This window comes from Aliagarivorans marinus DSM 23064, from assembly GCF_000429485.1.
In the GTDB taxonomy this organism is placed as follows: Bacteria; Pseudomonadota; Gammaproteobacteria; order Enterobacterales; family Celerinatantimonadaceae; genus Aliagarivorans; species Aliagarivorans marinus.
The window spans coordinates 1-115,343 of the sequence record NZ_AUBY01000013.1 but is presented as its reverse complement, the minus strand read 5'-3'; the positions used below and the strand labels follow the sequence as shown (position 1 = coordinate 115,343).

Sequence of the window (115,343 nt, the reverse complement as noted above, 5' to 3'; positions counted from 1 at the left end):
GAATGCTGCCGCAGTGCCTCTGACTACCGCAATCTCGCCGTCCTGGGCCAGGCTGATATAGCGCGGAGCTACGGTTGACCCTAGTATCGCGAGAATGGCGATAACGCTAACCAACTCAATTAGAGTAAACCCCTGAATCCTGCCCTGCATGCTACGTCCTGTAAGTAATTAATTAATATATTAATTTAATTAAAAGGGTCGAGTTAATAAACACTTACTCTGTATTTATGTGCGCGTAGCACGGTTCAAAAGCCGCCCTTGGGGCACTATACTGCGGGTTAATGGTGTTGATTTGAGGGAAAGGTATGCGTTCGCTATGGCTTAAGGCGGTCAGCTTGATTTGTGTGCTTACATTGGCGGGCTGTAGTGCCTCGCCAACCGGCAGAAACCGGGTGTTACTTTACGATAACTCGCAAATGAGCGCTCTGGGTGCCCAGTCGTTCGAGGAGATCAAAAAGAGCGAAGAGGTGGTGACCGATAAAGCCATTGTCTCCTATGTGCAGTGTGTGACCGATGCGGTTACCGCCGAGATCCCCGGCCACTATGGCGAGGAGCATTGGGAGGTGGCGGTATTCAAGTCCGAACAAGTAAATGCCTTCGCACTGCCCGGTGGCCATATCGGTGTTTACACCGGCCTTATCGAAGTCGCTGAAACCCCTGACCAATTGGCCACGGTAATCGGCCATGAAATCGCCCACGTGCTGGCTGAGCACAGCAACGAGCGCCTGTCGCGTAATCAGATTGTCGGAGTCGGCACTTTAGCCGCTGCGGTTGCCATTGGTGCCAGCGATATTGAACACAAGGGCGCGACCATGGCCGCACTGGGCCTGGGCGTGCAATACGGCATCGTGTTGCCCTACGGCCGCGCGCAGGAGAGTGAAGCCGACGTGATGGGGCTCGATTTGATGGCCAGTGCCGGTTTTGAGCCACAAGAGAGTGTCAGCCTGTGGCAGAACATGGCCAAGGCCAGCGGTGGCTCGCCACCGCAGTTTTTGTCGACTCACCCCTCGCACAACACCCGGATTAATCAGCTGGAGTCACAAATGCCAAAAGCCTCCGGCCTGCGTCAGCAAGCGCTGGCCAATAACAAACAGCCAGACTGCGAACGCCCCAACTTATGATCATTCGAGCCTTACGCGATGACCTGTAAAGCGACCATTCGACCGGCCAGAGAAGCGGATGCGGTCGCGATTGTAGATGTGCAGCGTAGAAGTTGGGCGGCGACTTACCCCCCTGCCTTGGTGGATAAAATGCTGGTTCAGCTTAACCAGTCACAGCATCGCTTGCTTTGGCATAAGCGCCTTACCGACCGCGCCATGTCGGCGTGGGTGGTAGGAGAGCGTCCCTTGAAAGGCTTTGCTTGTGTGGAGTTTACCCCGGACGGGCCGGAGCTGTTGGCCTGTTATCTGGACCCGGCAGTGACCGGGCAAGGTCTGGGAACCGGTCTGCTAACTAAAGTTGAACAGCACTTGAGCGTGAATGGTGAATCGCGTTTGGGGCTGTGGGTGATGATGGAAAACGAGCGGGCCATCAACTTCTATTTGCGCCAAGGTTATCAGCTAACCGGTCAGGCGCGGCAAAACAGTTTCGACGGTGAGCGCTTCGGCCAATTACGCGCAGAAAAAGCGCTGATTGCTAGCAAAGCCGCGGGTGTATTGTGTTAGACTGCGCCTTCGATTAATAAACCAAATTGAGTTAACAATGAGCGAAAAGTATCAAGGCGCAGCAGCGCAGGCCAGCTATGGCTACGGTATGCAGATCGGTGAGCAAATCGAACGTGCTGCTTTTGAAGGACTAGTGATTGATGCCATGCTGGATGGTATCCGTGATGTTATGACCAAGCAACCTGCTCAGGTTGACGAAGCGACCATCGGCGCGGCTTTCCAGGAAATCACCGCTCAAATCGAAGCGAAAAAAGCTGAGCAGCACGCCGAAGTACGTGAAGCTGGCGAGAAGTTCCTGAGCGACAACCGTCAACGCCCTGAAATCAACGTAACCGAAACTGGCCTGCAGTACGAAGTACTGAGCGAAGGTGAAGGCGAAAGCCCAGAAGCGACCAGCAAGGTACAAGTTCACTATGAAGGCACCCTGATCTCTGGCGAAGTATTCGACAGCTCAGTGAAGCGCGGCCAACCTGCAGAGTTCCCAGTAAACGGCGTAATCAAAGGCTGGACTGAAGCCCTGCAACGCATGAAAGTGGGCGACAAGTGGAAGCTGTACATCCCACAAGAGCTGGCGTACGGCTCACAAGGTGCGGGCGCAGCGATCCCTCCATTCGCTACCTTGGTATTCGAAGTAGAGCTGCTGGCTATTCTGTAAGCCTGATTGCTGATTCGATATCGAGAAGCCGATGCATTGCATCGGCTTTTTTGTGCTTAGCTATTATCACTCTGATTGCTCGTCACTTATTGGAGTGTTTTAAATAAGTAAACAGAATTAAAGTCATGATTTAGCTTGGAGGGGGGGGTCAACACATGGTGCCCTCTTGGCGATAATGCTGGTTGGGTACTTCTTACGCCCAAGTTTAGAGAGTAGTTAGATGTCTCCAATACCTGAAGTTGAACGAAGTCAAGCTTAAGATTCGTCAAGTCTGGGTTTATTTTAGGGAAGGTGATGACACCATTGCTGGTATCGACTCTTACGTATTGGTCGTAATGGCCTATTTCACCCTTGCTGTTAGTTGCACTGAAGCTTAGTCCCGCCCATACGGATTTTGGCTCAAATCCACTAAACTGATAGTTAATCACTTCGGGGCTTACATTCAGCAACTGTAATTCAGATGAGCTCAGATCTGGAATCTCTATGTTGTCCTTTGAGCTAACTAAAACCCTCATATAATTAACCCATTGCTCTTCATATTGCTCAGACTGTGCCGCTAGAAGGTGATTTTCTAATGGTTCTGCAAATGAGGTAAGTTGGTGCGTACCAGGCTCCAAGGTTTCAGAATACTGAACTGAGAATTGATAGTCTCTAGTGAAAGGGCTTTGATTAACTCTTGTCTGGTCAGACTCAATAGAAATATCAAACATCTCAGTTGGTTCTAGTGGAATATCTGAAAGCACTAATACTTCATTTGGGCTGAGCTGTTCTCGATAAATGAAGCCGCTTGCGGAGATAAAATTACTGTGATCACTGTCTTCAAATACAACAATGCCCGGAGTGTCAGGACCTAGTTGGATGCTACCGTTTTTAATTGGCGGATCAGTACGAAGATTGTCTGGGTTCTCAACATTAACAACCAGTTGGTGGTAATCAAAGCAACTCCCGGTATCTCCGGGGTAGCTTTCAAAATAATGGAGCAAGTAATCATTGCCGTAAGCAGCATAGTTTACCAACGCTTCTTTTTGCTCTGAAATTATGCGATTGCCAGCCTGGCTGGAAAAGAGTGGCGCTACAGTTGCTAGATGAAGGCTAGGTATGTCAGATATCTTCAAATACCCATGTTCGTCAGTATATAAAGTGGAGTGATATTCCCCCTCTGGTGTATGGACCAAAATCTCCAAACTGGGCAGCTCACAGTACCCACCTTCTTCTTCGGTATGCATAACGAATCGTAGTTGATGATTTTCGTCACTCGATTCATCGTTACTGGATGAGTCACAAGCTATGATTGAAGTACTTAGCCCCAAAGCAAGAGTTATGCGGAGGAGGTACATATATTTATTGTTCATTATTAATCCAGAGTTTAAAGCTCTCGCACAAAATGATGTATAGCGAGCTGGGGAATGTATTATTAAACAATGAGGTTGTAGCTATGCTATAAAGCTAGTCGGCAACAGCTAATTAAATTAGTAGCTGCCGACTTGAATCTAATCACTACAGTCGCTTGTTGAAATAGAGCGCGCGTAAGTTCTGCGTGTATCTATTCTCTGGATTGAATTTATTGAGTTCCATCAGGTTAGGTCGATAGGTGCTCAAGCCACCGCCTTCAGTATCTATAACTTCAACGACGACATAGTTGAGTTCAATATCGGTTAAATCAGATACAACCTTGGGTAGTACGACAGCTCCTTCACCGCTTTGCAACCACACGTACTGGTAATAAGATGCAGCCTCACCATTTCCATTAGTTGCTGTAAAGTGTATGCCAGCAAAGACTAGCTCTGGCTCTAAGCCATCGAGCTGGTAGGTAATAGCATCAGGGCTGACATCAATCAGCTGAAACTCAGGCGTGCTTAAATCTGGCACGTTTACGTCTTGGTCTGTGTTAAGCCAATTTTTAACGTGAGTGATGTTTTGCCCATCATCATCTTCGAACTGCACTGCAGCTAGGTGGCTTTGCAATGGGGCAGTGAACGTCGAAAGTTGATGGGCACCTGCTTGCAAAAAGTCAGCAAACTTTTGCGAAAACTGATAGCCGTTGGAAAATGGTCGTTGCTCGATAAACGATAGTTCAGCCTCAAGGGTAAGGTTAAACGGTTCACTTGTGACTAAAGGAATGTCACTTAGCACCAACACTTCATCCTGACTTAGCTGATCTCGGGAGATATAGCCACTAGCTGAGAACATACCGGTGTTATCATCGTATTGCTCATAGACCACAATGCCGGGCACATCTTGAGCTAACTCGATGTAGCCATCCCTAATTTGAGGGTCAGTGAGAAGGTTGTCCGGGTTTTCCACTTGAACGGTTAGCTTGGGGTAGTCATAACAGTTACCCAGTTCGCCAGGGTAGTTTTCAACATAGGTGCCAATGAAGTAGTCGCCACCATTTGCGCTGAGTTTAATCAGTGCTTCCTGTTGTTCGGAAACAAACCCTATTTCACCTTTGTTGTGATTGGTGAGGTGTGGTGCAACGGTAGCAAGATGTTGCTGAGGGATATCTGTTAGTGACAAAAAACCGCTGTTGTTTGTGTACAGAGTGCTGTGATATTCGCCTTCGGGGGTGTGAACCAAGATCTCTAAATCGGGTAGTTCGCAGTAGCCGCTTAAATCACTTTGCTCGGCAACAAAACGTAGCTGTGGATTTTCATTGACTGTCTCTGAAGAGTTACACGCAGCGAGGAAAGCACTTAACCCTACAGCTAAGGTTAGGCGGAAGTTGGTCGTTAGTGTTGATGCCATAATTTACTCCAAAAAAAAGAGCTTCCGTAGTTGGAAGCTCTTCCTGAGGCTTAAAGTGTTCGCGGTTGAACCATACTTAGGTCGTTGGCCGCGATATTTGAGCGGCATTCTAACGCAGGTGACAGAAAAGTTAAAGTTTGCGCAAATTGACGGTGTTTTAGGCAAAGGCTTCCTGTATTGGCTGTTTTGCCCTGCAGAAGTGAAGCGTGATGCTGCTCACATTTCCTGCTATACTCCGCGCGCACTTTTTGGTGTCGACAAAGCTAGGTGCTGACAAGAGCGCCTTTTAGTTACTACAGCGGGAGAAGGCTTATCATCCAGACAGCGAATATCACCATGCAATTTGGTGAGAAACCCTTATTTGAAAATATCTCGGTTAAGTTTGGCGAGGGAAATCGCTATGGTTTGATTGGCGCCAATGGCTGCGGTAAGTCGACCTTTATGAAGATCTTGAGCGGCGAGCTGGAGCAAAGCGCTGGCACCGTGAAGCTCGACCCGAACGAGCGTATGGCTAAGCTGAATCAGGATCAGTTTGCCTACGAAGAGTTCTCGGTGGTGGATACCGTGATCATGGGCCACAGCGAGCTGTGGGCGATTAAAGCTGAGCGTGACCGCATCTACGCCATGGCGGAAATGAGCGAAGAAGACGGCATGCGTGTGGCCGACTTGGAAACCCAGTTTGCCGAGATGGACGGCTACTCGGCGGAAGCGCGTGCTGGCGAACTGCTGCTGGGTGTGGGTATTCCACTGGAGCAGCACTACGGCCTTATGAGCGAAGTCGCGCCCGGTTGGAAGCTGCGTGTGCTATTGGCGCAGGTACTGTTTGCTGACCCCGATGTAATGCTGCTCGACGAACCGACCAACAACCTGGATATTGATACCATCCGTTGGTTGGAAGAGGTGCTGAACGAGCGCAACTGCACCATGGTGATCATCTCGCATGACCGTCACTTCCTAAACTCGGTGTGTACTCATATGGCTGACTTGGACTACGGCGAGCTAAGCGTGTATCCGGGTAACTACGATGAGTATATGGCTGCAGCGACCGCTGCCCGCGCCCGTATGCTGGCCGACAACGCTAAGAAGAAGGCGCAGATCGCTGAGCTACAACAGTTTGTGGCGCGATTCTCGGCCAACGCATCGAAGGCCAAACAGGCGACCTCGCGCGCCAAGCAGATCGATAAGATCCAACTGAATGAAGTAAAAGCGTCGAGCCGTCAGAACCCATTTATCCGTTTTGACCAAAGCAAGAAGCTGTTCCGCAACGCGCTGGAAGTGAACCAACTGGCACAAGGCTATGATGAGCTGCTGTTTAAAGAGCTCAACCTGCTGATTGAAGTGGGCGAGCGTGTCGCGATTATCGGCCAGAACGGTGTTGGTAAATCAACGCTATTGCACACCCTAGCGGGCAGGCTCGAGCAGAAGCAGGGTGAGTTTAAGTGGTCTGAGAACCATAACATCGGTTACTACGCCCAAGACCATGCCGACGACTTCGACGTGGATATGAACCTGTTCGATTGGATGCAGCAGTGGGCCAAAGAGGGCGATGACGAGCAAGTTATTCGTGGCACCTTGGGCCGTTTGCTGTTCTCGCAAAACGAGATCAAGAAGTCGGTGAAGGTTATCTCCGGTGGTGAACAAGGGCGTATGCTGTTCGGTAAGCTTATCTTGCAACAGCCCAACATCCTGCTGATGGATGAGCCAACCAACCACATGGATATGGAATCGATTGAATCGCTGAACATGGCCTTGGAGCAATACGAAGGTACGCTGCTGTTCGTGAGCCATGACCGTCAGTTTGTTTCATCCTTGGCGACCCGTATTCTGGAGATAACCCCAGAGGGCATCAATGATTTCCAAGGGACCTATGAAGAGTTCCTGAAGAGCAAGGGCGTGGAAGAGTAAGCGTTCGCTGCATTTAGATACACAAAACGCCGCTGATTAGCGGCGTTTTTTATTGCGGCGTTGTTGCAAGTTAGTGCCTAACTTAGAAGCGCTAACGTTTAGAAGCTGAAGCGTTGCTGCTTCTCGCCGCTGCGGCCTTGTTCGGTGATGACCAGCTCATTGCCTTCGATGGCGTAGCTGTAGTTAGCGTCAAACTCCATGTCGCGCCAGCGGCCGTCTGGGTAGTTGCCCCAGATTACCTGCTCGCCTTCGACCTTACAGCGGTGCTGGCTGAGCTTGCCGTTTGGACGCTGGTAGTCAACGCGCCAGTACTCTTCTAGCTGCTCTACGCTGATCGCCGCGGCGTCGCGGTTAAAGGCCATTGCCAGAGTGGCTTGGCAGAATTCGGCTTCGCCCATAGCGGGTGCTTGGGTGTTGGCACAACCGCTCAGTAAGGCGGCACCAGCCAACATGGCTGCGGTGATTTTCAATTTCATTTTCTTTCCCAAATATTGTTCTTTCCCCACTCGTGGCGGCGGGGTCGGGGGAATAATACGCGGAAGCCCCTAAAAATGCGATATATCTCACACTTGGTTAGATGACGTCGGCAGTAGGGAAGACTAGATAATCCTCGCCATTTTTGCCACAAACGTAGTCAGCACTGGGCCTGATGGGGTAAAGTAGCAGTTCTTCCTATTGCTCTCTTTTTGTCCAGTTTCTTTTATCCAATAAGGACTCTCTCATGTTAGGTTTTTTTGAGCGGATAACTGAGCCTTATCCCGGCGACGCCCCGACCCAGCCTCCCAAGGGCTTGTATCAGTTTTGTCGTTACTACAGCCGCGGGATGGAGAAACCGCTGCTGCTGATGTCGTTTACCACTGCCTTGATTGCGATCTTCGAGGTGGCGCTGTTTGGCTTTATGGGCCAACTGGTGGATTGGCTGGGCGATAAAGACCCGAGCACCTTTCTCGCTGAAGAGGCCAACACCCTATGGCTGATGGGGGGGATTCTGGTGGTGGGTTTGCCGCTGCTGACCTTGTTGGGCTCACTGCTGATCCATCAATCGCTGCTGGGCAACTACCCGATGGCGATCCGTTGGTCGGCGCACCGTTACCTGCTGCGCCAAAGCGTCGGCTTCTTTGCCAATGATTTTGCCGGACGCATCGCCACCAAGATGATGCAGACTGCATTATCGGTGCGTGAGGCGGTGATGAAGCTGCTGGATGTGCTGGTCTATGTGCTGGTCTACTTTGGCTCGATGCTGGTGTTGGTGGCGCAGGCCGATGCGCGTTTGGTGTGGCCGTTGCTGGTGTGGCTAGCGGTGTACCTCGCTGCCCAGTTCTACTTTGTGCCGCGCCTCAAGAAGGTGGCCGAGGAGCAGGCGGATGCCCGCTCGCTGATGACCGGCCGGGTAGTGGACAGCTACACCAATATTGCCACGGTGAAGCTGTTTGCCCACTCCTCCCGCGAGGCCGATTATGCCCAAGCCGGGATGGACGAGTTCCTCGATACGGTGTATCGGCAGATGCGCTTGGTGACCGGGCTGAACATGGCGGTGCAGATGGCAAACTATCTGCTGACCTTCGGGATTGCTGCGCTCTCTATCTACTTGTGGATGCATGGGGCGATCTCGGTGGGGGCTATCGCGATTGCCATCGCGTTGTGTCTGCGTCTCAACGGTATGGCCCAGTGGATCATGTGGGAGATTGGCGCGCTGTTTGAAAATATTGGCTCGGTGGCCGATGGCATGGAGACCTTGTCACGCCCGCAAGATATCGTCGATGTCGACAACGCCAAAGACCTGAAGGTAAGCGCCGCGGGTATCCACTACCAAGATATCGGCTTTCACTATGGTGAAGCGTCGGGGGTGATTGACCATCTCGACCTTAAGATCAAGCCGGGTGAGAAGATTGGCTTGGTGGGGCGCTCGGGGGCTGGCAAAACCACCTTGGTGAACCTGCTGCTACGTTTTCACGATGTGGAAAGCGGCAGCATCTTGATTGATGGCCAGAACATCTCCCAGGTGACCCAAGACAGTCTGCGCGCCCAAATCGGTATGGTGACCCAAGATACCTCGCTGCTACACCGCTCGGTGCGCGACAACATCCTCTACGGTCGCCCCGGTGCAACTGAAGAGCAGATGATTGCCGCCGCCAAACAGGCCGAAGCCCATGAGTTTATTATGGGGCTGCGCGATCAGCAGGGCCGCACTGGCTACGATGCCCATGTGGGCGAGCGTGGTGTGAAGCTCTCTGGTGGGCAGCGTCAGCGGATTGCGATTACCCGAGTGCTATTAAAGAATGCGCCGATTCTGGTGCTAGATGAGGCCACCTCGGCGCTGGACTCGGAAGTGGAAGCTGCCATTCAGAGTAGTCTGAATCAATTGATGGAAGGTAAAACGGTGATCGCGATTGCCCACCGACTCTCAACGATTGCCGCGATGGACCGACTCATCGTGTTGGATAAAGGTGCGATTGTCGAGCAGGGCACCCATTCGCAGTTGGTTGAGAGCGGCGGGATCTACTCCCAGTTATGGGCTCACCAAACCGGTGGCTTCTTAGCAGAAGACTGTTAAGTATCGATTCGGTCTAAACCGTTTACTGGCTTAGACCGTTTTTTCTTGTGCCTGCCGAAACTGGCGGGGCGATACCCCATGGTAGCGGCGAAAGCGGTGCGAAAAGTTGTAGGGGTCGCTATAGCCCAGCAGGCTGGCGATATAGCCGATATTCCACTGGCTGTAACGCAGCAGCTCGGCGGCCTTCTCCATACGTAGCTGGATCAGCCTTTGCCGCGGCGAGCGCTGATAGAGCTGATGACATAGCCGGGTCAGTTGCACCTCACTGAGGTAGCTGAGCGCAGCAATTCGGGCCACGCTCCAATCTTGGTGAAGCTGCGCCTCCACCTGACTAAATACCTCCATCACCCGTTCTTTCGAGCCATGATCCTCGGTGTTCGATACCAGTGCCCGTTGTAAGAAACCGTTGAGCTCATTGACCCACTTGCTGCGCTGCTTAGGGCGATGCTGCATATCGTGGAATAGCATGCTGAGCAGCGCCCAGATCTGCTCGCTCAGCGGGTAGTGCTGGACCTGCTGGTTGAACTTGGCGATGGGCAGCTTGCTTGTAAGCGGGTCGATCAACAGCCAGGCGATCTGCCACTGAGGCTGCTCCTGATATTGGTCCAGATCGAAGCGAAAACCTTGCCCAGCTGGAAGTACAGTGAGGGTTTGCGCGCTTATCACTTCCTCCACCTCCATACCCCGCAGCTGGCCCTGGCCGCTTAGGGTGAAGATAAGGGTGTGGTGCTCTGGCTTGCTACGTTCCACATAGTACTCGTCAAACAGCTCGGCGATACCGGCCATATGAATGCCTTGGCGCGAAAACTCAGGTACCCCTTCTTGGGTAATAAAACGCTCTTTACACTGGGGCGAGAGGTATACAAGTTCTTGAAGTTGTCTGTCCATTTTTAACCAATGATTGTTTTTAACATCTTTATGCGCTGTTTTGACATGTTGTATTTTGCCGCAAAACGTACATTAGCGGCATGAAATGAGGAGTGAGCCATGTCACATTCTGTAGCTATAAATCAGACAAGCTTTTTGTCAAACATCGTTAAGATTGCCCTGCCAGTGGCAATCCATAACGCATTAGTTGCTTGCCTAGGAATGGCGGACGTAATCATGGTGGCCGGTCTTGGTGAGGCGGCCACTGCTGCGGTGGGCGCTGCCAGCCGCTGGCACTTTGTGATGATTATGATTATGGCAGGATTGGCCAACGCCAGCGGTACCTTGATCGCCCAGTATTGGGGGAAAGGCAGTGCTGGTGATGCTAAGGCGGTAAGTAAACTGGCACTTAAAGTGGGGATCTGGCTGTTTGTGCCGATCACCTTATTGGTGGGCTTGGGCGCCGAGTTAATGATGAACGCGCAAACTACCGATGCGCAGGTGATTGCCTTTGGTCGCGATTACCTGATCACCAGTTTGCCGATCCTGTTGTTGACCCATGTGATCATCAACCAAGAGGCGGCATTGCGTTCAACAGGCCAAAGCTGGTTGCCCCTAGGCGTGTCCAGCTTTGTGATCTTGCTGAACATTTCGCTGAACTTCGTGCTGATTAACGGCTTGTTCGGTGTGCCCGCGATGGGTGTGAAAGGTGCCGCGTTGGCCACCGTGATTGCCCGCGTGGTGAACGTTGCGATCTACTGGGTGTATGTGCGCCGGGTGCAACACTGGTTGGTTACTGCTAAAGAAGATAGCGAGCCTAAGCTTTTGCATAGCAAATACCGCCGTTTGGCTGTGCCGCAAGTAATTAACTTGCTGGGCTGGGGTATGGGTACCCTGATGCTGCAGATCATCTTTGGTCGCATGGGCACCACTGAGCTGGCTATCTTCAGCCTGTTGGCGCCGTTTGAAGGCCTATGTTACTCGCTGTTCTTTGGCCTGGCGACCGCCTGTGCGGTGCTGATTGGCCAATCGTTGGGGCGCAGTGAGTTTGAGCGCGCTGAGCACATCTCTGGCCAGTTCCTGCTGTCGGCCTTTATTGGCAGCTTGGTGGTAGGCTTGGTGGTGTTCTTTAACTTGGACGTACTGCTCGGTTGGTTGCACTTGGATAGCCCCGAGATGCTACCGATGGCCCGCCCGGTGATGCTGATATTGGCGATGGGCCTGTGGGTGCGCATGCTCAATATGATGCTTATTCACGGCATCCTGCGTGCGGGCGGTGAGAACCTGTTCTGCCTGCGTACCGACTTTATCGGTATGTGGTTGGTGGGGATTCCGGTTACTGCGTACGGTGCGTTTATCGGTGAGTGGCCGTTCTACCTGTGTTACTTGGCGCTGTTCAGTGATGAACTGACCAAGCTTACGCTAGCTGCGCGTCACTATCTGCGCCGTGGTTGGTGTAACAATCTGACTTTGCATCCGGCCTAACGCTGATGATGTTGAGAAAGGGCGTGCTTAGCACGCCCTTTTTGTATCTGCAGCTCAGCGCTAAACAAAATGTTGGGTTCTACGCATTTGCTTTTGGACGCATGGGTATCAGTTTTCGCAATTGAAGGGGGTAATTCATCTCCAATCAAGTGCGCCAAAGAGGTGCATGTGTGTTCTAACATAGTGAATTTATTGAAAAAATATTGTTACCACTTTGGAGGTAATAAATTTCGTAAGTGTCTGATTCCGCTTTTTAAAAAAATGTGATCCCGATCTTGGCACACGCTTGGCACTACTCCATTCGAGATATCAATCATCGTCCAAGTGATCAAGATCAGGAGCACGGAATGCAAAACGACTCAATCAAAAAGCTCGGAACAAGCCTTAAACCCAGTCTTATAGGGAGCGCGCTAGCCTGCGGCGTAATGCTGGCAGTAAGCGGTGCAGCTTATGCCGAACTCGGTGAGCCGGAAAAGGAAGACCTGAAGTTTGGCTTTATCAAACTGACCGATATGGCCCCACTGGCCATTGCCTATGAAAAAGGCTACTTCGAAGACGAAGGGCTATATGTACAGCTAGAAGCACAAGCTAACTGGAAGGTTCTGCTGGACCGGGTAATCACCGGTGAGCTGGATGGCGCGCACATGCTGGCGGGCCAACCACTGGGTGCAACCATTGGTTTTGGTACCCAAGCGCACATTGTTACTGCCTTCAGCATGGACCTCAATGGTAACGGCATCACTGTTTCCAACGAGATTTGGGAACAGATGAAGCCCAATATCCCTCACGAAGATGGCAAGCCCGTCCACCCGATTAAAGCCGACTACCTCAAGCCGGTTGTAGAGTCTTACCAAGATCAGGGTAAGCCATTCAACATGGGCATGGTGTTCCCGGTATCAACCCACAACTACGAGCTGCGCTACTGGCTGGCGGCCGGTGGTATTCACCCGGGCTACTACGCGCCGCACAAAGGTGACACCTCGGGCCAAATCGATGCCGATGCGCTGCTGTCGGTAACCCCACCGCCACAGATGCCGGCCACCTTGGAAGCAGGCACCATCTACGGCTACTGTGTGGGCGAACCGTGGAACCAGCAAGCGGTGTTTAAAGGCATTGGTGTGCCAGTGATTACCGACTACGAGATCTGGAAGGACAACCCTGAGAAAGTCTTCGGCGTGAGCAAGCAGTGGGCCGATGAGTATCCCAACACCCACATTCGGGTCGTGAAAGCGATGATACGTGCAGCCAAATGGCTGGATGAAGAGAACAACAAAAACCGCCCAGAAGCCGTGCGCATCTTGTCGAAGAGCCAATACGTAGGCGCTGACTACGATGTTATCGCCAACTCCATGACTGGCACCTTCGAGTACGAGAAGGGCGATAAGCGAGAGATCCCCGATTTCAACGTGTTCTTCCGTTATAACGCGACTTACCCCTACTACAGCGATGCGATTTGGTACCTGACCCAGATGCGCCGTTGGGGCCAGATCTCTGAGCACAAGCCTGATTCTTGGTACATGGATATCGCCAAGAAGGTATACCGCCCAGACATCTACGCTGTGGCAGCGAAAGAGCTGATCGCCGAAGGGGTGATGGATGCTAAAGACTTCCCTGACTTCGATAGCGAGAGCGGCTTTAAACCACCGCAAACCGAGTTTATCGATGGTGTGACCTACGATGGCAGCAAGCCAAACGAGTATCTCGAGAAGTTCTCAATTGGTTTGAAAGGCGAACAACAAATCTAAATAACGCCCTCGTCACTGAGAGAAATGGAGAGTCGGCAGGCCGCAGCGGCGGCCTGCCAAATAAGGAGTTGTCGAGATGAAAGATAAGTTAATTCACTCACTAGAAACCTTTGGGCTGACCCCGATGGTACCGATAGTTCGCCTGGCATCAGGCGAGAACCCCAAACAGCAGTTCCAGGACTTGTTTGAAAAGCTCGGCCTGCCGCTTATCGCCATTGTGGCGTTTTTGCTGTTGTGGAGCGTGTCTGCTGCCAATGTGCAAACCAGCTTGGGTCAGTTGCCTGGGCCGTCACAGGTGCTAGAGCAGTACCATGGCTTGGTGGCGGAGCACAAAGAGGAGCGCGAGAAAGAGGTCGCCTTCTACGAGCGCCAAGAAGCGCGCAACGCCAAGAAGCTAGCCGCCAACCCCGACGCGGTGGTGAAGACTCGCCCCTATACTGGCAAACCCACCTTCTTTGACCAAATACTTACCAGCCTGTACACGGTGTTCACCGGCTTTATTCTGGGCAGCCTGATTGCGATTCCTTTAGGCGTTGCCTGTGGCCTTAACAAGCGGCTCTACTCTGCAGTCAGCCCACTTATTCAGGTGCTCAAACCCGTCTCGCCACTGGCGTGGCTGCCGATTGTTACCATGGTGGTCAGTGCGGTGTATGTCAGCACCGATCCGATGTTCTCTAAGTCTTTCGTGACCTCGGCAATCACCGTGACCCTGTGTTCCATGTGGCCCACCTTGATTAACACCGCCATTGGCGTGGCGTCTATCGACAAAGATTGGCTTAACGTTGGCCGAGTGATTCGTCTGCACTGGACCAAGCAAGTGACCAAGATTGCCATTCCCGCTTCCTTGCCGATGATCTTCACCGGCCTGCGGATCTCACTGGGTATTGGTTGGATGGTATTGATTGCCGCCGAGATGCTGGCGCAGAACCCCGGCCTTGGTAAGTTCGTATGGGACGAGTTCCAAAACGGTAGCTCCAACTCACTGGGGCGAATCATGGTGGCGGTGATTGTTATCGGCATCATCGGTTACATCCTCGATTGGCTGATGCTTAGCCTGCAAAAAGTAATTTCTCATTCAACGCCTGAAGGCGCTCGCTAATAGGAGTTTTGGCATGTCGCATTATCTAGATATTGACCATGTGGGGATTGAGTTTCCCACCAAGAACGGTCCATTCCGTGCCTTGCAAGGGGTTGATTTAAAGATTGCCAAGGGGGAGTTTATCTCGCTGATTGGCCACTCTGGCTGCGGTAAGTCCACCGTGTTGAATATTGTTGCAGGTCTTTATGGGGCAACCGAGGGCGGTGTGGTACTGGAGAGCAAAGAGGTGAGTGAGCCGGGCCCCGATCGCGCGGTGGTGTTCCAAAACCACAGCCTGCTGCCATGGTTAACCGCTTATCAAAACGTCGAGCTGGCAGTTAAAGAGGTGTTTAAGGGCAAGCTTAACCGCAGCGAGATGCATGAGTGGATCGAGCATAACCTCGAGCTGGTGCATATGAGCCATGCCATGCATAAACGCCCGGATGAGATCTCCGGCGGGATGAAGCAGCGGGTGGGGATTGCCCGGGCACTGGCCATGCAGCCCAAGGTGCTACTGATGGACGAACCCTTCGGTGCCTTGGACGCACTGACCCGTGCGCATTTACAAGATTCGCTGATGGAAATTCAACAAGAGCTGAACAACACGGTGATCATGATTACCCACGATGTAGATGAAGCGGTGCTGCTCTCCGATCGCATCGTGATGATGACTAATGGCCCGGCTGCCACGATTGGCGAGATCCTCAAGGTTGAGCTGGAGCGCCCGCGCAATCGGGTTGTGCTGGCCGATAACGCTGAGTACAACCACTACCGCTCCCAGGTACTTAAGTTCTTGTATGAACGCCAGCGTAATCCGGCGCAGACCGAAGGCAAGAAGAAGTCGGTTAAGCCTCGTCTGGTGGGCAAGGGGGAAGCGGCTTAACACCTGTTTTCCACATCGAATCAGTTCAACGAGTCAGCGCTTGCTGGCTCGTTTTCTATTTGGCGCTTTGTTATAGTCAGCGCTTATCAATGAATCAATACAAGAGGATGTAGCATGGCGCAGACTAGGGTTGCAGTCGTTGGCTGTAACGGCCGTATGGGGAAAAACTTGTTGGAAGCGGTCAGCAACCATGAGCAAGCGGTGATTGCAGGTGCTACCGAGCGCCCAGGCTCTAGCCTTATCGGCACCGATGTAGGCGAGCTGGCTGGCGTGGGCAAGTTGGATGTGCAGGTTGCCGACAGCGTGGACAGCATTCAAGGTGATATCGACGTGATCATCGATTTTACCAGCCCACAGGTCACCCTGGCCCATGTGAAGTGGGCGCGTGCCAATCAAGTGAAGATGGTCATTGGTACTACCGGCTTCACCGAAGAGCAAAAAGCCCAACTGGCTGATGCAGCCGAAGACATTGCCATCATGTTTGCACCGAACATGAGCGTAGGGGTGAACCTGGTATTCAAACTGCTGGAAACCGCCGCTAAGGTGATGGGTGATTACACCGATATCGAGATCATCGAAGGCCACCACCGCCATAAAGTGGATGCGCCATCGGGCACCGCGCTTGGCATGGGCGAGGTGATTGCCGATACCCTGGGGCGTGACCTGTCCAAAGTCGCGGTATATGGCCGTGAAGGCATCACCGGTGAGCGTGACCGCGAAACCATCGGCTTTGCCACTATCCGTGCCGGTGATTTAGTGGGAGAGCACACCGCGATGTTTGCCGATATCGGTGAGCGCGTAGAGATCACCCACAAGGCCTCCAGCCGCATGACCTTTGCCAATGGCGCGGTACGCGCAGCGGTGTGGCTGCAAGACAAACCGCATGGTTTGTTTAATATGCGTGACGTACTTGGTCTTAACGACTAGCCACTGTTTTTACTCGCTTTTTACTCAACAAGCACGCATGTAGCGTGCTTGTTTCATTTTAAGCCCTCTTTTCATAGTAACTAGCATAAAATTCTGCAAGCTGTTTTGAAAAGCCTTTCAGGGATGCTTTTGAAAATGTTTTCAAGGATATTATTCTTGAATGCCTTCACAAAGTAATCGAAAAGTAACAGCACAAATATCTTTGCCTGACAAACAACTACGTTGATCACGGTTAGCAAGGCCCAGATTCCCTAAGTTATTGAGCATCCTGCATATAAAAATCAGGCAGGAATGGAAAGTAAGAGCGGATTACACGTCTCTGATTCATTAATGAAAGGAAAGGCTAATAATGGAAATGCAAATTAGTAAGCTGTTCAAGCTTACCGCTCCGGTGCTGGCTTCTGCACTTCTGTCGGCATGTTTCGGCAGTAGTGGTGGTAGCGACGGCGGCGGTGGCGGCGGTGGCGACACCATCGAAGGACTCTATGAGGCTGCTGAAAACGAAGTTGTCATTTACTACAAGCGCGATGAAGCTCACTCTCGTGCAGTAGATACCGATGCCTATGAAGGCTACGGTCTACACCTGTGGAATGGTAATGGTTGTGAAAGTACCGATCTGGCCGCAATGGGCTTGCCGGATGGTGGCACGCCATGGGATGAACCTGCCCAAGCGACTGGCTTCAGCGAAACCTACGGTGCTTACTACGTCATCAAGTATGAGGCGGCACCGCCACACAACTGTATTAACTTCATCATGCACAAAGGCGACGACCGTCCATTCGGCGGCGGCGACATGAGCTTCTTGCTTGATGAAATGGATGAAAGTAAAGGCTTGTTTGGCTTCCATGGCAGCAGCGAGCTTTACTACTTCCCGATTGAAGAGCGCCCTGTGGCCATCGATGGCCAAAAAGCGCACTGGCTGGATAAGGGCACCATCGCCTGGATGGACGTATCAAACGCTGCCAGCTATGAGTTACGCTACGACCCAGAAAACGGCATTGAGCTGAACTCTGAAACCAAAGAGGTCTCTGGTGGTACCGTTGTTAGTTTGAGCGAAGGCGCTATCTCTGATGCAGCTAAAGCGCGCTTCCCCCACTTGAGTGATATGCCTGCGGCCAGCATCGAAGTTGAGGACGCGGTACTCAAGCAAATCCTTAAGAGCCAAATTGTGGTATTCGCCTACAATGCCGATGGCGAGGTGATTGCAGCTACCCAAGTTCAGAAACCCGGTGTGATTGACGTTGCCTACGTTGAAGCCGACGGTGAAGGTGAAGGCGGTGCGATCAACGAAGAGCTGGGCGCTGTTCTTAATGGCAGCGAAGTGACCTTCAAGCTGTGGGCTCCTACCGCGCAGAACGTGCGTGTATTCCTGTACGACGATGACCTGAGTGCATACAGCACTGCGCCATCTCTGCAAATGGAAGAAGATGCCAACGGCATCTGGTCGGTGACCCAAGACGGCGTGATTGGCAAGTTCTACAAGTACGAAGTGACGGTTTATCATCCAACCACCAAACGTGTTGAAACCGTTATGGTGACTGACCCTTACTCACTGAGTCTGTCGGAGAACTCAACTCACTCGCAAGTAGTTGATTTAGAAGACCCAGCGCTATTCCCAGCGGGCTGGGGCCAAAACCGTCCGACTCTGGAGCACGACGTTGACCATGTTCTGTATGAGTCTCACCTGCGTGATTTCAGTGTAAGCGACAGCCTGGGTACTGCCTCTCTGAACGGTACCTACCTAGCGCTGACCGAAAGTGAGCGTGAGTCGGTGACTCACCTGCAAGAGCTTAAGGATGCGGGTCTAACCACCTTGCACATTCTGCCTGCTTTCGATATCGCCACCGTAAACGAAGACCCGGATATGCAGGTCGATATTACCGATACCGTCGGTAAGCTGTGTGGTATCAAGCCTAGCGCGAGCATTTGTAGCTCAGCCAGTGATGGCGACGTTATCGAAGACATCCTGTACGGCTACGATCCTAGCACTGGCGATGCCCAAGCGCTGATGAACGACATCCGCGATCTGGATAGCTTCAACTGGGGTTACGATCCGTTCCACTACACCGTGCCAGAAGGTAGCTACGCCACCGATGCCCACGGTACTACCCGTATCCTGGAATTCCGTGAAATGGTGCAAGCCACTCACGATATGGGTCTGAAACTGGTAATGGACGTGGTCTACAACCACACAAATGCATCAGGTGTGAACGACAAGTCAGTACTGGATAAGATTGTCCCCGGATACTACCACCGCCTAAACGTAAACACCGGTGGTGTAGAAACCTCAACCTGTTGTGACAACACCGCAACCGAGAATCTGATGATGGGTAAACTCATGATCGACTCTCTGGTTACCTGGTCTGAGCACTACAATGTAGACGGCTACCGTTTTGACTTGATGGGTCACCAACCTAAAGACCTGATGGTTGACGCACTGGCTGCCGTTCGTGACATCGATGATGACACCTTGTTCTACGGCGAAGGTTGGGACTTTGGTGAAGTATCCAACAACGCACGCTTTACCCAAGCAACCCAGTGGGAGATGGCTGGCACCGAGATCGGCACCTTCTCTGACCGTTTGCGTGACGCGGTTCGCGGTGGTAGCCCGTTTGATAGCCAAGATGGCATTCGTCAGACTCAGGGCTTTGCCAATGCTTCGACCTTGAACGAGCTTAACGAAGACTTGGCTGGAGACGACTTAGACAAGTTCAACGCAGGTCTGCTGCATGGCCAAGACCTTATTCGTGTAGGTATGGCCGGTAACTTGCGTGAGTTCATCTTGCTGGATTCACTGGGCAGAACCAAACGTGGTCAAGACGTGGACTACAATGGCGCGCCTGCGGGTTACACGCTGAATCCTTCAGAGAATATCTCGTACGTGTCTAAGCACGATAATCAGACCCTTTGGGACAACAATGCGTATAAAGCCGCGGCGAACACCTCACCGGCTGATCGTGCACGTATGCAAAGCGTGGCACTGTCTACCGTGATGTATGGTCAAGGCATTCCATTTATCCACATGGGCTCTGAGATCCTGCGTTCTAAGTCAATGCAGCGTGACTCTTATGACTCAGGTGACTGGTTCAACCGTGTACGCTTCGACTACAGTGACAACAACTGGAATGTTGGTCTGCCTCGTGAAGATAAAGACGGTGAAAACTGGGATTTGATCAAGCGAATCATTGCAGATGCAACCAACGAGCCTGCGACCCGCGATATCGAGCTGACCAAAGAGCAGTTCATCGAGATGCTGGCTATTCGTAACAGCAGCAAGCTGTTCCGTTTGCAAACCGAAGCTGAGGTTAAAGCTCGTGTTGACTTCCGCAACGTAGGCCAAGATCAGGTTGCCAACCTTATCGTAATGTCTATCGACAACGGTACTGGTGCCGGTGAAGATCTGGATGAAAACGTCGATGCCATCGTGGTGGTTATCAACGCAACTGCAGAAGATCAAGACTTCGAGATCGAAGGTGCAACTGGCTTTGAACTGCATGAAGTACAGCAGATCTCTGCCGACAGCGTGGTACAAGGTGCCAGCTTCGCTAGTGAGACTTTCAGTGTTCCTGCCTTGACCAGCGCGGTATTTGTTATGCCTCGCGATGGTGCTCGCAGTGCCGGTCTGCCGGTGGATATGAGCAACAAAGACCTCTCTGAGATCCCGCCATTTGGTAACACCCAGTTCTACCTACGTGGTATGCAGGAAATGTGGGGTGATGATTACCCATTGACCTTCGACAGCAATGGCAAGTACACCGTTACCTTTAACTACAATGGCGAAGGTGCCTTTGCGCCAAACGGTATGGTTGTGGCAACTCAAGGTTGGGAAACCAAGTTTGAAGGCTGTGATGGCGATGCGGAGTTGACCTTGGAAAGCGGCGTAACCACTTGCAATTCTGAAGTGGGCGGCACCAGCAACTTTGCTGCGAACTTCACAGAAGCCGGTCTTTACCACTTCGTATTCGACGCGAGCAACACCGACAACCCAGTTGTAAGCGTGACCTTCGAAGAGAGTGCGGCATCATGTGAGAACCTACCTCCAGCAACTGGCGGTTCTCTGGACCCACACTATGTACGTGGTGACTTGAGCGATTGGGGGCCAAACGACACCTATCAAATGATCTACAAAGGTGCCGATGCTGATGGTATGGAAATCTACCAAGCAGTGTTCGATTACAGTGGTAGCATTCAGTTCAAGATTGCCGATGGCAGCGACAACTGGGGTAGCCAGTTCTTCGTAGCCAACAGTGATGGCAGCCCAATGGGCATCGAAGCAGAGCTTCCATACCAAGTGACTCGCGGCGATGGTGGCCAGTCTAACAACACGATTTCATTGGGCTCTGGTACTTGGTCATTCAAGATGACCATCGACCCAAGTCTGGAAAGCGGTTTGGTAGGCGATTTCATCGTTCAAGAGTGTTCGCAGAACTAACTCGCTAACAAAAGTAAAGCTAAGCCACTCTTCGGAGTGGCTTTTTTATGTCTGCTTTACTTGCCTGATACGGCAGCAATCTAAGCAAAGCTTTTTCCCGCTGCTCTGGCAGCATTGATAAGTTATTAAGAGGAACGTGCCGATGATTCACCCTCAATATCAGGCCTTGGGAGATAGGCTTATATCCTTTGCAAGTACCAGAGAAGACATCCGGGCTGCCTTTGTGGTGGGCTCTCAGGCTCGAGAGTCGCTACCCGCCGATAGATGGTCTGATATCGATATCTTGCTGGTAGTTGAAGACCCAGCCTGTTTAATGCAGGAGCGAAGCTGGACTGAAGCATTGGGTCAGGTGGTGTTGTGCTTTAGTGAATCTAGCCCGGTGGATGCGGTGCCTGAGCTGAGGGTGTTATATCAGCCCTGTTTGGATGTGGATTTTCCGCTGTTGCCTGCCGATTTTGTCAGGGCGCGCGATAGTGCCCAGCTTAGCCCAGAGATGATCGCGGTGTTTAAGCGCGGCTATTTGTGTCTGCTTGATAAAGAGAACTTTGCCAGCATCTTTGCTGAGGTGGCAGCCCTACCTTTACCTGCCCCTAAAGACCATGCTGAGGAAGTCACAGAGCTGATTCAGGACATCGCCTACCATGTGCTGTGGACCGCTAAGAAGTGGCAGCGTGGTGAGCGCTGGATGGCGCTGGCGTGTTGCAATAGCCATATACAGCATCGTTTGTTGCGGCTGATGGAGTGGATGGCGCATTCGCAGACCCAGAACCAAGAAGTGATAGATACTTGGCACAATGGCCGGTTTATCGAGCAGTGGCTTCCAGAGCCTTACCTGGAGCTGCTTAGCTTGAGTTGGGCAAGGGCTGACAAGGCGAGCTTGCAAGCTGCCTTACAGGCAGCACTTGCGTTGTGTATTAAGGTGTTAGAGCTAGCAGGGGAAGCGGAGAAGGCGCTTAAACCGTCGTTAGATCACTGCCGAGAGCGACTCGGTGAACTACTTAACGAAAGCCCTTAGCGCGAACTATATGCATAAAAAAACCCCGGCGTGCCGGGGTTTTTTGAATCAGCTTAAAAGAGATGCTTACTTAGCGTTTTTCTCTTTTTCTGCAGCGATTACTTCTTCAGCCACGTTTTGTGGGCAAGGCATGTAGTGGGCGAACTCCATAGAGAACTGACCACGGCCTGAAGTAATGGTACGCAGGTGACCAATGTAGCCGAACATTTCAGCCAGTGGTACTTCACCTTTAATGCGTACGCCGGTAGCGCCAGCTTCTTGGTCTTTAATCATGCCGCGACGACGGTTCAAGTCACCGATTACGTCACCCACGTTGTCTTCTGGGGTGAACACGTCAACTTTCATGATTGGCTCAAGAAGTTGTGGGCCAGCTTTTGGCAGAGACTGACGGTATGCACCTTTCGCAGCGATTTCGAACGCGATAGCTGACGAGTCAACTGCGTGGAAAGCACCGTCGAACAGTTCTACTTCAAGGTCAAGTACTGGGAAGCCAGCCAGTGGGCCTTCTTCCATCATTACTTTGAAGCCTTTCTCTACTGCAGGCCAGAATTCTTTAGGTACGTTACCGCCAACTACTGAAGAGCTGAACTTGAAGCCTGAACCTGGCTCACCAGGACGGATGCGGTAGTCGATCTTACCGAACTGACCAGAACCACCAGACTGCTTCTTGTGGGTGTAGCTGTCTTCAAGTTCTTGAGTAATGGTTTCGCGGTAAGCAACCTGAGGTTGACCAACTACTAGCTCAACGCCGTAGGTACGCTTCAGGATGTCTACTTTAATGTCCAGGTGCAGTTCGCCCATACCTTTAAGGATGGTTTCACCTGAATCTTCGTCGGTTTCAACCTGGAACGAAGGATCTTCTGCAACCATCTTACCGATAGCGATACCCATCTTCTCAGTAGAACCTTTATCTTTAGGTGCTACAGCGATAGAGATTACTGGCTCTGGGAAGATCATTGGCTCAAGAGTACAAGGGTGCTTAGGATCACACAGGGTGTGACCAGTTTGTACGTTCTTCATACCAACAACAGCGATGATGTCACCCGCTTGCGCAGAGTTAATCTCGTTACGCTCGTCAGCGTGCATCTCAACCATACGACCGATACGCTCAGTCTTGCCGGTTGCGCTGTTCAGAATAGTCATACCTTTTTCCATCTTACCTGAGTAGATACGGATAAAGGTTAGGGCACCGAAGCGGTCGTCCATAATTTTGAACGCCAGAGCACGTAGAGGCTCATCTGCAGATACGGTAGCAACTTCGCCAGTAGGCTCACCGGTTTCTTCGTCAGTCAGAGGCTGAGCGTCAACTTCGGTTGGGCTTGGCAGGTAGTCAACTACTGCGTCTAGTACCAGCTGGATACCTTTGTTCTTAAATGCAGAACCACAGAAGGTTGGGAAGAAGGCCATGGTGCGAGTACCTTCACGGATACAACGCTTGATGTCTTCCAGAGAAGGCTCTTCACCTTCCATGTAAGCCATCATCAGCTCGTCGTCCATCTCAACAGCAGACTCGATCAGTTGCTCGCGGTACTCAGCGGCTTTCTCAACCATGTCTTCTGGGATGTCGGTTACTTCGTAGTTTTCTGGCAGGCCAGAATCGTCCCAGATGTAAGCTTTTTGGCTTAGTACATCTACAACACCAGTGAAGTCGTCTTCGATACCGATAGGCAGGGTCATAACCAGTGGGTTAGCAGCCAGTACGTTCTTAACTTGGTCAACAACGCGGTAGAAGTCAGCACCCATACGGTCCAGTTTGTTCACGAAGATCAAACGTGCTACTTCAGATTCGTTAGCGTAACGCCAGTTGGTCTCTGATTGAGGTTCTACACCACCAGAGCCACAGAATACACCGATACCACCATCAAGTACTTTAAGAGAACGGTATACTTCAACGGTGAAGTCAACGTGTCCAGGAGTATCAATGATGTTCAGGCGGTGGTCTTTCCAGAAACAGGTAGTCGCTGCTGATTGAATGGTAATACCACGCTCAGCTTCCTGCTCCATGAAGTCAGTGGTTGCAGCGCCATCGTGTACTTCGCCGGTTTTGTGAATTTTACCGGTGAGCTTAAGGATACGCTCGGTAGAGGTGGTTTTACCAGCATCTACGTGTGCGAAGATACCGATGTTTCTGTAATGAGATAGATCTGCCATTAGTCGTTCTCTATATGTCAGGGCGGAAAATTGCGCGAAGTATACAGCATTTCAAGACCATTTTAGAAGCCTTCAATCAAACCTGCCGAAAGATTGTCTCTAAGGCATGGCTAAGTAGCCGTAAAATCGCGCTTTATTTGCAGTTTATTGGTGCTTACTCGGGAGAACTTGCGCTGATCTCATCCTGATATTGCTCGCGAATGATGTAAAACTGATCCAAGTTATTTAGCAGCAGTGAGGATAGATGAGGGTCAAACTGCTTCCCACTTTGCTCGGAGATATACTCGACGATCTCCTCATCGTCCCATTGCAGCTTGTAGCAACGGCTACTGCCGAGGGCATCGAATACGTCGGCCAGAGCGGTTAAACGACCACTGATGGGGATCTCCTCGCCTTTTAAGCCTCGTGGGTAGCCTTTGCCGTCCCAACGCTCGTGGTGGCTGCCAGCAATTTCAGAGGCCAGTAACAGACTGGGAATACTCGAGTCGGCCAACATCATCTCACCTTGCTCGGCATGGGAGCGCATAATCGACCACTCGCGGTCATCCAGTTTGGCAGGCTTGTGCAAGATCGCATCGGGGGTGGCGACTTTGCCCACATCATGCAGCGGCGAGGCCATCTTCAGTCGCTCAATGGTTTTCTCGTCCAGACCGGCAAGCTCTGCCAGCTTGGCAGTATAAAGCGCGACCCGTTTAACGTGCTTGCCCGACTCTTTCGAGCGGGTCTCAACGATCTCACCGATGCGATACATGGTCTCGCGCTGATGTTCGACGATCACCTCGTTGAGCCGGATATTCTCCAGCGCGATGGTGATATTGTCGCTTAGCAGCTTAATAAAGTGCTGGTCGGATTCGTTAATCGGAGTATTGCGCACTATATAGAAGAACAGATCTCTGGCTTTGTTTTGACAATAGATCACCACCGCATTGTCTTTATAGATGTTGCCCTTTTGGTTAATGGCTTGGTCAAACAGTTCGGCTTGCTGCGACGGTAGCTGAGACAAAGGCAGGATCTGATTGAGCTGATGTTGGCTGTCCTCCCCTTGATGCGCGAGCAACTGAAAGTGGGAGCTATGGTGGGCGTAGGCCTGTTTCTCTAAGGCGTAGATGCAGCCATCGTCGAGGTGCATGATGGCCGATAGTTGATCCAGCGCGCCTTCAACAAAGGTGTGCAGTGCGCTGAGCTCAAAGATTCCCTTGGAGCTCTCTACTACCTTCTCTAAGCCGCGCTTGTGGGTCTCGAGGGCGCAGATATCGCGATAGGAGCGCAGGCTGGCACGGATAAGGGTACGCAGCTTTTGCGAGGTAAGCTCGGTTTTGTCTTTGTAATCATTGATGTCGTAGTCTTCGACCACTTTATCTTCCGGTGCCTGTCCGGGCTGGCCAGTTCTTAACACGATGCGCACGCAGTGGTTGTTTAGCTGGTTGCGGATGTGTTCGACCAAGGTGAGGCCTGCATCGTCGGTTTCCATAACGACATCGAGCAAGATCAGGGCGACATCGCAATGCTGGGGAAGCAGCTCACGAGCCTGCTGGGCTGAGTAGGCGTGGATGAACTCTAGTTGTCGGTTGTCAAAGCTAAAACGCTGTAGCGTCATCTGAGTGATGTCATGAACCTCCGGCTCGTCATCGACAATCATCAGTTTCCAGGGAGGGGCGGTTTGCGTTGTATCGTCCGGTTTGTCGTCAAACAAGATAAAATCGTCGTCCATGGGAATCCCGTTAAGCACTCATCGTAGTTAGTTAAGAAGAGCCGCCCTCAAAAAGCAATGTTGATAAAAAAGCGGGCCGAAGCCCGCATAAAAAAGGAAAGGGTGTTTGTAGTGGTTAGGCTGCGGTGATTATCTCGTCCGCACCGTTTTGTTTGCTATGTGCCAGCTCTTGATGGTCAAAGTCATCTACGTTGATTGCGTTCAATCGACCGGCCTCGGCGCGTTTCATCAGCTCGGCTTCGCCATGCTCGATGATGCCGCGTGCCAGCGCTTCATCGGCCAGTTTATCGAGGTAGATAAACTGGCGCTTCTCGCCCAGAGCCTTGCAGATCTTGTCGAACACCGGCTCGCAGGCAAGGATAGCGTCGAGGGTCTGCTCCAGCTCGCCAAACACGTTGCCTTCCACGCGACTGTCAAAGCGCCCTTGGCCGATACGGTCGCGGGTTTCGCTAGGACTTTGGAGGATGCGCGCCAGTTTGTGGTCAAGGCTATCGCTTGGCGCATGCAGTGGCTTACCTAGTGGGAAGATCACCAGTCGCATCAGCTTGCCCACAACTGGCACCGGGAAGTTGCGCAGTAGCTCGTCCAGTGCGGTTTGCAGCTGGTACATTGAGTCTTGAATCGCCCAGTCAACCAGCGGCATATCCGCTTTCTGGCGACCTTCATCGTCAAAGCGTTTGAGCACCGCTGAGCTTAGGTAAAGCTGGCTGAGCAGGTCGCCCAAGCGCGCCGACACGCGCTCTTTGCGCTTCAGGTTGCCACCCAGAGTCGCCATCGAGATATCCGACAGCAGCGCCAGGTTGCTGGAGAAGCGGGTCAGCTGACGGTAGTATTTGGCGGTTTTGTCCTGATGCGGCGCCTTAATCAGGCGATGGCCACTGATACCAAACCAGAAGCTGCGCACAAAGTTGCTGATGGCAAAGCCGATGTGGCTGAACACCGCGCGGTCAAAATCTTCCAGGCCTTGCTCAAAGTCGGGGTGGTAGGCTGCTTCCATCTCTTTCAGTACATAAGGATGGCAGCGGATCGCCCCTTGGCCATAGATAATCATGCTGCGGGTGAGAATGTTGGCCCCTTCCACGGTAATCGCAATTGGCGCACCTTGGTAGGAACGGCCGAGGAAGTTCTTCGGTCCTAAGCAGATCCCTTTACCGCCGACGATATCCATAGCATCAATCGAGGCGCGCTGGCCGCGGTGGGTGAGGTGGTACTTCACAATCGCTGAAATCACCGAGGGCTTTTCGCCTTGGTCGATACCGGTAACCGTTAGGCTGCTCGCTGCATCCATCAGGTAGGCGTTACCCGCCAGACGTGCCAGAGGCTCTTCAATACCTTCCATCTTGCCGATGGGCAGTTTGAACTGGCGACGAATACGCGCATAAGCGCCGGTTGCCAGCGCCGCTGACTTGATACCGCCAGTGGCTGAAGAGGGCAGGGTAATACCACGGCCAACCGACAGACACTCTACCAGCATACGCCAGCCTTCACCGGCCATCTTCTCACCGCCGATGATGAAGTCCATGGGCACGAACAGGTCGTTACCGCGGGTCGGGCCATTCATAAACGGCACGTTAAGCGGGAAGTGGCGACGACCAACATCTACCCCTTCCAAGTTGGTGGGGATCAGGGCGCAGGTGATGCCTAAGTCTTCCTTGTCGCCTAGCAGGCCATCGGGGTCGCGCAGTTTAAAGGCCAGGCCTAATATCGTGGCGACCGGAGCGAGGGTGATGTAGCGCTTATTCCAGGTCAGACGCATGCCAAGCACTTCTTTACCTTCCCACTCGCCTTTGCAGACGATACCAAAATCGGGGATAGAACCGGCATCGGAGCCCGCTTCTGGGCTGGTTAAGGCAAAGCAGGGGATCTCTTGGCCGTTGGCTAGGCGTGGTAGGTAGTAGTCTTGCTGCTCTTTGGTGCCGTAGTGTTGCAACAGCTCACCTGGACCCAGCGAGTTAGGTACGCCCACCGTAGAGGAGAGCACTGCCGACACGCCCGCTAGCTTTTGTAGCACCAGCGATTGGGCATAGGCCGAGAACTCCAGACCACCGTATTGCTTCTTGATGATCATGGCGAAGAACTTGTTGTCTTTGAGGTATTGCCAAACCTCAGGCGGCAGGTCAGCGAGTTCGTGGGTGATCTCCCAGTCCTTGGTCATCTTTAATACTTCTTCAACCGGGCCATCGAGGAAGGCCTGCTCTTCAGCGCTTAGGCGAGGTTTGGGATAGCTGTGCAGTTGCTTCCAATCGGGGGCGCCACGGAACAGCTCGCCTTCCCACCAAGTGGTACCGGCGTCGATAGCCTCGCGCTCGGTTTGTGACATCTCTGGCATTACGCCCTTGAAGGCCTTGTACATCGGTGTTGAGAGCAGCTTTTTGCGCAGCGGCACGATATTAACCAAGGCAACGATTGTAATGTAAACCGCCCAAGTAATCTGGCTCAGCGGTTCAACCAGTGAGTATGCCAATAGCAGCCCGGTGGCGACCAAGCTAAAGGCCAGCAGCGAGGACCGAAAGTACGCTAGGGCAGCAATCGCCACCAAAAGCGTAGGGATAAACAATGCCGTTAGGGTACTCAGCATGATGATTCTCCTTATCAACTCGTTAAGAGCTCAACTAGTAAGAGGTCTGACCTCTGGGTTGTATTTGTAAGTGATATGTAACGACGGGTCAAGCGCGAGTTACAAAAATGCAACATTGATCTTGTAAGGCCTGACATACTTAAAAGCGCTGGAGCGTTCGCTGATGTGCCGCAAAGTAAATTTGGTTATAGTGTTAGCGCATAGAGGAAAGTGAGAATAACCATGAAAGAATTGATTGTGGCCGAGCTACAAGAAGCGGCAGAAGTTCTGAATAAGTTCTTGGCCGACAACGCGAATATTGAGGCCATTGATAACGCAGCCAAGCTGTTGGCGGAGCGCTTCAAGCAAGGCGGAAAGGTAATTGCTTGCGGTAACGGTGGCTCCCACTGTGATGCGATGCACTTCGCCGAAGAGTTAACCGGACGTTACCGTGAAAACCGCCCAGCGATGCCCGCGATTGCGATCTCTGACCCTAGCCATCTTAGCTGCGTGAGCAATGACTTTGGCTACGATTACGTGTTTTCCCGCTATATCGAAGGCTTGGGCCAAGCTGGTGATGTACTGTTGGGGATTAGCACCAGTGGTAACTCAGGGAACATCTTAAAAGCTATCGAAGTGGCGAAACAGAAAGGCATGAAGGTAATCGTGCTCAGCGGCAAAGACGGTGGCCAGATGGCCGGTCTGGCTGATGTTGAGATCCGAGTTCCCCATTTTGGTTTTGCTGATCGCATCCAGGAAGTGCATATCAAGTGCATCCACATCATGATCCAGCTTATCGAAAAACACATGGAAGCCTAGCGGGAGACGGAGAACAACGATGTGCGAGCTGTTAGGTATGAGTGCCAATGTGCCTACCGATATCTGTTTTTCGTTCACCGGACTGGTACAGCGTGGTGGGGTAACCGGCCCGCATGTCGATGGCTGGGGTATTACCTTTTACGAAGGGCGCGGTTGTCGCAGCTTTAAAGATCCACAACCCAGTTGTGAGTCCAAGGTGGCGGAGCTAGTTAAAGCCTTTCCCATCAAAAGTGAAGCGGTGATTGGCCATATTCGCCAAGCCAACCGCGGCCAAGTCTCTTTGGAGAACACCCACCCCTTTACCCGTGAGCTATGGGGACAGAACTGGACCTATGCCCACAACGGGCAGCTAAGCGGCTACAAGAAGCTCGATACTGGCTGGTATCGCCCAGTGGGAGATACCGACAGCGAGCTGGCGTTTTGCTGGATACTCGAACAGCTGCGGCAAAAGTATCCACGCAAGCCGGGTAACATGGCGGCGGCGTTTAAGTTTATTGCAAGCCTGGGGCGGCAACTACGTGAGTTGGGCGTGTTCAACATGCTGCTAAGTAACGGCGAGTATGTGATGGCGTTTTGCTCTACCAACTTGCACTGGATCACCCGTCGTGCGCCGTTTGGCGAAGCGAAGCTGATGGATGCCGATGTCACCATCGACTTTAAGAAAGAGACCACCCCCAACGATGTGGTAACCATGATCGCCACGCAACCGCTCACCTCTAACGAGCAGTGGCACAAGATTGAGCCCGGTGATTACGTGCTGTTTAAGCACGGTGAGCTCGTAATCTGTTGATCCATTTTATTTGCCCTAGCGATGTTAGGGCACTCCTCCCTAGTTCTTTCATTGAGCCAGCCCCTTTACCGTCCTAACTATAAGTGGTGTCAGATTACTTTACGCTGTTGGCAAACCAGTTGTTGTTGTTTGATCAACCGATTTCCTAGAGTTTGATTTTGTGAACTAAGTCACGTCATGTCGAGTTATAGGGATATATAGCAAGATGTTGGCTAGTTTTGGTGAGTCATAAATTGTCCACACATATCCCTATGACTTTGACTGTCAGTTAGTTTTACAAGCCAAAAATAATGGCTGTTTAGTGGTCACAGGTGTTGATTTTTGATTTTCTTTTGATTTCAATGGGATGAGATGAAGTGTGAAGTGGCCAGCATTTTTGGCTCGTTGCTTGCTCCTGTTCAGGTGAGGCTGTAGTTGCTTTATAACCTTGGTAAGGATGCCGAGTTTTAGATGACGGTTTTCTGGTAGCTAAGTTTTTCGTACTGCCTACATAGAGTATTTGGATGTTTTCAATCGCTTTTTCATGCGATTTAAACACACATAGTACTACAAAGTGATAAATCACTTTTGTACTGGAGGAGCTTTATGCAAGCAAAAGATAGTGGTTTTGTGCGAAGTCACGAATTCGAGTTAGCTATTGTTTATCGCCTTATGGACCTCACACTCATATTCTCAACTCTAGCGCTACTTTCATGGTGGCGAACCGATATGTTTGACGAGCACTATCAGTTGCTTGCAGTCGGTTTAAGTACCGTATATCTGCTAGTTGCTGAGTCACTCGTGTTGTACCGTTCCTGGCGAGTCGCTTCGGTTAAAGAGCAAGCAAGCACGACGATTAGCGTTTGGTTAATCACTGTAGCGATTGTTCTTTCGATAAATTACTTCCTGAAGATCTCTGATTCGTATTCTCGCGTCGTATTTGGTTTTTGGTTAGTGTTTACGCCTATCACCTTGGTCGTTTGGAGGGTGTTCTTTCGCGAAGTGCTGGCACTACTTAGGAAGAGTGGATACAACACGCGACGTGCGGTAATCATTGGCGTGTCAGATACCGGCCTACGGCTTTACCATGAGGTCATAACCAACCCTGACTTAGGTTTAGAGTTTGTTGGCTTTTTTGATGATAGGGCCTGCTCTCGTCTTAGCAAGGAGCTCAAGTACTTTGGTGAAGTTGGCTCGGTTAAAGACGCGCTGGGAATGGCTAAGCGAGGCGAGATTAACCATGTTTACATCGCGTTGCCCATGCATGCGAAAGAGCGAATCAGTAGTTACCTCAAACAACTTTCCGATACCACCTGTACCACGTTCATTATCCCTGATTTTTTTACCTACAACTTAATCCATTCTCGCTGGAGTAGCTTGGGGAGCATTCAGACCGTTAGTATTTTCGATACGCCGTTTCGTGGTAGCGCGAGTGTATGGATCAAGCGAGTCCAAGACGTGGTGTTGGCTTCGCTCATTGTCGCTTTAATCAGTCCCGTTTTGTTAGCGGTTGCGTTGGGCGTGAAGCTCAGCTCGCAAGGCCCAGTGCTTTTTAAGCAAGATCGCTATGGTTTGGATGGTAAGCGTATTCGTGTGTGGAAGTTCCGCTCCATGCGAGTCATGGAAAATGGCGGTAGGGTGGTACAAGCCACCCGCAACGACCCACGTATCACCGCTTTTGGCGCTTTCATTCGTCGCACCTCTCTCGATGAACTACCTCAGTTTTTTAACGTACTCATGGGCTCTATGTCGATAGTTGGTCCGCGGCCCCACGCGGTATCGCACAATGAGGAATATCGCCAGTTAGTTGATCGCTACATGTTAAGGCATATGGTTAAGCCCGGTATTACCGGCTGGGCGCAGATCAATGGCTGTAGAGGAGAGACCGATACTTTAGACAAGATGGAGCGGAGGGTCGCGTATGACCTTGAGTATATTCAGAAATGGAGCCTAGGGATGGACATTAAGATAGTGTTTCTAACTGTTTTCAAAGGCTTTACCAGCGAGCAGGCGTACTAGACAGTGGCACAGGTCAGAGAGCAGTCGGTAATGGGTCTAATTAGAAAGTTAATGATAGTCAGTCTTATAGCTACGTCTTCCAGCGCGTTAGCCAAGCTACAACCCCAGCCCTACATAACTCAATCCGGGCTGGAAGTAACCCCCTTTCTTAGCTTGGGTTATCGCTACAACGATAACATCACCCAAAGTGGTGAGCAGCTAGAAGGCTCGGATATTGTATCGTTCAAGCCAGAGCTTAATATCCACGCTGAACGGGGGGCCAACCGTTATCAGGCATATTACCGAATTGATGTTGCTGAATACCTGCAAAGTAGTATTGATGATTATGTGGACCACCGCGCGGGTGTTAGCGCGCAATTGATTCCAGCGGAACGTCATAGCGTCAATGTGGACTACCGCTTCCGTTATCTACATGAAGATAGAGGAAGTGGGCTGTCCGAGGGGATCGGCGAGCAACTCACACAGTTGCTGTATGTGCGCAGCAATGATCTGGGCTTACTTTACGCCTATGGTGGTGAGCAGTCTCGGGGGGGATTGGAATTTAAATTGGGTTGGGGAGACAAAGTATACACCCGACTGGAACAGCTCAGTCGCTACCGAAATTGGCAGGAGCGGCGTTTTGCCAGCAAGTTTCTTTATCGAGCCCATCCTGCGGCGCAGCTTTTTGTTCAATGGCGCTTAGCGCAGCGCCGTTATCAGCATCTGGCGGCGACTCAGGAGAGCCGAGATAACGATAACCACTATCTGTTCTTTGGTGTGAGCTGGGAAGTTAGCGGTAGCACCAGCGGTGAGATCAAGCTTGGTTACGAAGACAAGCAATTTGATTCGCAGCGAAAAGGTTACAACGGGTTCAGCTGGGAAGCATCGCTGAATTACCTGCCCCGCGATCATTCCAAGCTTACCTTAACTACTAGCCAGACGGCGGAGGATCCGGACCAATCTGGTGATTTTGTGGAGCAGATGCTTTATCGCGTTGAATGGCAGCACTATTGGCGGGACAGGCTGATGTCTCGGCTAAGTTACAGCTACCTAGATCAACAATACAGTGGGGTGGAGCGCGATGACCAGCGAGATCGCGTGGTTCTATCCCTCAGCTACCAACTACGCCGTTGGTTACTTATCAGTAGCGGTTGGCGATGGGAAGACAAACAGTCTAGCCGCGCGGGTATCGGTTATACCCAGAACCAGTATTTTCTCAGCATAAACGGGACCCTCTAATATGAAGATGCTGGTCAATACATGGCTGTTGAGCTGCTGGATTTTTGCTGCTGGGGCAATGGCTCAAGGCATAGAGGCTTATCAACTCGATGCCGGTGATGTCATCAGTATTCATGTCTATGGCGAGGATGACCTTAGTATGGAGGTGATGATTACCAACAGTGGAAAGGTCGACTACCCCTACCTTGGCACGATCGAAGTCGCCGGTATTACGACAGAGCGCCTTAAACAGCGCATTGAAGAGGGGTTACGGGGTGATTACCTGATCCAGCCTAAGGTGGCAGTTAATGTTGTCTCCTACCGGCAGATTTTTGTTAATGGTGAAGTGGGGAGTCCAGGTGGTTACCCCTATCAGCCTGGGTTAACTATTGATAAGGCGATAGCCTTAGCCGGTGGGTTTACCCAACGAGCGGCTAAAAGCAGTATCTCGCTAACAACCAAGGGTAAGGTATTGAATAAGGTAGCCCTGAGTCATGCCATCGCTCCAGGAGATATCATCGTGGTCAAAGCCAGCTTTTTCTAAGTTACTGCTTACTCACTAGCTAGGTCAATCACTAAGGGGATGTAACGTGGCAGCGCAACAATCTTTCAATCTACATACGCTCAGCCCCCGTGGAACCAATGAGCGACCGGCCGGTCCGTTGGCGGCGGAGGAACCCATCGAACTGGGGCAGTATTGGCAGGTAATTCGTGCACGGTTAGGGGGGATGCTGTTGGCCACCGCGCTGATTATGGCAATGGCGGTCTATTTGGTTGGACAGATCACTCCGATGTATCGAGCTACCGCGGTTCTGTTGATTGAAGCCGAGCAGCAGCAGGCAGTATCGGTAGAGCAACTGGTGGGCATCGACTCTTCTCGTCAGGAGTACTACCTAACACAGTTTGAGTTAATCAAATCTCATGCTGTGGCACAACGAGTGATTGATAACTACCAACTGGCATTGTTACCGGAGTTCAACCCTGCCTTGAGCCCACCTCGCTTTGCTCTGATTAAGAATGGCTTACAGAAGCTTACTTTTTGGTTGGAGTCGCAATTTGGAGTTGAATTGCCGACGGTAGCGCCGCCGCTACCAAGTGTTGCACAACAAGTAGACGGAAGAGCGGAGCAACAGAGAGTTAGGGATGTATTCTTAGATCGATTACAAGTAAACCCCATCCGCAAGACTCAGCTGGTTCAGATCAGCTTTGAATCAACCGATCCACAACTAGCCGCTCAACTGGCCAATGCAGTGGCGCAAGCCTATATCGATAATAATCGCGACTCACGGCTGTTACTGGCACAAGAGGCTACTACTTGGCTGGAAGAACGGTTGGGAAAGCTGAAACAAGCGGTGCGTGAGTCAGAGGCTCGACTTAGCCAATTCTTGTCAGAGGAAGGTTTGGTTGATGTCAGTGGTATCGACAGCTTAGCCTCTACCGAGCTCAGCGAGTTAAGTCGCCGCTTATCGGAGGCCAAGGATCGTCGTTTGGCTGCGGAGTCCTTGTATTTGGTTCTGCAGGAAAATCGAACCCAGGGCTTATCAGAGCTATCCTCGGTGCCGGCGATATCCAACCACCCTCAGCTGCGGGATATTCGTTTGGCTGAGGTGGAAGCAGAGCAACTGGTTTCTGAACTTAGTAAGCGCTATGGCCCCAAACATGATCATATGATCCGTGCCCGCGCTCAGCTGAGTTCCATTCGAGCTAAGTCTGAGCAGTTGCTTGGGGACCTAGCGACAGGCATCGAAAAGGAGCTGCGTAGCGCGAGGCGTCAGGAGGCTTCTTTGTTGGGGGAGCTTGATGACAAGAAGCAGGCGTTTCAGTCAATCGCGGTCAAGCGGGCCACCTATGAAGCCCTTAGCCGCGAGGTGGAAAGCAATCGCAATCTTTACGATTTGTTTCTGAAGCGCCAAAAGGAAACCTCGGCGACCAATGATTTTTTAACCGCAGTTGCCAGATTTACCGACCGAGCGGCACCGCCGCTGGCACCGGCTGGGCCCAAGCCGATATTGATGGTTGTGGCGGCGGGGCTTGGCAGCCTGTTGCTGCTAAGCCTGATTACTCTGCTGCGCTATAGCTTCCATGACACGATCGATAGCACAGATGAGTTTTACCAGAAGCTGGCTCTGCCTCCGCTGGGGTTCGTACCGAGCCTGAAGCCACGTTTGTGGAGTAAGGTTAACCTAGATGCGGGTGCCTTTTTTAACAGTCAGCGCCCAGAGTTTGCCGAGGCTATCCGCAGCATCCGTACTTCGTTGACATTGGGGATGATGGGTACTGGGCGCAAGTGTATCTGTGTGAGTTCCGCCTTGCCTGGTGAGGGCAAGTCCTCGGTGGCGATGAGTCTGGCGCAATCAATGGCCAGCCTAGAAAAGGTATTGTTGATTGAGGCGGACTTACGGCGCCCTACTTTGGGAGCGCGCTTCGAGCTACGAAGGGCAACGCCAGGACTAACCAATATCATCATGCTAAATGAGAGCATTGAAGATTGTATCAGTCGCGATCCGTACTCTGAGATGGATGTGCTATGCGCCGGGGTGGGAGTTGCCAATCCATTGGAGCTGTTGGCCTCATCACGCTTTGAAAAGCTATTGACTGAGCTGGAAGAACGCTATGACAAGATAGTTATCGATTCACCACCGATTTTGCCGGTTAGTGACACGCTCGTCATTGCCAGATTCGTGGGCTCAGTAGTTATCGTGTTGCGCTCCAGACGGACGCTGTTGAAGCATCTGAATACTGCTCTAGGGCGCTTGTTTGAACACAATATTAGCGTAGATGGCGTTGTGTTGAACCAGCTTAAGCTGCGGCGGGGCAAATACTATGCAGACGGATATCAGGGATATACATCAAACCAAGGAGTGGCGAGTGATAGCGGAGATTGAACAACGATTAGTTAAGCAGCCCCGACAGCTACTTAATCCGGGGATCTACACCTTTATTAATCCTTATTCCTATCTGGTGCTGCGAAAACAACCAGAGTTAACTGAACTCTTGGATGGGGTTGCCGTGGATGGTGGGTTTCTTTGTTGGCTGTTGCGTCGTTGTGGCTACGGAGAGGTCCAGCGATTGAGCTTTGACAACACCTCATTGGCTCCACAGGTGTTTAGTCAGGCTCAAGCTAAGGAGCAGAGCGTATATCTTATTGGCTCCGCTGAGCGGGACAACCGACGCTTTGTGGAGTACCTGCAATGGCGCTATCCCCAGCTTAAGGTGTTGGGGCATCGCAATGGGTATTTTGCCAATCAGCAGATGTGGAGGCAAACACTTAGCGAGGTGGTGAAGTTGGCCCCGGACATTGTTGTCTGTGGTATGGGCTGTGGTCTACAGGAGCGTTTTCTAACAGCACTGAAGCATGAGGGATGGCAAGGTTGGGGATTTAGTTGTGGCGGCTTTATGCACCAAACCTCCAGACATGGAGAGCAGTATTACCCTGCATGGGTGGATCGCATGAATCTGCGCTTTGCATTTCGGATCTACGATGAGCCTGTTCTAATCAAACGCTATACCGTTGATTATTTGAAATTTGCCGGCGTATTCGCGTGGGATCAATGGAGGCGTCGTTATGGGGCTCGCTAAATCTAAACGTATAATCAGCAACCTGTTGCAGCCCAACCGTTATGTGTACTGCCATATTCCCAAATGTGGCGGCTCTTCGCTTCGCCTTGCGCTGCGTCGGCGGCTGTTCTTTGACAAGGCAGAGGTGGAGGTTGGGGAATCCTATTCTAGCATCAAGTTGCTCCATGGTATTGATGATCAACGTGCGGCTTTGGCACAAGCGGCCGAATTACGCACCGCAATGATGGCCTACTACCTAGATCGTGGAACCAAGTATGTTGCCGGGCACTGTCCTCTCGACCCGGTGATTATCCAGCAACATACCGATGTTAGGTTTATTACCTTACTGCGCAATCCGGTGGATCGCTTTATCAGTCATTACTTTTACAGCAAAGACAGTGGCAAGCATGGCAACATCGACCTTGAGTTAGCGGCGTTTCTGGACACTCCGAGGGCTCGGGATTTTGGCGCGTTGTACCTACGATATTTGTCGCGTCAGCGGTGGGAGCAGCCTGACGTTGACTTGAGCTTAGCCAAGCAAAGCTTGGACATGATGGCCGCTGTGGGGTTCACCGATGATATGCAGGGTTTTGAAAGTCAACTTAAAACGTTGGGGCTTTCTTTGAATGTTGGGCATGAAAATGCCGGTATCAAGCAGTCTAAGCGACAGTTGAGCTGGGAGCTAAGGCAAAAGATTGAAAGCCTGTGCTCAATTGATATGGAGCTTTATCGCTATGCCGAAGACAGCTTCCGCTCCCATTGATATCAGCGTTGTAATCGCCAGCTACAATGCGCGAAATACGGTTGCGAAGGCGATAGATAGCGTGCTGCTCCAAGCCGGTGTCTCGGTAGAAGTTATCGTGGTAGATGATGGCTCCACGGATGGCAGTGGTACCTGGCTGTTGGCCAACTACGGTGAGCAGATCCGTTATCACTATCAGGCTAATGCTGGGGTTAGCCGGGCGAGAAACCAAGGGTTGGCAATTGCTAGGGGCGAGAGCGTACTGTTTTTGGATGCGGATGACTGGTTGTTGCCCGGGGCGTTGTCACCGCTGCATCGGCGTTTGCGGTCTTTGCCTGAACAGGTGGTAGCCTGCTATGGCCGGCTGCTATGGGTGGCAGGACCGGAAGCCCCGCGGCAGTGGGTGTCCGCCCGGGAAATGCCCAGCGGCTACGTTACGAAGGCGTTACTAAATGACAATTTTATTGTGAATGGTGGCTGCATGCTCATTCGTAGGGCTGCAATTGCTCGCTGTGGCGGTTTTTGTCACTTCTTGCGTTTGGGTGAGGACTGGGAGTTTTGGTTTCGCTTGTCTTTGCAGGGGCAGCTGCTCAGCATGCCTCAGCTGGTGGTGTCAGCGTATCGGATTCATCAAGGCGCGAACTTGAGTCTGCGGCGTATGGCTCCGCAATTACGGCACTTACATATTCATCGGGTGTACCAACACCCTTGGGTGGCGGCAAATTGCGGGAGGCTAGAGCGCGTGTTGCGGCGGCGGTATGCTAAATCTATTGTGTTCTGGGAGGACGCAAGGCAAAGCCTTAAACAACGCGGCTACCTGCGCTTTGGTTGGCTGGTAGTCGCGGGTCTTTGTAGGTATCCAGAGTCAATGATACAGGTGAAGCGTGCATACCGCTTACTTAAGCAAGCGATTTGAGCTGCAGGTAAATAGCCCCGCTGCACTCCACCCTTTGTTGCTGTTGGTGATCGTGGTGATGAGCTCAAAGCTGCTCTTTTTTGTGCTCTATCCTTTCAGCGGATACGCGATATCGGTGTCGCCAGTCGCCCGAGTGGTTTATATGGGCCTTTATCTGCTGGGGTTTGGCTTGTTTGCTTCGGCGTGCCGCTATCACTCGTGTCGCCAATGCATCGATCCTTGGATTTGGGGGCTGCATCTATACATGCTATGCAGTGTGCTGTGGTCGATTGAGCCCCTCGAGTCCGCTGAGCGGGTTTTTGCTCTTTGGGGGGGCTTGTGTCTGATTCAGTATTTTGTGTGGCGTGTATCCACAGCCCAGATGTTGCGGCATATGTTTTTTGCCTGCTGGCTTATCAACCTGAGTTGCTTGGTGGGCGTGGTGATTATGCCCGACCAGGTGTTCCATACCGATGGTCCCTGGGCTGGTACGTTACGGGGGGTGTTCTTCCATAAGAATGCCTTGGGGTATTTTTGCTTGTTCAGTTTGCTGATAAGCGTAGATGCTTGGCGAAGGCAGACCCTGAGTCGGCTTTGGTCATGGAGCAACCTACTGATGTCAGGTGGCCTGCTACTGGCCTGTCAGTCGATGACCTCTTTGCTGGTGGCGGTGTTGTCCGTTGTTGTTTATCGATTAGCCTGGTCTATGGTTATCAGCGCTAAGACACGCATGCTGGTGATGTGCTTGGCATTGATAGTGGGGCTAGGACTGTTGGCGTTGCTTCATCTGGGTGGGGGACAATGGCTGGTTGAGTTGCTGGGGCGTGATGTGACTTTGTCTAATAGGGTGCCGATTTGGCAGATACTCAGTGACTACTTGGCCGAGCGCCCGTGGCTGGGGTTTGGCTATCAGGCCTTTTGGGATCAAGAGAGCTACCGGGTCGATTACTTTAGCTACCTGCTCGGATTTGCTCCTCACTATAGCCACAGCGGATATCTGGAGTTGAAGCTTGATGGTGGGAATGTCGCGTTGCTGCTGTTTGGGATCTGTTTTGTCCGCTGGTGGGTGGCTTTACTTTCTGAGCGAGCTGCACACTTGCCTGAAACGCCGTTGTTTATTGCCTATTTATTTGCCTTTGCCGTGGTCAATACAGTGGAGGTAAAGCTGATGCAAAAGAACGAGTTTACCTGGCTATTCTTGGTTTACATTGCTGCTTGCTTACATCGTACACCCAAGGAAGGGAGGAGAGTGAATGCGCACGAAAGTTGAGTTTTTAGGGGTAGGGGTGCAAAAGTGCGCGTCAACCTGGATCCATGCACTGCTGTCCCGGCACCCGGAGGTAAATACCTCAGAGACGAAGGAGTTAGATTTTTTCTCTAACTACTTTGACCGTGGCTATAGCTGGTACGAAGCGCAGTTTTCTTCCCGCAGTGGAATTCGTGGGGAGAATTCCCCTTCGTATTTCTACAATAGTGATGTTCCAGCACGGGTACATGCCTACAATTCCCAGATGAAGATAGTGGTGTTATTGCGTAACCCTATTGAACGTACTTACTCGAATCACTTGCACGAAATCAGTAAGAAGCATATCTCCAGAGATACCAGCTTCAGCGTTGCACTGGCTAATAATCCCCTGTATGTAGAGCAATCCTACTACGCACGTCATCTGGAACGCTGGCTGACGTATTTCCCTAAGGAGCAGCTCCTAGTATTGTTTCAGGAGGATATCAAAGATCACGGTCACGCCGAGGCCCAGCGGTTGTTTCGCTTTCTGGCGATCAGTGACCACTCAGAGTATTGCCAGCTTCCAGGGATGGTTCACGAAAGCGTCTATTATCGCAGCGATTGGCTGAAGAGTACGTTGCAACGTTGTGGCCGGGGACTCGATAAGGTTGGGGGGGAAGGCTTAAAGCAAAGTGTGAAACAACTCCCTGTCCTTAAGCAGCTATACCGTGTAAACAAGACATCCACCCGTACCATCAGTGAGCAGCTCAGTGAGCAGGAGCGGCGACACCTGACTGGCGTTTTCGGGCCGGAAGTACAACGTCTGGTTAGCTTGCTGGGATTGGAGCGCAGTCCCTGGAGCGATTGGCTATGACACATATCTGTATATGCATCCCTACTTATCGGAGGCGGGAAGGGCTAGAGCGATTGCTTCAGTCGCTACTGCTTCAGTCACCAGACTCCCTGTGGCTACATGTGGTGGTCGCAGATAACGATGCCCGTCAATCGGCCTTAGAGGTAGCAGCGGTATACCAAGAGAGTTTTGTACGGCGTGGGAACTGTGTGCTTGAGTATCTGTCGGTGCCACAAAAAGGCTTAAGTAATGTGCGTAATGCGCTGTTGGACAAGGTCTCAGCCGCTGCTGACTATGTTTACTTTGTTGATGATGACGAGTACTTGGGGGACGACACCCTGAGACAGATGTTGATTTGCAGTGAGCGTTATGATGCCGACATTGTATTGGGAGCGGTGCAACCGAAGTTTAGCTCGGAGTTGCCGGGCTACCTGACTAATGGAGGGTTTTATGCCCAAGAGTTTGTTCGTGAGGGCGAGCGCTTAACTTACTGTGCTAGCAACAATACGCTGATTAAGGCTGTTTGGGTTAAGCAACTGCGCTTTGACCCGCTGTTCAACGCCTTAGGCGGGGAGGATCAGGACTATTTCGGTCGGATGCTGTGCCAGGGGGCGAAAATCGTGGGCTCTAATTTGGCGCGAGTTTATGAAACGGTGCCCGCCAGTCGTGGCAAGGTCAGCTGGCTATGTTGGAGAGCATTCCGTAAAGGTAACACCTTGGCAATCATTGATCGCCGTAAAGGCACCCCGGGCGCATGCTTGTGGCGGGTGCTTGCCTCGTTTAAGCAGCTGGTAATGGCTTGTGGCTATACAGTTCTGGTGATGCTCCATGGCAGAGATAGTGGACTGCGGGCCATGTTATCGTTGGCAAATATGGCGGGAATGCTGCTTGGATTGGTGGGATACCGGTATGCCGCGTATGCCTGAGAGTATCCCACCTTGGCGTTGCTTTTTGCTGCTTTTACTATCGCTGTTAAGCCAGCAAACTCATGGTTGGCAGCTGGTTTGGCAGGACGAGTTCGAGCAGCCGGGATTACCCGATCCAGATAAATGGGCTTATGAGCAGGGTTATGTGAGAAATAAGGAACTGCAATTCTATCGTGTTGCCGACGCCTCCAACAGTTGGGTCGGGCAGGGGCGGCTTTGGATCAGAGCCCATTACCACCCGGGGCAATCACCCCTCTACAGCTCCGCCAGTTTGACCACCCGTGGTCGTCACCAATGGACCTATGGGGCGTTTGAGATCCGGGCAAAGTTGCCGGGCGGTATCGGAGTGTGGCCAGCGCTTTGGCTATTGGGAGATGGTGTGAACCATGGCCACTACTGGCCGGATGCCGGGGAGATCGATATCGCTGAGCATGTGGGATCTTACCCCAACATGTTGTTTGTAGGTATCCACCATCGTCAGGCGTATGGCAAGAACCGACCTGATTCCCACAAGCGTGCCGTGAAGCTCAACTCGATCAGTGAGTTTCATATTTATCGCATGGAATGGACCCCTAAGACGATCCGGTTTCTGGTCGATGGGCGTTTATTAAAACAGATTCCTCTCGATTTGCTCAATCCAGAGCATCCATTTGATAAGCCTCAATTTCTTATCATTAATTTGGCTCTGGGGGGCAGTTGGGCGGGCGAGCCCGAGCCTCACGCTTTTCCGGTAACAATGGAAGTAGACTACGTCCGGATCTATGCGCCCTCAACGCAGGAGTTTTAAGCATGCTATATCGGCAGTTCGCCAACCGAATGAGTGATAACTTGGGCTCTGGGTTGCTGCTTCAGGCGGCGATCAGTGTTGTAGCACGGGTCTTGTCCGCTGGGGCCGGATTTGCCGCTAGTGTTGCGCTGGGGCGAAGCCTAGGTGCTGAGCAAAGCGGCTATTACTTCTTGGGGTTTACACTGATTACTATCCTTGCGGCGTTCTCCCGGTTGGGACTGGACAGTACGGTGATGCGCTATACTGCGCAAGCTCACCCCGACTATCCACGGCGCTTGGTGTGGGGCATTTTGCGCCGAGGGATGCTGTTGACCAGTGGTGGTGGAGTGCTGCTTAGTCTGGGGGTGTATATTCTCGCCCCGTGGCTTGCCACTAGGCTGTTTCACAAACCGGAATTAGCCGATGTTTTACGCTACATGTCGCCAAGCGTCATGCTGCTGGCTTGCTTTACTTTGGTGGCAATGAGCCTGCAGGGGCAACGGCGTACTGTGCGCTCAGTGTTTACCCTCAATATATCCATCAATCTGGGACTGATCTTGCTTTTGTGGCTACAAGGCGCTTCTTCGGCTAGTCAAGCCGCTTGGGCGTTCAGTCTTTCTGCTGCATTGACCTTGGTAAGTGGTTTGTGGCTTTGCCGAGGCCAGCCGTCGACTGAACTGCAATGTCCCTTGCCTAGCTGGTCACAGCTGTTTTCCAGCTGTCTTCCACTGTGGGTAGTGATGATCATGGGGCAATTGACCCAATGGGTGGGGCAGATCGCTGCGGGCGCCTATGTGAGTAGTAGTGAGGTGGCACTGCTGGCCGTGGCCCAGCGAACCGCAATGTTGACCAGTTTCATCCTGATCGCTGTCAATATGGTGGTCGCGCCCCGTTTCTCAGCACTCCACGCTAAGGGGGAAAGTCAGAAAATCCGCAGTCTGACCAGGTTATCTGTGCGCTGGATGTTGATCGTGGCCTTACCAGTATTTGCGGTGATGTTACTACTGCCTGAGCGACTGTTGAGTTTGTTTGGGCCAGAATTTAGCGCAGGTTACTGGTATCTGCGGATCCTTGCTGTTGGGCAACTGGTTAATGTGGCGACGGGATCGGTGGCTTACTTGTTGGCTATGTCCGGTAACGAACGAGACTTGAGAAATGCGGCGCTTTTCTCCGGTATGTTAGCTGTTGTTTTGGCGTGGTTTCTCACCCGGGGCTATGGGGCCATAGGAAGTGCAATCGCTACGGCAGTCGCGGTGGCATGTCAGAATTTGCTGGCAGTCTATTGGGTTAAGCGGCGGCTGGGTTTTAACACGCTGCTGTTTTGGCGGAGCTGAGTGAGGGCCTACAAATGGAGTTTGTGGACTTACATAGTCACGTGCTACCGGGCATTGATGATGGTGCTAAAGACCTGAAAGAAAGCTTGGCGATGCTAAAACTGGCGCAATCATCCGGGACCCAGCGAATCGTAGCTACGCCACATATGATGCCGGGAACCTATGATAATCAGTGGCGCGACATTATGCTTATAGCGACCAAGCTTAGGCATCATCTGTTAAGAAATGGCTTAACTATCCAGCTAGAGGTTGCCGCTGAGGTGCGGGCCTGCCCTGAACTCATCCATTGGCAGCAGCAGGGAGCGCTGCCACTATTTGGCAGCTATCAGGGGAAGTCATTATTGCTGCTGGAGCTTCCTTCTACGCATATCCCCCGGCAGCTTTGGAATCTACTTCAGTGGTTATTGGAGCAACAAGTGGTACCGATCCTGGCTCATCCTGAAAGAAACCGTGGTGTTTGGGCGGCACCACAGTGGGTTGAACAATGGAAGGCCAGAGGTGGGCTTGTACAGGTGACGGCGGGGTCATTTCTTGGAGGGTTCCGCAGTCCTGCTCAGGAGTTGGCGGAATACTATCTGAAGCGGCAATTGATCGATGCGATTGCCAGTGATTGCCATAACTTGCAACGCCGTAGCCCGGACTTGCGTGCGGCCCATCAGCGGGTTCAAGAGCTTAGTGGCTCATTAACCGCTGACTATCTGTTCTACCATCATCCCTTAGCATTGCTGTCGGGGGCCCGCTAATCCCAAGGCGAGCTATCGCCACACCGAGATTACTTGGGTTAGCGGACTAGAGCGCTAAAGATTTCAAGTACTCCCTAAACGCCGCACCGTGTTTGGGGTGGCGTAGCCCGTATTCGACATTGGCCTGCATGTAGCCGAGCTTGCCCCCGCAGTCGTGACTCTTACCGCGCATGGCATAGGCCTGCACGCTCTCTTTTTCCATCAAGCTGGCGATGGCATCGGTCAGTTGGATCTCGTCGCCGGCACCGGGTAGGGTGCGTGACAGCTCTTGCCAGATTGCCGCCGACAGCACATAGCGGCCCACTACCGCCAAGTTAGACGGTGCTTCTTCACGCTTAGGCTTCTCAACGGTAGTCACGATGTTGGCCGATTGGCCCGGGGTGATCTCGACGCCACCGATATCGACGATACCGAACTTGTCGATATCCTCATCGGCCACCGCATCCACCATGACCTGGCTGAGATTGCCCTCTTCGAAGTGGGCAATCATTTCGGCCAAGTTGTCTTTGCGCAGATCGCTGGCGGCGTCATCGATGATCACATCTGGTAGCAACACGGCAAACGGTTCTTCGCCAACCAGTGGCAGGGCACAAAGGATGGCATGGCCCAAGCCCTTGGCTACCCCTTGGCGCACTTGCATGATGGTGACGTCCTTGGGACAGATAGAGCGGATCTCATCGAGCAATTGACGCTTAACCCGTTTCTCCAAGGTCGCTTCCAGCTCAAAGCTGGTATCGAAGTGGTTTTCGATGGAGTTTTTACTGGAGTGAGTGACCAGCACAATCTCCTTGATGCCGGCTTCGATGGCTTCTTGAACCACATACTGAATCAACGGCTTATCGACGATTGGCAGCATCTCTTTGGGGATCGCCTTGGTGGCTGGCAGCATCCGTGTGCCAAGACCTGCGACAGGTAATACAGCTTTGCGTACAAGTTTGCCCATGGGGGAGTATCCATTGTCTAATTAACTGGCTGAGAATTTATCACGGAGAGATGAAGGAAAAAAGAAAAGGGTTTCTGGAATGCCGCCAAACCCCTGACTTGGCGGCAGTTATGCTTATTTTATGGTCAATACCTCGCGGTTATCCAAATAGATCTTCTCGCCGATACCCGGCACTAACACGATCTCTTCGATGGAGTTAAACCCGCCGTGCTGTTCCCGATAGGCGACGATCGCCTCGGATTTTTGCGGGCCAATGCCTTTCAACTCCACCAACTGTTCCACCGTTGCTGAGTTGATATCGACCACCTCCGGTGGCATAGATTCATTGGCGTAGACCTGAGTACTGAGAAGTAGTGCGGTTGCTATAGCAGTTAGTAGTTTTCTCATTTTTATATCCTCTGTTGACTTTACCGTCATTAACCAGCGTAGTCAGAAGATTTTAAAATGACAAAAATATTATTAGCGGTGTTTGAGGGAGGAGAAAGGCAGCGGCAGACCGGACAGCCTGCCGCTCGGCGTGGGTTAAGGCAGCACCTTTTTAAAGGGCTTAACGATAACCTTTTGATAAACACCGGCATCTACGTAAGGGTCGGCATCGGCCCAGCGCTGTGCCTCTTCCAAACTCTCAAACTCGGCGATAACGGTAGAGCCGGTAAATCCGGCCTCCGCTGGGTCTTCAGCATCAATGGCCGGGTTGGGGCCGGCGACCAACAAGCGGCCTTCGTCGCGCAAGGCTTCCAGACGCGCCAGGTGCGCTGGGCGGGCTTGTTTGCGCAGTGGCAGGCTGTTAGCGATGTCTTCTGAGTAGATCAGGTACCACATAATTAAACGTCCTTATTGTTTTCCAAAGTTTGTTCTTGCTGCTCTTTCGGCAGATGACGGTAGAGGTATAGCACCGAGGCAACGGTAAACAGCAGGGTTAGGCCGAGCAGGCCGAACACCTTAAAGTTCACCCATACCGCTTCTGAGAATTGAAAGGCGACCACCAGGTTGAGCATGCCACTGCCGACAAAGAACAGCGCCCAGGCGGCGTTGACGCGATTCCAGATCTTATCTGGCAGGGTCATCTCTTTGCCCAGCATCTTTTTGATGATGGGCTGTTTGAAGATAAGCTGGCTGCCAAGCAGAATCACACCAAACAGCCAGTTAATTACGGTTGGCTTCCACTTAATAAAGTTGTCGTCGCGCAACACTAAGGTGAGGCCACCAAAGAATACGATCAATACGAAGGAGATCAGGTGCATACGCTCGACTTTCTTGTGGCGTAGCCAGCTGTAGGCCAATAGCACGGCGGTTGCGACGATCAGCGCCAAGGTGGCCGCATAGATGTCGTAAAACTTGTAAGCGGCAAAGAAAATAATTAAGGGTATAAAGTCAAAAAACTGCTTCATGGTGGTTTAGCTTGGCCCCAAAAGGTTAGTGCAAGTGCCATGCACGCTAGCGTAAACCATGCCCGCTGGCAAGATAGTGGGTGTAGATCGGCTCTAAGAGAAGCAATCTGCTCCTAAGATAAGCAATCCGTATTCGATAAACGCTGCTCACGAATAACCTCGATGCTCCAAGGCTTGGTAAAGCCCACCAAGGACCAAATACTCGCCCTCTCCCTGAAGGACTCCGGGTAACAGCTCGGGAAAGTAGAGGATCTTGCTGGTGGGGACTTTGATTTCGAGAACCACATCGCCGAATAGCTCGCACAGATGGGGGTCATCGCTAAATGAGTTGAGGTTGTTCAGCAAGATGGGGCAAAGCGTATCGTGGTGATGGCTGGTCCGGTTGTAGGTTTCTATGCGATTGGTTCCGCGGAATAGCTGTCGGTGAAGCTGTCTGGGCCAACGCCGCGCCAGCTCAAACTGGCAATAGCTGTAGAGTACATCCAGCTGCGCTTCTAAGGCATTACTGTTGTAGAGGCCGCGTATGTAGTCAGTCTGATAGCCTTGGTAGTTTGGCGAGTCGCGATGGTCGAGCACGCCTCGGTGGCTCTGTGCCAGTAAGCCAAAGCGCGATTCAACCCAGCGTTTTAGCACCGCCGCTTCTATGCCATCGGGGTTAAACATCCAGCCACGGAGTAGCCGCAAATAATCAGCTTTGCCGCGCTTAACGCGCTGCTCATTAGGGTTGAATCCGGCTTCATCCAGGTGGTCGAGCAGAAAGGCGGAGCGCATATACTGGCGAAAGTGCAGGGCCCGCTCTTCGGCGTGGGGGAGCTGCTCGATGCTGCTAAACAACTCGCTATGCAACTCGGCAACGCCATCGATCTCAAGTAGTGTAGGGCTGTGTTGATAGGTGCAGCTTCCTAGAATGACCGCTGGCAGGTTGCAGCGATTCAGCGCGCTGTAGGCGAAGCGCGGCAGGCGATGACTAGTGGCACTGACTACAACATCTGAGACTTCACTCATGGCAACTCGCACACCCTCTTTGCTGTTATCAAAAAAGTTTTATCTCTCATGAGCTTGGCCTTATACCGAGGCCAGCTCTACAGGTATGATGTTTATACCAATCAGAACAAGTATCTGGTCATTCTTGCTGGTTAAAATCTTTGGTGACAGCGTCAGCGCTTTTGTAATTAGCCCACTAGTTACGGCAAGCCCTTCCTCGTCCTCAAAGATTTTCCCTGCGCAACACCTGAACATCTACTTATTCGGATTGGTACTAAATAATGGGTTCGCTCAATAAACAAGCAAGGCTAAATAGGACGTTACGCCAATGGGCAATCGAACACAACATTACCAAGGCTGTTTACTCGGCTTGGCGGCGGGAGATGCACTCGGCACCAGCTTAGAGTTTCAACCGCCCGGCAGTTTTACTCCACTGACCGATATGGTCGGTGGTGGCCCGTTTGGCTTAAAAGCGGGTCAGTGGACCGACGATACCTCGATGGCCTTGTGCCTGGCCCTGTCATTGCTGGAAAAGGACGGCTTTGACCCTAGCGACCAGATGCGCCGCTACAGTGATTGGCGCACCAAGGGCTATATGAGCAGTACCGGACGCTGTTTTGATATTGGCGTGACGGTATCGGAAGCGTTGAGCCGCTTTCAGCGTGAAGGGGAGCCCTTCGCGGGCTCCACCCACCCTTTGTCCGCCGGTAATGGCTCGCTGATGCGATTGGCCCCGGTGGTGATCTACTACCACCCCAACCTTGAGTGGCAGCTGCATTACTCAGGGGAGAGCTCGCGCACCACCCACGGAGCGAAAGAGTGTATCGATGCCTGTCGCTACTTTGCCGCGCTGCTGTATTGTGCTCTTAAGGGTGATGACAAGGCAGCGATTCTGAGCACCAGCCTCTACCAGCCTGAGTGTCGAAAGATAGCCCAGTTGCAACAGCAGCACTATCTGGAAAAAACCTACTCACAGCTGCGTGGTAGCGGCTACGTGGTCGAGTGCCTGGAGGCGGCGTTATGGTGCTTTGCCCATACCGAAAGCTTTGAGCAGGCGGTACTGGCGGCAGCGAACTTGGGCGATGATGCCGATACCACTGCGGCGGTCTGCGGCCAGCTGGCAGGCGCTTATTACGGGGTTGAGGCGATCCCACTGCGCTGGCGAGAAAAGCTGACTAAAGCGGCGGAGATCAGTGAAATCGCTGTGCAACTGGCAAAAAAAAGCCACCCAATCGAGGGTGGCTAACATATTCTTTTCGACAAACAGGGTCTATCAAAATAAAGAACAAGGGAGTCAGCAAGAAACTGACAAATGCAAACACAACATAGCAACCAGACTAACTAAATCCGATAGTTAGAAGAGGCCTGACCTCTTACCCTGATTGCGAGATGGATCGTAGAGCGATACTAGGCTTAGAACAATTGATAAATTATAATAGCCATGGATTAGAAAAATTTATAGGTTAAAGCTTTGTTATCATGGCTCGTAGACTCCCACCGTTAAACGCCCTCAAGGCATTTGAAGCCGCCGCTCGTCATCTTAGCTTCACCCGCGCCGCAGAAGAGTTATTTGTGACTCAAGCGGCTGTTAGCCACCAGATAAAAGCCTTGGAAGAGTTCCTTGGGCTTAAGTTATTCAAACGTAAAAATCGTGCACTTTTGCTCACCGAAGAGGGGCAAGGCTACTTTCTAGACATTAAAGATATCTTCATTTCTTTGACCGAGGCCACAGACCGCCTGCTGGCACGTGGCGCCAAGGGCACCATCACCGTGAGCTTGCAGCCGAGCTTTGCGATTCAGTGGTTGGTACCGCGCTTGGCGCAGTTCTCTGAGTTGCATCCGGATATCGACGTGCGAATCAAAGCGGTGGACATGTATGAAGGCTCGCTGACCGATGATGTGGATGTGGCCATCTACTACGGTTTGGGCAACTGGTCAGGGCTGCGCGCCGACAAGCTGCATACCGAATACCTGATCCCGGTGTGTTCGCCTAATTTGTTGTTGGGCGATAAAGGCCTGGCGTCGCCAGACGATCTGCAACATCACACCCTGCTGCACGACACCTCGCGTCGCGACTGGAAGGCTTGGTTTAAGCAAGTGGGTCTGCGCCAAATGAACGTGAACCATGGCCCTATCTTTTCCCACTCCACCATGGTGTTACAGGCCGCAGTGTATGGGCAAGGGGTGGCTCTGGGTCATAGCGTATTGGCCAAGCCAGAGATTGAAGCTGGTCGCTTGGTCTGTCCCTTCGATCAGGTATTGCTCAGCAAAAAGGCCTACTACATGGTATGTAAGCCTAGCCAGGCCGAGCTCGGCAAGATTGTCGCCTTCCGTGAGTGGATGATGTCGCTGGTGGAAAAAGAGCAGCAAGAGCTGGTGGTGGATAACCCGGTTATCCATGGCGCAGACTAATAGGGCATCGACTATGACAGCGAACATGGCACCGGGTTTGGCTTGGTATTGGCGAGTGGTGCTTGCGCTCAGTGGCGCACAAGCGGTGCTGATGGGCGCAGCGGCATCCCATGCACTGAGCGCTATACTCGATGAGCGAGCGTTGGGGCTGCTGGAGTTGGCGGTGCAGTTTCAGCTACTTCATTTGATCGCAGCCCTTGCAGTTATGCAGCGTTTTCCTCATAGTGCGCGGCTTTGGATTATCGGCGGCTGGCTGTTTGCCGGTGGTTTGTATATCAAAGCCTTTATTGGCGCGACGCCGCTTGGCCCGATCACCCCATTAGGTGGCATCACCATGGTGGCGGGCTGGCTGGCTTTGATGATACCTGCAAAGGCCACGCCCCCCCAGTGATCGATGAATAGGGCAATGAATAGAGCGATGAATAGCAACGACCATGAGTAACGAACTAGTACTATATTGCCGCGGTGGCTTTGAGAGTGACTGCGCCGCAGAGATCCAACATCGCGCCGCCGAGCTGGAGATCTTTGGTTTCGCCAAAGCCAAGGCCGATGCTGGCTATGTAGTGTTTCAATGCTATCAAGAAGGTGAAGCCCACAAGCTCTATCAGCTGCTGGACCTGCGTGAACTGGTGTTCACCCGCCACTGGTTTGTTGCCCTGGCAGAGCTGCAGCTAGATGCCGATGATCGCATTAAAGACATTATCGCCAGCGGCTCTGAGCTGCCGCGCTGTGGCAGCCTGCGCCTGGAATATCCCGATACCAATGATGGCAAGGCCTTATCTAGCTTCTGTAAGAAGTTTCAACGGCCACTGGCCAAGGCGCTGCAAAAGCAGGGCTGGCTGACCGAGAAGGAGCGCCCCAATCTGCCCATCCTGCAGCTGTTTTTTACCGACGGCACCCACGGCTGGATCGGTGTGGCTGAGCCCGCCAATGCCAGCCCTTGGCACAATGGTATTCTGCGTCTGCGTTTCCCCTCGCAAGCACCCAGCCGCTCCACCCTGAAACTAGACGAGGCCTTTTTGGTGTTGCTCAACGAGCAAGAGCAGCAAGACTATATCGAGAACGGCCAACACGCGGTCGACTTGGGCGCCTGTCCGGGCGGTTGGACCTACCAATTGGTGCGCCGCAATATGTTTGTGGCCTCGGTGGACAATGGCCCGATGGCGGAATCGCTGATGGAGACTGGCCAAGTCCGTCACTATCGCGAAGACGGCTTTAAGTTCCGCCCTGAGCGCAACAATATCAGCTGGCTGGTCTGCGACATGGTCGAGAAGCCAGCGCGCGTTACCGAGCTGATGCTGCGCTGGCTAACTGAGGGCTGGTGTAAGTACGCCATGTTCAACCTGAAACTTCCGATGAAAAAGCGCTTTGCTGAGGTTGAGCAAGACTTGCAGCGGCTAAAAGAAGGCTTGAGTGAGTTGGGAGATGACTTCGAGGTGCGCGCCAAGCAGCTCTACCACGACCGTGAAGAGATCACCGTGTTCGCTCGCTTAGGCCGACACCAGCGTCACTAAGCCACGCACACATCGGCTAGGCTCTGGGAGCCCTGCTCATAGAGTGGCACTGGTTGCGCCAAAAAAAGCGCAATACGCAGGGAGGCGTTTTATGCCGCGTCAGCTTTGGCTTATCCGCCATGCCAAATCCAGCTGGGACGATCTGTCGCTAGATGACCATCGGCGGCCCTTGACCCCGCGTGGCGTGAATGCCGCTAATAAGATGGCCCTGCGTCATCTGGTTGAGCTAAGTCAGGTGGAGCGCTGTTTTTGCTCTACCGCCACCCGCGCCAAACAGACACTGGCGCTATTCCAACAACAGGGCGCCTTGCTCGATAGCCAGTATCTGGACCCGCTATACACCTTCGATGATAAGGCACTGCTGCATGAGCTGCAGGCGATTCCCGACGCCTTAACTGAAATCGCCGTGCTTGGCCATAACCCGGCCATCCATGAGCTGGTTGAGTGGCTAACCGGCGAGGCTATAACCAAGCTACCCACCTGCGCAGTGATTAAGCTGGAGTGCGATATTGCGAGCTGGTCTGCGCTGAGTGCTGATTGTGCATATCTGGCGCTGTTCTCGGTGGTGCGGCGACCGCGCAGCTAGTCAGCCATTCGCCAAGTAGCCAAGCAAGTGAGTCGCTTATTGGTACTGAAATTGACTAAAACCTTGTTCCAGCTGGTGGTAGAGGATTTGGGTCCATTCTGGTAGATGCTCTGCACTCGGTAGTAAAGGCCTAATGCGCGGGTCATGTGGTGCAATCATGATCTGACTGTTCTCGAGTCCCACCCGTTCCACCAACACAAACAGATCCTCAATCACCTGATCGCCCATCGCCAGACAGCCCACCGAGTCGGCTTTACCGTGAATAAAGATATTCGAGCCGGGGCGATGGCGACCCTCTTCGGCGGCCCGCTCTCTGTCGAAGCTGTTGGGGTAGTCGATGCGGATCGACAGATGAAAGGCGCTGTTAGGGTTGAGATGGGTTAGCCGGTAGATCCCCTCGGGCACTTGCCGGTCACCTTCGCGAAGCTTGGGGCCCGCTTCGCCGCTGGCGTGCAAGATCAGATAGCGATGAACGAAGCGATAGCCGCTGCCGTCATCGGCCCACAGCTCTAGTCGGTTGGAGTCTTTGCTGGCCAAAAAGGTGATGCGCTCTGGAGGGTAGTCCACCCGCGCTGCGACGAACAGCGGCATTAAGCGCTGCAGGCTTTGGTTGTGGATCTGCTTGATAACCTGCTGGGTCGTCATAAAGGTCTGGCTATGGGCGATGGGTATAAGCACCAACCATAATCCAACAACAAAAAACAAACGCCGTGTCATTCCTTTTCCTCCCAGCTAGAGGCTGAGTGTAAGCTGCCTCACGTCTAAGGAAAAGCTCATTCGCTCAATTATTGTACCTGTTCTAGGTTTAGTTCTGGTACACATGGGGAGCTGAAATGCTGGCAGGTAGTTTTCTACGATTCGGGCTTGCTGTCATGCTGGTCTGTACGCTGGGTGTCGGCAATCATGGCCGGGCTACCACCCTCGAACAGCTGAATTTTGTTACCGAGGAGCTCTACCCCTATAACTTCACGTCAGCGGGCAGGCCTACCGGGATGAGTGTCGAGCTGCTACAGCTGGTATTTGAGGAGTTGGGGAGCCCGACTCCTGAGGTTACCGTTCTGCCTTGGAATCGCGCCTACCGTATGGCGCAGCAGGTCGCCGGCACCGCGCTGTTTTCAGTGGTTCAGACTGAAGGGCGAATGCCGCTATTTCACTGGGCTTGTCCGATCCGCAAGGTAAGCGCGCACCTGTTTAGCCACCCCGATCGGCCGCTCGATCTTACTCACGTAGAACAGTTGTCCGCTTATCGAATCGGCGCTATCCGTAATACCGCGAGTGATCACTATATTAGCCACCACCAGTTAACCGATAAGCTCCATCCATTGGGAAGTGTCGAGCAGATGTTGGAGCTGTTGGAGAGAGGGCGCTTGGACCTGATCGCATTGATTTGGGATGAAGTCGAGGACGTGCCCGTCCATCTGGTCGACAGCTATCAGCTGTTTCAAAAAGAACTGTGCTTTGCCTTTCATTTGGCGACCCCCCAACAAGAAGTTGAGCGTTTTCAGCAAGCTCTTGATGCCTTGATTCGCTCAGGCAAGTACCGGGAGCTGCTGGCCGAGTACTTCTGATTTACCGGGCAAGGAGCCGTTGCTCACCGTTCAGCGCAACGAGAGGCTCTCAACTTTAGTCTAAGAGGCATTACTAAGTGCTTGAGAAGGCGCACTTTACTGCTAGGCTCAATTGTTAATAAATGGTTAATACCGCAAGGAGCTATACCCATGGGGAAGTGGATTAAATCGGCACTACTGAGTTTGGCAATGCTAACCACGGCGAGTCACGCCGATGTAGGCACTAACTATCTATTGGCGACTGCCAGCACCGGTGGCACCTATTACCCGGTGGGGGTGGCCCTGGCAACCCTTACCAAAGTGAAGATCCAGCCCAAGCATGGGGTGAGTATCTCTGCGATTAACTCGGCGGGCTCTGCGGAGAACGTTAAGCTGTTGCGTGAACAAGAGGCCCAATTTGCCATCTTGCAAGGGCTATATGGCGCTTATGCGGTAGAAGGTAGCGGCCCGCTGGAGAGTGAAGGCGAGCAGCAATACCTGCGCTCCATCACCATGCTCTGGCAAAACGTCGAGCAGTTCATCGTGAAAAAAGAACACGCCAAGCAGGGCGATCTGAGTGACCTGCAAGCCTTAGTCGGCGAGAAGATGGCTCTGGGCAAAAAGAACTCCGGCACCATTGGTTCTAACCGCTTCTTATTGGGCAATCTGGGCATCAATATCGATGAGCAGATGGACCTGTTCTCAGCCGGTTATGGCCCCTCAGCCGAGGCCTTGCAAAATGGCCAAGTGGAAGGGGTGAACACCCCGGCAGGCGTGCCAACCGGTGCGGTCACCAAGCTGTTTGCCGCCGCTGCCGATGATATCCAGCCACTGACAGTGACCGACGCGCAGGTTGCCGAGGTGAACGGCGGTATGAGCCTATGGACCCGCTATCTGATCCCTGCCAACACCTATCCCGGCCAAAGTGAAGACTGGCCGACCATTGCCCAGCCTAACTTCTTGGCGGTGCATCAGGATGTGGATGAAGAGTTCGTCTACCTGCTCACCAAAACCATCTACGAAAACCTAGGCTTCCTGCAAGCCATCCACAAAGCCACCAATGCCATGGCGCTGGAAAAAGCGCTGGCCGGTCTGCCTGCACCGCTGCACCCGGGGGCCGCACGCTACTACCGTGAAGCCGGGCTGACCATTCCGGACAACTTGGTTGCCCAGTAGTGCTGGAAGGCTCTAGTTTGCTGAGAAGTGGTAAATAGGCTGTTGTTGATGAGGAGCTGCGTTTGGCAGTACAGGGAATGACCGGGCAGTGGAACGCCGTTCCACATAGCATCGAAGACGAAATCGATCAGGTGCGCAGTTCGCGCCTGATTTTGTTTTTAGGGGTAATCGTCAGCATTGCCCACCTTTACTTCAATATCTTCGCCGATGTGGCGGTGTTGCACCAAAACATCCTGCACTTTGCCGGCTTTGTGGTGCTCGGCGGTTTGGTGTTCGCCGCTAGCGGGCGATTCAGCACGGTCGCAGTGGGCCTGTGGGCCCTGCTGGTTGCGAGTTCTGCGGTGTTTATGCTGTTCTCGGAAGACGCCATCTATCAGCGAGGCTTACGGCTGACTCAGGCGGAGTATCTGGCGTCGATAGTGATCATCCTCGGCGCTATCGATATGACCCGGCGAGCCACCGGTTGGGTTATTCCAATCTTGATTATCACCGCGCTGAGCTATGTCTCCTGGTGGGGACAGTTTGTGCCCGGGGTATTCCAGTTTAAGGGGCTGAGCGTTGAAACGGTGCTGTTTCGCAGCCTGTTTGGCGATGATGCGCTATTCGGCAACATCGCCCGGATCTCCGCCAGCTTTGTGTTTATGTTCATCCTGTTTGGTGCGTTCTTGCTGCGCTCCGGGGCTGGGGATTTCGTGATCCAGCTATCCCAGCGGATCGCCAGTCGCTTAATCGGTGGGCCGGGCATTGTGGCAATTATCGCCTCCGGATTAACCGGTACTATCTCCGGTAGCGCGGTGGCCAATACCGCCTCCACCGGGGTGGTGACCATTCCACTGATGAAGAACGCTGGCTTTAGCCCGCGCTTTGCTGCAGCGGTGGAAGCGGCGGCATCGACTGGTGGGCAGATTGTTCCACCAATCATGGGGGCGGGCGCCTTTGTGATGGCCAGCTATACCCAGATCCCCTATGGCACCATTGTGGTGGTCAGTATCCTGCCCGCGATTCTCTATTTCGCATCGCTGTTTTTCTATGTGCGCACCGAGGCCTTCCGCATTGGCATGACCAAGCCGGATATCGACTTGCCACCTTTGCTGCCGCTGCTGCTCAAAGAGGGGCTGTCGTTTATCGTGCCGGTGAGCCTGCTAATTGGCCTGCTGGTGTCTGGCTTCACCCCGACCTATGCCGCGGTGATTGCGATCATCGCGGTGATTGTCTGCTCGTGGTTTACGCCCACCAAGCTCGGGGTCAGAGGCATTGCCGATGCCTTGGCGCTGGGCGCGCGTAATATGGTGGTAACTGCGATCTTGCTGTGCTCGGTGGGGCTGATTGTTAACGTGATCGTCACCGCCGGGATTGGCAATACCTTCTCGTTGATGATTACCGAGTGGGCCAACGGCAGCCTACTGATCGCCATCTTACTGGTGGCGGTGGCCTCGCTGATCTTGGGAATGGGGCTACCGGTGACCGCGTCATATATCGTGTTAGCTACACTGTCAGCCCCGGCGCTGGTTCAGTTGATGGCTAACGCCGAGCTGGTGCTGGCTTTAAGCTCGGGCACCGTGGGCAGTGAGGTGCAAGCGATACTAATGCTAGCCGGTGTCGCGCCCGGCGATGCGGCCTTAACGGTGACTCAAGCCGCTGAGCTGGTCACCAAGCTGCCAGAAGAGATGCTAACCTTGCTGCGGCCGATGCTGGTGGATGAGAGCCAGCTGGCGGTGCTGCTGCTCGCGGCGCACCTGATTATCTTCTGGCTCTCGCAAGACTCGAACGTGACTCCGCCGGTGTGCCTGTGCACCTTCACCGCGGCAGCGATTGCCAAATCGCCACCGATGGCCACCGGCTTTACCTCTTGGAAAGTGGCTAAGGGGCTATACATCGTGCCGCTACTGATTGCCTTTACCCCCTTGGTGCACCAAAACTGGTGGGCGGCCTTTGAGGTGTTCGCCTTTGCACTGCCCGGCCTGTACGCCTTTACCCTAGCGGTGCAAGGCTGGCACACCCGCGCACTCTCGCCTTTACAAAGGGTGTTGATTGCACTTTCCTGCGTTGCATTGCTATGGCCATTGGCATGGCCGTGGAAGTTGGCGGCACTCGTCCTTATGTTACTGAGTTTAAAGCTTTTCAACAGTGGGGGAGGAAAGGCGAGAACGCTCACAGAATCTTGAATCCACAGGTGCCTATCGGCGCCAGCTCTGGAACACTAGCCTAGCGATAGGGCGGATTTATATTCGCCCTAACACTACATACAAAAGGGAAGTGATCCATGACTACGTTCAATTGGGGAATCATCGCGCCGGGGCGCATCGCCCGCAGCTTTGCTGAAGGGCTAAGAGTTGTTGAGGGGGCCACGCTGCTTGGCGTTGCCAGCTCGAATGTGCAACGTGCCACTGCCTTTGCCAAGGAGTATGGCGCAGAGCGCACTTACGATAGTTATCAAGCGATGGCCCAAGACCCGGATATCGACGCCATCTATATTGCCAATCCCCACCGCTTCCACTTTGAGACCGCTGAGCTTTGCCTAAAAGCCGGTAAGCCGGTGTTGTGTGAAAAACCGCTTACTGTCTCAGCTGGCCAAACCGAAGCGCTGATCGCCTTGGCGCGTGAGCACAAGGTGTTCTTGATGGAAGCGCTGTGGTCGCGCTTTCTGCCGGTATGGCAACAGGTTAAGCGTTGGCTGGATGAGGGAGTGATCGGCGAGGTGTCGATGATTCAATCCAGCTTTGGCTTCGATGTGCCGCGCGACCCAGGTGACCGTATGCTAAATCGCGATCTGGCCGGTGGCGTGTTGCTGGATATGGGAGTATACAACGTTGCCCTGTCCCAGTTTGTGATGGGGCGTGACCCAGAGTCGATCAGTGTTGATGGCATTGTGGGTGAGACCGGGGTGGATGAGCAAACCTCGATGACCCTGAACTATGGTGGCCCGGTTAGCCAGTTCACCTGCAGTTTTCAGGTCAAGCTGAACAACGACATGATCATCTACGGTAGCAAGGGCAAGATCACCGTCCACGATATGTTCTGGAGCTGCCATAGCGCCACACTAAGCCTGCTTAACGGCGAGCAACAGCAGTTTGATGGCCCCTTCCAAAGCTCCGGTTTTGAATACCAGGCCATGGAAGTGATGCGCTGTCTTAAAGAAGGCAAGCTACAGTCCGACACCATCCCTTGGCTGGATACGCTTGGCAATATGCGGGTGATGGAGCAGGCGCTCAACAAGCTGGGCGTACATTACCCCTTCCTCGACAACTAAGCATACCCACTCTGCGCTGCAGCCTAATAGTGTTGCAGCGCGTTCTTCAGGCTTGCTCATCTATGAAATTTATAGAGTCGGTTTCGTGATCGAATAAATAGATTTGGAATCGGTTCCGTTTTTGCTGTTTGGCCCTTGTTGCCGAGCGATGGACACGCCAAGCTTCAGTCATTACTGGTGAGTAGTGGTAGGTAGTAGTGGCAGATAGCAATGGCAACCATTAAAGATGTAGCGAAGTTGGCTCAGGTGGGAGTAGGGACGGTATCTCGCTACCTTTCAGGCCGCGGTGGGGTGTCGGAGAAATCCGAGCTAAAGGTGCGCGAGGCGATGCGCCAACTTAACTATCGGCCCAATAGCCTGGCGCGGGCGCTCTCTACGCAACGCTCCAACCTGATTGGCTTGTGGCTGCCGTCACTGTCGGGGCCGTTTTATCAGCAGCTGATAGAAGTTATCGAGTATGAGCTGCGTCAATATGGCAAGCATCTTATCCTCGCCAACGTGGGTGGGGCGTGCTGCCGAGAGGTATACCGCCGCCACCTTGAAGACCTTATCCACCGCGATTGCGACGGCATCCTGATGGCCTGCCCGGAGCTGCTGGTGGATGACATGCTGCAAACGCAGCAGCCTAGCCCGCCTTTGGTACTGATTAACCATGCCTCGGATCGCGGCGCTAATCACTCATTTAGTGTTGATCACTATGCTGGGGGGCGCATTGCCGCCCAGAGCCTGCTCGCTGCGGGGCATCAGCGGATTGCCTGTATCAGCGGCCGCTTGAGTGCCCAGGATGCCCAGCTGCGCCAACGCGGCTTTCTTGACGAGCTGGCCCGCCAAGGGCAGCCAATCGACCCTGAGCTGCTCATCGACGGGCGTTATGACTTTGCTGGGGGGCGTTTGGCCGTGCAGCACTTGTTAAGCAAAGGCCGCCACTTCGATGCGCTGTTCTGCGGCAACGACAAAGTCGCCTTGGTGGCGCTGTCGGAGCTACAGGCGCGAGGGCTACGCATTCCTGAGGATGTGGCAGTGCTTGGCTACGATAATGTGGATTTCGCCGCAGTTTCCTCGCCGCCGCTAAGCACCATTGCCATCCCCATAGAACAGATGGCCTTGGCTGCCAGCAGGCAGGTGCTCAATTTGGCCTATCAGTTAGAGCTGCCGATCCCTGAGCTAGCGCCGCCGCGTTATGTGGCGCGCCAGAGTACCCGCCCAGCTACGGACACCGTTACAGACAACTAAGACCTACAACACTTAGCAACGACTTTTACCCGAAACAAGGATGACTCATATGGCGAAGTTTATTGAACAGGGCACCCGCTACCAACTGGACGACCCCTGCATCGCGCCCAACAGTGCCGCCTATCTTTGGAATCCGAAGATGATGCTGCATATGAACTGCCGTGGCTTTGCCGTGAGCCAGTATATGGACCCAGAGCCGCGTAAATATGCCCATGTGCCGAACCTGGCCGGGCAGAGCTTTATGCAGCCCGAACAGCCTTATTTCAGCCACCACCCCGGGCGATTTTTCTACCTGCGCGATGAGCAAACTGGCGAGATGTTCTCGGCGCCCTATGAGCCGATGAAGAGTCAGTTGGACAGCTTCGCCTTTGAGCCTGGCCTCAGTGACATTCGCTGGCGTATCGAGAAGCTTGGTATTGAGCTGGTTATAACCCTGGAGCTGGCCGCCGATGAAGTACTGGAGCTGTGGACGGTGCAGCTGCGTAACCTTAGTGGGCGGGCGCGCCGCCTATCGCTGATCCCCTATTTCCCCGTGGGCTACTCGTCTTGGATGAATATGGGGGGCCGCTTTGATGCTCAGCTCAACGCCATCGTCTGTAGCTGTGTCACTCCTTATCAAAAGGTTGAGGATTACTTTAAACACCAGCACTTCAAAGACCTGACCTTCCTTACCGCCGACCGTGCGCCGGACTTTTACGAGGTGGGGCTGCAACGTTTCGAAGGAGAGGGAGGCCTGCATAACCCGAGTGCCTTGCAAGACGGCCAGAATTTGGCCAACGGAGAGGCCCACTATGAGATGCCCGCGGCGATTATGCAGTTTAGCTATGAACTGTTGGCCGATGAGTCCACGGAGCTACGACTTGGTTTTGGCCCAGCGAAGGATGAGAGCGAGATCGCCGCGCTTAAGCAGCGCTTTATCGAGGCCGATCCGAGCCTGAATCGACAGGCGCTAGCGCAGTATATTGGCGAGGCCAAAGGCGTTATCGATATCGACACCCCCGATGCGCAGCTCAATGATTTTGTTAACCATTGGCTACCCCGGCAGGTGTTCTACCATGGCGATAGCAACCGCCTGACCACCGACCCGCAAACCCGCAACTACCTGCAAGATGCGATGGGAATGGTCTACATCAAGCCACAGGCTTGCCGAGTGGCGATTATCACCGCCTTGCAGCAGCAGGCGGTGAGTGGCGAGATGCCCGATGGGATCTTGCTCAGTGATGAGGCGGAGCTCAAATACATCAATCAGGTGCCACACACCGACCACCCGGTCTGGTTGGCGATCGTGCTGAGCGCCTATCTGCGCGAAACCAATGATTATGCGCTGTTGGATGAGCCGCTGGGTTGGGCCGATAGCGACGAGACCGCCTGCGTGTTCGAGCATGTCAGTCGCGCCATGGAGTATCTGTGTCAGGCCAACGATGAGCGCGGGCTGCCTTATATCGCACAAGGTGATTGGTGCGATCCGATGAACATGGTGGGCTATCAAGGCAAGGGTGTCTCCGGCTGGTTGGCCGAGGCGATTTCCTATGCCTTGCAGCTTTGGTCACCTATCTGCCGTCAGCGGCAGGCCAATGAGCGGGCGGAGCGCTTTGAAGCGCATGTCGGCGGATTGAATCAGCGGATTAACCAAAACTTTTGGGATGGTCAATGGTTTGGCCGCGGGATCACCGATCAGGGCGTGCTGTTTGGTGTGAGCGATGACAAGGAAGGGCGGATCTTCCTCAACGCCCAAAGCTGGGCGCTATTGTGTGGCGCGGCCAACGGTGAGCAGCAGCAAGCGATGCTGCAGGCGATCGACCAACAGCTTGATACACCCTATGGGGTGATGATGAGCGCCCCGGCCTTTACTGCAATGCGTGATGATGTTGGGCGGGTTACCCAGAAATGGCCCGGTAGCGCCGAGAATGGCTCGGTGTACAACCACGCCGCTGCCTTTTATGCCACCTCGCTCTATACGGTAGGTGAGAGCGAGCGCGCCTTCGAGGTGTTGCGCAAGATGCTACCGGATAACAGCGCTGAAGAGCTGGCGGTACGTGGCCAGTTGCCGGTCTATCTGCCCAACTACTACCGCGGTGCCTACTACCAATACCCGCGCACCGCCGGGCGTTCCAGCAACCTGTTTAATACCGGCACCTGCGCATGGTTCTATCAGCTAATGGTTGAGCAGCTGTTTGGCCTGCGCGGCGATGAGCAAGGACTGCGGGTGCAGCCGCAGTTGCCACAGGGCTGGCCAAGTGCCTCGGTGACGCGACAGTTCCGCGGCGCCAGCGTGCGGATCGATTTTGTGCGAGAGGGCGATAAAGTCAGTGGTGATGTGGGCCCTGCCAACTTGGTCGAACATAATCGAGTCACCAATGGGAAAAGAACTCCGCAGGTCAGTAGTGTGCGCATCGAGCAGCTCACTGAGCACTGTTTTCGCTTGACCGAGCTTAAAGCTGGGCAGCACTACCACCTTATCTGCCACATTGGCAGTGTTACTGCGGTTCACTCCCAAGCTGAGGCGTCGAGCTTATGAGTTCTCTTAGTACAATCTCCTCTAGCACAATCTATCTGGTGATGGGCGTCTCAGGGAGCGGCAAGTCAACCGTGGCTGCCGAGCTGGCCGCTCAGCTGGGCCTGCCGTTTGTGGACGGTGACGACCTGCACCCCCGCGAGAATATCGCTAAGATGCGCAGCGGCCAGCCGCTCAATGATCAAGACCGCCTGCCTTGGTTGGCGCGAGTGCGCGAGGTAGCGGATGAGTTTGCCAGCAAGCAGCAATCGGCGGTAGTGGTGTGCTCTGCGCTTAAGTGGTGCTACCGCGAGCAGCTTCGCCAAAGCCGCGCGCAGCTGCAGTTCCTTCATCTGTCTGGCAGCCCAGAGTTGGTAGCCAAGCGCCTGCAGCAGCGCGCTGCCCACTTTATGCCGCGGCAGCTGCTGGATAGCCAGTTCGCCGCCCTCGAGCTACCTGATAGTAGCGAACCCGATGTGCTTAGCATTGATATCGATGGCAGCTTGGATGAGGTGGTGCAGCGTTGCCGCTCGGCGATTGCTGCTAGCCCCACTTTCAAAAAGAGTTCCCAATGAATCCGGTCATTCAACAAGTTACCCAAGATATCGCTGCGCGCAGCCGAGCGCTTCGGCAGGACTACCTCGAGCGTATGCAGGCGCAAGCCAAACTGGGCAGCAGCCGGGCGCGGATGAGCTGCGGCAATCTGGCCCACGCCATCGCGGCCTGCGGCGAGTCGCAAAAGCAGACCTTGATGGATTTTACCCGGGTCAATGTGGCCATCATCAGCGCCTACAACGATATGCTGAGCGCGCATCAGCCCTACCAGCATTATCCCCTGCAGATCCAGCAGCACCTGGCGGCGTTGGGCCATAGCGCGCAGGTGGCCGGGGGCGTGCCAGCGATGTGTGATGGGGTGACACAAGGGCAAAGCGGGATGGACTTATCGCTCTACTCGCGCGACTTGATTGCCCAAAGCACCGCGCTGGGGCTCAGCCACCAAGGCTTCGATGCCTGCTTGTTATTGGGGGTATGCGACAAGATTGCTCCGGGGCAGTTGATGGGAGCGCTGTCCTTTGGCCATTTGCCTACGACATTTGTGCCCAGCGGCCCAATGCCAACGGGGATCAGCAACGAGCAAAAGACTCAGATCCGCCAACAGTATGCGGCGGGTGAGATAGACCAAGATGCGCTGCAGGCGATGGAAAACCGAGCCTACCACGGCGTTGGTACCTGCACCTTCTACGGCACCGCCAACACCAATCAACTGGTGTTCGAAGCGATGGGACTGATGTTACCGGGCAGCGCGTTTGTACCGGTCAACAGCGCCTTGCGAGACATGCTCACCGAGCATATCGCCGGACATATGGTGAAGATTGCCCGCGGCAGTGGCGATTATCGCCCGCTCTATCAGGTGTTGGATGAGCGGGCTCTGGTCAATGGCTTGGTCGCCTTGATGGCCTCTGGGGGGAGCACCAATCATACCTTGCATATGATTGCGATTGCCCGAGCCGCCGGCTTTATTCTCAACTGGGACGATTTTGCCAAGCTGGCCGCAGTCACCCCGCAGCTCTCCTGTATGTACCCTAACGGACCGGCTGACATCAATGCCTTTGAGCAGGCCGGTGCGGTGCCGAGCTTGCTGCGCTTATTGGCCCAGCGAGAACTGCTGCATCTGGATGCGATGGGTGTTTACGGGCCGCTCAGTGAGTCGCTGCGGCTGCCCTATCTGCAAGAGGGTGAGCTGGCCTGGCGCCCGGCCGACGTCAGCTGCAACCCTCAAGTAATTGCCGCTGACGGTGAAGCCTTCGCGCCAAATGGCGGCCTACAGTTGCTGCAAGGCAATTTGGGCCGCGCGGTGATCAAAGCCAGTGCGGTGGCGCCACAGCATCAGTATGTGCGAGCGCCTGCCAAGGTGTTCGATTGCCAGCATCAAGTGGCCGACGCCTATCAACGCGGTGAGCTGAACCGGGATCTGGTGATCGTCGTGCGCTACAACGGCCCGGCGGCCAATGGCATGCCCGAGCTGCACAAACTGATGCCGATCCTCGCCAACTTGCAAAAGTGTGGCCATCAGGTGGCCTTGGTCACCGATGGTCGCCTCTCTGGTGCATCCGGGAAGATCCCTGCGGCCTTACACCTGAGTCCCGAGACCGCCAAGGGGGGAGCACTCGCTAAGCTGCGCGACGGCGATATGATCGAGCTAGATATCGCCCGAGGGGTACTGCGTTGTCTGAGCACCGAAGCGCAGTTGTCGGCCAGAGAGTCGCTCGGCGATAGCAAAACCGCCCAACACGTTGGAGTAGGGCGGGAGCTGTTTAACCCTTTTCGCCAGCTAGTCAGCGATGCGGAGCGCGGTGCTTGTGTGTTATTTGATTGATTCGATGGCGGTAAAACCCTCGAGTTGGCGCTTTTTTCCGCGACCAAACGCGATTTCTGGTGTTGGCGTTTAAATACTAAGCACTTGAGCACAGTAGGGGTTTACAAGCTTCGGGCAACTCCGTAATATTCGACCCCGCTGCGGAGGGGTGGCAGAGTGGTCGAATGCACCGGTCTTGAAAACCGGCGTGGGTTAATAGCTCACCGAGAGTTCAAATCTCTCCCCCTCCGCCATCTACTTCGAAACAGGCTCGCCAGCGCAAACGCGCACTACGGTGAGCCTTTTTTGTTTGTAGCAAAACGACTATACGGTTTCGAAAATAATCTGAAATTAGGGCTTTACAAAGCCAAAGCGAATCCGTACTATTCGTTCCCGCTGCGGAGGGGTGGCAGAGTGGTCGAATGCACCGGTCTTGAAAACCGGCGTGGGTTAATAGCTCACCGAGAGTTCAAATCTCTCCCCCTCCGCCATCTTCTTCTAAGAGGCTCGCCAACGCTAAACGCGTACACGGTGGGCCTTTTTTGTTTCTAGCTTCCCTTGAATTCCCTACCTGTTAATCAGTACTATCTGATTCATTGACGATGTTCGCTCAAGACTAAGCTTTCAAGTTTTTCATAGGTTTAGCTTTGTAGTAAGTACTTAACCAAGGTTCGAGTTTGTTTAAAAAGCTGGCGCTGGGATGTGTTGTCGCACTGCTGACCATTCTGCTGCTGTTAATCGCTGTTGATCGCTATATCTCGCATCAAGTCGCTGGGATGTGGAGTCGTGACATCAACCAAGTCGAACCGATGCCGGTGGCCTTGGTGTTCGGCACCAGCAAATACGTGGGCAAGCGCCTTAACACCTTCTATCAGTTCCGCATTGAAGCCGCCGCCAAGCTCTACCAACAGCACAAGGTGGATGCGCTGATCCTCAGCGGTGACAATGCCACCCGCTACTACAACGAGCCGATTACCATGCTCAACGATCTGCTGCGTATGGACATTCCGCGCAAGCATATCGCCTTGGACTATGCGGGCTTTCGTACCCTCGATTCGGTGATTCGCGCCCAGCAAGTGTTCGGACAGCAGCGGGTGTTATTGGTATCGCAGCAATTCCATGTTGAACGGGCACTCTACATTGCCAAGGTCAAAGGGTTGGATGCCCGCGGCTTTGTGGTGGATGACGCACCGCGTAAGTTTCATTGGCGGGTGCGGCTAAGAGAAGTACTGGCCAGGGTGAAGGCCCTGATTGATCTACACATTTTTAAGGCCTCTCCCCATTTCTTGGGAGAGCCGGAGCAAGTTGAGTTTAGGATACCCGAAGCTTTAAAGGAGTAAGCCATGCAAGGGATTCGTGCAGCAGTCTGTGGGCTGGGGTTAGTGTTAAGTTGTTCGCTCGGCGCAGAAGAAGTCAGTGCGCGTATTGTCGGTGGGGATGCCGCAGTACCCGATAACTTCCCGTTTTTTACTAAGGTGTTCCGCACTAGCGGCCAATCCGCCTACTTAGTATGTGGTGGCAGCATCATCGATGAGGAATGGGTGCTCACTGCTGGCCATTGTATCTACGATGGCTCCAGCAATGGCGTCTATGATGCCAGCCTGTTTCACATCGCGGTGGACCCAAACGGTATCGATACCACCATGGAGCAGCTTTACTCAGTGAGCGAGGTTTATCTGCATGCCCGCTATGTCCATGAAGGGCAGGTTAGTGCCGGGGCTGAACTTGATTATGACTTTGCCCTGCTCAAGCTGGCCACACCAAATAACGAGGTTGACCCTGCAAGCTTTCCAGCCCTGTCTGATACACCGATCTATGACTCACACGTGTTGCTGGGTGAGGACCTGACCATCGTTGGCTATGGCTATACCGCTGGTAACGCTCCTTCCTCGGTCCCTGACGTGCTAATGCAGGCTGATATTCCGCTGATCTCAAGACGTGAATGTGGCAGGTATTGGCCCGGCTATGAGATTACTGGGCAAATGTTCTGTACTTTCGATAGAAGCAAAGACGCTTGTAACGGCGATAGCGGTGGCCCGGTGTTGTATGGCCAGCCCGGTAGCTATCAACTGATGGGCGTTGTGAGCTGGGGCGCGCAGTCTTGTCTGAATAGCCCGGGCGTTTATGCTGATATCGGTAGTGTGAGCGGCTGGGTGTCTGAAGTGCTCAGTGGCAACGTATCGCCCGACTCATCAGCAACGCCAACGGATCCGGTCGCTCCCGGTGGCGACATTGAGCGTTCTGAAGGCGATGGCGGTGGTGGCTCGGCCGGTATCTGGCTGGGCTTATTGCTCAGTGGTTCATTGCTCACTCGCCGCTGGCAAAGCCAGCGGGCTTAAGTTCTGATAAAGAGGCGACCTCGCGGGGCGCCTCTTCTGCTTCGTTCGACATATTCACCAGCATGTAGTGTTCAACTTATCTCTCGTTATCCCTCTACTCAGCCGTCTCAGCCGTTAGCGGTCTATCACTGCAGCGCTGTATCACTCCTTCGCCTGCTAGTGATGTAGTACTTAAGTCGCAGTTTTCCTAACGCTTGCGACATTTATACTAAGCTTAAGTCGTGTAAATACATTGTTAATTCAATGGTTTGATTAGCGGGGCGGTGGCCTGTTACCAACAGTAACGCCGCAGCGGTGTTGAAGCGCTCAAGGAGTGAGTCGAATGAAGTGTGTTGTGTCTCTCGCAAGAATCACCATGCTATGTCTGTTGGCGACGACTGCCATGGCCACTGAGTCGCCAAACCTGTCGCCGCGAATCGTCGGGGGAGAGGATGCTAACCCTGATGACTATCCATTTTTCGCCAGAGTGTTTGCCGATGGCTCGTCGTGTGGAGGGGTGCTGATCGCTGAGGACTGGCTGCTTACCGCTGGCCACTGTGTCTACGAGGAAGGGGTAGTGGCGGCAAGCGATACCTTTGCGCGTGTGGACTCTGAGCTACTTTTCGTCGATGAGATCCACTTGCACTCGGGATACAACGACGGAACGCTTGATTACGATTTTGCTCTGCTCAAGCTTTCCGAGCCTTATACCGGAAACCTTGAACTGCCAGCTCTTTCTAGCTCGTCAGTCTACCAACAGCTCACTCCCAGCGCAGATAGTTTAACAGTGATCGGCTACGGCTATATCGAAGGTGGAGGCCCACCGGCAACCAGCTTACAACAGGTAGACATCCCTCTGATTACGGTCGAACAGTGTAGAGAGTTTTGGCCGGGACAGCTGATCAGTGATCGCATGTTCTGTGCTTACCATCCTGAGCGCGATGCCTGTAATGGCGATAGCGGCGGTCCGGTACTTTACGGATCGGCTGGCAGCTTTCAGCTCGTTGGCTTGGTGAGCTGGGGCGACGATAGCTGTGTCGGTATGCCCGGCGGCTATGCCGATGTAGGCGTGGTTCGTAGCTGGATTGATGACGTTCGCGAGGGCGAATTGCCCGCGAGCGAGGCGGGCGAACTGCGAGATTCAGGTGGTGACTCAGGCGGTGCGACTGGCCTAATCTGGTGGCCGCTGCTGTTGTGCCTGCTGTGGCTGAGACGCTGTAAGGAACAGGCGCTCTAACTCCCGCTCAGTCATTTACTGACTGTGCTTGCTATTGCCACGCGCTGTCACTAAACTTGCCCGGTTTAATTTTTGACTAGGTAAAGTGGCATGCGCGTAGCCGATTTTTCTTTTGAACTTCCAGATGAACTGATCGCCCGATATCCCAAGCAGCAGCGGACCGATAGCCGCCTGTTGTGCCTGGATGGTAACAGTGGCGAGCTGGTGCATGCGCAATTTCCCGACCTGCTTGAGCAAGTGCGTCCCGGCGACCTGTTAGTGTTCAATAACACTCGGGTGATCCCGGCGCGCCTGTTCGGCCAGAAGTCCACTGGCGGCAAGCTGGAAGTGCTGGTGGAGCGAGTGCTCGATGAGCACCGGGTACTGGCCCATGTGCGCTGCTCTAAAACGCCGAAAGAGGGCGCCAAGCTGCGTATTGAAGATGCCTTCGATGCCACCATGTTGGCCCGTCATGACGCGCTGTTCGAGCTGCGCTTTGACGATGAGCGTACGGTGCTGGAGCTATTAGAACGCTTTGGCCATATGCCGTTGCCGCCGTATATCGACCGCCCCGATGAAGACTCTGACCAAGAGCGTTATCAAACCGTATACAACGAAAAGCCCGGCGCAGTGGCTGCACCAACGGCCGGCCTGCATTTTGACGACGGCCTGCTGGCCAAGATCAAAGAGAAGGGTGCCGATCTGGCGTTCGTTACCTTGCATGTTGGGGCGGGCACTTTTCAGTCCATCCGTGTCGATAATGTTAAAGAGCATCAGATGCACTCGGAGTATGCCGAGGTTAGCCAAGAGGTGGTCGATAAGGTGTTGGCGACCAAAGCGGCCGGCGGTCGAGTTATCGCGGTTGGCACCACCTCGGTTCGCTCACTGGAGAGCGCAGCACAAGCGGCATTGAAAAAAGGCGAGCCGCTGCAGGCTTTCGCTGCTGAAACCGACATCTTTATCTACCCCGGTTATCAGTTCCAAATCATCGATGCCATGGTAACCAATTTCCACCTTCCCGAGTCGACCCTGATTATGTTGGTGTCGGCCTTTGCCGGGAAGGACAACATCGTTCACGCCTATACATCGGCGATTGAACAGCAATACCGCTTCTTTAGCTACGGTGATGCGATGTTTATCACCCGTAAAGAAGCCTAACCTTATCAGACTGTTTCTCTGAACTGAGGCAACTATGAAATACCAACTTGATACTACCGACGGTAAAGCCCGTCGCGGACGCCTGATCTTTGACCGTGGCGTGGTTGAAACCCCCGCCTTTATGCCTGTAGGCACCTACGGCACGGTAAAGGGCATGACTCCAGAAGAAGTGGCCGACACCGGCGCCCAGATCCTGCTGGGTAACACCTTCCACCTGTGGCTGCGCCCGGGCCAAGAGGTGATGCGCGCCCACGGCGATCTGCATGACTTTATGAACTGGCAGGGCCCCATCCTGACCGATTCAGGTGGCTTCCAAGTATTCAGCTTGGGTGATATCCGTAAGATCACCGAAGAAGGCGTGCATTTCCGCAACCCGGTAAATGGCGACAAGATCTTCCTGACACCCGAAAAGTCGATGGAAATCCAGAACGATCTGGGCTCTGACATCGTGATGATCTTCGATGAGTGTACTCCCTACCCAGCCACCGAAGAGGAAGCCGAGAAGTCGATGCAGATGTCTCTGCGCTGGGCCAAGCGCTCACGCCAGCGCCACGACGAGCTGGATAACAACAATGCCTTGTTCGGCATTATCCAAGGCGGCGTGTATGAGCACCTGCGTGATGTCTCCCTCGATGGGCTGGTGGATATCGGCTTCGATGGCTACGCGGTTGGTGGTCTGGCTGTGGGCGAGCCGAAAGAAGATATGCACCGCATCTTGGATTACATTGCTCACAAGGTGCCGGAAGATAAACCGCGTTACTTGATGGGCGTGGGTAAGCCAGAAGACTTGGTAGAAGGCGTGCGTCGCGGTATTGATATGTTCGATTGTGTGATGCCGACCCGCAATGCGCGCAACGGCCACTTGTTTACCTCAGAGGGGGTAATTAAGATCCGCAACGCGAAACACCGTGAGAACACCAGCCCGCTGGATAAAGAGTGTGATTGTTACACCTGTAAGAACTACAGCCGTGCCTATCTTCACCATCTCGACAAGTGTAACGAGATCTTGGGTGCGCGCCTGAACACCATCCATAACCTACGTCACTATCAACGACTTATGGAAGATTTGCGCGAGGCGATTGCCCAAGGTAGATTAGACGACTTTGTGGCAGAGTTTTACGCGAAAATGGGTAAAGACGTGCCGCCACTGGCTGATTAATAGCCACTACCAACCGATGTCGGTAATTATCTGTTGGTTTGATTGCTAGTAAGCCTTGTAAATTGCTCCAAAGGCCCCATCTCTTTGGGAGCCTTTGGATATTTGTATTAATAGAGAGGAAGCTATGAGCTTATTTATTTCTTCGGCCCACGCCGCAGCTGAAGCACCAGCAGGTGGCGGTATGGAAATGATTTTCATGATGGCCATTTTTGCGGTGATCTTCTACTTCATGATCTACCGCCCGCAGTCTAAGCGTGCCAAAGAGCATCGCAACCTGATGAGCTCACTGTCTAAGGGTGATGAAGTACTGACCACCTCTGGTCTGGTGGGTAAAATCACCAAGATTGCTGATGACAGCGACTACATCCAGCTGACCATGAGCGAAGATACCACCCTAACTCTGAAAAAAGACTTTATCTCAGCGGTTCTGCCGAAGGGTACCCTGAAGTCAATTAACTAATCTTCCACCCTACAGGGGACGTTTACCTTGTTAAACCATTATCCTTGGTGGAAGAACCTGTTGGTCACGCTGGTCGTGGCCATCGGGTTTGTGTACGCCTTACCCAACCTTTACGGCGAAGACCCTGCCGTACAAGTGTCTGCAACCCGCGGCGCTGAAGTTCAAGCTTCTGATCTCGATACCATTCGCAACGTCCTTGATGAAAACAGCATTGAATACCGTTCGGTAGCCTTCGAAGACTCGCTGCTGCTGGTGCGCCTGCGCAACGAATCTGATCAGCTGCCGGTACGTGACCTGCTGGCTGAGTCTTTGGGCAACGATTACGTGGTGGCATTGAACCTGGCTGCGGCTACTCCGGGGTGGCTGGAAGCGCTGGGCGCTGGCCCACTTAAGCTTGGCCTCGACCTGCGTGGTGGTGTGCACTTCCTGATGGAAATCGATATGGATGCCGCCATGGAGAAGACCATGGAAGGCATGGTTCAGGATTTCCGCAGCGTGCTGCGTGAAGAGAAGATCCGCTACTCCGGCGTGCGTATTCAAGGCGATAAAGTGGTTATCCGCTTCCGCAACGAAGAAGCGTTGAAGCAAGCCGAGCGCTTCCTGACTCGCACCTACCGCGATTACGAGATTGTTGAAAGCTCAGTGGCTGATACCTTGCGCCTCGACGTCAGTATGACCGAAGAGTTCCTCAAGCAGACCCGCGACTACGCCGTTCAGCAGAACATTACCATCTTGCGTAACCGTGTGAATGAGCTGGGTGTTGCCGAGCCGCTAGTGCAGCGCCAAGGCGCCGAGCGTATTGTGGTTCAGCTACCGGGTGTTCAAGACACCGCGCGCGCCAAAGAGATCTTGGGCGCAACAGCAACCTTGGAGTTCCGTCAAGTTGATAACAATGCTGACCCACGCGATGCCCTGCAAGGGCGTGTACCGGTTGGTTCGCAGCTGGCACGCCGCGCCGATGGCAGCCCAGTGGTTCTGCGTAACCAAGTTATCTTGACCGGTGACCACATCGTGGGCGCACAGTCGGGCTTTGACGAATACAGCCGCCCGCAGGTAAACATCAGCCTGGATGCCCAAGGTGGCACCAAGATGGCCAACTTTACCCGCGACGCAATTGGCGAGCCGATGGCGACCCTGTTCATCGAGTACAAGCCGACTGGCGAAGAAGATGAGAATGGGCGTGCCATTTTGGAGCGCCACGAAGAGGTGATTAACGTTGCCACCATTCAGGCTCGCCTGGGTCGTAGCTTCCGCATTACCGGCATCGACTCTCCAGCTGAAGCTCAGAATCTGGCACTGCTACTGCGCGCCGGTGCACTGATTGCGCCGATTCAAATCGTAGAAGAGCGCACCGTGGGTCCAAGCCTTGGCCAAGAGAACATCGACAAAGGCTTTATGGCGATCGTTGGTGGCCTGATTGCGCTGCTTATCTTTATGCCGCTGTACTACCGCAAGTTTGGTCTGGTGGCCAACATTGCCTTGGTGGCCAACGTTGGTGTGATTATCGGTGTGATGTCGATGATCCCGGGGGCAACCCTGACCTTGCCGGGTATGGCGGGTATCGTACTGACCGTTGGTATGGCGGTAGATGCGAACGTGCTGATCTTCGAGCGTATTCGTGAAGAACTCAATGAAGGACGCAGTCCTCAGCAGGCGATTCACTACGGTTACAGCAACGCTCTGTCGACCATCTCTGATGCGAACATCACCACCTTGATTACTGCATTCATCCTGTTTGCCATTGGCACCGGGGCGATCAAAGGCTTCGCAGTAACCCTGATGATTGGTATTGCAACCTCCATGTTCACCGCAATCGTGGGTACCCGCGTGGTAGTGAACTTGGTGTGGGGTGGCAAGCGCATCGACAAGCTTTCGATATAGGAGCACGACCTTGTTTTATATTTTCCGACCAAAAGGTGTAGTGCCATTCATGGCCCACCGCAAGCTGTTTATCGGCTTGTCGGTTGTGCTGATGCTTGCATCCATCGCCACGCTGGCCATCAACAAGATTAACTGGGGCCTGGATTTCACCGGCGGTACCGTCATCGAGGCCGAGTTCTCTCAGCCTGCTGATTTGAATCAGGTACGTGAGGTGATGACCGAGGAAGGCTTCCCAGACATCGTGGCCCAGTACTTTGGCTCACAACGACAAGTAATGCTGCGTCTGATGCCGCGCGAAGGCGTGGAAACCACCCACATCGGTGATCAGGTTATCGAGATCCTGCAAGAGCAGATCGACCCACAAGTTGAGATGCGCCGCATCGAGTTCGTAGGCCCGGCAGTGGGCCAAGAGCTGGCGGAGCAGGGCGGTCTGGCGATTATCGCTGCGCTTGGTTGTATCCTGCTCTACGTCGCTTTGCGCTTTGAATGGCGCATGGCTGTGGGCGCGGTACTGGCATTGGCGCACGACGTGATTGCCACCTTGGGCTTGTTCTCACTGTTGCAGTTGGAGTTCGACCTGACCGTGGTAGCAGCGCTGCTAACGGTAGTGGGTTACTCGCTCAACGATACTATCGTGGTATCTGACCGTATCCGTGAGAATTTCCGCAAGCTACGTAAGGGCGATGCTGAAGAGGTGATCGATACCTCACTGACGCAAACCTTTAACCGTACCATTGTGACCTCGTTGACCACCTTGCTGGTACTGACCTCGCTGTTCTTGCTCGGCGGTGACATGATCCACAACTTCGCCATCGCCTTGCTGTTTGGTGTGTTGGTGGGTACTCACTCGTCAATCTATGTTGCAAGTACCTTGGCACTGGCCTTGGGCATTAAGAAAGAAGACTTTATGCCGAAGGAGATCGAGAAAGAAGGTGCCGACCAAGAGCCGCTTATCTAAGCGCCTTGGTTTACCCATCAAAAAGCGGGCTGTATGCCCGCTTTTTTTGTGCCATACACAAAGACGAATTAGGGCTCAATGACCTCTCCCTGCCAATCAAATAGCCCTCCTGATTGCTCAGGATGAACGCGACTTAACTGCGCAACCAAGTATTCCGCCGCTTGCTGTGGCGCAAAGCGCTTGTAGGCCTTACCACTGAACGGCGCGGAAAGCGGCGTGTCTACGGTGCCGGGGTGATAGCCCATCACACATAGCTTGGGCATCGCCAGGCGCATCTCCAAGGCGAGGTTCTTCAGGCCCATATTCAGCGCGGCCTTGCTCATGCGGTAGCCATACCAGCCACCGAGACGATTATCGCTGATACTAGAGACCCGTGCCGACAACGCCATAAACACGCTGGGGCGCGACTTATCGAGTAGCGGGGTAAAGTGCTTGGCCACTAACAATGGACCGCTAGCGTTCACCGCAAACAGCGTAGCGAGCTTGTCTCCATCGATTTGGGCGAGGCGCTTTTCCGGCTGGATTGCCGCGCTATGCAGCAGGCCAGTACAAACCACCACCGCATGCAGGCTGCGCGCAGGCAGAGATTGAGCTGCATCGGCAATGCTGGACTCATCACAAAGGTCGAGAGAGTGACAAGGCGCATTGGCGTGCTCAGGCGAGCGGGCAAATCGATGGATCTTGGCCACCTCGCTCTGCTGTTCTAGCAGCTCACACACCGCTTGCCCCAGGCCGCCACTGGCGCCGATTACCGCAATGTGAAGCTGGTTACCGAGATTTGTCAGCAACAGAGATTCCTTGTTTGGCTATCGCTTGAATGCTTGTTACGCTGTGTGCCTATTTTAAGTTCATCGTCATTATGAGAGGGAGTTTCCATGCAGCATAGCCCCAAGTTTTTGGCTCTAGTCGATCAGTGTCGCGCTAACATCCAAGAGTGCGACGTGCATCAGGTGAAACAGTGGTTGGATGCCGGCGACGAGTTTGTGCTTATCGACAACCGCGAGCAGGACGAGTGGCAGAAAAGCCGTATTCCGGGCGCGCAGTATATGGGGCGTGGTGTGCTAGAACGCGATGTTGAGCAGCGTTTCCCGGCAACAGACACCAAGCTTGTGATCTACTGTGGCGGTGGTTTCCGCTCTGCGCTCAGTGCTGACAACCTAGTCAAAATGGGTTATACCCAAGTGATATCCATGGATGGCGGGATACGTGGCTGGCGTGAAGCCGGTTATCCCATTGAGGAGTAGCACATGCTGATTTATGCATGGGATTTAGACGAGCGTACTCATTACTTCACCGAGCAGAGCGAAGCGCAAGAGGCCTTTGATGTGGCCGCTCAAGAAGGTGGCTTTCCGGAATGGCGCGAGCCGGCCGAGTTGCTCGGTTTGTTGGATGCCAAGGATCAGCTGCTGGGGGAGTTCGCCAAGCGTATTGCGTTTTTGGAGCTGAGTCTGGAGCGCGCCGAGCTCAAAGGCAATGACTTTGATTTGGGGGCGGAGTAGCCTCTGCAACTAACCCCGCTGCAATTACCCCCATCAGCGAACTCGCCTAAAGCGATTTTAGCGCACAAAAAAAGCCAGCATCATGCTGGCTTTTCTGTCTCAATGAGTGGCGCTTAGCCCTTCATTGAATCCGGCAGGTGAGGGCGCATCGCTGACAGCATGCCTTTAACCACTTTCGGGTTACCACATACGATGTCACCGGCGCGGTATACATCGCTGCCACCAGCAAAGTCAGTTACGATAGCACCAGCTTCACGGGCAATCAGCTCACCAGCAGCTAAGTCCCAAGGCTTAAGACCCATCTCCCAGAAACCGTCGTGACGGCCAGCGGCAACATAGGCCAGATCCAGCGCGGCAGAGCCAGCGCGGCGCATGTCACCACATTGGTTGAACAAGGCTGCGAACATGGCCAGGTAGCTTTCCATGTAGTGCTTACGCTTGAATGGGAAACCGGTCGCTAGCAGTGCACCGTCCAGCTCTTTGGCAGCGCTGGTGCGCAGGCGGTAGTCGTTTAGCTGGGCGCCTTGGCCACGGCTTGCTGAGAACAGCTCGTTGCGCAGTGGATCGTAAACCACGCCATGCTCGGTGCGGCCTTTTACGCGCAGCGCAACAGAGATAGCAAAGTGTGGAATACCTTTGATGAAGTTGGTGGTACCGTCGAGTGGATCGATAATCCACTGGTAGTCGTTGTCCTTGCCTTCCACCATACCGCTCTCTTCAGCGATGATGCTGTGGTCTGGGTAAGACTTAAGGATGGTTTCGATAATCGCTTGTTCAGCGGCCTTGTCTACGTTGGTTACGTAGTCATTGGCGCTTTTCGCCATAGTCTCAACTTTGTCGAGTTGCTCGTAGGCACGAGTAATTACCTTACCGGCATTGCGCGCAGCACGAACTGCGATGTTTAGCATCGGATGCATAGATACCACCAATTTGTGAAAAGAACTGCCTAAATTTTGGACGGCGGAGTATAAAGCAAAGCTTCAGCAAAGACAATCGGCGATTACATAATTGTCGACCGCTTGGCTAGGTATGCTACAATCCGCGCGTTTATTTTCCCTTGAGGTTTTTAATGTTAGACAAGGTTAGGGTGGTATTGGTAGGTACCAGCCATTCGGGCAATATCGGATCAGCAGCGCGCGCCATGAAAACCATGGGCATCTCCAAGCTCTATCTGGTGGATCCGCAGTGCGAAGTGGATGGAAAATCGGTGGCCTTAGCCGCCGGCGCTTCCGATGTGCTGGCCAATGCGGTGGTAGTTGACGAGCTGCATCAAGCGATTGGCAACTGTCAGTTGGTAGTAGGTACCTCTGCGCGCTCCCGAACCTTAGACTGGCCAATGCTGGATGGCCGCGAAGCGGGCCAAAAGCTGGCAGAAGAAGGGCAAAGCGGCGAAGTCGCCCTAGTGTTTGGCCGTGAGCGTACCGGCCTGACTAACCAAGAGCTGCAGCAATGCCACTACCATGTGTGCGTACCGGCAAATCCTGAATACAGCTCCTTGAATTTGGCGATGGCCGTCCAAATATTGTGTTATGAAGTGCGCATGGCCAGCCTCGAGCAACACCCCAAGCGCGAAGAAGAATACCCGCTGGTCGACGATCTCGAGCTGTACTACCAGCATCTCGAGCGCTGTATCACCGATACCGGGTTTATTATCAAACCGCATCCGGGAAAAGTGATGGACAAGCTTCGTCGAATGTTCAATCGCATCCGTATGGATAAGCAGGAGCTCAACATTATGCGTGGCATCCTGACCTCGGTCGATAAGCAGATTGAGCTAGCCAATAAAGCGAAGGATAAACCTGAGTAAAATAGTCAGGTTTAATACTTGACCAAAATAGTCGGGTATGACAGAATTTCGCTAAATGGAAGCTGACAAGGTTCAACTATGCGCTTGACTTCAAAAGGCCGCTACGCGGTGACAGCAATGCTCGACGTGGCGCTTCACATGAGTGAAGGCCCGGTTCCGCTGGCGGATATTTCAGAGCGCCAAGGTATCTCACTCTCTTATCTGGAGCAATTGTTTGCCCGCCTACGCAAGCAAGGTCTGGTGAGCAGCGTACGTGGCCCCGGTGGCGGTTACCGCTTGGGGATGGAAGCTGATGATATTGCTGTGGGCATGGTGATCCACGCAGTGGACGAGTCCATCGATGCGACCCGTTGTCACGGTAACGCCGATTGCCAAGGTGGCAAGCCATGCCTGACCCACTCGCTGTGGAACGACCTCAGTGAGCGCATTGCTGATTTCCTCGATGGCATCACCTTAGGTGAGCTGATGCGTGAGCGCCAAATCGTTAGCATCGCGCAGAATCAAGATCGTCGCCAGCAAGGCGGTGATACCATAAGAATTAGTTTATAAGCTGGGCTGTCTCGACAGTAACGGAGAAAGTAATGAAACTGCCAATTTATCTGGATTACTCTGCGACCACTCCCGTGGACCCTCGGGTTGCTGAGAAGATGATGCAATACCTTAGTGTGGATGGGGTATACGGCAACCCGGCATCTCGCTCTCACCGCTTTGGCTGGCAGGCCGAAGAAGCGGTAGATATCGCGCGCAACCAAATCGCGGATCTGGTTAACGCCGACCCTCGCGAAATCGTGTTTACCTCTGGTGCGACCGAATCTAACAACCTCGCCATCAAAGGTGCAGCCAACTTCTATGGTAAGAAGGGCAAGCACATCATCACCAGCAAGACCGAGCACAAAGCGGTGCTCGACACCTGCCGTCAGCTGGAGCGTGAAGGCTATGAGGTCACTTACCTTGAGCCTGAGACCAACGGCATTATCGACCTGGCCAAGTTGGAAGCCGCGCTGCGTGATGACACCGTGCTGGTTAGCATCATGCATGTGAACAACGAGATTGGCGTTATCCAAGACATTCAAGCCATCGGCGAGCTGTGCCGCAGCAAGAAGATTTTGTTCCACGTTGATGCCGCGCAAAGCGCAGGCAAGATTGAGATTGACCTGCAGGCGCTGCCTGTGGACATGATGTCCTTCTCTGCTCACAAAGTTTATGGTCCGAAAGGTATCGGCGCCCTGTATGTACAGCGTAAACCGCGCATCCGCCTCGAAGCGCAAATGCACGGTGGCGGCCACGAGCGTGGTATGCGCTCAGGTACCCTGCCAACTCACCAAATCGTTGGCATGGGCGAAGCCTTTGCCCTCGCCAAGCAAGAGATGGCGGAAGAGAATGCCCGCATTCGCTCGCTACGCGACCGCTTCTGGAATGGCATCAAAGACGTAGAAGAGACCTACGTAAACGGTGATATGGAGCAGCGCGTGGTACACAACCTGAACGTTAGCTTCAACTATGTTGAAGGCGAGTCACTGATGATGGCGCTCAAAGACTTGGCGGTCAGCTCGGGCTCTGCCTGTACCTCTGCCAGCCTGGAACCATCATACGTGCTGCGTGCATTGGGTATGAATGACGAACTGGCGCACAGCTCAATTCGATTCTCCTTCGGTCGCTTTACCACCGAAGAAGAAGTGGATTATGCAGTGAAAGTAATCCACGAAGGTATTGCCCGTTTGCGTGAGATGTCTCCGCTATGGGATATGTTTAAAGACGGCGTAGATCTGAGCAAGGTCGAGTGGGCCCATCACTAAAACGGTATTTGGAGAGAGATTATGGCTTACAGCGACAAGGTTATTGACCATTACGAGAACCCACGTAACGTAGGTTCGTTCGAAGACAAAGACGATGCCCATATTGGCACCGGCATGGTGGGTGCACCGGCTTGTGGTGATGTGATGAAGCTGCAACTAAAAGTGGGTGATGACGGCGTAATTGAAGATGCCAAATTCAAGACCTACGGCTGCGGTTCTGCGATTGCATCTAGCTCACTGGTTACCGAGTGGGTTAAGGGTAAGACGCTGGATCAAGCATCAGAGCTTAAGAACACTGAAATTGCCGAAGAGTTGGCACTGCCACCTGTGAAGATCCACTGCTCGATTCTGGCAGAAGATGCTATCAAGGCGGCGATTGCCGATTACAAAAAGAAAAACGCCTAAATATTAAGAGGTAAGCATGGCTGTAACACTCACCCAAGCGGCTGCAAATCATGTCAGTCAGTTTCTGCAAAATCGCGGTTCAGGGATTGGCGTGCGCTTGGGGGTGAAAACCTCCGGCTGCTCAGGTATGGCCTATGTGTTGGAGTTTGTCGACGAAGTGGCGGGCGACGATATCTTGTTCGACAGCTTCGGCGTGAAGGTAATTGTCGACGAGAAGAGCCTGGCTTACCTCGACGGCACCGAGCTGGATTTTGTTAAAGAAGGGCTCAATGAAGGCTTCGCCTTTAACAACCCTAACATCAAAGATGAGTGTGGTTGCGGCGAGAGTTTCAACATTTAATGAACTACTTCGAGCTGTTCTCACTCACTCCAAGCTACCAGCTGGATCTCAGCGATTTAGCTGGTCGCTACCGCACCCTTCAAAGTCAGTTCCACCCCGACAAATTCGCTGGCGAAAGCGCCCAAGCCCAGGCTATTGCCATGCAAAGGGCGGCGCAAATCAACGATGCTTACCAGACCCTTAAAACGCCACTCAATCGCGCGCAATACCTGCTAAGCCTGCAAGGCATTGAGCTCGCTGGCGAGCAGCAAACCGTTAGTGACGTCGAGTTTTTGATGTTGCAGATGGAGCTGCGTGAGCAGCTTGAGAGCTTACAGGCCGCTGCCGACCCCGAAGACGCTATCGATAAACTTGCGGCGCGTTTAAACAAAGACCGACGCAGCTTGAGTGATGACTTCGAAAGCGCCTACAATGAAGGCCATTATCAGCAGGCGGGCGATATCGTGCGCAAGCTTAAATTTTACGCTCGGCTTGAGCAGCAGTTGCAGCAAGCTGAAGAACAACTTCTAGATTTTTAATCGCTATGGCATTACTCCAAATTGCTGAGCCGGGCCAATCAGCGGCGCCGCATCAGCACAAACTGGCTGTGGGTATCGATCTGGGTACCACTAACTCATTGGTTGCTACCGTGCGCAGTGGCAGTGCGAAAGTGCTGCCCGATGCCAACGGCAACCTGCTGGTGCCCTCGGTGGTGCGTTATCAGGCCGATGCAGTCACGGTTGGCCTAGAGGCCGCCGTGCATCGCATCAGCGACTCGCACAACACCATCACCTCGGTAAAACGTCTGCTGGGTAAAAAGCTGGCCGATGTTGACCAGTCTCACCTGCCTTATCGCTTTGCAGAGCAAGACTCGCCGCTGATTGAAACCGTGGCAGGCCCGGTGAACCCGATTCAGGTCTCTGCCGAGATCCTAAAATCCTTGGCGGCCCGTGCGAGCGAGAGCCTGCAAAGTGAGCCCGATGGAGTAGTGATTACCGTTCCGGCCTATTTCGACGATGCCCAGCGCCAAGGTACCAAAGATGCCGCCCAGCTAGCGGGTCTGCATGTGTTGCGTTTGCTCAACGAGCCCACCGCCGCGGCGATTGCCTATGGTCTCGATAGTGGCGATGAAGGAGTGATTGCGGTCTACGACCTAGGCGGCGGCACCTTCGATATCTCGATTCTGCGCCTGTCCAAAGGCGTGTTTGAGGTGCTGGCAACCGGTGGCGACTCAGCCCTTGGAGGCGATGACTTCGACGCAGCGATTGTTGGCTGGTTGCAACAGCAAGCGGGTATCAGCGATCTCGCTGACAGCCAGTTGGTGCGCCAGCTCTATAGCCTGGCCACCGCCGCCAAAGTTGCGTTAAGCGATAGCGAAAGCACCGAGATCGTACTTGATAGCCACGGCTATCAGTGGCGTGGCGAGCTAAGCCGTAGCCAGTTTGATGAGCTGGTTGCCCCGCTGGTGCAACGCTCTATCCGCGCGTGTCGCCGCGCGCTGCGCGATGCCGGTATTACTCAAGAAGAAGTCGGTGAAGTGGTTATGGTTGGCGGTTCGACCCGGGTACCTAAGGTGCGCGAGGATGTGGCCAGCTTCTTTGGCCAGCAGCCTTTAACCTCTATCGACCCGGATCAAGTAGTCGCCATTGGTGCGGCGTTGCAAGCCGATATATTGGTGGGTAACAAGAAAGACGGCGAGCTTCTGCTACTGGACGTGACTCCTCTGTCGCTGGGTATTGAAACCATGGGCGGCTTGGTGGAGAAGGTGATCCCGCGTAACACCACCATCCCGGTGGCGCGCGCCCAAGAGTTCACCACCTTCAAAGATGGCCAAACTGCGATGGCCATCCATGTATTGCAAGGCGAGCGAGAGCTGGTTGACGATTGTCGCTCTCTGGCGCGCTTTACCCTGCGCGATATTCCGCCTTTGGCGGCGGGCGCTGCGCATATTCGTGTGACTTTCCAGGTTGATGCCGATGGGCTGCTGTCGGTAACCGCCATGGAGAAAGAGACCGGCGCGCAAGCCTCGGTACAGGTGAAGCCTTCTTATGGGCTGGAAGATGACGAAGTCACCCGCATGCTCAAAGATTCGATTACCCATGCCAAAGACGATGTCAGCATGCGTATGCTGCGCGAGCAGCAAGTGGAAGCCTCGCGCTTTATCGAAAACATGACCGCAGCGCTGGACGCTGACGGCGAGACCTTGCTGGCGGCCGATGAGCGCGCCCTTATCGAGCAGGCTATGCAAGCCTTGGCAAACGTGGCGGCAAATGATGATGTAGCCGCCATCGAACAGGCGATTAAGACGCTTGATCAGCAAAGCCAAGAGTTCGCCGCTCGCCGCATGGACAACTCAATTAAACAAGCCTTGAAAGGGCAAAGCGTGGAAGGACTGTAGTATGCCAAAAATTGTATTCTTGCCTCATGAAGAGCTGTGCCCCGAAGGCGCTGCTATCGATGCCAACGAAGGCGAAACTGTACTGGACGTGGCACTGCGCGAGGGTATTGAGATTGAGCACGCTTGTGAGAAATCGTGCGCCTGCACCACCTGCCATGTGATCGTGCGTGAAGGCTTCGATTCGCTGGAAGAGAGCGACGAGCTGGAAGATGATATGCTGGATAAGGCGTGGGGCCTCGAGCCCGAGTCGCGCCTTGGCTGTCAGGCGAAAGTAGCCGACGAAGACTTGGTGGTTGAGATCCCGAAATACACCTTAAATCAGGTGTCGGAGAACCACTAACACAGAAGAGTCTATGCGGGAGGGCCACTCCCGCTTCTCCACTTCACACGGAGGTAAGTTATGTCCTTACGTTGGACCGATATTCAAGACATTGCCATCGAACTGGCAGAGGCTTATCCCGACCAAGATCCCATGCAGCTGCGCTTTACCGACCTGCATAGCTGGGTCTGCCAACTCCCCGATTTTGCTGATGATCCCGAGAAAAGTAACGAACGGATCCTCGAAGCCATTATTCTTGCCTGGCAGGATGAGCGCGATTAGTCGCTAAACGCCAGCACCCTATAGTTACCGTATTCTAAGGAAAGCCCATGTCAGATACCCTGCAGGTCTCATTAACCTTCGATCCCGCTCCGGCCCATTGGGGCAAAGGCGCACTGGTCACCTTTGATGGTGCCAATGCGCGTATCCACCTTAAAAACGACCAGTCGATTGAGCAGCAAATTCAAAAGGCCGGGCGTAAGCTCGATGCTCAGGGCTTGGCTGAGTTGTCACTCTTTGGCAGCGATTGGGATGCCGAGAAGGTGTTTGCCTTCCACCAAGGCTATTACAACGCCAAGCTGAACAATCAACTTGGCCTGCCAGAGTTAGATGAGGCAGAGCTGGCGGTGTTCGCCCAGCTAAAAGCAGCCTGCGACTGGACTCGCCAAGCGATTAACCGTGGACCTGCCGAGGTCTACCCGGAAACCCTCTGCCAATCGGCGGCGGAGTTCTTAAGCGAACTGGGCGGCGATGCAGTGTCTTATCAAGTGATTAGAGGTGAGGCGCTACTCGAACACGGCTGGGTGGGCTGTTATCAGGTGGGTAAGGGCAGTGCCCGTCCGCCAGCGATGCTACAACTGGATTTCAACCCGTCTGGCAAAGTCGATGCGCCGGTGGATATTGCGCTTGTGGGCAAAGGGATTACCTTCGACTCCGGCGGTTATAGCTTGAAGCCCTCTGACGGTATGTCGGTGATGAAAAGCGATATGGGCGGCGCGGCCACCGTTACTGGTGCGCTGGGTCTGGCGATTGCGCGCGGTCTAAACAAACGGGTCAAGCTATACCTATGCTGCGCCGAGAACCTGGTATCCGGTGAGGCCTACAAGCTTGGTGATGTGATCACCTACAAAAACGGCGTGACCGTGGAAGTGCTGAACACCGACGCCGAAGGGCGCTTGGTGCTGGCCGATGGCCTGATTGCTGCCTGTGAAGAGAAGCCGGGGCTGCTGATTGATGCGGCTACCCTAACCGGCGCTGCCAAGTTTGCGCTGGGGCGCGACTACAATGCGGTGTTTGGCTTTAACTTCGAACTGGCCCAGCAAGCGGTAAGCGCTGCGCACAGTGAACACGAGAAAGCCTGGCAACTGCCGCTGGAAGAGTTCCATGTCGGCCAAATTGGCTCTGCCTTTGCCGATATCGCCAATATCCACTCGGGAGAAGGTATGGCGGGCGCATCCACTGCAGCGGCCTTCTTGTCTAAGTTTGTTGGTGAACATAAACAGAACTGGTTGCATTTCGATCTGTCAGGCTCTTACCAGAAATCCGGCAATGCACTATGGGCGACCGGCGGTAAAGGCCATGGCGTGAGAACCATTGCGCGCTTGTTAACTGATTACAGCTAATTTAATATCTAAAACAAATCGATAACAAAAACGTAGTCAGTTAATTAGGGAGCGTGTATGGCCATTGAACGGACCTTCTCAATCATTAAACCGGATGCCGTTGCCAACAATGTCATTGGTGAAATCTACCAGCGATTTGAGCAAGCTGGGCTCAAAGTGGTAGCCGCGAAGATGGTGCAGCTCAGTGAAGAGCAGGCGGCAGGATTTTACGCCGAACACGAAGGCAAGGATTTCTACCCTCGCCTGAAGGACTTTATGATGTCGGGGCCGATCATGGTATCGGTACTCGAAGGTGAGAATGCGGTGCAACATCACCGCGATTTGCTGGGCCCCACCGACCCGGAGAAGGCGCCTGCGGGCAGCCTGCGGGGCGACTTTGGCAGCGTAATGCCCGCCAACGGCACCCATGGCTCTGACTCACCGCAGTCCGCTTCGCGTGAGATCGCCTACTTCTTTAGTGACGATGAGCTCTGTCCACGCCCCTAAAGACATTTAACTGAACAAAGCCGGGGTTTCCCGGCTTTGTTGTTTCTAGCGCACCGATAAAACTGCCCAACACGAAGGCTTTACAGCCTAAACTAGACTTAGCTGGAGCGAGGGCTGGCAAGCGACCACGATAACTTGTACAATTCGCCGCCATTTTTAAATCGGTTGAAACTGAGGTCTGCCATGAGTGACAAGAAAACCAACTTACTCGACTTGAATCGCAAGGCGATGCGCGCATTTTTCCAGGAACTGGGAGAAAAGCCATTCCGTGCCGATCAAGTGATGAAGTGGATCTATCACTATGGTGTGTCTGACTTCGACGAAATGACCAACGTTAACAAGGCGCTGCGCGGCAAGCTTAAGCAGGTTGCCGAGATTGTTGCGCCTGAGATCTCCCAAGAGCAGCGCTCCGCCGATGGCACGATTAAGTGGGCGATGATGGTCCACGGCCAAGAGATCGAAACCGTCTACATCCCCGAGAAAGACCGCGCAACCTTGTGTGTGTCTTCTCAGGTGGGTTGCGCGCTGGAGTGTAAGTTCTGTTCGACTGCCCAGCAAGGCTTTAACCGCAACCTGACTGTATCGCAGATCATCGGTCAGGTATGGCGTGCCGCCTCGGTGATTGGCTTCCAGAAAGATGGCATGAATCGCCCGATCACCAACGTGGTGATGATGGGCATGGGTGAGCCTTTGCTCAACCTCGCGAACGTGGTTCCAGCGATGGAGCTGATGATGGAAGACCTTGGCTTTGGTCTGAGCAAGCGCCGCGTGACCCTGAGCACCTCTGGTGTGGTACCTGCGCTAGACAAGCTGGGCGATATGATTGACGTTGCACTGGCCATCTCGCTGCACGCGCCGAACGACAAGCTACGCAGCGAAATCATGCCGATTAATGACAAGTACAACATCGACTGCTTCCTCGATTCGGTGCGCAACTACATGACCAAATCCAATGCCAACCGAGGCAAGGTTACCGTTGAGTATGTACTGCTAGATCACCTTAATGACTCGATGGAGCAGGCGCACGAGCTGGCGCAAACCCTGCGCAATACCCCATGTAAGATCAACCTGATCCCATTCAATCCTTATCCGGGCTCGCCCTATGGCAAGCCAAGTAACAGCCGTATCGATCGCTTTAGCAAAGTGCTTATGGAGTACGGTTTTACCGTGGTGGTACGTAAGACCCGTGGCGATGACATCGATGCGGCCTGTGGTCAGTTGGCGGGTGATGTGGTCGACCGTACCAAGCGCACCATGAAAAAACGCTTGGCCGAGCGAGCAATTTCGGTCAACGTTCAATAGAAAAGTTTGCATTTTTGACGATTTGACAGCAACTTAGACATATCGCTTGAGAACAAGGATGGGTCATGCTGCGAGTGTCTGTACCAGCGCTGTTACTGGTGACATGTGTGTTAGGGCTATCTGCCTGCGTAACCGAAACCCGGGTCAATGGGCAACAGCGCAACGATGTTGGATCCACGGTCGACAAAGAAGCTGCGGCGAAAACCCGGGTGAGTTTGGCGCTGCGTTATCTGGAAGCTGGTGATGCTGAGCAAGCTCGCCGTAACCTCGATTTAGCTCTGCAACTGGCACCGCGCTTGGTCGATGTCTATGTGGCCCAAGGCTTTTTCTTCAACCAAGTGGGCCAGCGCGAGCGCGCAGAGGCTGCCTATCAGCAAGCGCTCAGCTTAAGCCCGCGCGATGGCGATGTGATGAATAACTACGGCGTGATGCTCTGCCAGCATGGCGATTTTGAGCGCGCTGAGAAGCTGTTTAACCAAGCCCTGAGCAACCCGGATTACATCGAAGTTGCCTCTACCAATGAGAACGCTGGCCTATGTGCCAGCCGTCAGGGAGAGCCCGATAAGGCGCTGGCGTATTTCAATGCCGCCTTGGCCTATAACCTTAATCGCCCGGCCTCGTTACTCGGTGCCAGCGAGATCCTGATTGCGCAAAATAAATTCTCCCAAGCCCGTGTTTATTTAGAGCGGTATGATAGTATTGCCGAGCAGACTCCGCGTAGCCTGTTCGCTTGGGTCCTACTGGAAAACGGCGCGGACAATTTTGCTGCGGAAGCTCGCTGGGGGATGGAACTACAACAGCGTTTCCCCAACGCAATTCAAACAAAACGATATATAGCTAATGAGTACTAACACGAAATCCGCTCCAGAAGAGAATAGCGAAGAACACAGTGTGCCCAGCCCTGGACAATTGCTCCAGGAAGCCCGTGTTGCCGCCAATCTGAGTCAGGAGCAGGTGGCCGACGCCCTGAAACTGCGCCTACAAGTGGTCAAAGACATTGAAGGCGATAGCTACGAGAGCGGCCTGTCCACCACCTTTATCAAGGGCTACCTGCGCGCCTATGCCCGCTTGGTGGAGCTGGACGAGCAGAGCATTCTCGACAGCTATGCCCAGAGCAGTGATTCAGCCGAAACCGCTACCGAACTGCAAAGCTTCTCGAAGAAGATCAAACAAAAGAACAACGATAGCCGCCTGATGCGTGTCAGCTACCTGATTGGTATCGGCATCTTCGCGCTGCTAGTGATGTGGTGGTGGCAAGAACATGGCAAGTACCAGTTCTTAACCCCGCCACTGAGCCCCGAGCAAGAGCAGGCTCTAAACGAGCAACTTCATCAGCAAGAGATTGTTATCCAAGAGCAGCAAGCAGAGCCTGCCGCGCCGGTCGCCGCCGAGTTTGCTAGTTCGCCAAGCCCTGAAACAACTGCTGATGAAACAAACGCCGATGCGCCAACTGAAGAGCCCGTTCCCGTGCAACTGCCGGAGAGCCCTGAGCCACAAGCCGTAGTTGCGCCCGCCGCCACTCCGTCGGTTGAAACGCCTGCCGTTGAGCGCGCGCCTGCTTCCACGCCAGTGGCAGAGTCTACGCCAGAAATCGTACAGCCCATTGCCTTGCCAGAAAGTGAGCCTCAAGCCGCCGCAGCTGCCGAATCGGTGGTAAGCCCGGTGAGTGAGCCTGAACCCGCCAGCGGCGCAGCCGTGTTGGGCTTAGCCTTCGAGCAAGAGTGCTGGCTAGAGGTTTACGACGCCAACGAGAAACGCCTGATTATCGGCGGCATGAAGCCTGGACGTGAGCTCACCTTAGAAGGCCAAGCGCCATTTCGTTTGGTTCTGGGTACAGTGGCTGGGGTAAGTATTTCTTATCAAGGTGAAAGCGTCGACCTTTCTTCTTATACTCCAGGTCGAGTCGTTAGAATGCAAATCCCTGAGTAGGGTAGTGAAGATTTAACATGCAGCAAGAAAGTCCAATCAAACGCCGTAAATCCACCCAGATTATGGTCGGCAATGTGCCGGTCGGCGGCGATGCGCCGATTACGGTGCAGTCCATGACCAACACCCGCACCACCGATATCGACGCCACTGTAGCGCAGATCCAGCGTATCGCTGCGGTGGGTGGTGATATCGTGCGTGTTTCGGTACCCACCATGGAAGCCGCTGAGTGCTTCAAAGAGATCAAATCGCAGATTGATATCCCTTTGGTGGCCGATATCCACTTTGATTACCGCATCGCCCTTAAAGTGGCAGAATACGGCGCGGACTGTCTGCGGATCAACCCAGGCAATATCGGTCGCGAAGACCGCATTCGCGCGGTGGTTGATGCCGCCAAAGAGCGCAATATCCCGATCCGCATCGGGGTAAATGGCGGCTCCTTGGAAAAGGACCTGCAAGAGAAGTACGGTGAACCGACTCCTGAGGCCCTGGTTGAATCAGCGATGCGCCATGTGGACATCCTCGACCGTCTCGACTTCGACCAGTTTAAGGTCAGCGTAAAGGCCTCCGATGTGTTCCTCGCGGTAGGTGCGTACCAGCAACTGGCGCAAAAGATTGACCAGCCATTACACCTTGGCATCACCGAAGCGGGCGGCCTGCGCAGCGGCTCGGTGAAATCCTCGGTGGGCTTAGGCATGCTACTGGCGCAAGGCATCGGCGATACCCTGCGGGTGTCGCTGGCGGCCGATCCAGTGGAAGAGATCAAGGTTGGCTTCGACATCCTCAAATCATTGCGTATCCGCTCGCGCGGCATCAACTTTATCGCGTGCCCAAGCTGCTCACGCCAAGAGTTCGACGTGATCTCTACCGTGAACGAGCTGGAGCAGCGCCTGGAGGATATCGTGACGCCCATGGATGTATCGATTATCGGTTGTGTAGTTAATGGTCCGGGTGAGGCACTGATCTCCGATATGGGTATTACCGGCAGTAACCGCAAGAGCGGCTTCTACATCGACGGCGTGCGCCAAAAAGAGCGCTTCGATAACGATAAGCTGGTTGACGAGCTGGAAGCGCGGATCCGTCAGCGGATTGCCATCTCCAAGGTCTAACTCGGTATTCACCGTTGCTATTCGAATAAAAAACGCGACATCTGATGTCGCGTTTTTGCTATCTGACGTAGGAAAATCGCCTACTCAACCTGCTCACTGACCATCGGAGTCGGGGAGGAGCGCTCACGCTTGGGCTCGTAGTTCGACACCGCAACACCGATGAAGATGATCAGCGACCCGGTCCACTGGCTCACCGATATATCCTCTCCCAAATATGCCACCGACAAGAACACCGTGATCACCGGCACCAAGTTAATAAACGATGAAGCGCTGGCGGCGCCAACCACCGAGATCGCTTGGTTGAAAAACAGGTAGGCGATAACCGAGCCGCCCATGGCCATAAACAGCACCGCGATGATGGCATCGAGTGCTATCGGCTGCAGGAGCATGCTATTTCCAGCTACCATCCAATCGATCACTGGCCAAGGCAGCAACAGCAAACTGCCGTAGAAGAAGATGTAGAACATAAACAGGTTGTTCGGGGTGTCTCGCTTGTTGCGTTCAACCAAGATGTTGTAGATGGCGAAACAGAAGGTGCTAAACAGCAGCAGCAGGTCTCCCACCGAATACTCAATGGTCAGCAGATTCTCCAGCTTACCCTCAAACACGATGTAGATAACGCCGATATAGGCGGCTAAGAAGCCAATCACCTTGGTCAGCCGCTCTCGTTTGCCGCTGCAGGTGGCAATAAACAGGGTCAAGCAAGGAATGGTCGCCTCGATAATACCGGCGTTAAAGGCGCTAGAGAGCTTAAGCCCGCCAAAGTAGAAGTAGTAACAGGCGGTAATCCCAAAAAACGCGGTGAACGCTACCCTCAGGTGTTGCTTTGCAGGCATGGCATAGGCCACGATTTGCCGGCGATACAGAACCAACAGCGCCAGTGCGGCGATGCTAAAGCGCAACATGGTTACCAGTGACACAGAGAAGGTCTGCATCGCAATCTTACCCGCAATGGCCGACCCTCCCCAGAAGAAGGCTGAAAGACTCAGCTTGATATAGGTTGAGGTGTTCATTAGATGTACTCTCGGTAGTGGTCGGCGATAAAGGCAAGTCCCTCGTTCATCTTCGCAACGTAGTTACGGATGTCCCTCGGGTTGGGAACAAAGGCGTTTTCCAAGCTGACGTTCTCTATCTGGGCGAGCACAAACTCCACCGTGAACGACTGTAGCGTTTGAATGTGGTCATCGAATGCTTGCTCTTGTTCCGAGTATCCAAGATAACCTTGGTAGAAGTTTTTGATGCGAATGCTGTCGCGGATCCGTCGGGCGATCCGGTCTTCATAGCGAACGAAGTAATGTTGATTGCCAATGCTATACAGCGCCTCGTAGAGATGATGTACACGCCTATCCTCAAACTGATAGTTGCTGACATCCCAGAGATTCTTTCGTGGCTGCTGTTTGGTTGATTTGTTCATCTCAATCCCGGGCAAGGTCTCTGCCCTTGAGAGAAAGTTCCAGAAGGTCGCCATACCCACCCGCGATAAAAATGCCGCGTTGGTTTTGAGCTGGTCAATGGTCGAGCCTTGGAAGAAGTTGATGATGCCGTTGGACGAGCCGGACATCCCCAAGCTCCGCAGATAATGGTATTTCCCTTCCGATGTCTCAGCGTTGGTTTTCTTGTTGTACAACTCCAACTGCTGGTCATCGCCGGCCTCCAGGCCTAAGTAAGTGCTAATTAAGCCAACGCCTCTGAGGCGCTCCAGAAACGCCCGGTCTTTCTCTTTACTGAGGTTGAAGCTGTCGGTGCGAATAAAGGCATCCATGGGTACCCGCAGCTGTTTCGCTTCCATCAGATCGCAGAACTGATTAAACCACTTTCGATCGGTGTTTGAGGGGGTGACTAAGGTCGCATCATAGATCCTCAAGAACTGGCCGGTTTGTTTGACCAGTGGTGCCAGCTGCTCAATCTCTTCCACCACGCTCTCGGGGCTGCGATAGCGAACCCCGGTATTACCATTTCCCAAAAAGCGCTGGGCATTGCAAAAGCTACACGGATAAGGGCAGCCGCGCTTGGTCATAATGCCAATCTCGACACACTTGCCATTGCTTATGGCGCGCTGCGCAACGTGATGATCAGCAAAGGGAAGGATATCGAGTTCGCTGATGGGCGGCTGCGGCTCTGCCTCAACCACTTTACCTGCGCGTCGGTAGGTGATGCCGAGTACCGACTCAAGCGGGACTTCTTCTTCCAGGGCATTGGCCAGTTGCAGCAGGGTGGCTTCACCCTCGCCGTGGCAGATGACATCGATATGGGGGTACGTCTCCATAATCTCGATATTCTGGTACGAGGCATGTTCGCCGCCTAGGGCAATCACCGGCTTATGAGCCGCTTCGAGGCAAATGATTCCGCTGATCAGCAGGGCCGATGACATGGTCGCGTAGTTGACGCTAAACACGACCAAATCGAAGTAGCCCGCCATAATCTGCTGTGCGGCATCTCTCTCACTTAACGAGTCGACCCGCAGGTCGATGGTTTCACATTGATGTAGGTGCTGTTCTAACTGCGCATGAAGCAAGGCAAGTGCATGATTCTCATGGTGATCATAAAGCTCGCGCATGCTTCGAGTTTCGGTTTGGGGATTGACTAGTGCGACTTTCATGGGGGGAGAAACTGTCCGTATCTGTTTATCTACAAAAATGTTATAAACAAGGCGATGTTCGTAACAGATTGAATAGGGACAAAATGCCGCAAGATCCTGCCACCTCGTCACGGCACAGTGTTGTTTTACTGGGATACGAATCACTGAGAACATTTGAGTTTGGCTGTGCCGTCGAGATCTTTGGTCTGGAGCGGCCCGAGCTGAATGTCGATTGGTACGATTTTAAGGTTTGCGGTATCGAATCAAGCACGGTGGACGCAGTAGGCGGCGTGTCAGTCACCTTTGAGCACGGACCCGAGATCCTCGACCAGGCCGATACCATTATCCTGCCTGGCTGGCGAGACGTGAACGAGCAGCCACCCGAGGCATTGCTCAACGCCTTAAAACGGGCACACCAGCGTAACGCGCGGATCTGTAGTATCTGTACCGGTGCATTTGTGCTAGCGGCCGCAGGGCTACTGAACGGCCGAGCCGTTACCACCCATTGGCACCACTCCAACTTACTGTCTGAGCGATACCCAAACCTGCGGGTATCGCCAACCTCCATCTATATCGAGGATGGCAATATCCTCACCTCGGCAGGCTCTGCAGCTGGCTTGGATATGATGTTGTACGTGGTCAGGCAAGACTATGGCTACCGGGTGGCCAATATGGTGGCGCAACGCTTGGTAATACCGGCCTATCGCGATGGCGAGCAGCTGCAGATCATCTCCCAGGAGCTGATGGCAACGTCGCAGACAAAAATTGCAGAAGTGGTCGACTGGGTCAGGGAGCGGCTATCTGAGCCCCACAGCGTTGAATCGCTCGCCAAGCAAATGGATATGACGCCGCGTACCTTCCAGCGAACCTTTAAAAACGTGCTCGGTTTGCCGGTGATAGAGTGGCTGACCCGGGCACGTATCGACCGCGCGAAAGAGCTGCTGGCGACCACTCCATCCAGCGTTTCACATATCGCCTACCACTGCGGGTTTAACTCGGAGAGCGCCTTTCGCCATCAGTTCCGCAAGCTGGTGAGTCAAACCCCTACCGAGTTCCGCCGGCATGCCTCGACGCCGACAAACTAGTCGCTAGCAAGGTAAAAGAGTTCTCCGATATAGGGGCGTAGGGTCTGTAAAGCGACCTTGTTAAGACACTGGAGGTGGCTAAGCTGCTGTTATTGGCTTGGGGCGGTGAACCTCAACTTCTCATTTTTAGTTCCCATTAATCTCTGCATGACAGTTGTCGCAATAGATTTTTTTGGGGGGCTTCCTACCTTTCGCACTTTTATCCGTGTGGTCTTGATAAAGAGAAACTACGATATGTTTCACATAAAGACGCTGATTACTGGCTCGGTGATAGTGGGTTGTTTCAAAAGTACTCTCTTCAGAGCTTTCAACTGTGACAGAATATTCTTCCGGATTAATCTGCGTGAGGTACTGCTTCCAGCTATCAAGTACTGCAGAAGCTGGCTTGTTCTTACAGTAGATTACTAGAGCGCCTTTACGTTGAATGCGATGACTACCCATAACGTACCGATCTACCAACTGTCTGAAGCCTTCTAGTATGTGAGAATTGTTGTAGTCATTCTTCGCTTCAGCTATCCATAGGAACTGGTCATGTATTAGGCAGGATATATCAGTACTTCCGCCTCCAAAATTGGTTCCATGTGAGGCGGGAATTCCGAGCAACTTCAATCCTGCCACTATGTCTATAGAACTTCGGTCCTCACTGTCATCTTGTCGTAAATATGGATGTAACTCCATGTTTTTTAGGACAACTTCTAGCTGACTCTCTAAGTTATGAATGAAAGAGGAAAAAGAACTTAGACTCAGATCGCTCCGCACTGCTGCTGTAGCATACGGGAGAAACCTAGAACATTCTCCCCGCTCTAGGTCTGCAATAGTTAACGTGTTGACTAGGATCTGTTCAGCTTTGGATAGAGAGGCCACTATGCGCACTCAGTTAGCATGCTAAAAGTAATTATCACATGGTCCTTAAAGTCGTCTATCTGAACACCTGAAACAGGGTGAACTAACCAACCATCTTCTTCGGCCTGTTTGACATCCTCAACAGTTAGGCTGCAAATCGGCTCGAACTCGTCATACAACTCGTACTTTGTTTCTAGGAAGCCTACGTGGGGGTCAAGTAGGTAGTTAATGGAAACTAAAATGTCTTCTACAACGCTCGGGTGACTTACGTCTACGTCATTCAGGTTATCTTGGACTATACGTTGAAACGTACTCAGTGATGTGTTTGAGTCTATGTAAACACTTGAATTTTCGCACAAAGTATCTACGATGCACCTTAGAATAGGCAACGTGCTTGTACCTTCCCATTCGGTCTCGATCCGAGCTTGTAGAGATGCCATGTGCTTAGGCGGCCCCTGTTAACATTCCCTTGTTAGAGGTGGGGAATAGTGAGTCTTTCATTGAATTATAATCAAATGAAGTTAAACAGTTTTTGATCAGTGCATACTCAAGGGTGCTAAGGGCACTACCAAGCATTTTCAAAGTTCCTGGTAAGTAGAGTTCTGACTCGTATGTAGCTGAGCCTAGCTGATGCAGTTCTCTAGTAGCAACCCTAAAAACATCGATACCATCAACTTTGTTTACACCTGCGATATGAAACACCTCATGGCGGAGGTCTTTGTTGCCAGAGCGTTGTTTTTCATGATGAGTGACAGAGCTAACAGTAAAGCCCAGTTCACACACCCTGTGACTTGAGTTGTTGTAAAGGGAGCTAATTTGCGGGAACAAGTTAACTGTTTCGCACTCGAAATCTGCCAAAGCAGGAATCCTCCTTACTTGCCTCAGAAACGAGCGTTTGAGAGCGAAGAATGCTTCGTCTAGATCAGTCGAATTTGCAGATACGGTATCAAGTCTATACTCCACGAGCTGCTTGGCGAAATCTACATAGACGATATCGTAAAACTGCCTTGTCGTTTTTTGTTTGGCTTTGACGTCAAACAGCTCAGGTGGAAGGTTGTAGTCTTTATTGATACGTTCGAAGTACGAACGGTCAAGCTCGATGTTTTCGGTCAAACTCTTGAGTGAAGCGAAGAAAAGCCAGATACCGCCTTCCATAGCGTCACTCCGTACAAGTTTAGCCGAGCTATCTAACAGGTGATTAGCTGAGTTATCTTTGAAAGGAAAGTTGATCGTGTTCAGATTAATTTCAGGCTCTATTAAGCTGCCAGCTTGCTTTAGGCGCTGTAGAAAGCTTCCGTCGAATTGCTCAAATTTCACTGTTTTTTCGCCAAAGCACACAGTTTGCCAATAGAGTTGAAAAAGTTTCTTGTGATGCTTGTCGGTGAACTTTCCTTCAGCTAACAGCTTACCTAGCGCGATTTTTGTGTGAGCGACACCTTTAGATACGGGTAAGCCAGACTCCTTCAAAATTGCTTGTAGAAGCTGCCAAGGTGTGTGGTTGCAAACTGCTTCTATTAAGAGCTTATCCTTATCTCCGGCCAAAGTTGTTCCTTAACTTACACTTCACATAATAGTTGAATCTATCATCATTTAGGAGTTGAAAGAAAGGGCATGAAGTCACCCTTTTAGTAATGGGTCAAAAGGCTTAACAAAGGGGGCGGGGGAATTTATTTCTCCCCGAACAGAGGAATCAAATTCGATACCATATCGATACACAAAATCTGTGTTTTTGGTAGAATCCTCGCCTAGGAAGCAATAACCCCCTTTTACTCACACCTCAACAGTCCCTATAATCGGGGACTCTTTAGATTAACCGCAGCAAAATTAGAGATTCTCGTGGCTAAACAGATCCAAGCTATTCGTGGCATGAACGATTGCCTGCCCAGCGATACGCCTGCCTGGCAGAAGGTAGAACAAGTAGTACGTGACACCGTCGCCGCTTACGGTTACAGCGAAATTCGTATGCCAGTGGTAGAAAGCACTGACTTGTTCAAACGCTCCATCGGTGAAGTGACCGATATCGTTGAAAAAGAGATGTATACCTTCGAGGATCGCAACGGCGACAGCCTGACCCTGCGCCCGGAAGGTACCGCCAGCTGTGTGCGTGCCGGTAACCAGCATGGCTTGCTGTACAACCAAGAACAGCGCCTGTGGTACATGGGCCCAATGTTCCGCCACGAGCGTCCGCAAAAAGGCCGCTATCGCCAGTTCCACCAGATCGGTGTGGAGAGCTTTGGGGTAGCCAGCGCCGATATGGATGCCGAAGTGATTATGTTGTCTGCGCGTTTCTGGAAGGCCTTTGGCCTGGAGAAACACGTAACGCTGCAACTCAATACCTTGGGTAGCAATGCCTGCCGCGCCGCCTACCGCGATGCGCTGATTGCTCACCTGGAAGCGCATAAAGACAGCCTGGACGAAGATGCCAAGCGTCGAATGTACACCAACCCGCTGCGGGTACTAGACAGCAAGAACCCAGAGGTACAAGCCTGTCTGGTGGATGCGCCAAAACTGGATGATTACCTAAGCGAAGAGAGCCAAGCGCACTTTGCCCGCTTAAGAGAGATCTTGGATGCCGTTGGCATCGAGTATGAAATCAACCCGCGCCTGGTACGTGGCCTGGATTACTACAACCACACCGTGTTCGAGTGGGTAACCGAAAGCCTAGGCGCGCAAGGCACCGTATGTGCGGGCGGCCGCTACGACGGCCTGGTGGAACAGCTTGGCGGCAAGCCAACCCCGGGTGTGGGTTTTGCCATGGGTATGGAGCGTCTGGTACTGCTTCTGGAAACCCTTGAATTACTGGGTGAACTGCCAGAGCCGGCCGATGTCTATGTAATTAGTGCGGGCAGTGGCACTTTGAGCGCTGCGTTTGCCCTCGCCGAGCAATTACGTGATAGCATGCCCAAGCTGCGAGTGATGACCCACTGTGGCGGCGGTAATTTCAAAAAACAATTTAAACGTGCAGACAAGTCCGGTGCTCGCATTGCACTGATTATCGGTGAAGATGAGCTGGCCAACCAGCAAGTCACCGTTAAGTACCTGCGTGGTCAAAACGAACAACAGACCATCGCGCAGCAAGAGCTACCGACTTTGCTTACACAGCAGTTAGAAGACTAAGGGGAACAGGTGGAAGTTTATAGCACCGAAGAACAACAAGTTCAGGCGATTAAGGATTGGTGGAAGAAGAACGGTAACTCGGTAGTCATCGGTACCGTGGCGGGTCTGGCCTTGGTATTTGGCTGGCGCTACTACGGCGAACACAAGGTTGCCCAGCAAGAAGCCGCATCAGATGCCTACCAGATGGTGGTTGAGCAAATGCGCCGCAGCGGCGATGCTGCGCCACTACAAGAGTATGTTCTGGCCAACCAAAGCGGTGACAACTACGAAGTATTTGCTTCGCTGCTGCTGGCCAAGAGCCTGGTTGACGAAGGCAACTACAGCGACGCGCTGCAGCAGTTGGTGTATGCCCAAGACAACGCCCCTGAAGAGCTAAAAGGCTTGGTGGGTCTGCGAGTTGCTCGCGTGCAATTCCAGTTAGAAGACTTCGATGCAGCATTGGCATCGCTTGCGCAAATCAGCGACTTCAGCCTTCAGCCTTTGGTTGATGTGTTGCGTGGCGATGTCTACATCGCGCGCGGTGAAAAGGCTCTGGCTCGCCAAGCCTACCAAGCGGCCTTAGCGGCCGGTGGTGCTGAGCTTGATGCTAGCCTGAATATCAAACTGAATGATCTGACGGAGGCGCCTGCTGATAATGGCTAAGTTGAAAACACTTGCCATAGCAGGATTGTGTCTTGCCCTGTCTGCCTGTTCTTTGTTTAACAAAGAAGAAGACGTCATCGTCATGGCAGAGGTACCGGAGTTCGACAACCAATTCGACTCCCGTATTAGTTGGCAGGTCTCCGTAGGCAAGGGAGTAAAGGACTACTACTCACAGCTCACCCCGTTGGTGGCGTACGACACACTGTTCGCCGCCGAACGCTTCGGTAAGGTTCAGGCCTATGACCTAAGCGGCAAGCTGCTGTGGACCCAAGACCTCTCCAAGGTTGAGAGCAACAACCAGTTCCGTGGTAATACCAATAACGCCCGCATCTCTGGTGGCCTGGTCGGCGCTTATCAGCGTGTCTACCTGGGTACCGAGAACGCCGATGTGTTTGCGCTCGATGCTGAAACCGGTGAGATTGTTTGGCAAGCCCAAGTCTCTGGCGAGGTGCTGTCTGCCCCTGCCGTCGACGACAGCATTGTTGCAGTTCAAACCGCTAACGGCCGCTTGGTTGCACTCGATGCCCACACCGGCGAGCAGCTCTGGGAGAGCGTGATTGACCTGCCTAACCTGATGCTGCGTTCGGCCAGCTCTCCGCTGATCTCTGCTGGTGCAGTGATTGTGGGTCGTGCCGATGGTCGAGTAGGTCTGTATCTGCAGCAAAACGGTCAGCTAATGTTTGAGTACACCCTGGCTCAGTCGCGCGGCGCCACCGAAATCGACCGCTTGGTGGATGTCGACAGCACCCCGGTATTGGTTGGCTCGCAGCTCTATGGCGTGGCTTACAACGGTAACTTGGTATCGGTTGACTTGCGCAGCGGCGCTGAAGCGTGGCGTCAAAGCTACTCGGCCTATCAAGACCTGCTGGTGAGCGGTTCGCGCATCTACCTAAGCGACATGAAGGACTACCTGTTCAGTGTGGACCGTCGTCAAGGCGAGCAGCAATGGTCGCAGCAAGCGCTGTCTTATCGCCAGCTCACTCCGGTGGCCATCGACGGTGACTACCTGATGGTAGGTGATAGCGAAGGCTACCTGTATTGGCTGGATCGCAGTAACGGTCAGTTCGTCAGCAAGACCCGACTAGATAAGAGCGGCTTATATAGCCGGCCAATCGTCAGCGGAGACAATGTCTTTGTTCAAGCGCGCAACGGTAAATTATACGCCTTAGAACGCCGCTAACTTGTTATAATCTGTACTAATCAGTTCTAGGCTCATGATTTCATCGATCATGAGCCTTTGTTCATTTTTGTAGAAAGAGGCCTTTATGCTTCCTGTTGTTGCCCTAGTGGGCCGTCCGAATGTGGGTAAATCCACGTTGTTTAACCGCTTAACTCGCACTCGCGATGCGCTGGTTGCAGACTTCCCCGGTCTGACCCGCGATCGTAAATATGGACAGGCAAAGTTGGCAGAACAGGATTTCATTGTTATCGATACCGGTGGTATCCACGGTGACGAAGAGGGCATCGATGCGATGATGGCTCAGCAGTCGCTGCAAGCTATCGAAGAGGCCGATGCGGTACTGTTCTTGGTAGACGCGCGCGCCGGCCTCACCGTTGCCGATGAGGCGATTGCCCATCACCTGCGGAAGCAGGAGAAAAAGGTCTTTTTGGTCGCTAACAAGGTAGACGGCATCGACGCCGACTCAGCCACTGGCGAGTTCTACGCGCTATCACTTGGTGATGTTCACCAGATTGCTGCTGCCCACGGCCGTGGGGTAAATCAACTGCTAGAACTGGCCCTTAAGCCCTTTGTCAAAGAGCAGATGGCAGCGAGCGCTGAAGAGGGCGACGAGCTTGACGGTGAAGACGGCGAGTTGGCCGAGCTGCCAACCGAGAGCGAGCTGGACGCGCTGAGCAAGCAGTTTGAAGATATGCCCATCAAGCTGGCCATCGTCGGTCGCCCGAATGTGGGTAAATCGACCCTGACCAACCGTATCTTGGGTGAAGAGCGTGTTGTGGTTTACGACATGCCCGGCACCACCCGCGACAGTATCTATATTCCGCTGAGCCGCGAGGATCAGGACTACATCATTATCGATACCGCCGGGGTGCGTAAGCGCGGTAAGGTGACTGAGGCGGTAGAGAAGTTCTCGGTGATTAAAACCCTTAAGGCGATTGAAGATGCCAACGTGGTGCTGTTGGTGATTGATGCGCAAAACGGTATCTCCGACCAAGACCTTAGCTTGCTTGGCTTTGTGCTGAACTCCGGCCGCGCCTTGGTGCTGGCCGTGAACAAGTGGGACGGCATGGAACACGATGCCAAAGAGCGCATCAAAAGCGAGCTGGACCGCCGTCTTGGCTTTATCGATTTTGCCCGTCTGCACTTTATCTCGGCGCTGCACGGCACTGGTGTGGGCCACCTGTATGGCTCGGTGATTGAAGCCTACAAGAGCGCCACCAAGCGGGTGTCTACCTCTATGCTGACCCGAATTATGCAGATGGCCCAAGACGATCACCAGCCGCCGATGGTGCGTGGCCGCCGGGTTAAGCTACGTTATGCACACGCCGGTGGTTACAACCCGCCGCGTATCGTGATCCACGGCAACCAAGTGAATTCGCTGCCAGACTCTTACAAGCGTTACCTGATGAACTACTATCGCAAGGCGCTTAAGGTGATGGGTACCCCGATCAGCATCGAGTTCCGCGAGGGTGACAACCCGTTTGCTGGTAAAAAAGAAAAGATGACCTTGTCCCAGACCCGTCAGCGCAAAAAACTGATGAAGATGTCGGGCTCTAAGAAATAGGGAGGCATGATGACTGAACTTAAGGCGTGCCCTGAGTGTGGCGGCGAGCTACACCACCAACACGATCATTGGCTCTGCGATAGCTGCCATCACAGCTTTGTGGAGCGTTTCCACTGCGACAAATGTGGCAGTATGCTGGAGAAGCTGAAAGCCTGCGGTGCGGTCGACTTCTTCTGCAACTCCTGCAATGAGCTAAAGTCGAAGCGCAGCCTAGTGAGCAAGCTGGTTGCGAAGGTCAGCTAAGCGAAACGACCTTACGACAAACAAAAAGCGAGGCCTGAAGCCTCGCTTTTTTTGTGCCGCTTTCTCGCATGACAGCTTTTGCTATTAATCGATGGTGGCGGGGCGCTCGCCATCGGCAAACTTCAAACTGACCTTCTCACCGCTTGTAAGCTTGCTGGCACTGCTCACCACCCCTTGCTTGCCCTCTACGATGCTGTAGCCGCGCTCAAGTACGTTAAGCGGGCTTAGGCTGTTTAGCTGGCGCACACAGGCCTGGAAGCGCTGTAGCGCGCTCTGCTCGATATTGTCCATAGCGGCATACTGGCGCTGCTCTAAGCGCTCGACGACCTGCTGGAGCTGTTGGATGCGTTGTGGCAAGCCGCTGGAGAGCAGGCGTTGCTGCAGCTGTTGTTGGCGATTGTGCAGGCCTTGAGAGCGTGCCTGCCAGCTATGCTCGAGGCGCAGGGTTAACTGGTCTAATCGCTGCTGCTGTTGCTGCACTTTCTGTTTAGGCGCTTGCGCCAGTAACCGCTGCTGCAAGTGCTGGCTGCGGCTTTGATAAAACCGTAGCTGCTGCTGCCAGGCCAGCAACAAGCGTTGCTTTTGCTTGGTCACCTTATCGTCGAGGGTGCTGGCGCTTTGACTGATCAGCTCCGCCGCCGCCGATGGGGTGGCGGCGCGTAGATCGGCCACAAAGTCGCAGATGCTGATATCCACCTCGTGGCCAACCGCCGAAATAACCGGCAGCTGAGAGTGATAAACCGCTCTGGCCAGCTGCTCATCGTTAAAACACCACAGGTCTTCTTTCGAGCCGCCGCCGCGGGTCAGTACCAGCAGATCCACCTCGTTGCGCTGGTTGGCGCTATTCAGCGCACTGATTAGCTGGGCGGGAGCGAGCTCACCCTGTACCGAACTTGGGTAGATGATCACTTCGATGGAGGGTGCGCGGCGCTTTAGCACCGAAAGAGTGTCGTGCAGCGCGGCGCCACTGGCGGAGGTAACCAAACCGATCCGCTGTGGGTGGCTAGGCATTGGTTGCTTGGCGGCTTCGCTGAACAAGCCCTCGGCGGCGAGCTTCATCTTGAGTTGGTCGAAGGCTAGCTGCATCGCGCCATCACCGGCGGGCAGCATCCGCTCGACAATCAACTGATACTCGCCGCGCGGCTCGTACAGGCCGATCTTGGCTTTCACCAATACCTGCTGGCCGTTCTCTGGTTGAAAGCGCACTCGTGCGTTACTGCCCTTGAACATGGCGCAGCGCACTTGAGCCTCGCTGTCTTTCAGCGAAAAGTACCAATGGCCGGAAAAGGGCACCGAATAGTTGGAGATCTCGCCTTCCAGCCAGACGGTGCCGATGCTTTGTTCGAGTAACAGGCGCACCTGACGATTGAGCTGACTAACACTTAGTACAGGGGCTTGGGGCGTTGCGAATGCCATGAATTTTCCCGTTAATAAAAATATTCCAAGAAATTTATACTTTTCGTTTTACCTTGGCCAGCTTTGTACCTATAATCCCTCCGCAATATTTTACCCCCTTTCCTCACTTCCATTAGGTGAATATTGCTATGTTGAGAATTGCCAAAGAAGCCCTAACCTTCGATGACGTGTTGTTGGTTCCGGCCCACTCGCATGTCCTCCCAAATACAGCCAACCTGCAGACTAAGCTGACTAAAAACATCAGCCTGAACATCCCCATGGTCTCTGCAGCGATGGACACCGTTACAGAAGCGCGCTTCGCGATTGCTCTGGCCCAAGAGGGCGGTGTCGGCTTTATTCACAAGAACATGTCCATCGAGCAGCAAGCTGACGAAGTTCGCAAGGTGAAAAAGTACGAAGCTGGCGTAGTTCTAGAGCCGGTTACCGTAAGCCCTGAGCGTACCCTTGGCGAGATTGCCCTTCTACGTGAAAAACTAGGTTTTTCTGGTTTCCCAGTAGTTTCTGCTAACAACGACCTGGTAGGTATTGTTACCGGCCGTGACCTGCGTTTCGAAACTGACATGAGTAAGACCGTAGCTGATGTGATGACGCCAAAAGAGCGTTTGGTAACCACCACCGACACCTCGCGTGACACCGTTGAGCATCTGATGCATGAGCACCGCATTGAGAAGATGCTGGTTGTTGATGACAGCTTCAAGCTAACCGGTCTGATTACCGTAAAAGACTTTAAGAAAGCCGAGCGTAAACCCAACGCCTGTAAAGACGAACTGGGTCGCCTACGTGTAGGCGCAGCAGTAGGCGCTGGCGCAGGTAACGAAGAGCGCGTTAAAGCGCTGGTCGAAGCTGGCGTTGACGTGCTGCTTATCGACTCGTCACACGGTCACTCGCAAGGCGTATTGGATCGCATTAAAGCGACCCGCGAAACCTACCCAGATCTGGAGATCATCGGCGGCAACGTGGCTACTACTGCAGGCGCTATTGCTCTGGCAGACGCTGGTTGTAGCGCGGTTAAAGTCGGTATTGGCCCGGGCTCTATCTGTACTACCCGTATCGTAACCGGTGTAGGTGTACCGCAAATCACCGCGGTAGCAGATGCTGTAGACGCATTGAAAGACCGTGGCATTCCGGTAATTGCCGACGGTGGTATTCGCTTCTCAGGCGATATCGCCAAAGCACTGGTTGCTGGCGCAAGCTGTGTCATGGTGGGCTCGATGTTCGCCGGTACCGAAGAAGCGCCGGGTGAGATTGAGCTTTACCAAGGCCGCTCTTACAAGTCTTACCGTGGTATGGGCTCGCTGGGCGCGATGTCTCAAGGCTCATCGGATCGCTACTTCCAGACCGACAACGCCGCTGACAAGCTGGTACCAGAAGGTATCGAAGGTCGCGTTGCTTACAAAGGTCCGGTTAAAGCCATCATTCACCAGCAAATGGGCGGTCTGCGCTCATGTATGGGCCTGACTGGCTGCGCCACCATTGAAGAGCTAAACACCAAAGCTGAGTTTGTTAAAATCACCAGCGCCGGTATGGGCGAGAGTCACGTGCATGATGTGGCTATCACCAAAGAAGCACCAAACTACCGCATGGGCTAACACCCAGTTTCTCCCGGGGGGCGCAGCAGCGCCCCTTTGATTAACTCTTACTTAAAGAAGAGATTATGAGCCAAGACATTCATAAGCATCGTATCCTGATCCTCGACTTTGGATCTCAGTACACCCAACTGATTGCCCGCCGTATCCGTGAAATCGGCGTTTACTGTGAGCTGTGGGGTTGGGATGTTGAAGAGGCCGACATTAAAGAGTTCGCGCCTAACGGTATCATTCTGGCCGGTGGCCCGGAGAGCGTAACTGAAGCTGATTCACCGCGTGCTCCTGAGTACGTGTTTAATGCGGGCGTACCGGTACTGGGTATCTGCTACGGCATGCAAACCATGAGTGAGCAGCTAGGTGGTGCAGTAATCCAAGGCGATGGAGAGCGCGAGTTTGGTTACGCACAGGTAGAAGTACTGGCTCAGTCTGAGCTGTTCAAGGCCATCGAAGATGCGGTAGCGCCAAACGGCAATGCACTGCTGGACGTATGGATGAGCCACGGCGATAAGGTGTCGGCGATCCCTGAAGGCTTCGCTAAGATTGCTCAAACCCCAAGCTGTGAGTTTGCGGCTATGGCCTGCGAAGAGAAGCAGTTCTACGGCGTTCAGTTCCACCCAGAAGTGACTCACACCCGTCAGGGTAAGCGCATGCTGGAGCACTTTGTTAAAGATATCTGTGGCTGTGAAGCGCTATGGACCTCAGGCTCGATTATCGAAGACGCGGTAGCGCGTATTAAAGAGCAAGTGGGCGATGATGAGGTGATCCTGGGCCTCAGTGGCGGTGTTGATTCATCGGTAGTTGCGATGCTGGTTCAGCGCGCCATCGGCGACAAGCTGACCTGTGTATTCGTTGACAACGGCCTGCTGCGTCTTAACGAAGCTCAGCAAGTGATGGATATGTTCGGCAACCACTTCGGCCTGAACATCGTGCACGTTGATGCAGAAGACCGCTTCTTGAAAGCACTGGAAGGCGAAGCCGATCCAGAAGCCAAGCGTAAGATCATCGGCCACGTGTTCGTAGACGTGTTCGACGAAGAGTCGAAGAAGCTGCAAAACGCCAAGTGGCTGGCACAAGGCACCATCTACCCAGACGTGATCGAATCTGCTGGCGCTAAAACCGGTAAAGCCCATGTGATTAAATCGCACCATAACGTTGGCGGTCTGCCAGACGATATGGAAATGGGTCTGGTTGAGCCGCTAAAAGAGCTGTTCAAAGACGAAGTACGTAAGATTGGCCTGGAGCTAGGCCTGCCGTACGACATGCTGTACCGCCACCCATTCCCGGGTCCTGGTCTGGGCGTACGTGTACTGGGCGAAGTGAAGAAAGAGTACTGTGACCTGCTGCGTCGCGCCGATGCCATCTTCATCGAAGAGCTGCACAAGGCCGAGCTGTACCACAAGGTAAGCCAAGCCTTCACCGTATTCCTGCCGGTTCGCTCGGTAGGCGTAATGGGCGATGGCCGTAAGTACGACTGGGTTGTATCGCTACGTGCGGTAGAAACCATCGACTTTATGACCGCACACTGGGCACACCTGCCATACGACTTCTTGGGTGCAGTAAGTAACCGCATCATCAACGAAATCGACGGTATCTCGCGCGTGGTTTACGATATCTCTGGTAAGCCGCCTGCTACCATCGAGTGGGAATAAGCGTCCTCGCTTGCTGAACTAAGCCACCTTCGGGTGGCTTTTTTGATCGCGTTACCTTTTCTATTGCTGCTGGTGTTTGTAGATGGGGAGGATTGGTCTATTCTCAATGTTGATAAATATATAAATACATAACACTTAAACGGTACAGACAATGACTAACTTACTTAAATGGGGAGCCGTAGCGCTCCTTTGTTTTATGGTGGTTCCGGGGCGTGCGAGTGTCCGATTAAAAAGCGCGGAGTGTGACCGGCAAAAGATGGGGACCCGCTATCGCGCAGAGCTGGCCAGTACCGAGCGAGAGCTGGTTAAGGCCAAGGTGGAAGTGCAGTATTACTACTACCAAGACCAGCGCTGGTACGAGTGGGACAAGAAGGTCAAATGGTATAGCGCCAAGCCCGGCAGTAGTCGTCAGATCACCTTGAACTCGCGGCAGATGCCCAGCTTGGGCAAGGTGAAATGCCGCGCTTGGATTAGCGCGCTAAAGAGTTAGCGCAAAGTTTACAACGAAGGAGCAAACAGCATGGAAGCGGTAGAATCGTTGGATATGGTTAAGCTGGAAAAGGAGTTTCTGCAGCGTGGCTATAGCTTTGGCATCTTCGAAGATCCCCCAGGTCAGCAGTGGCTTGATTTTGTGCATAGCGTGGATGAGTTGCTGGTTGTGTTAGAAGGTGACTTAGTGGTAGTTATCGACGGGATCCACTGCTACCCCGAGGTTGGTGAAGAGGTATTTATCCCCGCCAACAGCAATCACGACGTGATAACCGGCCCCAACTCCGGCAGCCGCTGGGCCTATGGCTATCGCCATCAAGACTGAACCCACCCTGTTTATTTACGGCCAGCCTTACCCCAGCTGGCCTCCATTCTTTGTGTTAACACCGATGCAGTAGTAACTGCGGCAAGATCGCCATTACCCTTACTTTCTTTCTGTACTAATTATCAAAAAAATCTTTAAAATCGAGCTGTTGAAGATAAGGAGAGTTGTATTGGTTACACGGACGTTTCAAGACATCACGCTAAAGGGTGATCTATTTGGTGGCGTGACCACCGCCATTGTATCGTTGCCGATGGCCTTGGCCTTTGGTGTTGCATCCGGCGCTGGGGCGCAAGCCGGCTTGTGGGGGGCGATATTGGTAGGCTTGTTTGCCGCCTTATTCGGTGGTTCGCGAACCTTAATCTCTGAGCCAACCGGTCCGATGACGGTGGTGATGGCCGCTGTGCTTACCGGAATGATTGCCCGCCACCCGGAGAACGGGGTGGCCATTGCCTTCACCGTGGTGATGCTGGCGGGGGTGTTTCAGATAGCGCTCGGTGCGCTCAAGCTGGGTAAGTACATCACTTTGATGCCCTATAGCGTGATATCCGGCTTTATGTCTGGGGTAGGGGTAATCCTGGTAATCCTGCAGCTCGCACCGTTTCTTGGCCAAGCCGCGCCTCCCGGCGGCGCGCTAGGGACAATCAAAGCCCTGCCGGAGCTTATCCGCAATATGCATTTCGGCGAGTTCTTACTCGGCATGATGACCCTCGGCGTGCTGCTGTTTATGCCGAGTAAATACAAGAAGCTGATCCCGCCACAGCTGGTAGCACTGGTTGTAGTAACACTCATCTCCATCGTGCTATTCAGTGGCATGGATATCCGCCGCATAGGCGAGATCCCCAGCGGACTCCCCTCGATTGTGTGGCCAACCTTTTCCTTTGGCCTTATCAGCGAGATGCTGGTTGATGCGTTGGTGTTAGGCACACTGGGCTGCATCGATACGCTGCTAACCGCCGTGATTGCCGACAGCTTGACCCGTAATGAGCATGACTCTAACCGTGAGCTTATCGGGCAGGGTATCGCCAATACCGTGTCTGGACTGTTTGGTGCCTTACCCGGCGCGGGGGCAACCATGGGCACGGTGGTCAATGTGCAGGTGGGGGCTCGCTCACCGCTCTCCGGCATTGTGCGGGCGCTTATTCTGCTACTGGTTGTGTTGTGGCTGGCGCCGTTGATTGAGCCGGTGCCGCTGGCGGTGCTGGCTGGTATTGCACTGTTTGTAGGCCTCAACATCCTCGATTGGAGCTTTATCAAGCGGGCTCATACCGTGTCGCTGGTGCCAACCTGCATCATGTATGGGGTACTGCTGCTGACCGTGTTTGTGGATCTTATCTATGCCGTTGGGATAGGGGTGTTTTTGGCGAATATCATCACCATTGAGCGGCTAAGCCGGGTTCAGGAAAAGAACGTGAAGGCCATTTCCGATGCCGATGATGGCGTACCGCTAAGCGGCGAGGAACGCGCCTTGCTGGATCAGGCCAAAGGGCAGTTGCTGTTCTTCTACCTGTCTGGGCCGATGATCTTCGGTGTGTCTAAGGCGATTGCCCGGGCCCATGCTGCCGTTGACCAATACAAGGTGATGGTACTGGATTTAAGCGCGGTACCGATGATCGATGTGACGGTGGCGCTAGCGCTGGAGAATGCGATGCGCGATGCGTTGGATGCGGGCTGTCAGGTCTTCTTGTACTGCCCTAGCGAGCAGGCTATGGTACAGTTGGAGAAGATGCAGATCCGCGATTGGGTCGACGGAGAGTACATCGTTAGCTCTCGTATCGAGGCCTTGCAGAAGGGCTTGGCGATTGTCGGTGAGCCAATGAATGAACAAGTGGATGAGCCCATGGATGAACAAGTGACGGCTAACGAGGAACTAGGCGAGCCGCAGGAGAAGCCAAGCCTTTAGGCCTGCTGATTTGCTGTATCAAAAAAGAAAACGCCACTGATGAGTGGCGTTTTTATTGGATACCTGTTGCTGGCTAGTTCGCGTAGCCTTCAGCGGGCAGTAGCTGGCCATCTAGCTCAGCGCCGTGTTCGGTCATCGATAAGCGACCCTGACAGAGCCAGCATACTACCAAGGGGTAGATAGCATGCTCTTGCACCAGAACCCGTTTCGCCAGCTCTTCAGCGCTGTCTTCTTCGAACACCGGTACCTTGGCCTGTAACACCACCGGGCCGCCATCGAGTTCAGCAGTAACGAAGTGGACGCTGCAGCCGTGCTCTTTATCTCCCGCATCAATAGCGCGCTGATGGGTATGCAAGCCTTGATACTTGGGCAGCAACGAGGGGTGGATGTTGAGCATCTTGCCGTTGAAGCGCTCGACAAAGCCTTCGCTGAGGATACGCATAAAACCCGCCATCACAATGACATCGGCGCGATGGCCATCAATCATATCGGCGAGGGCGACATCATAGCTTGCGCGATCGCCATAGGCTTTAGGGTCGAGGAACTCGGTAACGATGCCGGCACGCGCGGCGCGTTGCAGGCCAAAGGCGTCGGCCTTGTTAGAGATGACCGCAGAAATGCGGCCATCAATCTTTCCCTGTTCACAGGCATCAATCAGCGCTTGCAGGTTAGTCCCTGAACCGCTGATGAGTACCACTATATTGGCAGTCATGGCCTTCCTTAGTTAATTTCGACTTGCCCTTCGCCGGCAGCGGCGGTAGCGATGTGACCAATCTTCCATGCGGTCTCACCTTGTTCGTTCAAAATGGCCAGCGCTTTCTCAACGTCAGCTTCTGGTAGCGCGATGATCATGCCTACGCCACAGTTGAAGGTGCGGTACATCTCTTCGCGAGCCACGTTGCCGTTCTCTTGCAGCCAGTTGAAGATCTCTGGCCATTGCCAGCTAGACTCGTCAACTACCGCTTTAGCACCTTCTGGCAGTACCCGTGGGATGTTCTCCCAGAAGCCACCACCGGTGATGTGCGACAGCGCGTGTACGTCACATTGCTTAATCAGTTCCAGTACCGACTTCACGTAGATCTTGGTCGGAGTCAGCAGGGTTTCACCCAGGGTGCTGTCGCCGAAGGCTTGCTGTGGATCTGCGCCAGATACTTCCAGGATCTTACGAACCAAAGAGTAACCGTTAGAGTGAGGGCCGCTAGATGCCAGTGCAATCAGCGCATCGCCTTCGCTAACTTTAGTGCCGTCGATCACTTCAGATTTTTCAACCACACCTACGCAGAAACCTGCCATGTCGTAGTCATCGCCGTGGTACATACCTGGCATTTCAGCGGTTTCACCGCCGATAAGTGCACAGCCGCTTTGCTCACAGCCTTCGCCGATGCCTGCCACTACGTCTGCAGCGGTGTCAACATCCAGCTTGCCGGTGGCAAAGTAGTCAAGGAAGAACAGTGGCTCAGCGCCTTGTACGATCAGGTCGTTAACACACATCGCAACCAGGTCGATGCCCACGGTGTCGTGCTTGTTCAGGTCTAGCGCCAGACGCAGCTTGGTGCCTACGCCGTCGGTACCTGCAACCAGCACCGGTTCTTTATAGTTGCTTGGCAACTGACACAGTGCACCGAAGCCTCCCAGTCCGCCCATCACCTCGGGGCGTTGGGTTCGTTTGCTCACACCTTTGATTCGTTCAACCAAAGCATTGCCTGCTTCGATATCAACACCGGCGTCTTTGTAGCTGAGAGGAGTATTTTGCTTAGTCACAGGAGTACCTTTTTAAGGGAAGGGCCGAAAAAATTGCGCGCATTTTATCAGTGTTACCTGAGATGTTACAGCCTGATAGCGATCCAGTCGGGGAATTTATTGATCAAAGCTACCATGGCCGGGAAAAAGGCGATTAGAATAGGCGCTAATTGCACCAACGTTAAACAAGGAATCATCATGAAAGTCGTAGAAGTTAAACACCCCCTGGTTCGCCACAAAATTGGACTGATGCGCGAAGCGGATATCAGCACCAAGCGTTTTCGTGAGTTGGCGCGGGAGGTGGGGAGCTTGCTGACTTATGAAGCGACCGCCGATCTGGAGATGGAAACGGTCACGATTGATGGTTGGTGTGGCAAGGTGGAAGTGGAGCAGATCAAAGGCAAGAAAGCCACGGTTGTGCCGATTTTGCGCGCAGGTCTGGGCATGATGGACGGCGTACTGGAACACATGCCATCGGCGAAGACCTCGGTGGTGGGGATCTACCGCGATGAAGAAACCCTTGAGCCAGTGCCTTACTTCTCCAAGCTGGTTGGTCAGATTGAGGAACGTATGGCCTTGGTGGTTGACCCGATGCTGGCCACTGGTGGCTCGATGATCGCGACCATCGATTTGCTGAAAGAGCACGGCTGCACCCACATCGTGGTATTGGTGCTGGTTGCTGCCCCTGAGGGCCTGAAAGCATTGGAAGAAGCCCATCCAGATGTTAGCCTGTACACAGCATCGGTTGATGAGAAACTGAATGAGAAAGGCTATATCATCCCGGGTTTGGGCGATGCAGGAGACAAGATTTTTGGTACCAAATAACTGGCGTTTCAAGGCGTGGCTTAAGGCTGCGCTGTTTTGTTTGCTGGCCGGCGCTCTGCCTCTGCGCGCTGAGCTTTTTCAGGTGGAAGCACCGGCAACCGGCGTTGCGGTCGAAGACCAGCAAGCGGCCTTCGACCTATTGCTACTGCGCCTGACCGGCGATCCCGCCACGCGTTCGCTGCCGGTTATTGCCAAGGCGCGCGGCAACATCAGCCCCTTTGTGCAGCAGTTTTCCTATAGCGATGACAGCATCAGCGTGCGCTTTAACTCGCAGATGGTGGGGCAGTTACTCACTCAAGCCGAGGTGCGCCAGTTAGGCCAACATCGCCCAGCGGTACTGATGTGGTACGCCGTTGAACAGGGCTTTAACCGCAGCCTGCTCAGCGAAGCACAGCAAGCCGAAATGATGGCCGAGCTGAATGAGCAAACCGCCGAGTTGGCCTTGAGCCTGCAGTGGCCGATCTTGGATCTGCAAGACACCGCGATTGTTGATGTCAACGACGTATGGGGCAGCTTCGATCGCAATGTCTATCAAGCCAGCGAGCGCTATAGCAGCCCGCTGATTATGACTGTGAAACAGTTCCCGCTGAGCGACGGTTCATTGCAGTTGCAGTGGCGTTTGCTGGATGCCCAAGCGCGCACCCAACTGGCGAGCGGGCAAGCCCAAGGCGACAGCCAAGTCGCGGCAGACCAGCTTAGCGGCCAGTTGCTGCAAGCGATGGTTGAGCGCTATGGCGTAGTGCTCAACGAAGCCAATGGCGAGTCGGTACTGCTGAGCTTTAGTGGACTGCGCAGCCTTAATCGCATGGTGGCGCTGGAAAGCTACCTCAACCAGCAACCGGCGGTGGCCAGAGTGCAGCTGCATAGCCTGCAAGGTGAGACCGTGACCTATCGGGTTGAACTACTGAGCCCTTGGCAAGACCTGCAAACCGCGCTCTCGGTGGATGAGCAATTTGAGGTTGACCAAGAAAACCCCAGCCAGTACCTGCTGCGCTAGCAAAGGTTTTTCTTCGCTAGATCGAACTGTTACAATAGGATCATCTTTTTGAGCAAATTCGATCTAGCACTTTGAGCCTGTCCCCCCAGTTATCTCTTCCGGTAATGCTCCCTGACGATGAAACCCTCGTGAGTTTCTATCCCGGGGAGAATCAACAGTTGCTCAGTGCCCTTCGAAATCTAGCCCTAGACCGCGGCGAGCGCATGCTCTACTTGTGGGGAACGCCCGGCAGTGGCCGCACTCACCTGCTGCATGCCAGTTGTAGTGAGATGGCTGATATCTCTGCTGCCTCCGCCTACTTACCCCTCGAACATCATCAACAGATGACCCCACAAATGCTCGACGGCTTAGAGCATATGGCGCTTGTTTGTTTAGATAATATCGATGCCATCGCTGGCAATCGTCAGTGGGAAGAGGCGATCTTTGATTTCTACAATCGCCGTAAAGAGCATGCCGAAACGGCGCGCTTGATTGTAACCGCTAGCCAGCCGGCACAGCAGCTCCCGCTGGCGCTGCCCGACCTACAATCGCGGCTAAATTGGGGCGTGACCTACCGGGTGCATGAGCTGGACGACGAGCAAAAGCTCAGTGCGCTGCAGCTGCGTGCCCAGCTGCGTGGTTTGAAAATGCCGCTGGAAGTTGCTCGTTTTATGCTAAAGCGCCTGTCGCGGGATATGCCTACCTTGCTGGAGAATCTCGATACCTTGGACAAGGCATCGATGACGGCACAGCGCAAACTGACCGTACCGTTTGTCAAAGAGATCCTATCGCTATAACGGGTGTATTTGCCCAGATAAGATCTTTTCGCTTACTCGCCCTTTTTACGTTTCTTTAGGCCCAAGCCTAACTCCCTGCCGCGGGTTCGCGCAAACACCAAACCACTGACAAAGGCGCTCAGAGTGAGCACTAACTCCACCGCTGCCAATAGGCGTAACTCAGGAGCCACCACTAACAATACGGTGGCATGCAGCACGTACCAAAGCAGTACGAAGCTTGCCCAAGCGAAGGTATAGGGCTTGCCTTTGGCAATACCCGGCAGCGGGAACAGTAGCGGGAGTAGCCACAGCGCAAAGCGAAAGCCTAATGATGTATCGGCGCTGGCGAGTACGCCAAGTTGCCAAAGGGCCACCCAAATGAGTAGCCCTAAGTAACTAAGCTGAGCCAGGCGCAACCATTGCGCGGCCAAACTATAGGATATCCATGACTTGTTGGGGGGGGCGACCGATGCGAGCTTGGCCGTTGGCGACTACGATGGGGCGCTCAATCAGTTTAGGGTGATTGTGCATGGCAACCAGCAGCTGATCATCGCTCAGCTCACTGTCGGAGAGGTCCAGCTCCTTGTACTCCGCCTCTTTGGTGCGCATCAGCTCACGTGGCGATAGCGCCAACTGCTTGAGCAAGCCACTTAGCTCGGTCACGCTGGGGGGCGTTTCAAGATACAGCACAATCTCAGGATCGATGCCCTTGTCCTGCAACAGTTTTAACGTTTCTCTGCTCTTGGAGCAGCGCGGGTTGTGGTAAATCTTCACCCCTGACATGGGTCTCTCCTTGTCGTTAACGTAGCTCGTCCAATTCCTGTTCGGCGAGCTTGAATTGCTCGATACGTGCTTCAATTCTGGCCCGCTCCAATGGCGCTTCGGTCAGGTTGAAGGCACTGTGTAGCTCATCGACGGCTCGCTGATAATCGGCCCGTAAAGCCAGTACTTCCGCGTTGGCCTGATGGGCTCGAGCGGTATTGCCTAGCTGGCGCTCAACACGCGTTAGCTGGCTCCATGCTAAGGCATCTTCACGATGTTGTCTAAGGTAACGATCGAGCTCTTTGCGTGCCTGCTCCGGCTGGTCTGCCTTACTCTGGGCATAGGCTAGGTTCAGCACAATCACTTGGTTGTTCGGGTAGCGCTGCTGGGCCGCTTGCAGGCGCTCGATTGCTGGTTGGAAGTTCTCCAAGGCCAGGTCGACATCGGTCTGAGTATCGAGATAGAACAGGTTATCCGGCTGCCCTTTGGCCAGCTCGTCGATCAGTATTTTGGCCTGCTTAAACTCGCCCATCTCAAATAGCGCAAGCGCTTTACCATACTTGGCGGCGTCCTCTAGGGCGTAACTGCGGCGCTCAAGTTGGCGATTAAAATAGTCCAACGCGGCTTCGCCATCCATCACTCCATGGCGCACCTCGATCCGTGCCTTCGCCAGTTGATAAGACAAAGACGGCGCGATATAGCGATTTGGGTATTGGTTGGCCCGTGCTCGCGCTTCGCTCACCCGCGTATCGGGCAGCGGGTGGGTGACCAGCATCTGCGGTGGCTTGGAAGCGTAGCGATATTTCTCGGATAGTTTGCCGAAGAAGCTGCCCATTCCTTGCGGATCAAAACCCGAGTTAGCCAAGGTGCGCAGACCGATACGGTCTGCTTCGAACTCGTTGGCGCGGGTGTAGTTGATTGAGCTTTGCATACTGGCCGCCACGGTGCCTTGCAAGGCGGCGATGCCAGCAATCGGATTGGCGATGGCAAGCAGCACTGAGCCGATCATCCCCGCGTAAGTCAGGTTTTGCGCATTGGCCTGGTTTTCTAGGTAGCGCGCGATATGACGCTGGGTAACGTGGGCGATCTCGTGTGCGATTACTGAGGCGAATTCACTCTCGCTATTGGCGTAGAGGAACAGGCCGGTGTGAATCTTGATGTAGCCACCGAGAAAGGCGGCAGCATTGATCTCAGGATCTGACACCAAGAAAAAGTTAAACGGCGTTTTGACTTGCTCAGCGTTGCTGACCAGGCGGTTACCCAACTCGGTCACATACTCTGACAGCACTGGATCGTTGGTCATCGGAAAGGACGCGCGGATAAAGCGCATATACACTTCGCCGTAGCGGATCTCTTGATTGATGGTCAGCGCAGAGCTGGCAACGGTGCCGATTTCTGGTAATGAGTTGCTGGCTTGGGGGGAGGTCGCCCAGAGTGCCGTACCCACGATAGCTGCTAGCAGACGGCGCATGATTCTCTCTGTCGTTCTGGTAGTAGAGCGAGAATACCTTGAAATTCTTGGATTGGCTATGGAAATAAGTCCTTGTATTAGTGCACACTAAACGCGTTTATCCACGTTTTTAATGGGCGTGTATTTGACTGAGTCGGCTCGTGATGGACGCATGCAATAGCACTAGGTAATGCCTGCTGACTTGCCATCTATCCACCGGCATTGTTGTAGACCGCGTATCGAGCAAAAAGTGCAAGATTTTGATTTTCGTGAATATGTCTGTCCCGAACCGCTGATCCAAAGTAAGCTTTGGTTAAGAGACGCGGTAGCTGGCGAACAAGCCCGCATCCAGCTGAGGGACCCCGGCTCCTGCCAGGACATTCCCCGCTTTTTTCGTCGCCTTGGACATCAGGTCGAACTGGCTGAGTCTAGCCACGGCTGTCAGCTGATTATCACCATTAAAGGGAGAGTTATTTAGCAATGCATAGAGTCTTAACCCGCTGGTACGAGAGGATGTTCTCCGATACCAATGCGGTGGTGATGCTGCTGGTTTTAAGCGTGGCTGCGGCCTCGTTGTACTTCTTTGGCAATCTGATGGCACCGGTGATTGTGGCGCTGGTGTTGGCCTACCTGTTGGATTGGCCGGTGAGCTACTTGGTGAAGCTGCATATCAAGCGAAGCATCGCCACAACCCTGGTGTTGCTGATGTTTATCGCCTTGGTGCTGGTGTTTAGCTTTGCCATGCTGCCAACGGTGTGGGCGCAGGGGGTAAACCTATTATCTGAGTACCCGGCCATGCTCGGTAGCTTCCAGGTATGGTTGGGTTCCTTGCCAGAGCAATATCCCGAGTATATTGATGGCGCCTTGCTCGACTCCATCGTCGGCAATATGCGTGGCAAACTACTGGCGGTCGGTGAACAGTTAGTACAGGCTTCTATCTCCTCCATTCTTAACCTGGCGACCCTGGCGGTATACAGCGTGCTGGTGCCGTTAATGGTGTACTTTATGCTGGCGGATAGGGATAAGCTGCTGGCTGGGCTGGATCGCTTTATTCCCGATGAGCGCCTGCTTATCCAAAAGGTATGGCGCGAGATGAATGCTCAGATTGCCAACTATGTGCGTGGCAAGGCGATGGAGATACTGATCGTTGGCGGCGTGAGCTATCTGGTGTTTGTGTTGATGGGGCTGCGCTACTCCGCGCTGCTTAGCTTATTGGTGGGCGTATCGGTATTGATTCCCTTTGTCGGCGCCTTCGCGGTGACCTTACCGGTGGCGATGGTTGGCTTGTTTCAGTGGGGGATTAGCCCGCAGTTCGGCTATCTCATCCTTGCCTACATGGTGATTCAGATCCTCGACGGCAACCTGCTGGTGCCGCTGCTGTTCTCTGAAGCGGTAAACCTCCACCCTCTCTATATCATTGTCGCGGTGCTGGTGTTTGGTGGGCTGTGGGGCATTCTCGGGGTGTTTTTTGCCATCCCGCTGGCGACGCTGATTAAGGCGGTACTGAATGCGTGGCCACGTCAGTTGGATAGCACTGATGAGGCGGTAGCGGAATCCGCTGAAGAGTAAGCCTAAGTTTAAAATAGAAAAAGCGCCGATAGGCGCTTTTTTAGTTTTCGGCCCTAAACCACCTACTTCAGTAGGTGGTTATCATCCGGTGAGGCTTTGCCTGAAGACCCGCTCATGCTAAATGCGCCTTTGATTTTTAGCGAAGTCAAAAGGACAAATAACATGAGCAGATACAAGCAAGCATCACACGTATTTTGGCGGTGTCAATATCACATAGTTTGGACGCCCAAGTACCGATTTAGGATATTGAGAAATAATGTAGGGAAAGAAGTCTATCGGTGTATTCAAGTTTACTGTGCTCAGTTGGGATGTGAGGTCGTCGAGCTCAGCGTCCAAAGTGACCACGTACACTTGATTGTAAAGGTTCCGCCAAAGCTGAGTGTT

107 protein-coding genes and 2 tRNA genes (1 of these 109 running past the window's edge) are annotated in these 115,343 nt (G+C 53.4%); 84 read left to right on the top strand and 25 right to left on the bottom strand.

The features are described from left to right. On the bottom strand, positions 1–150 hold the start of the coding sequence (locus G461_RS25385; RefSeq protein ID WP_051333365.1) for a pilus assembly FimT family protein. Its footprint begins 417 nt before the window's first position; only the first 150 of its 567 coding nucleotides appear in the window; the start codon lies at positions 148–150; its stop codon lies beyond the left edge, outside the window. A gap of 155 nt (positions 151–305) precedes the next feature. Between G461_RS25385 and G461_RS0104885 the strand changes: the two genes are divergently transcribed. Genes G461_RS0104885 through bamJ form a run of 3 tightly spaced genes read left to right on the top strand, consistent with a single transcriptional unit; the run spans position 306 to position 2,319 of the window. Continuing rightward, on the top strand, positions 306–1,121 hold the full coding sequence (locus tag G461_RS0104885; protein WP_026971015.1) for a M48 family metallopeptidase: 816 nt from the start codon (positions 306–308) through the stop codon (positions 1,119–1,121). An 18-nt stretch (positions 1,122–1,139) separates the two neighbouring features. Continuing rightward, complete coding sequence (locus tag G461_RS25380) at positions 1,140–1,664, top strand: GNAT family N-acetyltransferase (protein ID WP_051333364.1); 525 nt, start codon at positions 1,140–1,142, stop codon at positions 1,662–1,664. Between the two features lie 37 nt (positions 1,665–1,701). Next, positions 1,702–2,319: a BamJ family beta-barrel-assembly machinery protein gene (gene bamJ / locus G461_RS0104875; RefSeq protein WP_026959274.1), complete on the top strand. Its 618-nt coding sequence runs from the start codon at positions 1,702–1,704 to the stop codon at positions 2,317–2,319. 86 nt (positions 2,320–2,405) lie between these two features. On the opposite strand, the gene G461_RS0104870 is transcribed toward bamJ, so the two are convergent. Both G461_RS0104870 and G461_RS0104865 read right to left on the bottom strand, forming a co-directional pair. Then, a complete protein-coding gene (locus tag G461_RS0104870; protein WP_157360239.1) occupies positions 2,406–3,545 on the bottom strand; it encodes a hypothetical protein in 1,140 nt (379 codons plus the stop codon). Positions 3,546–3,816: 271 nt separating this feature from the next. Then, entirely contained in the window at positions 3,817–5,064 is a 1,248-nt protein-coding gene (locus G461_RS0104865) for a hypothetical protein (protein ID WP_026971013.1), read from the bottom strand. A gap of 312 nt (positions 5,065–5,376) precedes the next feature. On the opposite strand from G461_RS0104865, the gene G461_RS0104855 reads away from it, so the two are divergent. Beyond that, entirely contained in the window at positions 5,377–6,969 is a 1,593-nt protein-coding gene (locus G461_RS0104855) for an ABC-F family ATPase (RefSeq protein ID WP_026971011.1), read from the top strand. Positions 6,970–7,067: 98 nt separating this feature from the next. Here G461_RS0104855 and G461_RS0104850 read toward each other — a convergent pair whose 3' ends face one another. After that, positions 7,068–7,445: a hypothetical protein gene (locus G461_RS0104850; protein ID WP_026958970.1), complete on the bottom strand. Its 378-nt coding sequence runs from the start codon at positions 7,443–7,445 to the stop codon at positions 7,068–7,070. 245 nt (positions 7,446–7,690) lie between these two features. Between G461_RS0104850 and G461_RS0104845 the strand changes: the two genes are divergently transcribed. Further along, entirely contained in the window at positions 7,691–9,523 is a 1,833-nt protein-coding gene (locus tag G461_RS0104845) for an ABC transporter ATP-binding protein (RefSeq protein WP_026971010.1), read from the top strand. Between the two features lie 30 nt (positions 9,524–9,553). Here the strand turns inward: G461_RS0104845 and G461_RS23300 are convergent, their stop codons facing one another. Then, entirely contained in the window at positions 9,554–10,411 is an 858-nt protein-coding gene (locus G461_RS23300; RefSeq protein WP_035479376.1) for a helix-turn-helix transcriptional regulator, read from the bottom strand. Positions 10,412–10,510: 99 nt separating this feature from the next. Between G461_RS23300 and G461_RS0104835 the strand changes: the two genes are divergently transcribed. The 7 genes from G461_RS0104835 to G461_RS0104800 all read left to right on the top strand — a co-directional run bounded on the left by G461_RS0104835 (position 10,511) and on the right by G461_RS0104800 (position 21,955). After that, positions 10,511–11,875 (top strand): MATE family efflux transporter, encoded by a 1,365-nt coding sequence (locus G461_RS0104835; protein ID WP_026971009.1) that lies wholly within the window; start codon positions 10,511–10,513, stop codon positions 11,873–11,875. Positions 11,876–12,300: 425 nt separating this feature from the next. Beyond that, on the top strand, positions 12,301–13,620 hold the full coding sequence (locus G461_RS0104830) for a CmpA/NrtA family ABC transporter substrate-binding protein (RefSeq protein WP_245587153.1): 1,320 nt from the start codon (positions 12,301–12,303) through the stop codon (positions 13,618–13,620). Positions 13,621–13,696: 76 nt separating this feature from the next. Beyond that, positions 13,697–14,719 (top strand): ABC transporter permease, encoded by a 1,023-nt coding sequence (locus G461_RS0104825; RefSeq protein WP_026971007.1) that lies wholly within the window; start codon positions 13,697–13,699, stop codon positions 14,717–14,719. A 13-nt stretch (positions 14,720–14,732) separates the two neighbouring features. Then, positions 14,733–15,581 (top strand): ABC transporter ATP-binding protein, encoded by an 849-nt coding sequence (locus G461_RS0104820; RefSeq protein WP_026971006.1) that lies wholly within the window; start codon positions 14,733–14,735, stop codon positions 15,579–15,581. 114 nt (positions 15,582–15,695) lie between these two features. After that, positions 15,696–16,508, top strand: coding sequence for a 4-hydroxy-tetrahydrodipicolinate reductase (gene dapB, locus G461_RS0104815; RefSeq protein WP_026971005.1), 813 nt, complete (start codon positions 15,696–15,698; stop codon positions 16,506–16,508). Between the two features lie 349 nt (positions 16,509–16,857). Further along, a complete protein-coding gene (pulA, locus tag G461_RS0104805) occupies positions 16,858–20,940 on the top strand; it encodes a pullulanase-type alpha-1,6-glucosidase (protein WP_026971004.1) in 4,083 nt (1,360 codons plus the stop codon). 142 nt (positions 20,941–21,082) lie between these two features. Beyond that, complete coding sequence (locus G461_RS0104800; RefSeq protein WP_026971003.1) at positions 21,083–21,955, top strand: aminoglycoside 6-adenylyltransferase; 873 nt, start codon at positions 21,083–21,085, stop codon at positions 21,953–21,955. Between the two features lie 66 nt (positions 21,956–22,021). Here G461_RS0104800 and fusA read toward each other — a convergent pair whose 3' ends face one another. The 3 genes from fusA to fadE all read right to left on the bottom strand — a co-directional run bounded on the left by fusA (position 22,022) and on the right by fadE (position 28,395). Continuing rightward, complete coding sequence (gene fusA, locus G461_RS0104795; RefSeq protein WP_026971002.1) at positions 22,022–24,106, bottom strand: elongation factor G; 2,085 nt, start codon at positions 24,104–24,106, stop codon at positions 22,022–22,024. Positions 24,107–24,260: 154 nt separating this feature from the next. Next, positions 24,261–25,817, bottom strand: a complete 1,557-nt coding sequence (locus G461_RS0104790; RefSeq protein ID WP_026971001.1) for a DUF3369 domain-containing protein — start codon at positions 25,815–25,817, stop codon at positions 24,261–24,263. A 115-nt stretch (positions 25,818–25,932) separates the two neighbouring features. Then, positions 25,933–28,395 (bottom strand): acyl-CoA dehydrogenase FadE, encoded by a 2,463-nt coding sequence (fadE, locus tag G461_RS0104785; RefSeq protein WP_026971000.1) that lies wholly within the window; start codon positions 28,393–28,395, stop codon positions 25,933–25,935. Positions 28,396–28,617: 222 nt separating this feature from the next. On the opposite strand from fadE, the gene lpcA reads away from it, so the two are divergent. From lpcA to G461_RS0104710, 15 genes are all read left to right on the top strand, one after another. Beyond that, the gene (gene lpcA / locus G461_RS0104780; protein ID WP_026970999.1) at positions 28,618–29,193 is read left to right on the top strand and encodes a D-sedoheptulose 7-phosphate isomerase; all 576 of its coding nucleotides are present in this window, start codon (positions 28,618–28,620) and stop codon (positions 29,191–29,193) included. A 19-nt stretch (positions 29,194–29,212) separates the two neighbouring features. Next, positions 29,213–29,983, top strand: a complete 771-nt coding sequence (locus G461_RS0104775) for a class II glutamine amidotransferase (protein ID WP_026970998.1) — start codon at positions 29,213–29,215, stop codon at positions 29,981–29,983. A 585-nt stretch (positions 29,984–30,568) separates the two neighbouring features. Continuing rightward, entirely contained in the window at positions 30,569–31,981 is a 1,413-nt protein-coding gene (locus tag G461_RS0104770; protein ID WP_026970997.1) for an undecaprenyl-phosphate glucose phosphotransferase, read from the top strand. A gap of 51 nt (positions 31,982–32,032) precedes the next feature. Beyond that, complete coding sequence (locus G461_RS0104765; RefSeq protein ID WP_169727229.1) at positions 32,033–33,199, top strand: outer membrane beta-barrel protein; 1,167 nt, start codon at positions 32,033–32,035, stop codon at positions 33,197–33,199. A gap of 1 nt (position 33,200) precedes the next feature. Next, complete coding sequence (locus G461_RS0104760) at positions 33,201–33,722, top strand: polysaccharide biosynthesis/export family protein (RefSeq protein ID WP_035479372.1); 522 nt, start codon at positions 33,201–33,203, stop codon at positions 33,720–33,722. A gap of 46 nt (positions 33,723–33,768) precedes the next feature. Continuing rightward, positions 33,769–36,063 carry a GumC family protein gene (locus G461_RS0104755; RefSeq protein ID WP_084429011.1) on the top strand — a complete coding sequence of 765 codons (2,295 nt, stop codon included), beginning with the start codon at positions 33,769–33,771 and terminating at the stop codon, positions 36,061–36,063. After that, a complete protein-coding gene (locus G461_RS23295; RefSeq protein WP_051333362.1) occupies positions 36,047–36,757 on the top strand; it encodes a WecB/TagA/CpsF family glycosyltransferase in 711 nt (236 codons plus the stop codon). The genes G461_RS0104755 and G461_RS23295 overlap by 17 nt, the downstream gene beginning before the upstream one ends. Further along, complete coding sequence (locus G461_RS0104745) at positions 36,744–37,499, top strand: sulfotransferase family 2 domain-containing protein (protein WP_026970993.1); 756 nt, start codon at positions 36,744–36,746, stop codon at positions 37,497–37,499. Before G461_RS23295 ends, G461_RS0104745 begins: the two co-directional genes overlap by 14 nt. After that, positions 37,471–38,394, top strand: coding sequence for a glycosyltransferase family 2 protein (locus G461_RS23290; protein WP_051333361.1), 924 nt, complete (start codon positions 37,471–37,473; stop codon positions 38,392–38,394). Before G461_RS0104745 ends, G461_RS23290 begins: the two co-directional genes overlap by 29 nt. Further along, on the top strand, positions 38,363–39,643 hold the full coding sequence (locus tag G461_RS0104735) for an O-antigen ligase family protein (protein ID WP_026970992.1): 1,281 nt from the start codon (positions 38,363–38,365) through the stop codon (positions 39,641–39,643). The genes G461_RS23290 and G461_RS0104735 overlap by 32 nt, the downstream gene beginning before the upstream one ends. After that, positions 39,627–40,472, top strand: a complete 846-nt coding sequence (locus G461_RS0104730) for a sulfotransferase domain-containing protein (RefSeq protein ID WP_026970991.1) — start codon at positions 39,627–39,629, stop codon at positions 40,470–40,472. The genes G461_RS0104735 and G461_RS0104730 overlap by 17 nt, the downstream gene beginning before the upstream one ends. Beyond that, positions 40,469–41,377, top strand: a complete 909-nt coding sequence (locus G461_RS0104725) for a glycosyltransferase family 2 protein (RefSeq protein ID WP_084429007.1) — start codon at positions 40,469–40,471, stop codon at positions 41,375–41,377. The genes G461_RS0104730 and G461_RS0104725 overlap by 4 nt, the downstream gene beginning before the upstream one ends. Beyond that, entirely contained in the window at positions 41,340–42,164 is an 825-nt protein-coding gene (locus G461_RS23285) for a glycoside hydrolase family 16 protein (RefSeq protein WP_169727228.1), read from the top strand. Before G461_RS0104725 ends, G461_RS23285 begins: the two co-directional genes overlap by 38 nt. A 2-nt stretch (positions 42,165–42,166) precedes the next feature. Beyond that, positions 42,167–43,477 (top strand): oligosaccharide flippase family protein, encoded by a 1,311-nt coding sequence (locus G461_RS0104715; RefSeq protein WP_026970989.1) that lies wholly within the window; start codon positions 42,167–42,169, stop codon positions 43,475–43,477. A 23-nt stretch (positions 43,478–43,500) separates the two neighbouring features. Next, positions 43,501–44,220 carry a tyrosine-protein phosphatase gene (locus tag G461_RS0104710; RefSeq protein WP_157360238.1) on the top strand — a complete coding sequence of 240 codons (720 nt, stop codon included), beginning with the start codon at positions 43,501–43,503 and terminating at the stop codon, positions 44,218–44,220. A 46-nt stretch (positions 44,221–44,266) separates the two neighbouring features. Here the strand turns inward: G461_RS0104710 and galU are convergent, their stop codons facing one another. The 5 genes from galU to G461_RS0104685 form a co-directional block, all read right to left on the bottom strand. Beyond that, the gene (galU, locus tag G461_RS0104705; protein WP_026970987.1) at positions 44,267–45,163 is read right to left on the bottom strand and encodes a UTP--glucose-1-phosphate uridylyltransferase GalU; all 897 of its coding nucleotides are present in this window, start codon (positions 45,161–45,163) and stop codon (positions 44,267–44,269) included. Positions 45,164–45,277: 114 nt separating this feature from the next. Further along, positions 45,278–45,550, bottom strand: coding sequence for a ComEA family DNA-binding protein (locus tag G461_RS23280; protein ID WP_211236248.1), 273 nt, complete (start codon positions 45,548–45,550; stop codon positions 45,278–45,280). A gap of 135 nt (positions 45,551–45,685) precedes the next feature. Beyond that, positions 45,686–45,985 carry a YciI family protein gene (locus G461_RS0104695; RefSeq protein ID WP_026970986.1) on the bottom strand — a complete coding sequence of 100 codons (300 nt, stop codon included), beginning with the start codon at positions 45,983–45,985 and terminating at the stop codon, positions 45,686–45,688. 2 nt (positions 45,986–45,987) lie between these two features. After that, positions 45,988–46,554: a septation protein A gene (locus G461_RS0104690; protein ID WP_026970985.1), complete on the bottom strand. Its 567-nt coding sequence runs from the start codon at positions 46,552–46,554 to the stop codon at positions 45,988–45,990. Between the two features lie 147 nt (positions 46,555–46,701). Further along, positions 46,702–47,559 carry an NAD(+)--dinitrogen-reductase ADP-D-ribosyltransferase gene (locus G461_RS0104685; protein ID WP_051333357.1) on the bottom strand — a complete coding sequence of 286 codons (858 nt, stop codon included), beginning with the start codon at positions 47,557–47,559 and terminating at the stop codon, positions 46,702–46,704. Between the two features lie 307 nt (positions 47,560–47,866). On the opposite strand from G461_RS0104685, the gene G461_RS0104675 reads away from it, so the two are divergent. From G461_RS0104675 to G461_RS0104655, 5 genes are all read left to right on the top strand, one after another. Further along, complete coding sequence (locus G461_RS0104675) at positions 47,867–48,784, top strand: ADP-ribosylglycohydrolase family protein (protein ID WP_026970983.1); 918 nt, start codon at positions 47,867–47,869, stop codon at positions 48,782–48,784. 233 nt (positions 48,785–49,017) lie between these two features. Next, positions 49,018–49,950, top strand: coding sequence for a transcriptional regulator GcvA (locus tag G461_RS0104670; protein ID WP_026958933.1), 933 nt, complete (start codon positions 49,018–49,020; stop codon positions 49,948–49,950). 13 nt (positions 49,951–49,963) lie between these two features. Further along, on the top strand, positions 49,964–50,341 hold the full coding sequence (locus tag G461_RS0104665; RefSeq protein WP_051333356.1) for a DUF423 domain-containing protein: 378 nt from the start codon (positions 49,964–49,966) through the stop codon (positions 50,339–50,341). A gap of 43 nt (positions 50,342–50,384) precedes the next feature. Continuing rightward, on the top strand, positions 50,385–51,464 hold the full coding sequence (gene rlmM / locus G461_RS0104660; protein WP_035479367.1) for a 23S rRNA (cytidine(2498)-2'-O)-methyltransferase RlmM: 1,080 nt from the start codon (positions 50,385–50,387) through the stop codon (positions 51,462–51,464). A 91-nt stretch (positions 51,465–51,555) separates the two neighbouring features. After that, entirely contained in the window at positions 51,556–52,050 is a 495-nt protein-coding gene (locus tag G461_RS0104655; protein WP_026970980.1) for a SixA phosphatase family protein, read from the top strand. 36 nt (positions 52,051–52,086) lie between these two features. Here the strand turns inward: G461_RS0104655 and G461_RS23275 are convergent, their stop codons facing one another. Further along, positions 52,087–52,767, bottom strand: a complete 681-nt coding sequence (locus tag G461_RS23275) for a L,D-transpeptidase family protein (protein ID WP_245587151.1) — start codon at positions 52,765–52,767, stop codon at positions 52,087–52,089. Between the two features lie 155 nt (positions 52,768–52,922). Here G461_RS23275 and G461_RS0104645 point away from each other — a divergent pair, with 155 nt between their 5' ends. The 18 genes from G461_RS0104645 (at position 52,923) to secF (ending at position 73,256) form a co-directional block, all read left to right on the top strand. Beyond that, on the top strand, positions 52,923–53,618 hold the full coding sequence (locus tag G461_RS0104645) for a substrate-binding periplasmic protein (RefSeq protein WP_169727227.1): 696 nt from the start codon (positions 52,923–52,925) through the stop codon (positions 53,616–53,618). 150 nt (positions 53,619–53,768) lie between these two features. Then, positions 53,769–54,773: a TAXI family TRAP transporter solute-binding subunit gene (locus tag G461_RS0104640; RefSeq protein ID WP_026970978.1), complete on the top strand. Its 1,005-nt coding sequence runs from the start codon at positions 53,769–53,771 to the stop codon at positions 54,771–54,773. Between the two features lie 62 nt (positions 54,774–54,835). After that, positions 54,836–56,938: a TRAP transporter permease gene (locus G461_RS0104635; protein ID WP_245587150.1), complete on the top strand. Its 2,103-nt coding sequence runs from the start codon at positions 54,836–54,838 to the stop codon at positions 56,936–56,938. A 98-nt stretch (positions 56,939–57,036) separates the two neighbouring features. Then, positions 57,037–58,023, top strand: coding sequence for a Gfo/Idh/MocA family protein (locus G461_RS0104630; protein ID WP_026970976.1), 987 nt, complete (start codon positions 57,037–57,039; stop codon positions 58,021–58,023). A gap of 210 nt (positions 58,024–58,233) precedes the next feature. Beyond that, a complete protein-coding gene (locus tag G461_RS0104625) occupies positions 58,234–59,256 on the top strand; it encodes a LacI family DNA-binding transcriptional regulator (protein ID WP_026970975.1) in 1,023 nt (340 codons plus the stop codon). A gap of 49 nt (positions 59,257–59,305) precedes the next feature. Next, complete coding sequence (locus G461_RS23270) at positions 59,306–61,774, top strand: GH36-type glycosyl hydrolase domain-containing protein (RefSeq protein ID WP_084429000.1); 2,469 nt, start codon at positions 59,306–59,308, stop codon at positions 61,772–61,774. Further along, positions 61,771–62,325 (top strand): gluconokinase, encoded by a 555-nt coding sequence (locus tag G461_RS0104615; protein WP_051333355.1) that lies wholly within the window; start codon positions 61,771–61,773, stop codon positions 62,323–62,325. The genes G461_RS23270 and G461_RS0104615 overlap by 4 nt, the downstream gene beginning before the upstream one ends. Then, complete coding sequence (edd, locus tag G461_RS0104610; protein WP_026970973.1) at positions 62,322–64,127, top strand: phosphogluconate dehydratase; 1,806 nt, start codon at positions 62,322–62,324, stop codon at positions 64,125–64,127. The genes G461_RS0104615 and edd overlap by 4 nt, the downstream gene beginning before the upstream one ends. Positions 64,128–64,269: 142 nt before the next feature. After that, positions 64,270–64,360, top strand: a tRNA-Ser gene (locus G461_RS0104605). Positions 64,361–64,506: 146 nt separating this feature from the next. Continuing rightward, positions 64,507–64,597, top strand: a tRNA-Ser gene (locus G461_RS0104600). A 186-nt stretch (positions 64,598–64,783) separates the two neighbouring features. Then, complete coding sequence (locus G461_RS0104595; protein WP_035479359.1) at positions 64,784–65,446, top strand: SanA/YdcF family protein; 663 nt, start codon at positions 64,784–64,786, stop codon at positions 65,444–65,446. 3 nt (positions 65,447–65,449) lie between these two features. After that, on the top strand, positions 65,450–66,445 hold the full coding sequence (locus tag G461_RS0104590) for a S1 family peptidase (RefSeq protein WP_026970971.1): 996 nt from the start codon (positions 65,450–65,452) through the stop codon (positions 66,443–66,445). Between the two features lie 322 nt (positions 66,446–66,767). Then, entirely contained in the window at positions 66,768–67,661 is an 894-nt protein-coding gene (locus G461_RS0104585) for a serine protease (RefSeq protein ID WP_026970970.1), read from the top strand. Between the two features lie 90 nt (positions 67,662–67,751). After that, a complete protein-coding gene (gene queA, locus G461_RS0104580; RefSeq protein ID WP_026970969.1) occupies positions 67,752–68,798 on the top strand; it encodes a tRNA preQ1(34) S-adenosylmethionine ribosyltransferase-isomerase QueA in 1,047 nt (348 codons plus the stop codon). A gap of 34 nt (positions 68,799–68,832) precedes the next feature. Then, a complete protein-coding gene (gene tgt / locus G461_RS0104575; RefSeq protein WP_026970968.1) occupies positions 68,833–69,957 on the top strand; it encodes a tRNA guanosine(34) transglycosylase Tgt in 1,125 nt (374 codons plus the stop codon). Positions 69,958–70,081: 124 nt separating this feature from the next. Beyond that, positions 70,082–70,417 (top strand): preprotein translocase subunit YajC, encoded by a 336-nt coding sequence (yajC, locus tag G461_RS0104570; protein WP_026958920.1) that lies wholly within the window; start codon positions 70,082–70,084, stop codon positions 70,415–70,417. 27 nt (positions 70,418–70,444) lie between these two features. Further along, entirely contained in the window at positions 70,445–72,298 is a 1,854-nt protein-coding gene (secD, locus tag G461_RS0104565; protein WP_051326666.1) for a protein translocase subunit SecD, read from the top strand. A 49-nt stretch (positions 72,299–72,347) separates the two neighbouring features. Next, complete coding sequence (gene secF, locus G461_RS0104560; protein WP_051326665.1) at positions 72,348–73,256, top strand: protein translocase subunit SecF; 909 nt, start codon at positions 72,348–72,350, stop codon at positions 73,254–73,256. Between the two features lie 68 nt (positions 73,257–73,324). Here the strand turns inward: secF and G461_RS0104555 are convergent, their stop codons facing one another. Next, a complete protein-coding gene (locus G461_RS0104555; RefSeq protein WP_211236247.1) occupies positions 73,325–74,044 on the bottom strand; it encodes an SDR family NAD(P)-dependent oxidoreductase in 720 nt (239 codons plus the stop codon). An 87-nt stretch (positions 74,045–74,131) separates the two neighbouring features. On the opposite strand from G461_RS0104555, the gene G461_RS0104550 reads away from it, so the two are divergent. Next, positions 74,132–74,500 carry a rhodanese-like domain-containing protein gene (locus tag G461_RS0104550; protein ID WP_026958916.1) on the top strand — a complete coding sequence of 123 codons (369 nt, stop codon included), beginning with the start codon at positions 74,132–74,134 and terminating at the stop codon, positions 74,498–74,500. Between the two features lie 3 nt (positions 74,501–74,503). Then, a complete protein-coding gene (locus G461_RS0104545; RefSeq protein ID WP_026958915.1) occupies positions 74,504–74,755 on the top strand; it encodes a hypothetical protein in 252 nt (83 codons plus the stop codon). Positions 74,756–74,868: 113 nt separating this feature from the next. Here G461_RS0104545 and suhB read toward each other — a convergent pair whose 3' ends face one another. Further along, entirely contained in the window at positions 74,869–75,672 is an 804-nt protein-coding gene (gene suhB / locus G461_RS0104540; RefSeq protein WP_026970966.1) for an inositol-1-monophosphatase, read from the bottom strand. Between the two features lie 152 nt (positions 75,673–75,824). Between suhB and trmJ the strand changes: the two genes are divergently transcribed. From trmJ to ispG, 15 genes are all read left to right on the top strand, one after another. After that, a complete protein-coding gene (gene trmJ / locus G461_RS0104535; protein WP_026958913.1) occupies positions 75,825–76,562 on the top strand; it encodes a tRNA (cytosine(32)/uridine(32)-2'-O)-methyltransferase TrmJ in 738 nt (245 codons plus the stop codon). 78 nt (positions 76,563–76,640) lie between these two features. After that, complete coding sequence (gene iscR / locus G461_RS0104530; RefSeq protein WP_026958912.1) at positions 76,641–77,111, top strand: Fe-S cluster assembly transcriptional regulator IscR; 471 nt, start codon at positions 76,641–76,643, stop codon at positions 77,109–77,111. Positions 77,112–77,143: 32 nt separating this feature from the next. Continuing rightward, positions 77,144–78,358 carry an IscS subfamily cysteine desulfurase gene (locus G461_RS0104525; protein WP_026970965.1) on the top strand — a complete coding sequence of 405 codons (1,215 nt, stop codon included), beginning with the start codon at positions 77,144–77,146 and terminating at the stop codon, positions 78,356–78,358. A gap of 21 nt (positions 78,359–78,379) precedes the next feature. Further along, positions 78,380–78,763 (top strand): Fe-S cluster assembly scaffold IscU, encoded by a 384-nt coding sequence (gene iscU, locus G461_RS0104520; protein ID WP_026958910.1) that lies wholly within the window; start codon positions 78,380–78,382, stop codon positions 78,761–78,763. 16 nt (positions 78,764–78,779) lie between these two features. Then, positions 78,780–79,103 (top strand): iron-sulfur cluster assembly protein IscA, encoded by a 324-nt coding sequence (gene iscA, locus G461_RS0104515; RefSeq protein ID WP_026958909.1) that lies wholly within the window; start codon positions 78,780–78,782, stop codon positions 79,101–79,103. Then, positions 79,103–79,621 (top strand): co-chaperone HscB, encoded by a 519-nt coding sequence (gene hscB / locus G461_RS0104510; RefSeq protein WP_026970964.1) that lies wholly within the window; start codon positions 79,103–79,105, stop codon positions 79,619–79,621. Before iscA ends, hscB begins: the two co-directional genes overlap by 1 nt. Positions 79,622–79,626: 5 nt before the next feature. Next, positions 79,627–81,480 carry a Fe-S protein assembly chaperone HscA gene (gene hscA / locus G461_RS0104505; RefSeq protein ID WP_026970963.1) on the top strand — a complete coding sequence of 618 codons (1,854 nt, stop codon included), beginning with the start codon at positions 79,627–79,629 and terminating at the stop codon, positions 81,478–81,480. A 1-nt stretch (position 81,481) separates the two neighbouring features. Beyond that, positions 81,482–81,820: an ISC system 2Fe-2S type ferredoxin gene (gene fdx / locus G461_RS0104500; protein WP_026958906.1), complete on the top strand. Its 339-nt coding sequence runs from the start codon at positions 81,482–81,484 to the stop codon at positions 81,818–81,820. A 60-nt stretch (positions 81,821–81,880) separates the two neighbouring features. After that, positions 81,881–82,081, top strand: coding sequence for a Fe-S cluster assembly protein IscX (gene iscX / locus G461_RS0104495; protein ID WP_026970962.1), 201 nt, complete (start codon positions 81,881–81,883; stop codon positions 82,079–82,081). A gap of 47 nt (positions 82,082–82,128) precedes the next feature. Continuing rightward, the gene (gene pepB / locus G461_RS0104490; RefSeq protein WP_026970961.1) at positions 82,129–83,421 is read left to right on the top strand and encodes an aminopeptidase PepB; all 1,293 of its coding nucleotides are present in this window, start codon (positions 82,129–82,131) and stop codon (positions 83,419–83,421) included. Between the two features lie 57 nt (positions 83,422–83,478). Next, the gene (ndk, locus tag G461_RS0104485) at positions 83,479–83,907 is read left to right on the top strand and encodes a nucleoside-diphosphate kinase (RefSeq protein ID WP_026958903.1); all 429 of its coding nucleotides are present in this window, start codon (positions 83,479–83,481) and stop codon (positions 83,905–83,907) included. 183 nt (positions 83,908–84,090) lie between these two features. Then, positions 84,091–85,209 carry a dual-specificity RNA methyltransferase RlmN gene (gene rlmN, locus G461_RS0104480; RefSeq protein ID WP_026958902.1) on the top strand — a complete coding sequence of 373 codons (1,119 nt, stop codon included), beginning with the start codon at positions 84,091–84,093 and terminating at the stop codon, positions 85,207–85,209. 65 nt (positions 85,210–85,274) lie between these two features. Continuing rightward, positions 85,275–86,060 (top strand): type IV pilus biogenesis/stability protein PilW, encoded by a 786-nt coding sequence (gene pilW / locus G461_RS0104475; RefSeq protein WP_051333354.1) that lies wholly within the window; start codon positions 85,275–85,277, stop codon positions 86,058–86,060. Further along, a complete protein-coding gene (locus G461_RS0104470) occupies positions 86,050–87,138 on the top strand; it encodes a RodZ domain-containing protein (RefSeq protein WP_026970959.1) in 1,089 nt (362 codons plus the stop codon). Before pilW ends, G461_RS0104470 begins: the two co-directional genes overlap by 11 nt. A 17-nt stretch (positions 87,139–87,155) precedes the next feature. Then, positions 87,156–88,244 (top strand): flavodoxin-dependent (E)-4-hydroxy-3-methylbut-2-enyl-diphosphate synthase, encoded by a 1,089-nt coding sequence (gene ispG / locus G461_RS0104465; protein ID WP_026958899.1) that lies wholly within the window; start codon positions 87,156–87,158, stop codon positions 88,242–88,244. 80 nt (positions 88,245–88,324) lie between these two features. Here ispG and G461_RS0104460 read toward each other — a convergent pair whose 3' ends face one another. Together G461_RS0104460 and G461_RS0104455 are read right to left on the bottom strand one after the other, a co-directional pair. Further along, complete coding sequence (locus G461_RS0104460) at positions 88,325–89,257, bottom strand: DMT family transporter (RefSeq protein WP_026970958.1); 933 nt, start codon at positions 89,255–89,257, stop codon at positions 88,325–88,327. After that, positions 89,257–90,843: a B12-binding domain-containing radical SAM protein gene (locus G461_RS0104455; RefSeq protein WP_026970957.1), complete on the bottom strand. Its 1,587-nt coding sequence runs from the start codon at positions 90,841–90,843 to the stop codon at positions 89,257–89,259. The genes G461_RS0104460 and G461_RS0104455 overlap by 1 nt, the downstream gene beginning before the upstream one ends. An 83-nt stretch (positions 90,844–90,926) precedes the next feature. Here G461_RS0104455 and ftrA point away from each other — a divergent pair, with 83 nt between their 5' ends. Further along, entirely contained in the window at positions 90,927–91,907 is a 981-nt protein-coding gene (gene ftrA, locus G461_RS0104450) for a transcriptional regulator FtrA (RefSeq protein WP_026970956.1), read from the top strand. A gap of 1,287 nt (positions 91,908–93,194) precedes the next feature. Here ftrA and G461_RS0104435 read toward each other — a convergent pair. After that, positions 93,195–94,292 (bottom strand): hypothetical protein, encoded by a 1,098-nt coding sequence (locus G461_RS0104435; protein ID WP_026970954.1) that lies wholly within the window; start codon positions 94,290–94,292, stop codon positions 93,195–93,197. A gap of 294 nt (positions 94,293–94,586) precedes the next feature. Between G461_RS0104435 and hisS the strand changes: the two genes are divergently transcribed. From hisS to G461_RS0104410, 5 genes are all read left to right on the top strand, one after another. Continuing rightward, complete coding sequence (gene hisS / locus G461_RS0104430) at positions 94,587–95,867, top strand: histidine--tRNA ligase (RefSeq protein WP_026970953.1); 1,281 nt, start codon at positions 94,587–94,589, stop codon at positions 95,865–95,867. A gap of 9 nt (positions 95,868–95,876) precedes the next feature. Further along, entirely contained in the window at positions 95,877–96,509 is a 633-nt protein-coding gene (locus tag G461_RS0104425; protein ID WP_026958894.1) for a YfgM family protein, read from the top strand. Then, positions 96,502–97,689 (top strand): outer membrane protein assembly factor BamB, encoded by a 1,188-nt coding sequence (bamB, locus tag G461_RS0104420; protein ID WP_026970952.1) that lies wholly within the window; start codon positions 96,502–96,504, stop codon positions 97,687–97,689. Before G461_RS0104425 ends, bamB begins: the two co-directional genes overlap by 8 nt. Positions 97,690–97,774: 85 nt before the next feature. Beyond that, entirely contained in the window at positions 97,775–99,253 is a 1,479-nt protein-coding gene (gene der / locus G461_RS0104415; protein ID WP_026958892.1) for a ribosome biogenesis GTPase Der, read from the top strand. A 9-nt stretch (positions 99,254–99,262) separates the two neighbouring features. Next, on the top strand, positions 99,263–99,496 hold the full coding sequence (locus tag G461_RS0104410) for a zinc ribbon domain-containing protein (RefSeq protein ID WP_026958891.1): 234 nt from the start codon (positions 99,263–99,265) through the stop codon (positions 99,494–99,496). An 84-nt stretch (positions 99,497–99,580) separates the two neighbouring features. Here G461_RS0104410 and xseA read toward each other — a convergent pair whose 3' ends face one another. Beyond that, positions 99,581–100,912 (bottom strand): exodeoxyribonuclease VII large subunit, encoded by a 1,332-nt coding sequence (gene xseA / locus G461_RS0104405; protein WP_026970951.1) that lies wholly within the window; start codon positions 100,910–100,912, stop codon positions 99,581–99,583. Positions 100,913–101,040: 128 nt separating this feature from the next. Between xseA and guaB the strand changes: the two genes are divergently transcribed. From guaB to G461_RS23260, 5 genes are all read left to right on the top strand, one after another. Continuing rightward, entirely contained in the window at positions 101,041–102,501 is a 1,461-nt protein-coding gene (gene guaB / locus G461_RS0104400; protein ID WP_026959456.1) for an IMP dehydrogenase, read from the top strand. 65 nt (positions 102,502–102,566) lie between these two features. Beyond that, positions 102,567–104,147: a glutamine-hydrolyzing GMP synthase gene (gene guaA / locus G461_RS0104395; RefSeq protein WP_026970950.1), complete on the top strand. Its 1,581-nt coding sequence runs from the start codon at positions 102,567–102,569 to the stop codon at positions 104,145–104,147. 151 nt (positions 104,148–104,298) lie between these two features. After that, positions 104,299–104,637 carry a hypothetical protein gene (locus G461_RS0104390; protein ID WP_157360237.1) on the top strand — a complete coding sequence of 113 codons (339 nt, stop codon included), beginning with the start codon at positions 104,299–104,301 and terminating at the stop codon, positions 104,635–104,637. A gap of 30 nt (positions 104,638–104,667) precedes the next feature. Continuing rightward, complete coding sequence (locus G461_RS0104385) at positions 104,668–104,961, top strand: cupin domain-containing protein (RefSeq protein ID WP_051333352.1); 294 nt, start codon at positions 104,668–104,670, stop codon at positions 104,959–104,961. A 169-nt stretch (positions 104,962–105,130) separates the two neighbouring features. Beyond that, entirely contained in the window at positions 105,131–106,861 is a 1,731-nt protein-coding gene (locus G461_RS23260) for a SulP family inorganic anion transporter (RefSeq protein ID WP_051333351.1), read from the top strand. Between the two features lie 73 nt (positions 106,862–106,934). Here the strand turns inward: G461_RS23260 and purN are convergent, their stop codons facing one another. Together purN and purM are read right to left on the bottom strand one after the other, a co-directional pair. Then, positions 106,935–107,573 carry a phosphoribosylglycinamide formyltransferase gene (gene purN / locus G461_RS0104375; protein WP_026970947.1) on the bottom strand — a complete coding sequence of 213 codons (639 nt, stop codon included), beginning with the start codon at positions 107,571–107,573 and terminating at the stop codon, positions 106,935–106,937. 8 nt (positions 107,574–107,581) lie between these two features. Beyond that, positions 107,582–108,622, bottom strand: coding sequence for a phosphoribosylformylglycinamidine cyclo-ligase (gene purM, locus G461_RS0104370; protein ID WP_026959462.1), 1,041 nt, complete (start codon positions 108,620–108,622; stop codon positions 107,582–107,584). Between the two features lie 177 nt (positions 108,623–108,799). Here purM and upp point away from each other — a divergent pair, with 177 nt between their 5' ends. From upp to hda, 3 genes are all read left to right on the top strand, one after another. Beyond that, positions 108,800–109,426, top strand: coding sequence for a uracil phosphoribosyltransferase (gene upp / locus G461_RS0104365; protein ID WP_026959463.1), 627 nt, complete (start codon positions 108,800–108,802; stop codon positions 109,424–109,426). Then, positions 109,413–110,423 (top strand): DUF2066 domain-containing protein, encoded by a 1,011-nt coding sequence (locus G461_RS0104360; RefSeq protein WP_026970946.1) that lies wholly within the window; start codon positions 109,413–109,415, stop codon positions 110,421–110,423. The genes upp and G461_RS0104360 overlap by 14 nt, the downstream gene beginning before the upstream one ends. 71 nt (positions 110,424–110,494) lie before the next feature. Continuing rightward, on the top strand, positions 110,495–111,199 hold the full coding sequence (gene hda / locus G461_RS0104355; protein ID WP_084405069.1) for a DnaA inactivator Hda: 705 nt from the start codon (positions 110,495–110,497) through the stop codon (positions 111,197–111,199). Between the two features lie 32 nt (positions 111,200–111,231). Here hda and G461_RS0104350 read toward each other — a convergent pair whose 3' ends face one another. From G461_RS0104350 to bepA, 3 genes are read right to left on the bottom strand one after another with little or no spacing between them, the layout of a single operon-like run. Next, positions 111,232–111,609, bottom strand: a complete 378-nt coding sequence (locus G461_RS0104350; RefSeq protein WP_245587149.1) for a DUF2069 domain-containing protein — start codon at positions 111,607–111,609, stop codon at positions 111,232–111,234. A 1-nt stretch (position 111,610) separates the two neighbouring features. Then, positions 111,611–111,961, bottom strand: coding sequence for an arsenate reductase (glutaredoxin) (arsC, locus tag G461_RS0104345; RefSeq protein ID WP_026970944.1), 351 nt, complete (start codon positions 111,959–111,961; stop codon positions 111,611–111,613). Positions 111,962–111,977: 16 nt separating this feature from the next. Next, entirely contained in the window at positions 111,978–113,411 is a 1,434-nt protein-coding gene (gene bepA, locus G461_RS0104340; protein WP_026970943.1) for a beta-barrel assembly-enhancing protease, read from the bottom strand. Positions 113,412–113,580: 169 nt separating this feature from the next. On the opposite strand from bepA, the gene G461_RS25790 reads away from it, so the two are divergent. From G461_RS25790 to tnpA, 3 genes are all read left to right on the top strand, one after another. Then, complete coding sequence (locus G461_RS25790; protein WP_084428994.1) at positions 113,581–113,868, top strand: sulfurtransferase TusA family protein; 288 nt, start codon at positions 113,581–113,583, stop codon at positions 113,866–113,868. Positions 113,869–113,870: 2 nt separating this feature from the next. Further along, a complete protein-coding gene (locus G461_RS0104330) occupies positions 113,871–114,959 on the top strand; it encodes an AI-2E family transporter (RefSeq protein ID WP_026970942.1) in 1,089 nt (362 codons plus the stop codon). Positions 114,960–115,121: 162 nt separating this feature from the next. Next, a partial coding sequence (gene tnpA / locus G461_RS25785; protein ID WP_157360236.1) for an IS200/IS605 family transposase occupies positions 115,122–115,343 on the top strand: 222 nt, incomplete at its 3' end.

Bases quoted from the DNA above. Each gene is read 5' to 3' on its own strand.
- rlmM (WP_035479367.1), top strand. From the start codon at position 50,385: ATGAGTAACGAACTAGTACTATATTGCCGCGGTGGCTTTGAGAGTGAC.
- G461_RS0104850 (WP_026958970.1), bottom strand. From the start codon at position 7,445: ATGAAATTGAAAATCACCGCAGCCATGTTGGCTGGTGCCGCCTTACTG.
- G461_RS0104760 (WP_035479372.1), top strand. From the start codon at position 33,201: ATGAAGATGCTGGTCAATACATGGCTGTTGAGCTGCTGGATTTTTGCT.
- hscA (WP_026970963.1), top strand. From the start codon at position 79,627: ATGGCATTACTCCAAATTGCTGAGCCGGGCCAATCAGCGGCGCCGCAT.
- G461_RS0104800 (WP_026971003.1), top strand. From the start codon at position 21,083: ATGATTCACCCTCAATATCAGGCCTTGGGAGATAGGCTTATATCCTTT.
- G461_RS0104585 (WP_026970970.1), top strand. From the start codon at position 66,768: ATGAAGTGTGTTGTGTCTCTCGCAAGAATCACCATGCTATGTCTGTTG.
- G461_RS23280 (WP_211236248.1), bottom strand. From the start codon at position 45,550: ATGAGAAAACTACTAACTGCTATAGCAACCGCACTACTTCTCAGTACT.
- G461_RS0104665 (WP_051333356.1), top strand. From the start codon at position 49,964: ATGACAGCGAACATGGCACCGGGTTTGGCTTGGTATTGGCGAGTGGTG.
- G461_RS0104460 (WP_026970958.1), bottom strand. From the start codon at position 89,257: ATGAACACCTCAACCTATATCAAGCTGAGTCTTTCAGCCTTCTTCTGG.
- guaB (WP_026959456.1), top strand. From the start codon at position 101,041: ATGTTGAGAATTGCCAAAGAAGCCCTAACCTTCGATGACGTGTTGTTG.
- G461_RS0104410 (WP_026958891.1), top strand. From the start codon at position 99,263: ATGACTGAACTTAAGGCGTGCCCTGAGTGTGGCGGCGAGCTACACCAC.
- G461_RS0104775 (WP_026970998.1), top strand. From the start codon at position 29,213: ATGTGCGAGCTGTTAGGTATGAGTGCCAATGTGCCTACCGATATCTGT.
- G461_RS0104550 (WP_026958916.1), top strand. From the start codon at position 74,132: ATGCAGCATAGCCCCAAGTTTTTGGCTCTAGTCGATCAGTGTCGCGCT.
- G461_RS0104725 (WP_084429007.1), top strand. From the start codon at position 40,469: ATGACACATATCTGTATATGCATCCCTACTTATCGGAGGCGGGAAGGG.
- G461_RS0104645 (WP_169727227.1), top strand. From the start codon at position 52,923: ATGCTGGTCTGTACGCTGGGTGTCGGCAATCATGGCCGGGCTACCACC.
- G461_RS23290 (WP_051333361.1), top strand. From the start codon at position 37,471: ATGCCGAAGACAGCTTCCGCTCCCATTGATATCAGCGTTGTAATCGCC.
- edd (WP_026970973.1), top strand. From the start codon at position 62,322: ATGAATCCGGTCATTCAACAAGTTACCCAAGATATCGCTGCGCGCAGC.
- G461_RS0104330 (WP_026970942.1), top strand. From the start codon at position 113,871: ATGCATAGAGTCTTAACCCGCTGGTACGAGAGGATGTTCTCCGATACC.
- G461_RS0104470 (WP_026970959.1), top strand. From the start codon at position 86,050: ATGAGTACTAACACGAAATCCGCTCCAGAAGAGAATAGCGAAGAACAC.
- iscU (WP_026958910.1), top strand. From the start codon at position 78,380: ATGGCTTACAGCGACAAGGTTATTGACCATTACGAGAACCCACGTAAC.
- G461_RS0104730 (WP_026970991.1), top strand. From the start codon at position 39,627: ATGCGCACGAAAGTTGAGTTTTTAGGGGTAGGGGTGCAAAAGTGCGCG.
- G461_RS0104630 (WP_026970976.1), top strand. From the start codon at position 57,037: ATGACTACGTTCAATTGGGGAATCATCGCGCCGGGGCGCATCGCCCGC.
- G461_RS0104670 (WP_026958933.1), top strand. From the start codon at position 49,018: ATGGCTCGTAGACTCCCACCGTTAAACGCCCTCAAGGCATTTGAAGCC.
- G461_RS0104390 (WP_157360237.1), top strand. From the start codon at position 104,299: ATGACTAACTTACTTAAATGGGGAGCCGTAGCGCTCCTTTGTTTTATG.
- rlmN (WP_026958902.1), top strand. From the start codon at position 84,091: ATGAGTGACAAGAAAACCAACTTACTCGACTTGAATCGCAAGGCGATG.
- trmJ (WP_026958913.1), top strand. From the start codon at position 75,825: ATGTTAGACAAGGTTAGGGTGGTATTGGTAGGTACCAGCCATTCGGGC.
- ftrA (WP_026970956.1), top strand. From the start codon at position 90,927: ATGCCGCAAGATCCTGCCACCTCGTCACGGCACAGTGTTGTTTTACTG.
- dapB (WP_026971005.1), top strand. From the start codon at position 15,696: ATGGCGCAGACTAGGGTTGCAGTCGTTGGCTGTAACGGCCGTATGGGG.
- G461_RS0104770 (WP_026970997.1), top strand. From the start codon at position 30,569: ATGCAAGCAAAAGATAGTGGTTTTGTGCGAAGTCACGAATTCGAGTTA.
- G461_RS0104385 (WP_051333352.1), top strand. From the start codon at position 104,668: ATGGAAGCGGTAGAATCGTTGGATATGGTTAAGCTGGAAAAGGAGTTT.
- G461_RS0104675 (WP_026970983.1), top strand. From the start codon at position 47,867: ATGGGCAATCGAACACAACATTACCAAGGCTGTTTACTCGGCTTGGCG.
- arsC (WP_026970944.1), bottom strand. From the start codon at position 111,961: ATGTCAGGGGTGAAGATTTACCACAACCCGCGCTGCTCCAAGAGCAGA.
- bamB (WP_026970952.1), top strand. From the start codon at position 96,502: ATGGCTAAGTTGAAAACACTTGCCATAGCAGGATTGTGTCTTGCCCTG.
- G461_RS23270 (WP_084429000.1), top strand. From the start codon at position 59,306: ATGGCGAAGTTTATTGAACAGGGCACCCGCTACCAACTGGACGACCCC.
- G461_RS0104830 (WP_245587153.1), top strand. From the start codon at position 12,301: ATGCTGGCAGTAAGCGGTGCAGCTTATGCCGAACTCGGTGAGCCGGAA.
- G461_RS0104790 (WP_026971001.1), bottom strand. From the start codon at position 25,817: ATGGACGACGATTTTATCTTGTTTGACGACAAACCGGACGATACAACG.
- G461_RS23300 (WP_035479376.1), bottom strand. From the start codon at position 10,411: ATGGACAGACAACTTCAAGAACTTGTATACCTCTCGCCCCAGTGTAAA.
- upp (WP_026959463.1), top strand. From the start codon at position 108,800: ATGAAAGTCGTAGAAGTTAAACACCCCCTGGTTCGCCACAAAATTGGA.
- iscR (WP_026958912.1), top strand. From the start codon at position 76,641: ATGCGCTTGACTTCAAAAGGCCGCTACGCGGTGACAGCAATGCTCGAC.
- G461_RS0104765 (WP_169727229.1), top strand. From the start codon at position 32,033: ATGATAGTCAGTCTTATAGCTACGTCTTCCAGCGCGTTAGCCAAGCTA.
- G461_RS0104825 (WP_026971007.1), top strand. From the start codon at position 13,697: ATGAAAGATAAGTTAATTCACTCACTAGAAACCTTTGGGCTGACCCCG.
- guaA (WP_026970950.1), top strand. From the start codon at position 102,567: ATGAGCCAAGACATTCATAAGCATCGTATCCTGATCCTCGACTTTGGA.
- G461_RS0104745 (WP_026970993.1), top strand. From the start codon at position 36,744: ATGGGGCTCGCTAAATCTAAACGTATAATCAGCAACCTGTTGCAGCCC.
- fusA (WP_026971002.1), bottom strand. From the start codon at position 24,106: ATGGCAGATCTATCTCATTACAGAAACATCGGTATCTTCGCACACGTA.
- G461_RS25380 (WP_051333364.1), top strand. From the start codon at position 1,140: ATGACCTGTAAAGCGACCATTCGACCGGCCAGAGAAGCGGATGCGGTC.
- pepB (WP_026970961.1), top strand. From the start codon at position 82,129: ATGTCAGATACCCTGCAGGTCTCATTAACCTTCGATCCCGCTCCGGCC.
- G461_RS0104885 (WP_026971015.1), top strand. From the start codon at position 306: ATGCGTTCGCTATGGCTTAAGGCGGTCAGCTTGATTTGTGTGCTTACA.
- G461_RS0104615 (WP_051333355.1), top strand. From the start codon at position 61,771: ATGAGTTCTCTTAGTACAATCTCCTCTAGCACAATCTATCTGGTGATG.
- G461_RS0104685 (WP_051333357.1), bottom strand. From the start codon at position 47,559: ATGAGTGAAGTCTCAGATGTTGTAGTCAGTGCCACTAGTCATCGCCTG.
- tgt (WP_026970968.1), top strand. From the start codon at position 68,833: ATGAAATACCAACTTGATACTACCGACGGTAAAGCCCGTCGCGGACGC.
- hscB (WP_026970964.1), top strand. From the start codon at position 79,103: ATGAACTACTTCGAGCTGTTCTCACTCACTCCAAGCTACCAGCTGGAT.
- G461_RS0104820 (WP_026971006.1), top strand. From the start codon at position 14,733: ATGTCGCATTATCTAGATATTGACCATGTGGGGATTGAGTTTCCCACC.
- iscX (WP_026970962.1), top strand. From the start codon at position 81,881: ATGTCCTTACGTTGGACCGATATTCAAGACATTGCCATCGAACTGGCA.
- bepA (WP_026970943.1), bottom strand. From the start codon at position 113,411: ATGCGCCGTCTGCTAGCAGCTATCGTGGGTACGGCACTCTGGGCGACC.
- pilW (WP_051333354.1), top strand. From the start codon at position 85,275: ATGCTGCGAGTGTCTGTACCAGCGCTGTTACTGGTGACATGTGTGTTA.
- G461_RS0104640 (WP_026970978.1), top strand. From the start codon at position 53,769: ATGGGGAAGTGGATTAAATCGGCACTACTGAGTTTGGCAATGCTAACC.
- G461_RS25790 (WP_084428994.1), top strand. From the start codon at position 113,581: ATGCCTGCTGACTTGCCATCTATCCACCGGCATTGTTGTAGACCGCGT.
- G461_RS0104835 (WP_026971009.1), top strand. From the start codon at position 10,511: ATGTCACATTCTGTAGCTATAAATCAGACAAGCTTTTTGTCAAACATC.
- G461_RS0104525 (WP_026970965.1), top strand. From the start codon at position 77,144: ATGAAACTGCCAATTTATCTGGATTACTCTGCGACCACTCCCGTGGAC.
- G461_RS0104545 (WP_026958915.1), top strand. From the start codon at position 74,504: ATGCTGATTTATGCATGGGATTTAGACGAGCGTACTCATTACTTCACC.
- xseA (WP_026970951.1), bottom strand. From the start codon at position 100,912: ATGGCATTCGCAACGCCCCAAGCCCCTGTACTAAGTGTTAGTCAGCTC.
- queA (WP_026970969.1), top strand. From the start codon at position 67,752: ATGCGCGTAGCCGATTTTTCTTTTGAACTTCCAGATGAACTGATCGCC.
- lpcA (WP_026970999.1), top strand. From the start codon at position 28,618: ATGAAAGAATTGATTGTGGCCGAGCTACAAGAAGCGGCAGAAGTTCTG.
- ndk (WP_026958903.1), top strand. From the start codon at position 83,479: ATGGCCATTGAACGGACCTTCTCAATCATTAAACCGGATGCCGTTGCC.
- G461_RS0104715 (WP_026970989.1), top strand. From the start codon at position 42,167: ATGCTATATCGGCAGTTCGCCAACCGAATGAGTGATAACTTGGGCTCT.
- purN (WP_026970947.1), bottom strand. From the start codon at position 107,573: ATGACTGCCAATATAGTGGTACTCATCAGCGGTTCAGGGACTAACCTG.
- secF (WP_051326665.1), top strand. From the start codon at position 72,348: ATGGCCCACCGCAAGCTGTTTATCGGCTTGTCGGTTGTGCTGATGCTT.
- G461_RS23275 (WP_245587151.1), bottom strand. From the start codon at position 52,767: ATGACACGGCGTTTGTTTTTTGTTGTTGGATTATGGTTGGTGCTTATA.
- fdx (WP_026958906.1), top strand. From the start codon at position 81,482: ATGCCAAAAATTGTATTCTTGCCTCATGAAGAGCTGTGCCCCGAAGGC.
- G461_RS0104845 (WP_026971010.1), top strand. From the start codon at position 7,691: ATGTTAGGTTTTTTTGAGCGGATAACTGAGCCTTATCCCGGCGACGCC.
- iscA (WP_026958909.1), top strand. From the start codon at position 78,780: ATGGCTGTAACACTCACCCAAGCGGCTGCAAATCATGTCAGTCAGTTT.
- yajC (WP_026958920.1), top strand. From the start codon at position 70,082: ATGAGCTTATTTATTTCTTCGGCCCACGCCGCAGCTGAAGCACCAGCA.
- galU (WP_026970987.1), bottom strand. From the start codon at position 45,163: ATGGGCAAACTTGTACGCAAAGCTGTATTACCTGTCGCAGGTCTTGGC.
- G461_RS0104870 (WP_157360239.1), bottom strand. From the start codon at position 3,545: ATGCATACCGAAGAAGAAGGTGGGTACTGTGAGCTGCCCAGTTTGGAG.
- G461_RS0104590 (WP_026970971.1), top strand. From the start codon at position 65,450: ATGCAAGGGATTCGTGCAGCAGTCTGTGGGCTGGGGTTAGTGTTAAGT.
- G461_RS0104695 (WP_026970986.1), bottom strand. From the start codon at position 45,985: ATGTGGTACCTGATCTACTCAGAAGACATCGCTAACAGCCTGCCACTG.
- fadE (WP_026971000.1), bottom strand. From the start codon at position 28,395: ATGCTGAGTACCCTAACGGCATTGTTTATCCCTACGCTTTTGGTGGCG.
- bamJ (WP_026959274.1), top strand. From the start codon at position 1,702: ATGAGCGAAAAGTATCAAGGCGCAGCAGCGCAGGCCAGCTATGGCTAC.
- G461_RS0104690 (WP_026970985.1), bottom strand. From the start codon at position 46,554: ATGAAGCAGTTTTTTGACTTTATACCCTTAATTATTTTCTTTGCCGCT.
- ispG (WP_026958899.1), top strand. From the start codon at position 87,156: ATGCAGCAAGAAAGTCCAATCAAACGCCGTAAATCCACCCAGATTATG.
- der (WP_026958892.1), top strand. From the start codon at position 97,775: ATGCTTCCTGTTGTTGCCCTAGTGGGCCGTCCGAATGTGGGTAAATCC.
- G461_RS0104455 (WP_026970957.1), bottom strand. From the start codon at position 90,843: ATGAAAGTCGCACTAGTCAATCCCCAAACCGAAACTCGAAGCATGCGC.
- G461_RS0104625 (WP_026970975.1), top strand. From the start codon at position 58,234: ATGGCAACCATTAAAGATGTAGCGAAGTTGGCTCAGGTGGGAGTAGGG.
- suhB (WP_026970966.1), bottom strand. From the start codon at position 75,672: ATGCATCCGATGCTAAACATCGCAGTTCGTGCTGCGCGCAATGCCGGT.
- G461_RS0104655 (WP_026970980.1), top strand. From the start codon at position 51,556: ATGCCGCGTCAGCTTTGGCTTATCCGCCATGCCAAATCCAGCTGGGAC.
- G461_RS0104865 (WP_026971013.1), bottom strand. From the start codon at position 5,064: ATGGCATCAACACTAACGACCAACTTCCGCCTAACCTTAGCTGTAGGG.
- pulA (WP_026971004.1), top strand. From the start codon at position 16,858: ATGGAAATGCAAATTAGTAAGCTGTTCAAGCTTACCGCTCCGGTGCTG.